Genomic DNA, 96,583 nt, shown 5'->3' on the forward strand with positions numbered 1-96,583 from the left:
TGATTCCGCTGATAGGCAAGGTCGCCGCGAGAGTCGCTGCAACCCGGCATCCAGCGTGGAGGGACGGCCCGGTCCGCTGGCGGCGGATAACTGCGGAGGCGTTTCAAACCAACGAGTTATAGTCAGCTTCTAAACCGATATAAAGATTAGCACGGACGCAGGGCGGGTCCGTCCGCCCTTGGTCGGATGCGCGCCGCCCGCGCCCAGGCGCAAGCGGCTGAGGGCGGGGCGCTAAACGGGAACGAGTTCCACCCGATCCCGCGGGATCACGAAAGTCCTCAGGGTACTCACGGTGGCCTGCGGCTCGCGGATGGTGCTGACGGCCTTCATGACGCAGGTGGCCGCTTCGGGACGCACTTCCATGAGGCAGTAGCCATGCGTGGAGGAGTTGAAGTAGCGCATGTGCGGATTGCTGGCCATGAGCACGCTCTCGACGCTCATGCCGGCGGGGGTGGGGATGGGCAGCGGCAGCGGTGCGCTGGGCAGCGGCACCTGGGAGGCGGCCAGCTCCAGCAGGTTGGCGGAGGTGACGGAGCCCACCACCAGCTCCACGCCGACCGGCGCGGACAGATCGTCGAAGTCGGTCTTGAGATAACCGGCGATGAAGCTGTGGATGTCGCCGGTGATGGCGACCAGGTTCTTCACCCCGCTCAGGGCCAGCGAGGAGAGCAGGTTGGCGCGCTCGGCCGGGTAGCCGTCCCACTGGTCCAGATTCACGAAGCCGGCCAGCACCCGCATCTGCATCAGGGTGACTTCGTTGGCCCACAGCTTCCAGGTGGCGGTGCTCTGGCGCATGGTGTCCAGGAACCAGTCGCGCTGGCTGGCGCCGAGCATGGTGCGGGCCGGGCTCTCGGCGGCGGCGCAGCGCAGGCTCAGGTAGCGTTGCAGGGTGTCGTTGCCGCACACCGGCCCATCCCGGTACAGGCGCTCGTCGGTGGCCACCAGTTCCATGAGCTGGCCGAAGCGGAAGCTGCGGTAGGTGCGAATGGACTCCAGCGGCGGGCGCTGGGGGTCGAAGGACACATCCGCCAGACCGTACTCGGACCAGGCCTGATTGGCTGCCTGGCGCAGCGCCGGCGTGGGCGTCTCGGGGCTCGGATTGTTGTCGGGATGGTAGTCCTGGTGGCAGTCGTTGGCGAACTCGTGGTCGTCCCAGAGCTGGATGAAGGTGAACTGCTCGTGCAGCGCCTGCGCGTTGGGGTCGGCCTTGTAGACCCGGTACAGATGCCGGTAATCCGCCAGGTCGGCCGCGGCGGTCTGGCCGCTGGGCAGCGGCGGGACCGGGCGCACCTGGGCGCCCTGGAAGCTCGGATCGCTCACCGTTTCGTAGATGTAGTCGCCCAGGAAGACGATGAAATCGACGGATTCCCGGGCCAGGTGCGCCAGAGCCGTGTAGTAGCCGTTGGAGTAGTCCTGGCAGGAGGCGAAGGCGAAGCTGACCCGCTCCACGGCGGCATCGGGCGCCGGCAGGGTCTTGAAGCGGCCGGTGCGGCTGGCGGCCTTTTGATAGATGAAGCGGTAGTAGTAATGCTGGAAGGGTGCCAGCGCGTCGTGCTCGATGGGCAGCTTGACCGTGTAGTCGCGGGCGGGGTCCAATTGCGCCAAGCCGCGCACGCGCACGCTGTTGCGCGCGAAACCCGGATCGGTGGCGATCTCGAAGGCCACCGTGCCGGGCTTCTGCGGATTGGCCATGGCCTGCGGGTCCACCCGCGTCCACAGCACGATGCCGTGGGGTCGCGGATCGCCGGAGGCGACACTGAGGCTGAAGATGGGATTCGGGTCGATGGCCGGGTCGATCTGGAAGTCCTCTGCCAGGAGATCCGCATTCAGCAGGCCGGCCGCCTGGCCCGTGCTCTGAAAGCTCACGGGGTTGCCGTAGCTGCTTTGCGTCACGCCATCGGAATAGCACCCCACCAGCCAGGCGGTGGAGCCGGTCGCCAGCATCGCCTTGAGGAATCTTCGCCTGTCCATCTCGCGCCCCCTGTCCTGAACGGTTGAAAGTGGAGCGCTTCTAGATAGCACAGGCATGTTGCACTTTGATGACAGCGGCGGGCGGGAAGCGGGGCTTACGCCTCGTCGCGCAGGGCGTGCAGATAGCGCTGCAGCCGCTGCAGGTCCGCCAGTTCCCCGGAGAGCAGCAAATCCAGCGCCTTGCGCCCGCCCAGCAGGGGATGGTCGGCGGGCTTCAGCACCCGTGGGTAGAAGGTGTCGCGATAGCGCCCATAGAGCACGCGCAGTGCTTCGTGGATGTCGGCGAGGATCTCCAGCCGTACCCGGGTCGCCTCGGGAATGTGGGTGACCCGGCCCTGCTTCCAGGCGTTGTAGGTGGCCTCCGCGTCCACGCCGAGCAGCCGCATGCCCTGGCTGCGGCTCAGATTCCAGCGTGCCGCCAGCTGGAAGAAGGTTCTCAGGGCGGCTTGGCTGCTGGCCTGCGCTTCGTCGTCCATGTTCCCTCGCGGCGGATCGAGCGGTTCCTGTGCTCTGGCGGCTGTCCTTCCGGATTGTCGCAGGTCCCGCCGCGTACCCCGTCCGACCAAGGTCTTAATCCGAATGTAACCCAGGCTTGCTAATATGAGCCGCAAACAGCGCGTGGCGACGAACACATGCGTGCCTGTTTTTGGAGTCCCCACCTCTCAAGTCAGGAGTTTTGTCATGGCCGAACCGAAGAGCACTCCGCCCGCCAAGGCGCCCAGATCCCGCAAGAAGACGGCGGCCTCCCCCGTGGAGCAGGCGGCTCCGCTGCCGAGCAATGCACCCAATGGCGAGGCGCAGCGGCCTGTCGTCGATCTGGATGCCGTGGTCTCCTCGGAGGAACGCGAGCGCATGATTGCCGAGGCGGCCTATTTCCGGGCCGAGCAGCGCGGCTTCGCGGGTGATCTGGCGGTGGAGGACTGGCTGGCGGCGGAGTCCCAGGTGGACGAGCTGTTGCGCAGCAGCGGCAAGTCGCCGCTGCACTGAGGCTTGTCAGGTAACGGCGGCTGCACATCGGGAGACCGAATCATGGCGAAAGAGGACAAGGAAAAGTCGCTGGCCAAGCGCGGTGCGATGCCGGCGATGATGGATGACATGGAACGGATGATGGAACAGATGTGGGAGCGCATGCCCTGGCGCGGCTGGATGCGCCCGTGGATGCCCGGCATGCGGGAAACGGCGTCCGGCGGCTTTCGCATGCCCAACGTCGATGTGCTCGACCGGGACAAGGAAATCGTGGTGCGTGCCGAAGTGCCGGGCGTGGAGAAGGATGACCTGGACGTTTCCATCCACGACAGCTCGCTGACCATCCGCGGCCACAGCCGGCGCGAGGACGAAGAGGAAAAAGGTACCTATTACCGCCACGAGGTGAGCTACGGCGAATTCCTGCGCACCGTGCAACTGCCCGCCGAGGTGGATGTCGAGCAGGTCAAGGCGAAGTTCAGGAACGGCATCCTTGAAGTGACCCTGCCCAAAGTGGAAGGGGCCAAGGGCCGTGCCATCGAAATCGAAGAATCATAGCGACGCCGGCTGCGGCCGGTTTTCCAGGCTCCTTGGGGGCGGGTGCGGATGATGCTTGATCCGTGCCCGTTTATTTTTTCGGCAGGGTAGCGCGTTCCGCTGGCTCCGCTTTTCCGCCACGGCGTCCCGCCCGCCGGCAACTTTGCCGTTTCTCCCCGCCGCAAGCGTTTTCTGCCGCCGTCCCGGCTGTCTACTCTGCCGAAAGTCGGGCTTTGGGTAACTAAATCCCGCCGTTCCAGTCAAAAAAGCAAAATGACGCAGCCCAGCCACGGACGGCCGTTTGCGGAGGCGGAGATGCAGCTTGAAGGCAAGGCAAAGCGAATCGGGATCGGCGTCGCCGTCCTGGCCGCGCTCATCGCGCTCGGGGTGGCGCTGTTCGACTGGAACATGCTGCGCGGCTTCGTGTCCCACCAGGTCAGCGAGCGCACCGGTCGGCCCTTTGCCATCCGTGGCGATCTGGACGTCAAGCTGTCCATGACGCCCACCATCCGCATGCACGACATCGTCATGGGCAATGCCTCCTGGGGCAGCCGGCCCGACATGGCGGACATCGATCTGCTGGAGTTCCGCATCGACCTTTGGCAATTGCTGAAGGGCCATGTGCTCATCCCGGAGCTGAGCCTGACCCGGCCGGACATCCTGCTGGAAAAAGGCCCCAGCGGCCAGCGCAACTGGGATCTCGGCAAGCCCGGCGCCAAGGGCGGCGAGCCGCCGCGCATCGGTCAGCTGAACATCCGCGACGGCGTGCTCGCCTATCGCGACCCTGCCCTCGACGCCAGCATCCGCCTGAACATCTCCACCGTGCCGCCGCCGGCGGCCGGCGGCGAGGCGGCCATCATCGTCAGCGGGGACGGGCGCTTCAAGGACGAGCCCTTTTCCCTGACCGGGCGGGGCGGCTCCCTGCTGTCCCTGCGCCGGCCCAACGATCCCTATCCGCTGGAGGTCAAGGCACGCATCGGCGGCAGCCGGGCGGAGGCGCGCGGCACCCTCACCGACCCCATCCGCTTGCGTGGCATCAACCTCAATCTGGCCCTGCGCGGCGAGGATCTGGCGAAGCTGTATCCGATCATCGGCACGCCCATCCCCAGCACGCCGCCGTATACCCTGGTGGGCCATCTGGACCGCCAGGGGCAGGTGTGGCGCTTCAATGATTTCCGCGGCACGGTGGGCGACAGCGACCTGTCCGGCGACTTCTCGGTGGACAATGGCGGCGACAAACCCTTCATGCGCGGCAATCTGGTATCCGAGAACCTGGATTACGACGATCTGGCCGGCTTCATCGGCGGCCATCCCAAGACCGGTCCGGGCGAAACGGCCTCGCCCGAGCAGAAGCAGGAGGCGGCCCGCGATGCGCGCCGCGGACGCATCTTTCCCGACAAGCCCTTCAATCTGACCCGGCTGCGCGCGGCGGACGCGGACGTGAAGTTCCGCGGCAAGCATATCAAGACCGCCAAGCTGCCCCTGGACGACATCAGTGCGAACCTGATCCTGAAAGACGGCAGGCTCACCCTCAAGCCGCTGAACTTCGGCGTGGCCGGCGGCAACGTGGTGTCCACCATTTCTCTCGACGCCCGCAAGCCGGTCATCGCCACCAATGTCGATGCGACCGTACGCGGCATCCACCTGCGTCGGCTCTTTCCCACGTTCAATCTCAGCAAGACCAGCGTGGGACAGTTCGGCGGACGGGCGAAATTCGTCACCACCGGCAACTCCTTCGCCGATATGGCGGCGGCGGCCGACGGCAACATCGGTCTGGCCATGAACGGGGGGGCGACCAGCGAGCTGTTGCTGGCTTTGGCCCAGATCCATGGCGACCAGGCCTTGATGTACCTGCTCGGGGGCGACGAGAAGGCGCGCATCCGCTGCGCGGTGGCGGATTTCAAGGTGAAAGACGGCGTCATGCGCACCGACACCTTCCTGATCGACACCACCGCCACCAACGTGGTCGGGCAGGGCACTGTGGATTTGCGCAGGGAGCACCTGAATCTGACGCTGCGCACCCAGCCGAAGCAGGTGAGCTTCGTCAGCGCCCGCGCGCCCCTATACATCAAGGGGCCTTTCCGCAAGCCGGATGTCGGCGTGGACAAGACCGCCATCGCCGCCCGCGGCGCGGCGGCCATCGCTCTCGGCGCGCTCTTGAGTCCCATCGCGGCGCTGGTGCCGCTGGTCGACACTCCCGAAGGCAAGAACCACGATTGCGCGGCGCTGCTCGACCACGTGCGGCAACCGGCCGGGAAAGAGTAGCGTAGCCTCGATCGCGGGCAAGCCCGTTCCCACAGGCCAGTGCAAAGGTGTAGGATGAACTGCCGGTATTGCAGCACCCACCCGATGCACCACAGGCCAGTGCAAAGGTCGGGCTCGGGTTGTAGGAGCGAGCTTGCTCGCGATCGATGCGGTCTTGCCGCGTTCTTCCCGCCCGCATACGAGCGTTCGCGGCTGGAGACGCGTCCTGGTCGCCGGGATGCGAACACCTTCGCTCTGGACCTGGACAATCCCGCTGCTTTAAACTAAATGAGAATACACTGATAAAGGCAAACCCATCGAAAGGTGGGGACGCAAAGCTTCCGGTCTACGGGACGCAGTCCTAGGATAGCGGGGTCGCCAGATGTCACGCTTGGTCTCATCTGTCCTCCCCGTCTTTCCTCCCGGCCCTTTGCGGCCACCCCCATGAGTTTTGCCCGGATCTTGCGCCGTCGGCGGCATATCGTGTCATTGCCGCGTGGCAGCGGACGGCCGGACGCCTGCGCGCCACGCTGTTCTCACGTCTTCGGCTGCGCATGGTTATCAGAATTTAAAAATATATTTAAAAGACGATGTTTGGAGGAAGCATGAACGAGCTGACACCGGGCTTGGCCAATTCGTCCGCCCTGTGGCTGGCCCCCCTGGCCGTTGCCGTGCCAGGCAGCGCGATGTTGCTGGCCGCCGCCGGCTTTGGGCTGCAGCAGCTGCTCATGGGCGCGGCCCTGCTGATCCTGGGCGTTGGCGCGGCCTGGTGGGCGCTGGCCCGGCATCGGGCCGCGTTGCGCACTGCCATGTCGCGGACGCGTGCCGCCCTGGAGCAAGCCCAGGCGACGACGGCTGTCGAGTGCCAAGTGGCGGGCCTGGAGGAGGGCTGCAATGCGGCTCTGCCCATCTGGTGCCGCCAGATCGACACCGCCCGGGTGCAGACGGAGGACGCCATCATGGCGCTGATGGGGCGCTTCGCCGGCATCATCGACAAGCTGGAGGCGTCGGTGGCGGCCTCGCAGCAGGCGGCGGGCGGCATCGGCGGACAGGGAGGCGCCAGCGCCGCCTTCAGCGAGAGCGAGATCGAGCTCGCCGCCATCGTCGATGCCCTGAAGCTGGCGGTGGAAGTGAAGAACAGCATGCTGGCCGAGACCCACAAGCTGGCCGGCCTGGTGGGCGAGCTCCAAGGCATGGCGGTGGAGGTGGGCGAGATCGCCGGGCAGACCAATCTCCTGGCGCTCAATGCCGCCATCGAGGCGGCGCGCGCCGGCGAGTACGGGCGCGGCTTCGCCGTGGTTTCGGACGAGGTGCGCAAGCTGTCCACCCTGTCCGCCGAAACCGGCAAGCGCATCAGCGAGAAGGTGGCGGTCATCGGCGCGGCCATGCATGCCGCCGTGCAGGCCGCCGACGATCATTCCGCCCGGCACGAGCAGGCGGTGCTGGACTCCGAGGCCGCCATTCAGCGCATCCTCGCCCGGTTCCAGGAAGTCACCGCCGGCCTGTCGGCGTCGGCCGACCTCATGCAGCGGGAGAGCGCGGGCATCCGCGACGAGATTTCCGACGTGCTGGTCTCGCTGCAGTTTCAGGATCGCATCAGCCAGATCCTGACCCACGTGCGCAACAGCATGGACGATTTGCACGAACGCCTGCAGGAAGCGGCCCGGGCGCGCGCCGGCGGCCGCGCCCCGGTGCCGATCGACGTGGGCGCCTGGCTGCGGGAGATGGAGGCGGGCTACGCCATGATCGAGCAGCGCATGAACCATCGCGGCCAGCAGGCCCAGGCCGCGTCCGACTCGGACATCACCTTTTTCTAGAACGACACAGGGAGGAATACATGGCCAAAACCGTCATGATCGTGGACGACTCCGCGTCCATTCGCCAAGTGGTCGGCATCGCCCTCAAGGGTGCCGGCTACGATGTGATCGAGGCCGCCGACGGCAAGGATGCGCTCGGCAAGCTCAACGGCCAGAAGGTGCATCTCATCATCAGCGACGTGAACATGCCCAACATGGACGGCATCAGCTTCGTCAAGGAAGTCAAGCAGTTGCCGAGCTACAAGTTCACGCCCGTGATCATGCTGACCACCGAGTCCCAGGAGAGCAAGAAGCAGGAGGGCCAGGCGGCCGGAGCCAAGGCCTGGGTGGTCAAGCCTTTCCAGCCTGCGCAGATGCTGGCCGCCGTCTCCAAGCTGATCATGCCCTGAATCGGGCCGGGGGTGTGCGGTGGCGGTGAGCATCGACAAGGAAAACGACATCTGCCGGCTGGGCATCGACGGCGAGATGAGCATCTACACGGCGGCGGCGCTGAAGGACGCGCTGCTGCAGCCGCTCGCGGACTGCGCCGAGTTGGAGGTCAGTCTGGCCGGGGTGAGCGAGCTGGACGGCGCTGGCCTGCAACTCTTGCTGCTGCTCAAGCGGGAGGCCGCCCGGCGGGACAAGGCCCTGCGGCTGGTGGCCCACAGTCCAGCCACCCTGGAGGTGCTGGAGCTCTGCAACCTGGCCGCCTATTTCGGCGATCCCCTCGTCATCCCGGCACAACAAGCATAAGACGGAAATCGCGCATTTCCGGGAGGAAGCAGCGTGGACCTGGCACAGGCCCAAGAAACCTTTATCGTCGAAAGCAGCGAACTGCTCCAGGAAATGGAGAATGCGCTGCTGCATCTGGAGACCCGGCCCGACGACCTGGAAGCCGTGCACGCCCTCTTTCGGGCGGCGCACACCATCAAGGGCTCGGCCGGGCTCTTCGGCTTTGACCAAGTGGTGGCCTTCACCCATGTGGTCGAGAGCGTGCTGGAGCAGCTGCGCGACGGCTTGATCACTTTGAACGCCGATTTGAGCGCCGTGCTGCTGGCCTGCCGCGACCATGCCGGCGCCCTGATCGATCAGGCCGTGGCCGGCAGCGGGCCGGATGACGACATGCACGCGCATGGAGAGGCCCTGCTCGCCCGGCTGCGGACCCACGCCCAAGGACCGGCGGCGGGCGCCGGCACGCCGCCGGCCCCGGTGACCCCTGCGCCGGTGGAAGTCGTCGGCCGGACCGTGGCGACGGACAACTGGCACATCTCCCTGCGTTTCGGCCGCGACGTGCTGCGCAACGGCATGGATCCGCTGTCCTTCATCCGCTATCTCGCCACCCTGGGCGAGATCGTCAACCTCACCACCTTGCCAGATGCCCTGCCGCCGGCCGCCGACATGGACCCGGAGTCCTGCTATCTCGGCTTCGAGATCGATTTCCACAGCGCTGCGGACAAGGACAGCATCGAGCGCGTCTTCGAGTTCGTGCAGGACGACTGCCAGATCCGCATCCTGCCGCCGCATAGCCGCATCGACGAGTATCTGGCCCTGATCGAGGAGTTGCCGGAGGACAAGCTGCTGCTCGGCGAGATCCTCATCCAGGGCGGCGCCCTGACCGCCCGCGAGCTGGAGGAGGCGCTGGCGGCGCAACGGGCGGGCGCCGGGGCTGCGACGGAAGCCGCGCCCCAGGCCCGGCTCGGCGAGATCCTGGTGGAAGAGGGGGTGGTGCATCCGCCGGTGGTCGAGGCGGCGCTGGAAAAGCAGAAGCAGACGCGCGAGCACAAGGCCCAGGAGAGCAAGTTCATCCGCGTGCAGGCCGACAAGCTGGATCAGCTCATCGACCTCATCGGAGAACTGGTCATCGCCGGCGCCGGCACCAGCCTCATCGCCAGCCGCGCCGGCCATGCGGAGATGCAGGAGGCGGCCTCGCTCATGGCGCGCCTGGTGGAGCACATCCGCGAGCACGCCCTGCGGCTGCGCATGGTGCAGATCGGCGAAACTTTCAACCGCTTCCAGCGCGTGGTGCGCGAGGTCAGCCGCGAGCTGGGCAAGGACATCGAGCTCGTCATCAGCGGCGGCGATACCGAGCTCGACAAGTCGGTGATCGAGAAGATCGGCGATCCGCTCATGCATCTGGTGCGCAACGCCATGGACCATGGCATCGAGCCGGCCGAGCTGCGCCTGGCGCGCGGCAAGCCGGCGCGTGGCCGGCTGCGGCTCAACGCCTACCATGAATCCAGCAGCATCGTCATCGAAGTGGCCGACGACGGCGGCGGGTTGAGCCGCGAGCGCATCCTGAAAAAAGCCCTGGACAAGGGGCTGATCGAGCCCGGCCAGACGCTCGCCGACGCCGAGGTGTACAAGCTCGTCTTCGAGCCCGGCTTTTCCACGGCGGAGCAGGTTACCAACCTGTCCGGCCGCGGCGTGGGCATGGACGTGGTCAAGCGCAACATCGAGGCGTTGCGCGGCAGCATCGAGGTGGACACCCGCGAAGGGGAGGGCACCACCTTCCGCATCCGCCTGCCGCTGACCCTGGCCATCATCGACGGCTTCCTGGTGGGCGTGGGTCGGGCGTCGTACGTGCTGCCCCTGGATGCCGTGGTGGAGTGCATCGAGCTGTCGGAAACGGAGCGTCAGGCCGCCCGGGGCCGCGACTACATCAGCCTGCGCGGCGAGGTGCTGCCTTTCCTGCGCCTGCGGGATCTCTTCGCTCTCGAAGCCGGCTCCACCCGCCGCGAGAGCATCGTCGTGGTCGAATACGCCGGCCGCAAGGCCGGGCTGGTGGTGGACGAGCTGCTGGGCGAGTTCCAGACCGTGATCAAGCCGCTGGGCAAGGTCTTCCAGCACCTGCGCGGCATCAGCGGTTCGACCATCCTCGGCAGCGGCGAGGTGGCGCTCATCCTTGACGTGCCCAACATCATCCAGCGCGCGGTGACGGCGCAGGCGCAGGCGCAGCGCAGCGCCGCCGGCCGCGGCCTGCTGCATTAACGAATACCAAATTGTGGGAGGAAAGCGAAATGTTCAAGAGCATGAAAATCGGCACGAGATTGGGGTTGGGCTTCGGACTGGTGATCCTGCTGATGCTCGCCATGGGCATCATGGCCATCCGCCAGTTGGCCACCCTGAATAGCATGCTGGATCAGGTGGTGACGGATCGTTATCCCAAAACCGCTATTGCCAACGACGTGGTCAAGCAGTTGGGCCTGATCGCGCGGGCACAACGCAACACGATGCTGGTGGCCAGCCCGGCCGAGGTTCAGAAGGAGCTTGGGCGAATTGACAAAGCAAGAAAGGAAATTGGCGAAAACTTGGACAAGCTCGAAAAGTCCGTTTCCAGTGGTGAGGCCAGGGCGCTGTTCGAGAAGGTCAAAGAAGCGCGTGGCAAGTATAAGGTGGCGCAGGACCGCTTCACCGAGATGGTAAGGGCAGGAAACATTGAGGAAGCGAAGCTCTACCTGCTGACCCAGGTGCGCCCGGTGCAGAATCCCTATTTCGAAGCACTGAACGCCTTCGTGGATTACCAGCAGTCGCTGATGGACAGCGCTTCCCAAGAGTCCACCGCGCTTTATGAGAACGCTCGCAACACCCTGGTTCTGCTCGGCGTCATCGCGCTGGCCCTGGCTGCCGGCCTGGGCTTCTGGGTCACCCGCTCCATCACCCGCCCCCTGAACGAGGCCGTGGGCGTGGCCAACCAGCTGGCGGACGGCAACATGGCGGTGCAGATCGCCGCCACGTCCAAGGACGAGACCGGACAGTTGCTGAGCGCCATGCAGAACATGGTGGCCAAGCTGTCGCAGATCATCACCGAGGTGCGCGGCTCGGCCGATGCCCTGTCCAGCGCCGCCGGCGAGGTGAGCGCCACCGCGCAGAGCCTGAGCCAAGCCGCCAGCGAGCAGGCCGCCGGCGTGGAGGAGACCAGCGCCGCCCTGGAGCAGATGACCGCCAGCATCAACCAGAACACCGACAACGCCAAGGTGACCGACGGCATGGCCGCCAAGGCGGCGCAGGAGGCGGCCGAGGGCGGCACGGCGGTGCAGCAGACCGTCGCGGCCATGCAGCAGATCGCCGAGCGCATCAGCATCATCGACGACATCGCCTACCAGACCAACCTCCTGGCCCTGAACGCCGCCATCGAGGCGGCGCGCGCCGGCGAGCAGGGCCGCGGCTTCGCCGTGGTGGCAGCGGAGGTGCGCAAGCTGGCCGAGCGCAGCCAAGTGGCGGCCCAGGAGATCGGCGAGCTGGCCGGCAACAGCGTGGCCCTGGCGGAACGGGCCGGCAAGCTGCTGGACGCCATCGTGCCGAGCATCCAGAAGACCTCGGACCTGGTGCAGGAGATCGCTGCGGCCAGCAGCGAGCAGTCGGCCGGCGTCGGCCAGATCAACACCGCCATGGCCCAGCAGAGCCAGATCACCCAGCAGAACGCCTCGGCCAGCGAGGAGCTGGCCGCCACCGCCGAGGAGATGAGCGGGCAGGCCGAGCAGCTGCAGCAGGTCATGAGTTTCTTCCGCATGGCTGATGCTGGCCGCGGCGGCCGGGTGTCGCCGGTCAAGCCGGTCGCGGCGCCGCGCGTCGCCCGGGCGGCCGCGCCGCTCCCGGCCGCGGCCGACGAGCGCGATTTCGAGCGCTTCTGAGGAGGGCGGCATGGGCGAACTCGTGGCAGCAGCACAGCCGGGCGCCGGATCGGCGCAGGAGCAGCAGTACCTCACCTTTCAGCTGGCGGGTGAGACCTATGCCCTGGCCATCCTGGGCATCAAGGAGATCATCGAGTACGGCCAGCTCACCGCCGTGCCGATGATGCCGGCCTGGATCCGCGGCGTGATCAACCTGCGCGGCAGCGTGGTGCCGGTGGTGGATCTCGGCGTGCGCTTCGGCGGCGCGCCCACCGCCGTGCACAAGCGCAGCTGCATCGTCATCCTGGAAGTGGCGGCCGGCGAAGAGCGGCAGGATCTCGGCGTCATCGTCGACGCGGTCAACGAAGTGCTGGAAATCGCGCCGGCGGAGATCGAGCCGGCTCCCGCCTTCGGCGCGCGGCTGCGCACCGACTTCATCCGCGGCATGGGCAAGGTGGACGGACGCTTCGTGATCATCCTCGATGCCGGCCAGGTATTGTCGGTCGAGGAGTTGGCCCTGCTGGAGCAGAGCGTGGACAGCGTCGGCGCGGAGGCGTGAGCGAGCGGCTTGGCCCATGACCGGGAGGAGACGGCAGTGGTGATGGACGAGCAGGGGACGGGCGCGCAAGGCATGCTGCCGCGCTTCGTCGCGATCAACGAGGAAATCAAGCGCGTGGTGCAGGGCGCCCGCCAGGTGAACCACGCCGCCCTCAACGCCATGCTGCTGGCCAAGAAGTCCGGCAGCCGGGCGGCCGGCTTCGGCGTGGTGGCGGCGGAGCTCAGGCGCTTCAGCACGATGCTGGAAAGCCACATGCAGGTGCTCAGCAGCCGCATCTTCGGCGTCATCGAGCGCTTTGCCGTGCTGCAAAAGCGCTCGCGCCTGCACGCTCTGCTGCGCCGCGCCGGCGAGTCGAGCGCCGAGGCGGGCGCCCGTGCGCTGGATGCCCGCCTGGCATGTGGCCGGGCGGCGCTGGCACGGGCCCGGACCGAGTTGCGGCAGGGCCTGGTCCGCTTCGGCCGGGAGCTGGATCGCTCCCGGGTCTTGTGCGAGCACGGCGCCCGGCTGGTCACCCTGGCCAAGGTCGAGTCGGCCTACGGCGGCGACTTCGCCGCCCGGCTGCGGCAGGTATCCCGGCACTTCGAAGCGGCCATCGAGCGCATCGTCGCATTGCTGGACGCCGTGAGACCGCGGCTGGCGGGGTGCGCATGAAAAAGCTGACCTTCATCTACGAGGACGGGGAGCACCGCTGGGCCGCCATTGCCCGCGATCCCGACAGGCCCGGCTACGTGATCGACACCAACGAGTACCTGGTGATCGACGGCGACGAGGCGCTGCTGACCGATCCGGGCGGCATGGAGATCTTCCCCGCGGTCTTTTCCGCCATCAGCGGCGGCTTCGATCCGGAGCGGATCCGCTTTCTCTTCGCCTCCCACCAGGACCCGGACATCATCTCCTCTCTGGCCCTGTGGCTCGAGTTCAATCCGCGGATCAAGTGCTACCTGAGCTGGCTGTGGGGCTCCTTCGTGCCCCACTTCGGCGGCGACGCCGAGACCTTCATCAGCCTGCCCGACGAGGGCATGCCCTTCACCCTGGGCAAGACCACCCTGCAGGCGGTGCCGGCCCATTATCTGCACTCTTCCGGCAATCTCCACCTCTATGATCCGCGGGCGAAGATCCTGTTCAGCGGCGACGTGGGCGCCGCTCTCCTGCCGTCGGCGGCCGATGGCCTCTTCGTCACGGACTTCGATCGCCACATCCGCCATGCGGAGGGTTTCCACCGGCGCTGGATGGGGTCCAACGACGCCAAGCGGCGCTGGTGCGAGCGCGTCAGCCGCCTGGATATCGACCTGCTCTGCCCGCAGCACGGCGCCATCTACCAGGGCGCCGACGTTGGCCGCTTCATCGAATGGTTCGCGGAGCTGGAGGTCGGCCTCGCCTAGGCCGTCGAACGGAAGCTCGCCATGCAGACGCCCCAGCTCTCGGTCCAGGAGTTCGCCCAATTCCAGCGCCTGATCCATCAGGTGGCCGGCATCAGCCTGTCGTCCGCCAAGATGGCGCTGGTGACCGGCCGGTTGGCCAAGCGCCTCAAGCACCACGGACTGAGCAGCTTCGGCGAGTACTACCGGTTGGTGAGCGGGGCAGGGCAGGCCGGCGAGCTGCAGATCATGGTGGACCTGCTGACCACCAACGAGACCTACTTCTTCCGCGAGCCGAAACACTTCGATTTCCTGAAGCAGCACGCCGCGGCGCATGCGGGCGGCGGCCGGCCGTTCCGCGTCTGGAGCGCGGCCAGTTCCTCGGGCGAGGAGGCCTACAGCATCGCCATGACCCTGGCCGAGTGCCTGGGCGACGCGCCCTGGGAGGTGCTCGGTTCCGACATCAGCACGCGGGTGCTGGAGCGGGCGCGCGCCGGCCAGTACCCGCTGGAGCGCGCCCGCCACATCCCCGAGGCTTGGCTTCGGAAATATTGCCTGAAGGGGGTGCGCTCCCAAGCCGGCACCTTCCTGATCGACCAGCGCCTGCGCAGTCGGGTGCGCTTCGTCCAGGTCAACCTGACCGCGCCGCTGCCCAACCTGGGCGAGTTCGACGTGATTTTCCTGCGCAATGTCATGATCTACTTCGATACCGAAACCAAGCGCCAAGTGGTGCAGCGCATGCTGCCCCTGCTGCGCCCCGGCGGCTGCTTCCTGGTCGGACACTCGGAGAGCCTGCACGGCATCAGCGACGGCCTGCAGAGCGTGCGGGCCGCCATCTACCGGAAGCCGCGATGAACGCGCAACCAGCGCAGTACCTGGAGATCTTCCTGCAGCCCGGCGACTTCTACTTCGGCGACGCCGACACGCGCATCCGCACCATCCTGGGGTCCTGCGTATCCATCACGCTCTGGCACCCGGGCCTGCGCGTGGGCGGCATGTGCCATTACATGCTGCCCAGCCGCGGCGGCCGGCTGGGCGATGCCCTGGATGGCCGCTACGCCGAGGAGGCCATGCAGCTCTTCCTGCGCGAGCTGCGTCCGTTCAAGGCCCCGCCGCAGGCATGGGAAGCCAAGCTCTTCGGCGGCGCCGACATGTTCCCGCACATCGAAAAGCGCGAGGCGAGCCTGGTCGGCCAGCGCAACGTCGCCATGGGCCGGGCGCTGCTCAACGGCTACGGCTTTCGCGTCGTGGCCGAGCACGTGGGCGGCGTCGGCCATCGGCGGCTCATCTTCGACCTGTGGAGCGGCGCGGTGTGGCTGAAGCAGGAAACGGATGCCCTGCGGGCGCGAGCCTCGTAGCATGGACAAGATCCGGGTCTTCATCATCGACGATTCCGCCGTGGTGCGCCAAGTGCTGAGTGGCATCCTGGCCGCCGATCCGGCAGTGGAGGTCATCGGCGCGGCGCCGGACCCGCTTTTCGCCCTGGAGCGCATGCAGCGCCAGTGGCCGGACGTGATCGTGCTGGACGTGGAGATGCCGCGCATGGACGGCATCACCTTCCTGCGCAAGATCATGGCCGAGCGCCCCACCCCGGTGCTGATCTGCTCCACGCTGACGGAAAAAGGCGCGCAGACCACCATGGAGGCCCTGGCAGCCGGTGCGGTCGGCATCATCACCAAGCCCAAGCTCGGCCTCAAGGGCTTCCTGAGCGAGTCGAGCGCCGAATTTCTCAGCGCGGTGAAGGCAGCGGCCCAGGCCCGGGCCGGCCGCCTCAGGCTCCCGGTGCCGCCGCCCGCGCCCCGGCTGAGCGCCGACGCCATCCTGCCGGCCACCGGGCCGGCCCTGGCGCAGACCACCGAGCGGCTGGTGGCCATCGGCACCTCCACCGGCGGCACCCAGGCCCTGGAGTTCGTGCTGCGGGCGCTGCCGCGCGTGGTGCCGGGCATGGTCATCGTGCAGCACATGCCGGAGAAGTTCACCGGCGCCTTCGCCGCCCGCCTGAACGATCTGTGCGAGATCGAGGTCAAGGAGGCGGAGCACCACGACCGCGTGCTGCCGGGCCGCGCCCTCATCGCGCCGGGCGGGCGGCACATGCTGCTCAGGCGCAGCGGCGCCCAGTACCACGTGGAAGTGCTCGACGGCCCGCCCGTCAACCGGCACCGGCCCTCGGTGGACGTGCTGTTCCGCTCCGTGGCCAAGGCCGCCGGACGCAACGCCGTGGGCATCATCATGACCGGCATGGGCGACGACGGCGCACGCGGCCTCAAGGAAATGCACGAGGCGGGCGCCCGCACCATCGCCCAGGACGAGGCGAGCTGCGTGGTCTACGGCATGCCGAAGGAGGCGGTCAAGCTCGGCGCCGTGGATCAGGTGCTGTCCCTGCAGGCCATGCCCGGACTGCTGATGCAGTTGGCGCGCGACTGAGGGCCGGCCCTGCGCCGGACGATGGGCCAATCATCGCGAGCAAGCTCGCTTCCAGGATTCGTGCCGGTCGTTGCAGGAGCGGGCTTGGCGGCGATCCGCCGCATGGCCAGTCGCAAGCGCCGCCGTTCAAGGTATAATCCGGCATCCGGGTGCAGGCGCGGGCTGGCCCGCGAGCAACCCAACGAAGGACACGGATCATGCCCCAGCCGCCCCGACAACGACCCACCCCGGCCGACGACGCCCGCTACGGCCCGGTCGCGCTCGCGCTTTTCATCGTCTACGTGGTCTGGGGTTCCACCTACCTGGCCATGCGCTTCGCCGTCCAGGGCCTGCCGCCCCTTCTGATGGCGGGCAGCCGCTTCCTGGCGGCCGGCGCGATACTCTATCTGATCCTGCGCCTGCGCGGCGCGCCGCCGCCCGATCGCTTCCAGTGGCTGGGCGCGGCGCTGGTCGGCGTGCTGCTGCTGGTCATCGGCAACGGCGTGGTGGCCTATGCCATCCAGTGGGTGCCCTCCGGCCTGGCCGCCATCGAGCTGGCTACCGTGCCGCTCTGGGCGGCGCTCTTCGCCGGCCTGTGGGGCACCTGGCCCGCGCGGCTGGAGTGGCTGGGCATCGGCCTGGGTCTCATCGGCATGGTGCTGCTGAACTGGGAAGGCGACCTGCGCGCCTATCCGGCCGGCGCCCTGGCCCTGCTGCTGGCGGCGGTGAGTTGGGCGCTGGGCTCCATCTGGAGCCGTTATCTCACCCTGCCCGCGGGCCTCATGGCCGCCGCCGCGGAAATGCTGGCGGGCGGCGCCTTGCTGATCGGTCTGAGCGCCGTTTTCGGCGAGCGGCTGCCGGCGTCGCTGGCGCCCTCCGCCCTGGGCGCCTTGCTCTATCTCGTCGTCTTCGGTTCGCTGGTGGGCTTCAGCGCCTATAATTACTTGCTGCGCCAGGTGCGTCCGGCGCTCGCCACCAGCAACGCCTATGTCAATCCGGTGGTGGCGGTGGGGCTGGGGGCTGGGCTGGGCGGCGAGCAGGTGACCGGGACGGCGATGCTGGCGCTGCTCGTCATCCTGGCCGGCGTGGGCCTGATCGCGCTGGGGCGCCAGCGGAGCTTTTAGGCGTGCAGGCGCCTGCCTGTGGCAAGCGCCTGGCTTGTCATCTATAATCAAGTGCATTCCAGTGCTCGCATGCGAGGTCGCCAGGCCCATCGTTCAGCCGCTGCAAGCAGTTGAGCGGACCGTGGGTGAAAACCAGCCCAAGATGCCAGGTCGAACCTCCACGATTACGCCCGCCATAACAAATAAAACCCCTCACTTCCTGCCGCGCGAGTTCAACGTGCGCTTCAGCTTGTCAGCCTGCCCACCCCACTGGCGGTGCGCTCGGCATGCCCTGGTCAATACAGTCTCGTGCAGGAACAGTCTCTGAGATGACAACTTCGATGCAAAGCGGTTCTCAAACGCTGGAAACCCATCCGGGCAGCGAGGCAGCCTTCCGGCTGCTGTTCATGGATCATCCGCTGCCCATGTGGATGGTCGACCTGGACAGCCTCGCCTTTCTGGAAGTGAACGCGGCGGCGGTGCAGCTCTACGGCTACTCGCGCGACGAGTTCCTGGGCATGACCATCGTCGACATCCGGCCGGCCGAGGACGTGCCCCGGCTACTGGCGCATCTGGTCGATAGCGAAACCGGCCTGTACCGTGCCGGCGAGTGGCGCCACCGCTGCCGGGATGGCCGCCTCATCGACGTGGAAATCACCTCGCATATCCTGGATTTCCAGGGTCACCGGGCGGCTTTGGTGACCATCGAGGACGTCACGGCGCGCAAGCAGGCGGAGCGCGAGCTGGTCCGCCACGGCGAGCGGATGGAAAACGCATTCATCAACGCCGATGTGCTCATGGCCTACCTGGACCGCGATTTCCACTTCATCCGCGTCAACCGCGCCTATGCGGCCGCAGGTGGGCTGGCGGCGGTGGATTTCGTGGGCAGACGGCACTTCGAGCTTTACCCCAACGCCGAGAACGAGGCCCTGTTCCGGCAGGTGCTGGCGACCGGCGAAGCGCTCTTCGTACGTGAAAAGCCCTTCGCTTATCCGGACCAGCCCGAGCGCGGCGTGACCTACTGGGATTGGCATCTGCAGCCCGTCAAGACGGCGGATGGCCGGGTGGAAGAGCTGATTCTCAGCTTGGTGGATGTCACCGAGCGGGTACGGCGCCGACACACGGAAATGGAGCTGCGCGAGAGCGAGGAACGCTTCCGCCTCTTGGTGGACACCATCCAGGACTACGCCATCGTCATGCTCGACCCGCAGGGCCGGGTCAACAGTTGGAACGCCGGCGCCGAGCGCATCTACGGCTACCAGGAAGCAGAGATCCTTGGCCAATCCTGCGATCGCTTCCATTCGGTCGAGGAGATTCAGCATGGCAAGCCGGACGAGCTGCTGGCCCGCGCCGCCCGCGAGAGTCGCGCCGAGGACGAGGGCTGGCGGGTGCGCCGGGACGGCGGCCGCTTCTGGGCCCACGTGGTGATCACCGCCGTGCGCCATCCCGACGGCAGCCTGTGCGGTTTTTCCAAGGTGACGCGCGACGTCACCGAGCGCCGCCTGGCCGACGCCCTGCTGCAGCAGACCCTGAAGGAACTGTCCGATTTCAAGTTCGCCCTGGACAGTTCGGCCATCGTGGCGATCACCGACAGCGCCGGGGTGATCACCTACGTGAACGACAAGTTCTGCGAGATCTCCCAATACACCCGCCAGGAACTGCTCGGCCAGACCCACCGGCTGCTCAATTCCGGCCACCACCCCAAAGCCTTCTTCAAGCAGCTCTGGAAGACCATCGGCGCCGGCAAGGTGTGGAAGGGCGAGATCCGCAATCGCGCCAAGGACGGCTCCTATTATTGGGTATTCACCACCATCGTGCCGCTGCTGGATGCCGTCGGCCGGCCGGTCCAGTACGTGGCCATCCGCTACGACATCACCGAGCAGAAGCGGGCGCGCGAGATCGAGCTCATGAACGTGGAGCTGGAGCGGCGGGTGGCGGAGCGCACGGCGGAACTGACGGCGGTGAACCGGGAGCTGGAGGCGTTCTGCTATTCCGTGTCTCACGACCTGCGCGGTCCGCTGCGCGCCATCAACGGCTTCAGCCATGCCCTGCTGGACGAATACGAGGGCAAGCTCGACCAGGGCGGGCAGGAGTATCTGGAACGGGTGCGCAACGCCAGCCAGCGCATGGCGCAGCTCATCGACGATCTGCTCGACCTGTCGCGTATCACCCACAGCGAAATGCGCCGCGAAGAAACCGACCTGAGCGGCATCGCCTGGCAAGTGGCCGAAGCTCTGTATGCCTCCGCGCCGGCGCGCGAGGTGGAGTTCGCCATCGCGCCGCAGGTCGTCGCCCAGGTGGATCCGAAGCTGCTGAAAATCGTGCTGGACAATCTGCTCGGCAACGCCTGGAAGTTCACCCGCGAACAGGCCGATGCCCGCATCGAGTTCGGTGTGCGGGAGGAGGACGGGCAGACCGTCTATTTCGTGCGCGACAACGGCGTCGGTTTCGACATGGCCTATGTCGACAAGCTCTTCAAGCCCTTCCACCGCCTGCACGGTGCCCTGGAGTTCGATGGCACCGGCATCGGCCTGGCCACGGTGCAGCGCATCGTGGAACGCCATGGCGGCCGCATCTGGGCCGAGGGGATGGTGGGGCAGGGGGCGGCTTTTTACTTCACCTTGCCGTTCACCGGGGCCGGCCAAGCCCGTCCCGAGGCGGCCTGCCGGCGTCGGCGCGGCTCAGTGGCTTAGCGGCTCGACATCGTAGAAGTGTTGGCGGTACAGCGAATATAGGCTTTCCCGCAGGTCCGGCGGGGCGTTTTCGATGCAGTATTCCAGCGCTTCCTCATAGACCGGGCTGTCTTCCTTGCTGTTGACCAAGACCTCAATGGCTTGCTCGACGGATTGAAAGTCCATGGGCAACTCCAGGTGGGCTGTGCGGACGGGGGCGGTGTCGATGCGGGTGTCAATGCAGCGTGGGCTCGGCTTCGTAAAAGCGATCGCGATACAGGAAGTACAGACGCTCCACCACTTCGGGCGGCAGGCTTTCGACGCAGAAGGCGAGGGCCTCCTCGTAGAGCTGGCTGTCCTCGTCGCTGCTGACCAATACCTCCACGGCTTGCTGAAAGGATCGGAACCGCATCGCGTCACTCCTGGTAATCGGCGGAAATGTAGTCTTAGACTGCATGCGGCGGGGCAAGTTTGGCATCATGGGCGGAATTCGCCGTTGCCTCCGGCTTAGGTCGGATCGAAGCGCCTTGCCGACTTTGGCTATAACAAAGCCTGACTGCCATTCAGGAGGCGCCGGTGCTCAAGCCCTTTGCGTTCATCAACCATTTCGCCCATCCCCTGTCCACCTTTTCCTGGGCTGAAAAAAGCGAGCTGGACGGCTGCGGCAAGCCTCTGCCGACCGCATCCGAAGACACCGCGCACTTCCATGACGGCCACGCGGACGATCCCAAGTACCGGGATGCCGGCGAGCACGGTGCCTGACCACCCTTGCGCCGGATCGAGCGGCCCTGGCAGGGCTTGGCCGCCCCGGTCCGTCGGCTGACGCCATCCGGCAGCAATCCCGCGCACTCGGTCCTCGCCGGGCCCCTGCGCTTGTCGCTCCGTTCCTCCGGCTGTGCTATATCCTGCAGAGATCCCTTGCGACAGGGTGCGCCACATGGATAAGCGCGTAAAGCCGGAGGCAGACTGGGACGAGCGCCTGTTCCGGGTGCTAGTCCGGATCATCCTGCTCGCCGCCGCCGTCTATGTGCTGCTGCAGTTTCTGGCGGCCATCACCTACGTGCTGCTGTTCTTCGCCTTCGTGCTGGTGTTCAGCGTGGCCCTGAACCCGCCGGTGGTCTGGCTCGAGCGCCGGGGCGTTCCCCGGGTGGCGGGGGCCCTGCTGGTGGCCCTGGCGGGACTGCTGCTGGCCGCGCTGCTCGGCTGGCTGGTCGTGCCCGATCTGATCACCCAGGTCACCGGCCTGGTGGAAAACCTGCCCCAGTACGCCGCCGCCCTGGCGCAGCGGCTGTCCCGCCTGATGGCGGACTACCCGGACGTGCAGCAGCGCCTGCAGGCCCAATTCGATGCCTACGCCGCCGAGCGCCTGATTCCTTCCGTGCAGACCCTGCTGATCAAGGTCGGCCAGTATTCCCTGTCCTTCTTCAACGCGCTGGTCTTCGGCATCCTGCTCTTCAGCACCGTCGTCTACGCCCTGATCAATCCCCGGCCGCTGTTGCAGGGTTACCTGCTCATGATGCCGGACCGCTGGCGCGACGCGGCCGCCCGCGCCTTCAGCCGCGGCGCCAAGATCGTCAACGGCTGGATCTGGTCGAACATCATCGTGGGCGGCATCGAGGGCGTGGCCGCGGCCATCTTCCTGGCGATCATGGAGGTGCCGGGCGCGGTCCTGTGGGGCGTGCTGGCCTTCTTCGCCGAGATGGTGCCGCGCCTGGGTCCCTACCTGGCTGCCCTCCCGCCGATCCTGGTGGCGCTGGCGGTCGATCCCATGACCGCCCTGTGGGTGGCCATCTTCTACGTGGTGCTGCAGGAGATCAGCGGCGACTTCATCGCGCCGCAGATCCGCTCGTCGCAGATGAACATCCACCCGGTGACCCAGCTCTTCGTGCTGCTCGCCATGACCGCGGTCTTCGGCTTGGTCGGCGCCCTCATCGCCCTGCCCATCACCGGCTTCCTCACCGCCTACTACGAGGAGTTCTATGTCTACCGCCAATCCGCGGACGCCCGCCTGCAGGCGCGCATCGACGCCATGCTGAGCGGACGCATCGAGGACGACGCGCAGGCGCGGGAGCAGCCGCCGGATCGCGGGTGATGCGCTTGCATGGCCGCGGGCTTGCTTGCGCGCAACGGCTCCGTTCGCCCCGGGAAGGCCGGGATGAATAAATCCTCCGATAGTGCTAATGTGAAAGCGGTGCGGGGCGCCGCCCCGCGTGAGCGGATACGGACTCAACAGCCATGATTCGAGTGAAATGCTTTGCCAGCGTGCGCGAGGAACTGGGCGTGGACGAACTGGCCCTGCCCCTGCCCCGGGCGGACGCCACGGTGGCCGACGTGCTCCAGGCCCTGCAGGCGCAGGCGGGCAAATCCCTGGCCCAGGCGCATCTCCTGGCCGCCGTGAACATGACCCATGTCGCCATGGACGCGCCGGTCCAGGACGGCGACGAAGTGGCCTTCTTCCCGCCGGTGACCGGAGGTGGCGCATGATCGTCAAGGTGCAGGCCGCAGATTTCGATCCTCAGGCGGAAATGGACGCCTTCCCGCCGGCCGCCATCCAGGGTGCCGGCGGCCAAGTGACCTTCGTCGGCCTGGTGCGCGATTACAGCGAGGCGAGCGATATCCTCGCCATGGAGATCGAGCATTATCCCGGCATGACCGAGCGGGAACTGCAGCGCGTCTGCACCGAGGCGCAGCAGCGCTACGACATCCTGGACAGCCTGGTGATCCACCGCCACGGTCGCCTGCTGCCCACCGACCGCATCGTTCAGGTGACCGTCTGGGCCCGGCACCGGGCGGCGGCCTTCGACGCCTGCCGCTACATCATCGACGAACTCAAGACCCGCGCGCCGTTCTGGAAGAAGGAAGTCACCCCCGCCGGCCAGCGCTGGGTCACTGACTGCCCCGGCTGCCGCGCCGGCAGCCACGGCCATGGCCACACCCACCTCGGCCCCGCCCACCGCCACCGCGCCGGCGGGGAGGGCTGAGGCCGGGCGCGGCCTCGACGACAGTTTTCAGGCAATGCGAAGGGAGTGAATCATGCCGTCCTTTGACGTGGTTTCCAAGGTCGATCTGCAGGAAGTGGACAACGCCGTGAACCAGACCATGAAGGAGATCGGCACCCGCTACGACTTCAAGGGCTCCAAGGCCAAGGTGGAGCGCAACGAGGAGGAACTGCTGCTGAGCGCCGAGGACGACTACAAGCTCGGCCAGCTCCTGGACCTGCTCAGCACCCGCCTGGTCAAGCGCGGCATCGACCTCAAGGCCCTCGATCTCGGCAAGGTGGAGAATGCCGCCGGCAACACCGTGCGCCAGAAGATCAAGGTCAAGGTCGGCGTGGAGACCGAAACCGGCAAGAAGATCATCAAGCACCTCAAGGATACCAAGCTCAAGGTCCAGGCCTCGATCCAGGGCGACCAGGTGCGGGTGACCGGCAAGAGCCGGGACGACCTGCAGGCGGCCATTGCGGAACTGCGGGGGCAGGACTTCAATCTGCCGCTGCAGTTCGTGAATTTCCGGGATTGAGGGGAAAGCGTTCCCCACTTTGGGGCACTTGCCCCCCGTTTCAATCTGGATAATCGGGAAGGACAGGCCAAGGGCGCCAATGGCCTGAACGCACGTCCGCCACAGGCCTGTGTGCCTGTGTTCGACCCCGTGCAAGGCGCTGACCGGGTGAGGGGAATATGGCCGGCGCCCGGCCATTGCCCCTGGGCCGCGCTGCCGCCTCCAGCCGTGGGAGCGGGCTTGCCCGCGATCCGGTGACGACTGATGCATCCGATCATGGGCTTGCCCGTTCCTGCAAGCCAGGATGCCAGCCCGGCAGCGTTTGGCACGGTACCAAGTTGGCGTGCCCCGGACACCCGCCTCCCTCGGGGAAAGGGCAGGGGAGGGCCTGTCGCTGGAGTGTGAGCTGCTCTCCAGCCGATTTCCAGATCCATTGCCCGCGCACGATCACTTGCACACTGCCAAAGCCTTGCGCTAAGATTTTTTCATGAATCCGCAGATTATCCAGGCCCATTCCGTCACCTGCCATCCCCAGCGCTGGCGGCCGGCCTGCGCCTCGGCCTTGCACCTCAGCCTGCCCCTCGTGTTCGCCGGTCTGCTGCTACCCTACGGGTAGAGCGACTGCATCCACACTTCCCCTCGGGGATCCAAGCACAACAATTCATGGCGCCGTGAGGCGTACTTCGTCATGGAGCATGACATGAGCGAACACTTGATTATTTTCGACACCACCCTGCGCGACGGCGAGCAGTCGCCGGGCGCGGCGATGACCCGGGACGACAAGATCCGCATCGCCAAGGCCCTGGAGCGCCTGCGGGTGGACGTGATCGAGGCGGGCTTTCCGGCGGCCAGCAACGGCGACTTCGAGGCGGTGCGGGCGGTGGCGGAGGCGGTGAAGGACAGCCGCATCTGCGGCCTGGCCCGGGCGCGGGAGCAGGACATCACCCGGGCCGGCGAGGCCCTGAAGCCGGCCGCCGCCAACCGCATCCATACTTTCATCGCCACCAGCCCGATCCACATGCAGGCCAAGCTGCGCATGAGCCCGGAGCAGGTGCTGGAGGCGGCGGTGGCGGCGGTGAAGCTGGCGCGCCGCTTCGTGGAGGACGTGGAGTTCTCCCCGGAGGACGCGGGCCGCTCGGATGAGGATTTCCTGTGCCGGGTGATCGAGGCGGTCATCGAGGCCGGCGCCCGCACCATCAACATTCCCGACACGGTGGGCTACAACCTGCCGGACCGCTTTGGGCGCCTGATCCGCAATTTGCGCGAGCGCATCCCCAACGCCGACAAGGCGGTGTTCTCGGTGCACTGCCACAATGACCTGGGCCTGGCGGTGGCCAACTCGCTGGCGGCGGTGCAGAACGGCGCGCGCCAGGTGGAGTGCACCATCAACGGCCTGGGCGAGCGCGCCGGCAACGCGGCCCTCGAGGAGATCGTGATGGCGGTGCGCACGCGCCGGGATCTCTTCACCTGTGACACGCGCATCGACACCACCCAGATCGTGCCGGCCAGCAAGCTGGTGTCCAGCATCACCGGCTTTCCGGTGCAGCCCAACAAGGCCATTGTCGGCGCCAACGCCTTCGCCCACGAGTCGGGCATCCACCAGGACGGCGTGCTCAAGCACCGCGAGACCTATGAGATCATGCGCGCCGAGGACGTGGGCTGGAGCACCAACCGCATCTCGCTGGGCAAGCTCTCGGGCCGTGCCGCCTTCCGCTCGCGCCTGCAGGAGCTGGGCATCGCCCTGGGCGAGGAGGAGTTGAACCTGGCCTTCGCCCGCTTCAAGGATCTGGCCGACCGCAAGGCCGAAATTTTCGATGAGGATCTGCAGGCGCTGATCAGCACCGAGGTGCACGCCGGCCTGACCGAGCATTACCGCCTGGGCTATCTGCGCGTCTGCTCGGAGATGGGCACGCGCCCGGAAGCCACCGTGGAGCTCCTGGTCGACGGCGTGGAGAAGACCGCGCGTGCCCACGGCGGCGGACCGGTGGACGCGGCCTTCAAGGCCATCGAGTCCATCGCCCAGTCCGGCGCCACGTTGCTGCTTTATTCGGTCAATGCCATCACCACCGGCACCGACGCCCAGGGCGAGGTGACGGTGCGCCTGGAGAAGGACGGCCGCGCCGTGAACGGACAGGGGGCGGACACGGACATCGTGATCGCCAGCGCCAAGGCCTATCTCAATGCCTTGAACCGCCTGGCCCAGCCGATCGCCCGCCAGCATCCGCAGTTGTAGCGGGCGAGCTGGCCGCAAATCGGGGAATGGTCCGCGGACCATTCCTTTTTTGCGTCCTGTCGCCCGTCCAGGAGTCCGGTCCTTGCCGGAACGGCGGACTTCTCCTATCTACTAGGGTGATCTCTGCTCTGCAAAGCTCGTCAAGGACAGCAACAACCAAAAAACAACCGGGCGGCCTGGCACATGGATTCCTCCTTCGATCTCTCCGGCACTTTGCTGGACATCGTCAACTACGCCCTCAGTCTGGATCTGAGCGGGCGCCTGCCCATTGCCGATGCCCACGGCAACGCGGGCTGGCTGCTCTTTGCCGGGCGCCGGCTGCGCAACGTCATCCTGGGGGAGACGGAGGGGCAGGAGGCGCTGCGCGCGCTGGCCGGCGGCGCCCAGGTCAATTGCAGCTTCGACGAGGCGCTGGCGGGCGAGGAGGGCGGGCCGCTGAGTCTGGATTACGCGGCGCTGCGCGAGGTGCTGGAGCGCCTGCAGCAGGAAACCGCTCCCCGGCGCCGCAAAATCCTGCCCAAGGAGAAGCTCGAACCGCGCCGGGTCAGCCCGGCGGCCGGGCGGCTGCCGGCGGGCCCCGCCTTTCCGGCTCTGCCCAAGGACGTGTTTCCCAACGATCGGGACGTGCGCGTCTTCGGCACCATCATCGGCGACCGGGTGCAGTGCTATGCGGTCAACATGGCCAGTTTGCCGGCCCAAAAACTGCGCCTGCTGATCCGACAGATCCGCAATCATGCCGAGAGCGCCCGGGAGCTGGCCGCCTATCTGCCCGACCGGGAAACGGCGGACCGGCGCTACACCCAGATCGTGGAAGTGCCCGGCAATCTGCTGGGCGTGCTGCAAGAGGACGGCATCCCCTGGACCCTCTTCGTCGTCTGCCGCAAGCCGGACGTGCTCGGCCATACCCTGCTGCTGGGCCGCCTGGAAATGTTGATTCACCGCCTGAACAATTCTGCAAGCGAGAACGAGGCATGAGCATCACCGCTGAAAACAGTGCGTCGGCCGCCCGGCGGCAGCGCCCGAAGATCGTCTTCACCGGCAGCGTGGGTGCCGGCAAGACCACCGCCCTGAAGACCATCAGCAGCATCCCGCCGGTGACCACCGACGTGCGGGCCTCCGAAGCGGAGGTGCTGGCCGTCAAGGACGAGACCACGGTGGCCATGGACTACGGCCACCTGATGCTGGCCAGCGGCGTGAAGGTGGACCTCTATGCGACGCCCGGACAGGAACGCTTCTCGTTCATGTGGGACATCCTCGGCAAGGGCAGCACCGGACTGATCCTGCTGGCGGACGCCAGCCGCCCCGACCCGCTGGCCGATCTGGCTTTCTTCCTGGAGCGTTTCCGTCCCATCGTCCGGGACGCACCGATGGCGGTGGGCATCACCAAGGCGGATGAGGGCGCGGGCGCGGTGGAGCCGCTGCAGCAATACCTGAAGCAGCTCGACCCGCCCGTGCCGGCTGTTGCCGTGGACGCCCGCGAGGCCGTGCAGGTCAAGCGCTTGGTCTTTTCCCTCCTGCTGCGCATCGATCCCGGGCTGCTGCGCTAGCACGGCCCAGTCCAGCCGTCCTTATCCCCGTCGCGCCTGCCGCTCCGCCTTCAGCAGCGGCTGCAGGCTGCGCCACACCGTGTCGCTCAGGATGCGCTGACCCCTGGCGTTGGGGTGGATGCCGTCATCCAGGTTCAGGCTTGCCTGGCCCGCCACCCCTTCGAGCAGGAAGGGCAGGAGGGGCACCTGATATTGGCGCGCCAGCTCGGGATAGATCTGCTGGAACTTATTGGCGTAGACCGAGCCATAATTGGGGGGAATCCGCAGTCCCACCAGGAGCACCCGGGCGCCCGCCGCCTGGGACAGCTCGATCATGCGCGCGAGGTTGGCCCGGGTCTGGGACAGGGACAGCCCGCGCAACGCATCGTTGGCGCCCAATTCGAGAATGACGATCTGCGGGCGCTCCCGCGCCAGGGTGCGGGGCAGCCGCGCCAGTCCGCCCGCCGTGGTATCGCCGCTGATGCCCGCGTTCACCACGCGGTGGGGCAGGCGCGCGGCCTGCAGCCGCTGCTGCAGCAGGGCCGGCCAGGCCTGTTCCCGGGGCAGGCCGTAGCCGGCGGTGAGGCTGTCGCCGAAGGCCAGCACGAGCGGGGCTTCCCGCGCCGTGGCGGGGGCTGCGGACAGGAACATCAGGAGCAGCATCAGGATCAGATGCCGGCGGGCGAGCAGAGACGGTAAATTCACGGTCATGGAGGTACCTGTTGTCCAGCATCCTGGAAGTGAGACACCTGGCGAAGGAGGTGGCCGACAGCGCCGGTGTCCTGGTGCTGTTGGAGAATATCAGCTTTTCCCTGCAGGCGGGCGAGAGCGTCGCTATCCAGGGGCCGTCGGGGGCCGGCAAGTCGACCTTGCTGGGCCTGCTGGCTGGCTTGGACCTGCCCACCCGCGGCCAAGTTCTGCTGAACGGGATCGATCTCTTCAAGCTGGACGAAAACGCGCGGGCGCGGCTGCGCGGCCAGTCCATCGGCTTCGTCTTCCAGTCTTTTCAGTTGCTGCCGTCCCTGACCGCCCTGGAGAACGTCATGCTGCCCCTGGAGCTGGCCGGGCGGCGCGACGCGCGGGCGCGGGCGCAGGAGATCCTGGAGCGGGTAGGCTTGGCGCAGCGGCTGTCGCATTATCCGGCCCAGCTTTCCGGGGGCGAGCAGCAGCGCGTCGCCGTGGCCCGCGCCTTCGCCCCCGAACCGCCTTTGCTCTTGGCCGATGAGCCGACCGGCAACCTGGACCAGGCCACCGGCGCCCGCATCGTGGACCTGCTCTTTTCCCTGAACCGGGAAAGGGCCGCCACCCTGGTGCTGGTCACCCACGACCCGGCGCTGGCCGGCCGCTGCGAACGGCAACTGCATTTGCAGGCCGGCCGCCTGCTGGAGGAGCGGTGACGCGGCCCGCCGCGCAGCTGGCTCTGGCCCTGCGGCTGGCGTTGCGCCAAAGCCGGGTGAGCTGGCGCGAGCTGGCCGGACTGGTGCTGGCGCTCGTGGTCGGCATCAGCGCGCTGGTCGCCGTCAGCGCCTTCACCGATCGCGTCGGGCGCGGCCTGCAGCTCAATGCCGCCGCCCTCTTGGGCGGCGATCTGGCCGTCATTGCCGATCGGCCCATTCCGCTTGCCTTCGCGCAGGAGGCGCAGCGGCGCGGCCTGCGCTCGGCGCAGACGGCCGGTTTTCCCAGCATGGTGCTGGCGGGCGAGCGCGACAAGCTGGTGGAGCTCAAGGCGGTCGGCGCCGGCTTTCCGCTGCGGGGCGAGCTGCGGGTGGAGGACGGGCGCGGCCGCAGCCTCGCCGGCATACCCGCGCCGGGCACCGTGTGGGTGCAGCCGGACCTCCTGGCGCAGCTCGGCGTGCGGATCGGCGATGCCTTGCAGGTGGGCGAGCGCAGCTTGCGCATCGCCGGCGTGATCCTGGAGGAGCCGTCCAGCGGCGGCGGGCTTTTCAGCATCGGCCCCCGGGTCATGTTGAACTGGGCGGATCTGGCCGGCACCGGGCTGATCCAGTACGGCAGCCGCGTCGGCTACCGTCTGCTGCTGGCCGGCGGGGAGGCCGAGGTCAAGGCCTACCGCCAATGGGCCAAGTCTCGCCTGCAGCGCGGCATGCGCCTGGAGGGCGTGACCGACGCGCGTCCGGAACTGCGCATGACCCTGGAGCGGGCCGAACGTTTCCTCGGCCTGGCGGCCCTGAGCGCGTTGCTGCTGGCGGGCATCGCCGTGGCCACCAGCGTGCGCAGCTTCGTCGCCCGGCGGCTGGATGCGGTGGCGGTGCTGCGCTGCCTGGGAGCGGGCAGCGGACTGATCCTGGCCATTTATTTGAGCCAGGTGGTGCTGCTCGGCGTGCTCGGCACGGGACTCGGCGTGCTGCTGGGCTACCTCTTGCAGGGCGCCCTGCCGGCGTTGCTGGGCGGCGTGCTGCCCGGCCCGCTGCCGCCGCCGTCCTGGCTGCCCGCCGGCGTCGGGCTGGCCATGGGGCTGTCCAGCGTCATCATCTTCGCCTTGCCGCCGCTGCTGCGCCTGCGCCGGGTGCCGGCCCTGCGGGTGCTGCGCCGGGATCTGGAGAGCACGGGCCGGCTGGATGCGGCGACGGCACTGGTTTATCTGCTGTCCGCGGCGCTCTTGGTGGGCTTGGTGCTGTGGCAGGCTGGCGATCTGCGCTTGGGGCTCTACACCCTGGCGGCGGTGCTCGGTACCGTGGTGGTCCTGGCCGGCCTGGGCTATGGCTTGATCGTGCTGATCAGCCGCCTGCGCATCTGGGGCGGGGTGAGCTGGCGCTTCGGCTTGGCCAACCTGGCGCGGCCGGGCAACCGCAGCATCGGCCAGATCCTTGCCTTCGGCATCGGCCTCCTGGCGCTGCTCAGCATCACCGTGGTGCAGGGCGATCTCTTCAAGGCTTGGCAGCACCAGGTGCCGCCCGACGCGCCCAATCACTTCGTCATCAACATTCTGCCCGATCAGCAGGCAGAGATCGCCGCGTTTTTCCGCGGCCAGGGCCTGCCGCCGCCCGCGCTCTATCCCATGGTGCGGGCGCGGCTGGTCGCCATCGACGGCAAGCCCCTGCGCAGCATCCGCTTCAAGGACCGCCGCTCCCAGGCGCTGGCCACGCGCGAGTTCAACCTGTCCTGGGCGGCACGGCCGCAGGCGGACAACGTCGTCACCGCCGGCCGCTGGTGGGCCCCGGCGCAGCGGGGGCAGGCGATCCTGTCGGTGGAGGAGGGCATCGCCGAAGCGCTTGGCGTGCGGGTGGGCAGCACCCTGCGCTACGACATCGCCGGGCAGCCCTTCGAGGCGCGCATCGTCAACCTGCGGCGGGTGAACTGGGACAGCTTCAACGTCAACTTCTTCGTGGTCGCCCCGCCGGGCGTGCTGGATTCCTTTCCCGCCACTTACGTCACCAGCTTCCATCTGCCGCCCGGCCGGGCGCGTTTTTCCTCCGAGCTGGTGGCGCGCCTGCCCAATCTGACCGTCATCGACGTGGGCGCGGTGCTGGCTCAGGTGCAGCAGGTGCTGGCCCAGATCCGCGAGGTGGTGGGCTTCGTCTTCCTGTTCACCCTCCTGGCCGGCTTCGTGGTGCTCCTTGCGGCGATCCAGGCCACCCAGGGCCAGCGCAGCCGCGACGCGGCCCTGCTGCGCACCCTGGGCGCGCGCGCCGGTCAGCTGCGCGCCGCTGCCTTCGCGGAGTTCGCCGCGATCGGCCTGGCCGCCGGCCTCATTGCCGCCCTGGGTGCCACCGTGCTGACCGGTGTGCTCAGCGCCCGCATCTTCGAGCTGCCGTTCCGGCCGAATCCCTGGCTGTGGCTGTGGGGGCCGGGACTGGGCAGCCTCGGCATCGGGCTGGCGGGAATGCTGGGCCTGCGCCGCGTGCTGGCGACGCCGCCCCTGCAGGTGCTGCGCTGAGACGGGCTCAGGCGCCGGGCGGCGGGCTGGCGTGCTGCAGCAGTTGACGGGCCGTCCGGGCTTTGCGCTCGTCATCGTGGGTGAAGAAGAACTCCACCCGCGGCGGCGTGGTCGCCGGTGCGTCGTCCAGGATCGGCAGGCGGTTGCGCAGATGGCGGGCCAGGCCGGCGTTGCCGTCGAAGATGCGCGCCTCCGCGCCGAAGACTTGGCGGATCTGGGGCTGGATCAGGGAGTAATGGGTGCAGCCCAGCACGAAGAGGGGCGTGCCTTCGGCGGGCAGCCGGGGTTTTACCGTGTCGGCCAGATAGGCTTGGGCGCCGGCATAGTCCGCCGCTTCGATCAGATCGGCCAGCCCCGGGCAGGCGATGGGATGGATATGCGCCGCCCGTTCCGGAAAGCGGCGGATGAGCTGCCGCAGCTTCTCGCCGCGGATGGTCATGGCCGTGGCCAGCACGGCGATGGGCTCGTCCCGGCTCTGCTCGACCGCGGTCTTCAGGGCGGGCTCGATGCCGAGCACCGGGATGTGGGCAACTGCCCGTACCGCTTCCACGGCGGCGCTGGTGGCGGAGTTGCAGGCAATCACCATGGCCGCCGCGCCCCGGTCGAGGAAATGATGGTAGGCCGCCAGGCTCCAGGCCTGCACCCGTTCCGGCGCCTTGTCGCCGTAGGGGGCATTGGCGGTGTCGCCGTAATAGAGGAAGTGGGCTTGCGGAAAACGCTGGAGCAGGCTGGCCAGCACGCTGACGCCGCCGAGGCCGGAGTCGAATACGCCAATCTTCACAGGGGACATGCAGCGGCTGACTTAAGTCGGATTTCCGGAATGACGCCGCTATTTTTGCAGTTCTCCGGGGGAAAAACCAGTCTAAGCATTTACCCCCGGCCGGCAAACCCCTACAATTTCGGGCAATCACAGTGTAACGACCACGTCTGTTACGGCAGGCCGGTCCGATTCCAATTACCGTAACGGGCCAACAGCGAGAGGAGCCAAGATGATCAAGAACAACGACGTGGTTTACATCCAATACACGTTGAGCGACCAGGCGGGCGAGGTGCTGGAAAAGACCTCCAGCCCGATCCCTTACCTGCATGGCCATCACAACATTTTTCCCAAGCTGGAGAGCATGTTGGAGGGCAAGTCGGAGGGCGACAAGATCTCCGTCGACCTGAGCGCGGACGAGGCCTTCGGCGAGAAGCGCGACGACCTGCGCCGCGTGGAATCGCGCGACAGCTTCCCCGATGACGCGCAACTGGTGGTCGGCAGCCAGTTCGAGGGTGAGCTGCCCACCGGCGAGGTCGCCATCTTCACGGTGGTCGGCATGGACGGCGACAAGGTCTACCTGGACGGCAATCACCCCCTGGCCGGCCAGCCCCTGCACTTCGATGTGGAGGTGACCTCCGTCCGCGCCGCCAGCCCCGAAGAGATCGCCCACGGTCACGTGCACGGCGAGGGCGGGCACCACCACTAGGCCGTCCTGGCGGACGCGAGCTGAAAAGGCCCCGTTCGGGGCCTTTTTCATGGGCACTTCAGCGGCGCAGGTGGCGGCGCACGTACCAGACCAGGCCCAGGAGCAGCGCCGCGCCGATGAGGAAGTCGAAGCGGTGGAAGTAGACCTTCAGGCCGGTCCAGTTCTCGCCCAGGGTGTAGCCGAGCCAGGCGAGCCCGTAGCACCAGAGAAAGGAGCCGACGAAGGTGTAGATGACGAAACGGCCCAGGTGCATGCGGCTGATGCCGGCGGGAAAGGCGATGAAGGTGCGGATGATGGGCAGCAGGCGCCCCACGAAGATGGTGATGTCGCCGTGGCGGCTGAACCAGCGGTCGGCGAGGTCGAGGTCGTGGTGGGAGATGAGCACGTAGCGGCCGTACTTCTCCACCAGCGGGCGGCCGCCCCAGGCGCCGGCGTAGTAGGCGACCAGTGAACCCAGCACGCAGCCGACCGCCCCCGCCAGGGCCACTCCCCACAGGGTCATGTCGCCGCGCCAGGCCAGATAGCCGGAGAAGGGCATGATGACTTCCGAAGGCAGGGGAATGCAGGCGCTCTCGATGGCCATGAGCAGCGCGACGCCACCATAGCCCAGGTTGCTGATGACGCCGATGACGAAGCCGCTCAGGACGGCCAGGAGCTTTTCAATCATGGCTCAGGGCCAGAAATACCAGAGGACGACGAGCCCGAAGACGATGCGGTAGTAGGCGAAGATCTTGAAGTCGTGGCGCCCGACGTAGGCCAGCAGGGAGCGCACTACGATGAGGGCGGAGACGAAGGCGGCCGCGAAGCCGATGGCGAATAGCACGAAGTCCTCGGCATGGAGGATGTCGAGGTTTTTGTAAAGGTCGTAGGCGGTGGCGGCGAACATGGTTGGAATGGCCAGGAAAAAGGAAAACTCCGTCGCCGCCGGCCGCGAAAGGCCCACCACCAGGCCGCCCATGATGGTGGAACCCGCCCGGGACACGCCGGGAAAAAGGGCGAAGCTCTGCGCCAGCCCTACCTTGAGGGCATCCGGCCAGCGCATCTCGTCCACGCTGTGAATGCGCGGCGCCGGCTTGAAGTGCTCGATGGCGAGGATGACGAAGCCGCCCGCCACCAGGGCGGCCGCCACCGTGAAGGGATTGAAGAGGTGCGACTTGATGAAGCCGTGCAGGGCGACGCCCAGCAGGGCGGCCGGCAGGAAGGCGATAAGCAGGTTGACGGCGAAGCGCTGGGCGGCGGGGTCGCTGCCCAGGCCGCCGACCACCTTGCCCACCTTGGCCCGGTAATTGTACACCACGGCGACGATGGCGCCGAGCTGGATTACGATTTCGAAGACCTTGGCCTGTTCGCCGGTGTAGTGGAGCAGATCGGCAGCAATGATGAGGTGCCCGGTGCTGGAGATGGGAAGAAACTCCGTGGCGCCCTCCAGGATGCCGAGAATGAGGGCTTTGAGCCAAAGCAGGGTATCCACGTGGACTGCTCCTCCGTGTTTTTTGTGTTTTGAAACGGAAAAATCAGCTTTTGGCTTGCTTCGGGAATTGCAGGGCCGCGCCGTGCACGCCCGGGCGGATCTCACCCCGGGCGAACACCACTTGGCCGCCGACTACGGTGTAGAGCGGCCAGCCGCTCAGCTCCCAGCCGTCAAAGGGGCTCCAGCGGACCTTGGTGAACATCTCGTCATTCTTCACCGGGCGCACCTGCAGCATGTCCACCAGCACGAGATCGGCGTCCCAGCCGATCTCGATGCGGCCCTTGTTGGGCACGCCGTAGAGGCGCGCCGGGTTGAAGCACATCCAGCGCTGCAGTTCGGCCAGGGTGCAGTGGCCGTCGCGCATGGCGGTCAGCATCAGCGGCAGGCTGGTTTCCACGCCGGGCATGCCGGACGGCGCCTTGGGAAAGCCGAGGGCCTTCTCTTCCAGGGTATGGGGCGCGTGGTCGGTGGCGATGCAGTCGATGGTGCCGTTGCGCAGTCCCTGCCACAGGGCCAGGCGATCCGTTTCCGAGCGGATCGGCGGGTTCATTTGCACCAGGGTGCCCTTTTTGGCGTAGGCGTCCGTGTTCAGGAAGAGGTGGTTGGGAATAGCCTCGGCGGATACGTAGGACGGCTTGTCCGCGGCCAGCAGAGCCACTTCCTCCTTGGTGGACAGGTGCAGGACGTGCAGGCGCCGCCGGTAGCGCTTGGCCAGGCCGAGTGCAAGCCTGGTGGCGAGCAGGGCGGCCTCGTTGTCGCGGATCTGCGAGTGGGTGGCCGGATCGCAGAGATGGGCCAGCTCCGCCTTGCGCGCCTGGATGCGGGCCTCGTCCTCGGCGTGCACGGCGATCAGCTTGGGCACGTTGGCAAAGATGCGGTCCAGGTCCTCCTCGCGGTTGACCAGCAGGCTGCCCGTAGAGGCGCCCATGAAGATCTTCACCCCGCACGCACCCTGAACGCTTTGCAGCGCTTCGAGGTTGTCGGGGGTGGCGCCGATGAAGAAGCCGTAGTTCACCACCGACTTTTCGGCGGCGCGGGCCAGCTTGTCGTCCAGGGCCGCCTGGTTGGTGGTGCTGGGATCGGTGTTGGGCATCTCCAGGAAGCTGGTGACGCCGCCCTTGGCCGCGGCCCGCGAGCCGCTGCCGAGGTCTTCCTTGTACTCCTTGCCCGGCTCGCGGAAGTGCACCTGGGGGTCCATGACCCCCGGCAGCAGGAGGTGGCCGTCGGCCTCCACCACCTCGTCGGCGGGCACCTGCAGGCTGCGGTCGATGGCCGCGATGCGGCCGTTTTCGCAGAGCAGATCGCCTCGGTACAGCTCGCCGCTGGGGCGGGCGATGCGGGCGTCCCGGATCAGCAGGCGGGACAAGGGTTATTCCCCGGCCATCTGTTTTTCGCGTTTCTCCTGCAACGTCTTGCAGTCGATGCACAGGGTGGCGGTGGGACGCGCCTCGAGGCGGCGCAGGCCGATCTCCACGCCGCACATCTCGCAATAGCCGTAGTCGCCCTTGGCGATCAGGTCCAGGGTCTCGTTGATCTTGCGGATCAGCTTGCGCTCGCGGTCGCGGGTGCGCAGCTCCAGGGTCATGTCCGTTTCCAGGCTGGCCCGGTCATTGGGATCGGAGTAGACCACGTTCTCGTCCTGCATGTGCTGCACGGTGCGGTCCACTTCCTCCATGAGCTCCTGCTTCCAATCCTCCAAGATCTTCTTGAAGTGAGCGAGCTGGGCCGGGCTCATATATTCTTCCGACGGCGCGGGTTCGTAGGGGGTGAAGGTTGCGCCGGTAGATTTGGATTGGGCTTGGGCCATGTCGTGCTCCTGATAGTCATGCAGCCGCTGGGCTGCAACAGCGAATTATCGTTCGGCGGGAAGCTATATCAGATTGGGGCGGGTTTGGCAAATGCCCATCAGACCTTGGTAGCAAGTGCGCCGCGCGCCCGGTGAACCTGACTATTTCCCTCAGATAGTTCATAATGCCGGCAAGTAAACCATGACCTTTGGGCAGGAGAAATCATGCCGAGCACTGCTAATCTGGAAGCACTGATCTTCGATGTGGATGGCACCCTGGCGGACACGGAGCGGGACGGCCACCGGGTGGCCTTCAACCGGGCTTTTCGCGCGGCCGGTCTGCCTTTCGACTGGGACGTGGCGCTGTACGGACGCCTGCTGGAGATCACCGGCGGCAAGGAGCGCATCCGCCATTACCTGAACCTCTTTCCCGAGCAGCCCCGTCTGAGCGATGCCGAGATCGCTGCGCTGCACAAGGCCAAAACCGCCCACTACGTCGACATCATGGCCGCCGGCGGCGTGCCCCTGCGCCCCGGCGTGCTGCGCCTGTTGCAGGAAGCCCGCGCCGCTGGCCTGCGCCTGGCCATTGCCACGACCACCACGCCGGAAAACGTGGAAGCGCTGCTGGTCAATGCCGTTGGTCCCGAGGCCATGAGCTGGTTCGAGGTGATCGCCGCCGGCGATGTGGTGCCCGCCAAGAAACCGGCACCGGACATCTATCTGCTGGCCATGGAGCAAATGGGCCTGCGTCCGGAGCAGTGCCTGGCCTTCGAGGATTCGGAAAACGGCGTGCGCGCGGCGCTGGGAGCGGGTCTGCGGGTGCTGGCGACGGTCAACGACTATACCCTGGACCACGACCTGAGCGGCGCCCTGGCGGTGCTGGAGCACCTGGGCGAGCCGGAGCAGCCCGCCCGCGTCCTGGCCGGGCCGGCGGCCGGCCAATCCCTGACCGTGGATGTGGCGCTGCTGCAGCAATGGTGCACCAGCGCGGTGCCGGCACGCCAGGCTGTCCAGGGGAGCTGAGCCTGCCCCGCCTTCCAGTCCGTTTGCCTTGGCGGGCCGCGCAGCAGGCGCGGGCCCGCCGCGGCTGGATCTCTCCAGCCGCAACTCCCCGGCTGCCCGAATGCCGTGCTTTTCCCAAAAACGCTTTATGCCACATAAAAAATACTGCCCGTTTTTGCTCGCCTCGGGCAATTATTCTCGAAAAATATAGTGAATTTCTAATGAACGGTGCGCGGGCCAAGAGTTGACTTGCCCGGCCCTGAAGCTATTTCATAGATAAAGAGCCCGGCAGGGATGGGTCGCTGGGAAAAGCGTCGCGCGGGTGCCCGCCGATGCTTCCGGTCGCGGAAGCTTGGCGGTTCCGGGCTTTCGGAGCCGTTGCCGCCATGCCGGCCGTGCGGCGTGCCATTGCGGCGTCCCCCGGCCCGCACCAGCCAACAAAAATGGAACAACAAGTGAATACCACCACGTACCTCGGGCGTCAGCCCATTTTGGACAACAGCCAGCAAATCGTCGCCTACGAACTGCTGTACCGGCGTGGCAGCCAGGGGGGCGCCGCGGTTCAGGATGCCTCGCAAGCCACCGCCCAGGTGTTGCTGAACACCTTTTCGACCATGGGCGCCCAGCAGGTGCTGGGCAGCAAGCTGGGTTTCATCAACTTCGGACGTGAGCTGCTGGAAAGCGATCTCGTGTATCTCCTGCCCAAGGAACGCGTGGTTCTGGAGATCCTGGAGGATGTGGAGCCGGATACGGAGCTGATCCGGCGCTGCAGGCAGCTGCGGGAGGAGGGATACCGGTTCGCCCTGGATGATTTCATCCATCGCGATGATTTGATGCCCTTGGTGGAGATCGCCGAAGTCCTCAAGCTGGACATCACTCAGCACGATGCCCTGAGCTTGCGCGAGCACGTGCGTCTGGCTCGCAGCCGCGGTCTGCGGACACTGGCGGAGAAGGTAGAAGACAAGGACCAAGTCGAGCAGTGTCGGGCGCTGGGCATGGATTATTACCAGGGCTATTACTTCGCCCGCCCGGTCACGCTGGAGCAGAGCGACATTCCGAGCTTGCGCCTGAGCGTGATCCGCGGCCTGAACCTGATCATGGCCGACGCGGAACTCGGCGAGTTGGAGGCCCTCATCAGCCGTGATGCCGGCTTGAGCTATAAGCTCCTGCGCTACATCAACTGTGCCGGGATGGCCGGCCTGAGCAAGATCGACAGCATCCGCCAAGCCATGGTGCGCATGGGCCGGCAACAGCTCTATCGCCTGCTGACGCTGCTGCTCTTCGCCAACGAGGGGGAGGGGCCGTCCTCGCCCCTGCTCCTGACTGCCCTGCAGCGCGGCCGGCTCCTGGAGCAGCTGGGGCAGGGAAGCGAGCGAGGCAACGAAAACGAGCTCTTCGTGGTGGGCATGTTCTCCATGCTGGAGGCCCTGCTGCACATGCCGATGACGCGCATTGCGGAAGAAATGGTGCTGCCGGACAGCATCCGCACCGCGCTGCTGGAGCGGCGCGGGCCCTATGCGCCCTACCTGGCCTTGGTGGAGGCGCTGGAGCGCTGCGACTGGGCGCAGATGCAACGGCTGGCCGGCGAGCTGGGGATGGCGGAGGAGGCCATCAATGCGGCGGCGCTGGAGGCGCTTGCCTACAGCGAAAAGCTGGCCTGAGCCGGCCGATCGGCCATTCCCGAATAGTTCCCGCGGGTCCGTCGGACTTAAGTAGCTTGAGGGCCGCTCTGGCGGGGCATAAGGTGCTTGCTCAGCAGCCGGATTCCCGCCTGGGGCGGGCAGTCCGGCATCTCCCACTTTCAAGCAGGAGTACCGCCATGAGCGAACGCACCGAAACCCTGACCCAATACGTGGGCGACATGCACGCCCTGGAAAAGCACATGCTCGAGGCCTTCGAGAGCCAGCAGGACCACAGCAAGGACGTGCCCGAAGCCCATCGCGTCGTCCAGCACCTGGTGGAGATGTCGCGCCGGCACATTGCCGACCTGGAGCGCCGGGTCGACACTCTGGGCCACTCGGGCAAGAGCATGACCGATGCCATCAAGTCCGCCGTGTCCGGCATCTTCGGCGCGACCTCCGGGTTGATCGGCAACCTGCGCACCCTGAGCCTGTCGAAGGACATGCGCGACAACTACACCGTCCTGAGCCTGGCCAACATCTCCTACGAGATGCTGTCGACCACTGCGCTGGCGCTGAACGACACCGAAACCGCCGAACTGGCCGAGCGGCATCTGCGGGAATGCATCGCCGCCGCGCAGATGGTGGCCAACCTGATTCCCGCGCTGGTGATCCGCGATCTGCGCGAGGAGGACGTGGCGGTGAACGCGGATGCAGAGGCGCGCGTGCCGCACATTGCCATCCAATTGGGCGCCCCTGGGCAGGCCGGCCTGCCGCACTAGGACGGCGGGCATTCCGGCGCGTGCCGGGATGCGGAGCATCGCCGCTTATGCCCGCATCTTGCGGGCATAAGCGTTTGGAGAGGATGGCTTATGCCACTCGATTGCCTCGTGGTCGGCGCCGGGCCCGGCGGCCTGACGGCGGCCACTTATCTCGCGCGCTTCCGGCGCCGCTTCCAGGTCGTCGACAGCGGCGCCAGCCGCGCGCGGCTCATCCCCGTATCGCACAACTGTCCGGGTTTTCCCGACGGCATTCCCGGCCCGGTGCTGCTGGAGCGCTTGCGCGCCCAGGCGGAGCGCTACGGCGCGTCCATCGGCAGCGGAGTGGTGGAGCGCCTCCGGAAAGTGCCCGACGGCTTCGTGGCCTACACCACCTTGGGCGAGATCCACGCCAGGACAGTGCTGCTGGCCACCGGCACGGTGGACATCGAGCCGGCGCTGCCCGACCTGAATGATGCGGTCAGCCGCGGCCTCATCCGCCACTGCCCCATTTGCGACGCCTACGAGGTAATCGACCACCACGTGGCGGTCATCGGCTATGGCAGCGGCGGGCTGCGGGAGGCGCTGTTCCTGCGCACCTATACGCCTCACCTGATGCTCCTGACCCTGGGCCAGGAGATGCGGCTGAGCGACGAGGAGTGGCAGGCGGCGCGCGAAGCCGGCATTCGCGTCGTCGAGGAGCCGGTGGCCACGGTGCACCTGGAGGGCGACAAGATCGCAGCGCTGCGCATGCACAGCGGGGTGGAGCAACGCTTCGATACCCTGTATTCCGCCCTGGGTGCCCGGGAACGCTCGGGCTTGGCGCGGGACCTGGGGGCGCGGCTGGACGAGCAGGGCTCTTTGCTGGTGGACGCCCATCAGCGCACTTCGGTGCCGGGCCTCTACGCCGCCGGCGACGTGGTGCATAGCCTCAATCAGATCAGCGTGGCCTACGGCCAGGCGGCGATCGCCGCCACGCATATCCACAATACCCTGCGGCATCTCGACTCGGCATAGGGGGACGCGGATGGAAGGCCAGGAGCGGGCAGGTTTCGGCAAGCGGACGCGCCCGGCGCCGCTCGGTGGGCAGCCAGGCCCGCAGGAGGCGGCGCGCGCGCCGGACGATAATCGCATTCGCACCTATCTGGCCAACGAGCGCACCTTCGCCGCCTGGGTACGCACCGGCATCGCCATTGCCACGGTGGGCTTCGCCATCGCGCGCTTCCTGGCGCTCGAGCACAGCGCCTTCAAATCCCTCTTCGTATTCCTGGGCGACGCCTACGTGCTGATCGGCGTCGCGCTCTTCGGCTTCGCGGCCTTCGACTACTTCCGCACGCACCGGGAAATCGAAGCCGGGCATTACCGCACGCCGCGGCCTTTCTTGATCGGCATGGTGCTGGCCATCTCGGCGCTGACTCTGCTCCTGATGGTGGTGCTGACCATCGACATGCGGTCGCGCTAGACGGGCAAAGATGGCCGAGGCGACGGGGGTGGAGCAGGTGCATGCCGGCGCGCGGTTGCCGTTGCGCCGCCCGTTTCAGCGGTGGGCCGGCGCGAAGCGGTCGATGAAAGCCTGCAGCCGCTCCTGGAACGGCGGCACCACCCAGGGCTCGGGCTCGAAACGGCGGCACGGCTGCGCCAGCGCGCCTTGCGCCGCGGCCAGCGTGCCGAATTGCGGCACGGCGGCGAGCATGGCCGCGCCCAGGGCCGCCTCCGGGCAATCGGGGACCAGCACGGGCCGCCCCAGCACGTTGGCGCGGAGCTGCATCCAGGCTGCGTTGCGGGTGCCGCCGCCGAGGGTCAGCACGGCCTGCGGCGGGGCATCCACGGCCAGGCGCCGGTAGCCCCAGGCCTCGATGTAGCTGAGCCCCTCCAGCAGGGCCTGGAAGCGCGTCAGCGGGCCGGCCGCGGGCGGGGGAGTGCCGGCGAAGGCCGGGTCGTTCAGGGGAAAGCGCTCTCCGGCGGCGGGCAGGGGATAGCAGAGCCGCCCGGTCGGCCGTTCCGGCCGCAGTTGCAGGGTGAGCGCCTCCATCTCGGCCGGGCTGAAGTGGCGCAGGAGGGCGGCGCCGCCGGCGTTGGAGGCGCCGCCCGGCAGCCAGAGGGTGCCGAGGCGGTGGCTGTAGATGCCCGCCGCCAAATCATCGAGGGGGCGGGCGGCGGCCAGCTTGAGCACCAGGGTGGAGCCCAGGGAGCTGGCCGCCTGGCCGGGCGTGCGCACGCCGGCGGCAATGAGGGCGGCCAGGCTGTCGGTGGTGCCGCCGAGCACGGGCAGGCCGGCAGGCAGATCCAGGTGCTCCGCCCAGGCCGGCTGCAGCGCGCCGAACACCTCGCCGCTCGGCACGATGCGCGGCAGGCAGGCGGGATCGATGCCGGCCGCCTCCAGCAGATTCGTGACGGCGCCCGGCCAGCGCAGACTGGCCGCATCCAGGCCAAGCTTCAGGGCATTGCCGGGATCGCTCCGGCCCCAGCAGCCGGTCAATTGGGCGGCGATCCAGTCGGCCTGATGATGGAGGTGACGCAAGCCGGCCAGCATCGCGGGCTCGTGGCGCGCCAGCCACAGCAGCTTGGCCAGGGAGGCGCTGGCGCCGGCCAACGCGCCGTTGCCCGGGAAGCGGCCGGCCAGCATCTGCGCCTCGGCGCGGGCGCGCTGGTCGTGGTACATGAGCGCCGGGCGCAGGGGACGGCCCCGGGCATCGGCCGGCACCAGGGTCGCCGAGGTGCCGTCGATCGCCAGCGCGGTTGCCTGGCGCCAGGCAGCGCCTACTTGGGCGGCCAGCTGGGCCAGGGCCTGGGTCAGGGCCTCCAGCCAAAGGGCGGGATCCTGCTCGCGCCACCCGTCTTCGCCCACGGCTTCGGGCAGGGCGGCGCGGCCCTGGCCGCGGATTCGCCCATCGCCGTCCACCGCCAGGGCGCGGACGCCGGAGGTGCCGAAATCGATGCCGAGGAAGAGCACGGGACTTAAGGCAGCTCCACCTTCAGCGGCGGCTGCCAGCCGGGCTTGCGGTGCTCGGCGACCACGGTGGTGTAGATGCCGCCGCGTACGTTGAATTTGCCGGTCAGGCGCATGAAGCGCGGCTGGGTGGCGGCCACCAGGTCGCCCAGGATGCGGTTGGTCACCGCCTCGTGGAAGGCGCCCTCCTCGCGGAAGCTCCACATGTAGAGCTTGAGGGCCTTGAGCTCGACGCACAGCTCGTCGGGCACGTATTCGATGAGGAAAGTGGCGAAGTCCGGCTGGCCGGTCTTGGGGCACAGGCAGGTGAACTCCGGGATTTCCATGTGGATGGTGTAGTCCCGCTCCGGGTTGGGATTGGGGAAGGTTTCGAGGGTTTTGCTGGGTTTGGTCGACACGCTGGGGGTCCTGTGTTAGAAACTGGTTGAAATTCGGCTATTTTATCCGGCTTCAGGCACAAACCCAAACTTGCACCCTGCATGAAACTGCGCCGCATCAAACTGTCCGGCTTCAAATCCTTCGTGGACGCGACCACCGTCGAGCTGCCCAGCCAACTGGTCGGCATCGTCGGCCCCAACGGCTGCGGCAAGTCCAACGTGGTGGATGCGCTGCGCTGGGTGCTGGGCGAATCCTCGGCGCGCCAATTGCGCGGCGACAGCATGCTGGACGTGATCTTCAACGGCTCCCAGGCGCGCGCGCCCGTCAGCCGCGCCCAGGTGGAGCTGCGCTTCGACAACAGCGCCGGCCGGGCGCTGGGCCCCTTCGCCGGCTATGCCGAAATCGCCGTCAAGCGCGAGCTGGGGCGCGACGGCACCTCCCAGTACAGCATCAACCAGACCCGCTGCCGCCGCCGCGACGTGGCGGACCTCTTCCTCGGCACCGGCCTCGGGCCGCGCGCCTACGCCATCATCGAGCAGGGCATGATCTCGCGCATCATCGAGGCGCGGCCCGAAGACATGCGCGCCTTCCTGGAGGAAGCCAGCGGCGTGAGCCGCTACAAGGAGCGCCGCCGGGAGACGGAGCTGCGCATCGAGCACACCCGCGAGAATCTGGCGCGCGTCACCGACCTGTGCCAGGAGCTGGAGAGCCAGTTGAAGCGCCTGGAGCGGCAGGCGGAGGCGGCCCGGCGCTACCGCGCCTTCAAGGCCGAGGAGCGGCAGCTGCAGGCGGCCCGCCTGCGCCGCCGGCTGACGGACCTGGAAGCGGAGATGGATGGCCGCCGGACCGACATGGCCGCCCTACGCATCCAACTGGAGGAAGCGACCGCCCGCCTGCGCAGCCTGGAGGCGCAGGGCCTGCGTGAGCGCGAGGCCTTTCAGCAGGCGCAGGCACAGGCCAACGACGCCCAGGGCCGCTACTACGCCAGCGCCGCCGAGCTGGCGCGCCTGGAGCAGCAGTTGGCGCACCTGGCCCAGGAGGAGCAGCGACTGCAGTCCGAGCGGGACAAGCTGCTGCGCGAGGAGGCCGAGATGCGCCGGCAAGCGGCGGATCTGGACCAGTACCTGACCGAAGCGGACAAGCGCCTGCGCGACCTGGAGGCGAAACGGGCCGCCGCGCGGAGCGAGGAAAGCACCGCACGCGACGCGCTGCATCAGGCCGAGAGCGAGCTGACGGCGGCGGAGCGGGACATCAATGCCCTGGAACAGGAGGCCAACGGCTTCCGGCGCGAGGTGCAGGTGCAGGGCGCGCGCCTGGAGCAGTTGCGCGCGCGCCTGCAGGACCTGCACCAACGTCGGCAGCGCCTGCAGGCCGAGGCCGCCGCGCCGGCCGCAGTACCCGCCGACGGCTTGCGCGGCGAGTGCGCTGCCCTCGAGGCCGCCGTGGCCGCTGCCCGTGATCAGGAACAGGCGCTGCTGGCCCGCCTGGGCGAGCTGCGCCGCAACGTGGAGCAAGCGGACAAGGCGTTCGACGACAGCCGCGAGCGCTACCAGACCCGACGCGCCCAATGGCAGGCGTTGGAGCAAAGCGTTGCTGCCATGAGCCGCCCCGGCGAGGGCCTGAAGCGTTTGGCGGAGCAGTTGGGCGACCAGGCGCGCATGCTGCTGGAACAGCTCCAGGTGGAGCCCGGCTGGGAGCAGGCGGTGGAAACGGTGCTGGGCTGGCGCCTGAAGGCGCTGCAAGTGGATGATCTCGAGACCGCGCTGCCGCGCGACTGGTTGGGGCGGCAGAAGAACGGTCAGTTCGCCCTGCTCGAAGCCGGCGCCGGCGCAGTGTCGATGCCCACGCCGGACGCCCTGCTGCACAAGCTGCACTGGCAGGGGAGCGGCGCCAATCCCCTGGCCGGCTGGCTGGCCGGCATCCGCTGCGCGCCGGACCTGGACGGTGCCCTGCGCGCACGCGGCACGCTGCAGGTCGGCGAGTTTTGGATCACGCCGGATGGCGTTCTGCTGGGCCGGCATTCCTTCGAATGGGACCGCGGCCAAGCCCAGGACAGCCTGTTGCGCAAGCGCGAGGAGGTGATGCACCTGGCCGGCGAAGTCGCCGCGCTGGAGTCCGTGCATGAAGCGGCGCGCGGCGCGCGCGAGGGCCTGCGCCAGGAGTTGACGCAGTTGGAGCAGGCCCTGAACCTGGCCCGGCGGGAGCTGCAGGAACGGCAGCAGCAGCTCGGGCGCCTGCAGGCGGATCTGGCGCGTCGGGAGGCGGAGCAGGCCGCCCACGCCCGGCGCATGCAGCAGGTTGCCGAGGAACTACAGGCTTTGGATGAGCAGGCGGCCACCGTGGAGGAAAGCCTGCGCGCGGCCGAGCAGGCGCGTGCGGTGGCGGACAGCCGCCTGCGCAATCTCGACAGCCAGCTCGAGCCGGCGCAGGAGGCGAGGAGCCGCGCCCGCGAGCACCTGCAGATCCAGCGCAGCCAGTTTTCGCGCCTGCGCGAAAGCCTGCACCAGCTCGAATTGCAAATGCAGGGCCTGCAGGTGGAGTCCAAGGCCAAGCAGGCCGCCAAAACCGAAGCCGAGCAGCGCCTGGGCCAGTGCCTGGCGCGCCTGCAGCAGACCGAAGCCGCGCAGGCGGCCGGCAGTGCGGCAAGGCCGGCGCTCGAGGAGAGCTTGCAGGCCTGTCTGCGGCAGCGCGATGAGTTGGAGGCGCAGCTGCGCGAGGCCCGCAATCATCAGGAAAGCATCGAGGCGCAGCTGCGCCAGGTGGAGGAGATGCGCCTACAGGTGACGCACGAAGGCGAGCGGCTGCGCCAGCAGGTACAGGCGGCCGAGCTGCACCTGAGCGCCGGCATGGCCAAGGCCGAGGAGCTGGGCCAGCAGTTGGCGGCACTGCTGCCCTACGTGGGTCCCGAGGAAGGCGAGCAGGTCGACGTCGAACGCATGCTGGAAGCCCTGACCGCCTTGTCACTGGATGAGATCGATGCGCGGCTGGAGCAGCTCGGGCGGCGCATCGGGGCATTGGGCAACGTCAACCTGGCCGCCATCGAGGAGCAGCAGCAGGTGGCCGAACGCAAGGGTTATCTGGATGCCCAATACGCCGATCTAAACGATGCCCTGGAAACGCTGGAGGCGGCCATCCGGCGCATGGACAAGGAGACCCGCGAGCGCTTCCAGCAAACCTTCGAGGCGGTCAACCGGAATTTCCAGGCGCTCTTTCCGCGCCTCTTCGGCGGCGGCGAAGCCCGGCTCGCCCTGACCGAGGACAATCTGCTGGAGGCGGGCGTCAGCGTGACCGCGCGTCCGCCCGGCAAGCGCAACAGCAGCATTCACCTCTTGTCCGGCGGCGAGAAGTCACTGACGGCGGTGGCGCTCGTGTTTGCCCTGTTTCAGCTCAATCCGGCGCCCTTCTGCGTGCTGGACGAGGTGGACGCGCCCCTGGACGAGGCCAACGTCGGACGCTTTTGCGACATGGTGCGGGAGATGTCCGGCGAGACCCAATTCCTCTTCATCACCCACAACAAGGTAACCATGCAACTGGCCGATCACCTGATCGGCGTCACCATGGCCGAGCCCGGGGTGTCGCGCATCGTCAGCGTGGACGTTGAAGAGGCGGCCCGCATGGCGGGCGTGGCCTGAGGCGACGCTTCAGTTTCCGGTTCTAAGTGACGGATTTTCTTGTTGAATGCGCTCGCCGCTCAGGTCCAGGATCGGCCAGCCGGCCCGTTCAGCGTGCTCGCGCAGTTGCGGGTCGGGATTGACGGCCACTGGATGCTCGACTTCGCGGAGCAGGGGCAAGTCGTTGTGGGAATCGCTGTAGAAGTGGCTGCCCGCCAGGCTGTGGTGGGTGTTTTCCAGCCATTGGCGCAGGCGCGTCACCTTGCCCTCGCGAAAGCAGGGCGTGCCGAAGACGCGCCCGGTGTAGCGCTCGCCGATGGCTTCGGGCTCGGTGGCGATGAGGTGGGGGATGCCGAAGACTTCGGCGATGGGCCGGGTCACGAAGCTGTTGGTGGCGGTGATGATGACCAGTTCGTCGCCCCGGCTGCGGTGCCGCTCCACCAGGGCGCGCGCCGCCGGCGTGATCATGGCCTGGATGCGGCTTTCCAGGAACTGCGCATGCCAGCGGCGCAGATCCGCCAGGGAGTGGCTGGCCAGGGGCTTCAGCTGAAAGTCCAGGAACTCGTGGATATCCAGGGTGCCGGCGACGTATTCGGCGTAAAAGCGCTCGTTCTGCGCGCGGAAGCGCTCGCCGTCCAGCACGCCCAAATCGATGAGAAACTCGCACCAGGCGTGATCGCTGTCGCCGCGCAGGAGGGTGTTGTCCAGGTCGAACAGGGCCAGAGGCATGCGGGGTCTCCACCGGAAAAAGGCAGAGGATACGCACAAGGCCCTGCCAGCGCAATTTCCCGGTTCAGGAGCCGCCGCCCGCGCCGGCGGGCGCCAGTCCGGCCAGCTTCTTCTGCACGCTGTCCTGCGCGTAGGTGACGACCAGCAGTCCCAGCTTTTCGTTGAGCCCCATGATGGGCACCGCCACTCGGATGTCGCCGCGCTCGTCGCGGTCGACCACGACCCGATCCTGCTGCATCAGCCCGGCCGGGAAGACGGCGGCCATCTCCTGGCCCTCCAGCTTCTTGTTGGTGGCCAGGACGATGGTGCCGTCGGGCCGCACCAAGGCCATCTGCCGGAGATAAGGCTCCTTGATGAACTCGTTGAAATAGCGGTTGATCTGGTCGTAGTTGGCGTTGATGAGTTCGCTGCGGATGGCCCAGGCCAGTGGAATGGAGGAAAAGCGCAGCAGCTCGACAGTCTGCTCGTTGAGTGCCTGTGCGGCTTGCCTGGCGAGTTCCGTCCGTTGCGCCTCGAGCTGCTTCCCGGCGCTGCGCTCGGTCCACAGCTTCCAGAGATACAAGGCGCCCGCCAGCAGCAGCAGAACGCCGATGGCGGCCAGGCAGAAGGTGCGGGCGGGAGACCGCCTGGAGGCGGTTGTGGTATTGTTCATGTGGCGACTCCGTGGCGGCAGTGATGGTCTCGAAAAAGTATAGCTGAGCACGACCGCCCTCGAAGGAAAATCGCCGATAAGTCCGATAATTGAACGGCAAAGTGCATGTTTCGCGTCCGGTGCGGCCAGCCGGCAGCTGACAGAATCCTTCAAATCCCGCAGGAAAGTCCATGAGCCAGGCATCCCTCGACGACGTGCGCACCCGCCTCCGGGCGCTGCGCAGTGAAATCAACGAGCACAACTACCGCTACTACGTGCTGGACCAGCCGGTCATCTCCGACGCCGAGTACGATCGCCTGCTGCGCGAGCTGGAGCGTCTGGAAGCCGCGCATCCCGAACTCGTCACCCCCGATTCCCCCACCCAGCGGGTCGGCGCCCAGCCGCTGAGCGCCTTCGTCACCATCCGCCACGAGATACCCATGATCTCCCTGGCCAATGCCTTCAGCGAGGAAGAGGTGCTGGACTGGGACCGGCGCGTGCGCGAAGCGCTGGGGGTGGAGGGGCCGGTGGATTACACGGCCGAGCCCAAGTTCGATGGCTTGTCGGTGACCATCTGCTACGCGCATGGCGCGCTGCTGCGCGCCGGCACGCGCGGCAACGGCGTGGAGGGCGAGGACGTCACCGCCAATGTGCGCACCATTCGCAACGTACCCCTGCAGCTGCATGGCGCCGGCTGGCCCGATTTCCTGGAGGTGCGCGGCGAGGTGGTCATCCCCAAGTCGGCCTTCGCGCGGCTCAATCGCGAGCGCGAGGAGCAGGGGGAGAATGTTTTCGCCAATCCGCGCAACGCCGCCGCCGGCAGCCTGCGCCAGTTGGACCCGCGCGTCAGCGCGCGCCGGCCGCTGCGCTTCTTCGCCTGGGGAATCGGCGCCGTGTCCGCATCCATCGCGCCCAAGCACTCGCAGGTGCTGGCGCGGCTGGGCGACTGGGGGTTTCAGGTCAGCGAGTATCTGCACAGCGTGCGCGGCGCGGCGGGTTGTCTGGACTACTACCGGGACATGGCCGCCCGGCGCAACGATCTGCCTTTCGAGGTGGACGGCGTGGTGTACAAGGTGGACGATCTCGCCGCCCGCGAGCGCCTGGGCTTTACCGCGCGCGCGCCGCGCTGGGCCATCGCCCACAAGTTTCCGGCCCAGGAGGAGACCACGGTGGTGGAGGACATCTTCCCGTCGGTGGGCCGCACCGGCGTGGTGACGCCGGTGGCCATCCTGCGCCCGGTGCCGGTGGGCGGGGTCATGGTCAGTCGGGCCACCCTGCACAACCAGGACGAGGTGGAACGCAAGGACGTGCGCATCGGCGACACGGTGATCATCCGCCGGGCCGGCGACGTGATCCCCGAAGTGGTCGGCGTCATTGCGGAAAAGCGGCCCGCCCACGCGCAGCCATGGCACATGCCGGCCCAGTGTCCGGTCTGCGGTTCGGAGGTGCTGCGTCTGCCCGATGAGGCCGCGCACCGCTGCATGGGCGGGCTCTACTGCCCGGCCCAGCGCGTCGGCGCGGTGCTGCACTTCGCCTCCCGCCGGGCCATGGACATCGAGGGCCTGGGCGACAAGCTGGTGGAACAGTTGGTCGCCAAGGACCTGCTGCGCACCGTGGCGGATCTGTACGCCTTGCGCCAAGCCGATCTGGCCGGCTTGGAGCGCATGGGCGAGAAGTCCGCGAGCAAGCTGCTGGCCCATATCGAGGCCAGCAAGTCGACCACCCTGCCGCGCTTTCTCTACGCCCTTGGCATCCGCCAAGTGGGCGAGGCCACCGCCAAGGACCTGGCCCGCTACTTCGGCGATCTCGATCCCCTGATGCAGGCCGACGAGGAGGCCCTGCAGCGGGTGCCCCAGGTGGGGCCGGTGGTCGCGCAGAGCATTCGCCACTTCTTCCTGCAGCCCCACAACCAGGAAGTCATCGCGGCGCTGCGTCAGGCGGGCGTGCACTGGCCGCCGGAGCTGCGGCCGATGGCCGAGTCGCCGTTGGCCGGCAAGATCTTCGTGCTGACAGGGACCCTCGATACCCTGACCCGCGACGAGGCTCGCGAGCGGATCGAATCCTTGGGCGGCAAGGTCAGCGGCAGCGTGTCCAAGAAGACGGATTACGTGGTGGTGGGCGCGGAACCGGGCAGCAAGGCGGACAAGGCGCGGGAGCTTGACGTACGCGTGCTGGACGAGAGGGCGTTCCTGGAGATGCTGCAGCAGGACTGAAAGGCGGGACGCTCAATGCTCAAAGGCCCCGCCATGCGACGGGGCCTTTGAGCCAGGTTGAGACGGATCTTAACCCACTTGCGACAAGCAGCTGCTTAGGGTGCGGTGCCCGACGGGCTCATCGGCCCCATGGGGCTCGTGCTGCCGGACGAAGTGCCGGTACCAGTGGTGGTGCCGGTGCCCACGCTGGAGCCGGTGACTGCACCCGTGCTGGTGTCAGTGCCCGTGCTGGATCCGACCCCGGCGCCGGTGCTGGAGCCGGCACCCATGCCGGTGCCGTCCATGGATCCCGCGCCGGTTGCCCCCGGCGTGCCGCTGGCGCTGCCCGGGCCAGCCTGATCGGCCTCGCCGGCGCCGGTGCCGGAGCCCATGCTGGAACCGGTGCCGCTGCTCATGCCGTTGCCGGTGCTGGAGCCGGTGCCCATGCTGCTGCCGGATTCCACCGAGCTCGTGCCGCTGCTGGAGGGCGTGCCGCCGCCGGCGGCACCGCCTGTGCTGCCGGTGCCCATGCTGGAGCGGTAGCCCGCACCATCGGAGCTCTTGCTGGAGCTGCCGCCGGCCAGTTGCAGGGCAGCCATTTGGTAGCCTTTGCCGGGCGTGAAGTTCATGCTGGAGCCGCCGCTCACGCCGGCGCCGCTCTTGCCGCCCGTGCCCAAGCCATCGGTCTCAACGTTGCTGCTGCCGCCCGTCGAGCTGCCGGTACCGGAATCCATGCCGCTGCCGGTGCTGGAGCCGGTGCTCCCGCCCGCGGCACCGCCCTCGCTGCCGGAGCCCATGCTGGAGCGGCTGCCGGCACCGGTGGAGGTACTGGATTCCTCGCTGGACTTCTTGCTGGATTTCTTGGTGCTGGAACTGGAGCCGGTAGTGCTGTCCGCTGCGGCCAGATGCATGTTCAGGCCGGCGGAAGCGCGCTGGTCCTTGGCAGGCACGGTGTTCATGCTGGAGCCGCCGCTCACCCCGGCGCCGCTGCCGCTACCCGAAGTGCCGCTTTTGCCCGGGCTATCGGAGCTGGTGCCGCTCCCGCTGCCCATGCTGGAACCCGTCCCGCTGGCGCCGGTGCCGGCATCGGTGGAGCTGTCGCTGTTGCCGGAAGTGCTCATGCCGGTGTCGGCGCTGGAACCGGAGCCTGAGCCGGCGGTGTTGGCCGACCCTGTGCTCGATCCGGTCGCTCCCTTGTCCTTCTCCTTGGAGCCCATGCTCAACACAATGGCTGCAGGGGCGTTTGCCTGAGCCTGTTTCGAAACGGCGTCATGGTCACCGTGCCGATCGAGGGCGGAGGCCATCGACGCGGTGCCCAGAGAAATCGAACCAGCCAGAGCGGCCAATATGAGATTGCGGTTTATCATCATGCGTCTCCTTAGCTTCAGTCCATTTCACCGGTTTCGGTGAATGGGCAGCTTGGTGCGTCAAAGATCAGATCAACTCGCAAGTCAATCCGCTATGCAGTTAACAAGTCATCGGGCCCTGGCTGACGCCTGCAACCCGACTCGGTCTCAGACTCGCCGACGGCATTAGAGTTGCAGAAGATAGGTATTTTGTCGGATATTTTAAGATAAAGATCTGGACCGATTAAAAAACCAAATTTGTCCTATAAAGCATGGTTTGTAGATATTTCTTGGATAACATCTGATTAAAGTTAGCAAGCTATGATTTTCTTGGCCGGCGATTTCGACGTTTGTCAAAGATAAGATGTCTTCACTGAAACTTGATTGAAGCTGTTGCCAATGTCAACCCAAGATATCCTGCGCGTAAAGCCGTTTGGGAGTGTTGGCCGGGCTTTATCGGCAACACCCAAATTATCCCGCCCGAGGACGGCGGGTTCCGGGCTGCCTGGAACGCGGTATTTTCGCAGGGTCGTCTGCAAGCGGGGCCGAATCGAAGCCGCTTTATGGGGATGATGTGGCGGAATGAAGCTGCCGGAAGCAGGGCAAGCATTCTGCGTGCGGCAAAGCAGAAGGACTTTTATTCGTGGTCACGGGCACGGCGCCCGACCGGGCGCCGTCGAGTCAGGCCCGTCCTAGCCGGAGCCCGGGAACGGGTTCGGGGTGGGGTTGGGACCGGGTACGGCGCTGCCGGGCTGCTGAGCACCGGTTTGCCCCGTGCTGCTGCCAGTGCCCGACGCGGCAGGAGTTGTGGCGCAGGCGGCCGTGCCCAAAGCGAGCAGTCCAAGCAGCATGAAATGTTTGAAGTGAAGGCGATGCATCGCTGTTCTCCTCTCGTCGAGCCTGGCAACCCCTGCGGTCGCCATGCCGCTCGGCCCCCATTGTAAGGCTTGACCATCGGGTGGACAGGGGAATAGGTCGGATGAATGCCGGCTGGGCGTCCTGGTAGAGGCGCGCGCTTGGGGAAAGGCGGCTTTCCGGGTTAGGATGTGCGCACGTATCCTGTGGAAGCTATCGCATGTCCATCGAAGCCCTGATTGCCGCGCTCGTGCTCCTGCCCGTACTGATATTGTTGTGGCAGGTGATGCAGCTGACTCGCCAGCAGGCGCAGATCCGCGATGCCCTGCTGCGCCAGGAAACGCGCATGGACGAACAGGGCCGTCGCGCCGAAGCTTTGGGACAGCAGTCGGAAAGCCGGGCGCGCAATGTGGAAGAGGTGGTGCGCCAACTGGATCAACACCTGCGCGACGGCCATGCCGCCGCGCAGCAGCAGCAATTGGCGGCCATGCACCAGTTGCAGGAAACCCTGCTGGAGCGCTTCGCCAGCTTGCAGCAGGGGCTGGAGCGCCGCCTCGGCGAGGCGCTGGGCGCGCAGGCGGACATGGCGGGGCAGCTGCGCGAGATCCTGCTGGAACGCTTCGAGGCGCTGCAAAAGGCGGTGGCATCCAGCCTCAACGACGGCCATGACGGCCAGCAGCAGGCCCTGGCCGCCTTGCGCGAGCAACTGCAGGCGGCCTTGGCCGCCAACCAGAACCACTTCGAGATCCGCCAAGGCGAAGCCCTCAAGATCCTGCAGGACAGCCTGCGCGCCGGCATGGAGCTGGTGCAGCGGCAAGTGGCGGAGGCGCTGGCGCGCAACGCCGAGGAACTGGGCAAGCGCGTGGAGGGCCTGACGCAGACCACCGACAGTCGCCTGCAGGAAATCAGCGGCCAGGTGGAGCGGCGCCTGTCCGAGGGCTTCGAGAAGACAACCGCCACCTTTGCCGACGTGGTCAAGCGGCTGGCCCTCATTGACGAGGCGCAGAAAAAGATCACCGAGCTGTCCGGCAACGTCATCAGCCTGCAGGAGGTGCTCACCGACAAGCGCTCGCGCGGCGCCTTCGGCGAGGTGCAGCTCTATGGCCTCATCCGCAACGTGTTGCCCGAGTCCAGCTTCGCCGTCCAGCACACGCTGAAGAACGGCACGCGGGTGGACTGCATTCTCTTCCTGCCCGAGCCCACCGGCCACGTCGCCATCGATGCCAAATTTCCCCTGGAAAGCTACCGGCGCATGACCGACATCCACCTGCCGGAGAGCGAGCGCAAGCAGGCCGAGCGCCAGTTCAAGGTGGACATCCGCAAGCACATCCAGGACATCGCCGGCAAGTACATCATCCCTGGCCATACGGCCGACGGCGCGGTGATGTTCATCCCGGCCGAAGCCATCTTCGCCGAGATCCACGCCCACCATCCCGATCTCGTGGAGGAGGCCCACCGCACCCGGGTGTGGCTGTGCTCGCCCACCACCCTCATGGCCATCCTCAGCACCGCCCGCGCCGTCCTCAAGGACGCCGCCACCCGCCAGCAGGTGCACATCATCCAGGAACACCTGGCCGGCCTATCCAAGGATTTCAAGCTCTTCCAGCAGCGCATGGACGCGCTGGCCAACCACATCCGCCAAGCCAATCAGGACATCGACCAGGTCGGCATCTCCGCCAAGAAGATCAGCAAACGCTTCCAGAAGATCGAGCAGGTGGAACTGGAGGATCTGGCGCGGGCGCATTTGACGGTGGTGCACGACGGGACGGGAGAGGATTGATTCTGAGGGGTGGCGGGTTGGGCTGGGCTCGATTCAGCGCGTGACCCGGCGGGACGAAGGAAGGGCACGGCACCACCCCAGCCCCCGTTGGGCTTCGCTGCACCCAGCCCAGGCTACGTAAGTTGCCGCTTCCGGCCGTGGGGGCGAGCTGGCTCGCGATCAGGCCTGCCGGCCGCCCGTGCATCGCGGGCCAGCACGCTCCAATTCTGAATTCGGCCAATCCGGCGACGAGGAAAGTCCAAGCTCAGCCCTGCTTCGCCTGCTCCCGTAGCCGGTACAGCCAGTCCAGCGCCTCGCGCGGGCTCAGGCTGTCCGGGTCCAGCTCCGCCAGGGCCGCGACCACCGGATGCTGGGCAGGGGAGAAGAGGTCCAGTTGATTTTGCGGGCCAGGCTCGGCCCGGTGAGCGCCCTGTTCCAGCTCCATCAGCTTGCGGCGGGCGCGCTCCAGCACGGCGGCGGGCACGCCGGCCAGGCGCGCCACGGCGAGGCCGTAACTCTGGCTGGCCGGGCCCTCGCGCACGCTGTGCAGGAAGACCACGTCATGCCCGTGCTCCACGGCGCTCAGGTGCACGTTGGCCACGCCCGGCAGTTGCTCGGCCAGCTCGGTCATCTCGAAGTAATGGGTGGCGAAGAGGGTGAAGGCGCGGGTCTGGCGCGCCAGGTGCTCGGCGGCGGCCCAGGCGATGGACAGGCCGTCGAAGGTACTGGTGCCGCGCCCCACCTCGTCCATGATCACCAGACTCTGGGCGGTGGCGTTGTTGAGGATGTTGGCGGTTTCCGTCATTTCCACCATGAAGGTGGAGCGGCCGGCGGCGAGGTCGTCGCTGGAGCCCACCCGGGTGAAGATCTGGTCGATGGCGCCGATGCGCGCCCGGCTGGCGGGCACGAAGCTGCCCGTATGCGCCAGCAGCACGATCAGCGCGGTCTGGCGCATGTAGGTGGACTTGCCGCCCATGTTCGGGCCGGTGATCACCAGCATGCGGCGCTGCTCGTGCAGGTCCAGGTCGTTGCCGATGAAGGGCGCGTCGATGCTGGTTTCCACCACCGGATGGCGGCCGCTCTCGATGCGAAGCACGGGTTCGTCAACCATCTCGGGGCGGCAGTAGTTGAGGGCATCGGCCCGCTCGGCGAAATCGGCGAGCACGTCGGCCTGGGCCAGCGCCCGGGCGCTGGCCTGCAGGGCCGGGACCAGAGGGCCCAGTTGCTCCAGGATGCCGTCCAACAAGGCTTTTTCCCGGGCCAGCGCCTTGCTTTGGGCGGACAGGGCCTTGTCCTCGAATGCCTTCAGCTCCGGCGTCAGATAGCGTTCGGCGCCCTTGAGGGTCTGGCGGCGGACGTAGTCGGCGGGCGCGTGGGCGCTGGCGGCCCGGCTGATCTCGATGTAAAAGCCGTGCACCTTGTTGTACTGCACCTTCAGCGTGCTGATGCCCGTGCGGGCGCGCTCGCGGGCTTCCAGATCCAGCAGGAAGCTGCCCACGTCATCGGTCAGCCGGCGCAGCTCGTCCAGCTCGGCATCGAAGCCCGGGCGGATGAAGCCGCCGTCGCGGGCGGTCACCGGCGGATTGTCCACGATGGCGCGGGCCAGCCAGTCCGCCGTCTCGCCGAAATCGCCGATGGCCGTGGCCAGCTCCTGCCAGCGGGCGGCCTGCAACTGCCGAAGCTGCGCCTTGAGCCCGGGCAGGGCGTGCAGGGCGTCGCGCAGTTGCGCCAGCTCGCGCGGGCCGGCGCTCTTCAGGGCGACGCGGGTCAGCAGGCGCTCCAGATCCGGCAGCGGCGCCAAATGCGCCCGCAGCTCGCCGTGGCGGCTGGCCTCCATGAGCTCCGCCACCGCGTCCTGGCGCAGGGCGATCTCGGCGCGGCCGCGCACCGGCTGTTCCAGCCAGCGCCGCAGCAGGCGCGCGCCCATGGGCGTGCGGGTGCGGTCCATGACCGCCAGCAGCGTATGCTTTTCCTCGCCCTGCAGGTTGCGGGTGATTTCCAGATTGCGGCGGCTGGCGCCGTCCAGAAAGAGGTGGTCCCGGGTGTGCTCCGGCAGCAGGCTCTGCACGTGGGGCAGGGGACCGCGCAGGTGCTCCTGGGCGTGGGCGAGCAGGGCGCCGGCGGCGCAGAGGGCCAGGCGCAGGTGGGCGCAGCCGAAGCCCTGCAGCGCATTGGCGCCGAACTGAGCGGCGAGATAGCGCTGGCTGCTCACCTCGTCGAAGCGCCACGGCTCCAGATGACGGACCCGCGCTGCCCATGGGACGGGGCAGATGCCGCCTTCGGGCAGAATGATTTCGGCGGGCTGCAGCCGTTCCAGCTCCGCGCCGAGCTGGCTCGTCGGCACCTCCAGCACCTGAAAGCGCCCGCTGGAGAGCTCCAGGTAGGCCAAGCCCGCCGTGTCGGCCCGCGTCACCCAGGCAAGCAGCAGGTTTTCCTTGCGGGCATCCAACAGGTGCCCATCGGTGATGGTGCCGCTGCTGATCACCCGCACTACCGCGCGCTCCACCGGCCCCTTGCTGGCGGCTGGGTCGCCCAATTGCTCGCAGATGGCCACGGTCTCGCCGGCCTTGACCAGACGCGCCAGGTAGCCGTCCACGCTGGCCACCGGCACGCCGGCCATGGGGATGGGCTCGCCGGCGCTGGCGCCTCGGCTGGTGAGGGTGATGTCGAGGATCTGCGCCGCGCGCCGGGCGTCGTCGTAGAAGAGTTCGTAGAAATCGCCCATGCGATAGAGCAGCAACGCCTGCGGATGCTCGGCCTTGATCCGCAGGTACTGCTGCATCATCGGGGTATGCTTGGGGGTGGTCACGGCCGCTCTCGACAGGCGGGTATTACTTGCGCAGCTCCGCAGGCACCGTGTCCTTGAGCGTTTTGAGCATGGCGCTGTGAATGCGGCCGTTGCTGGCCAGGATGTTGCCGCTTTGCAGGTAGTGGTCGCCGCCGCCGAAGTCGCTGACCATGCCCCCGGCTTCCTGCACCAGCAGGGCGCCCGCGGCCATGTCCCAGGCGTTCAGGCGGAACTCCCAGAAGCCATCGAAGCGCCCGGCGGCCACGTAGGCCAGGTCCAGCGCCGCCGAGCCGGGCCGGCGAATGCCGGCGGTGGGGCCGATGAACGCCTTCAGCGTGGCCAGGTAGACGTCCAGGTAGGAGGTGTCCCGGTAGGGGAAGCCCGTACCGAGCAGAGCGCCCTCCAGACTGCGCGCGTTGCTGACGCGCAGGCGCCGTTCGTTGAGCTGGGCGCCGCCGCCGCGGCTGGCGGTGAAAAGTTCATTGCGCACCGGATCATAGATCACCGCCTGTTCCAGCCGGTCGCGGTGCTTCAGGGCGATGGAGACGGCGAACTGGGGCATGCCGTGGATGAAATTGGTGGTGCCGTCCAGCGGGTCGACGATCCACTGGTATTCGTCCCCTTCCGTATAGCCTCCCTCTTCGCCCAGGATGCCGTGGTTCGGATAGGCCTTGCGGATGATCTCGACGATCTCCCGCTCGGCGGCGCGATCCACCTCGGTCACGTAGTCGTGGCGGGTCTTGGCGGTGACGCTGAGATCGGCGACCCGATACAGGGCACGGTTGATCAGGTCGCCGGCCCGGCGGGCGGCGCGGACGGCAGTGGTAAGCATCGGATGCATGACGGATGGTTCTCTTCGTGAAAGATCAAGACGGTGCTCGGGAATTCAGGGGCCCAGTATAGCCCAGAGTGGGGGCCGGGGTCATGTCCGCAGCGCGCGTTGCCGGATGCCTGCGTGGGCTGCCCGCAGCACGGAGAAATCGTGTAGCATACCCGGCGACCCCGGATTTTCGCTTTCGGAGCTCATCCAATGATCATGCCGCCCAAGCTTGCCCTATGACCGAAGATCGTGTTTCCGCCGCACTCTCCCCGGAGGCCGTTTTGCAGCAGGTGCGCGTCGTCTTGGTTGAAACCAGCCATCCGGGCAATATCGGCGCCACCGCGCGCGCCATGAAGAACATGGGGCTGCGCCAGCTGGTGCTGGTGCGCCCCAAGTACTTTCCCCATCCGGACGCCACCGCCCTGGCCTCGGGCGCCGACGACATCCTGGAGCAGGCCCGCCTGGCGGATTCGCTGACGGACGCGGTGGCCGACTGTCATTTCGTCATCGGCACCAGCGCCCGCCCCCGGCGCGGCGAGTGGCCGTGCTTCGACGCCCGCGCGGCGGCCCTCAGGGTGGCCGGCGCCGTGGCCCTCGGGCCCTGCGCGGTGATCTTCGGGCGCGAGCGCACCGGCCTGACCAACGCCGAACTCGATCACTGCCATGCCCTCATGCAGATTCCCAGCAATCCCGACTACAGTTCCCTCAATCTGGCGCAGGCGGTGCAGGTGGTGGCCTACGAGCTGCGCATGGCCGCCTGCGGCGCGCCCGAGCCGCAGCAGCGCCAGCATCCGCCGGCGGCGGCCGCGGACATGGAGCGGTTCTACGAGCATCTGGAACGGGTCATGCTGCGGAGCGGCTTCCTGGACCCCGCCAATCCCCGCCACCTGCTGAGCCGCCTGCGCCGCCTCTTCGACCGCGCCGCCGTGGACCGCAACGAAGTCAACATCCTGCGCGGCATCCTGGCGGCCGTGGAGCAGTGGGCCGTCCGCGCAAAGTCCAATGGCGGCGGCGATGGCCAAGCATAAATACTTGACGGAATTTCTCGGGTAACGGTGTAATACGCCATTACTTTCACATCTTCTTTTGGCTGCCAGGCGCGCAGAACGGAGATTGGATGCGATTCATCAAACAGTTGCAGGAGGATGTCAACGTCGTCTTTGAGCGCGACCCCGCCGCCCGCAACGTCCTGGAAGTCATCCTCACCTATCCCGGCGTGCACGCGATCGTGTTCCACCGCCTGGCGCACGCGCTCTGGCTGCGCCGCTTCCACGGCTTGGCCCGCTTCATCGCGGCGCTGTCCCGCTTCCTGACCGGCATCGAGATCCACCCGGGCGCCTACATCGGCCGGCGCTTTTTCATCGACCACGGCATGGGCGTGGTGATCGGCGAAACCGCGCAGATCGGCAACGACTGCACCCTCTATCACGGTGTCACCCTGGGCGGCACCACCTGGCAGAAAGGCAAGCGCCACCCCACGCTGGGCAACAACGTGATCGTCGGCGCCGGCGCCAAGATCCTCGGGCCGATCACCGTCGGCGACAACAGCCGCATCGGCTCCAACGCAGTGGTGGTGAAGGAGGTGCCGGCCGATGCCACCGTCATCGGCATTCCGGGGCGGGTGGTGCGGCGCGAGGGGCGGGTCAACCGCCTCGGCTTCGATGCCTACGCCGCCACCGAACAGATGCCCGACCCGGTCGCCCGTGCCATCGAATGCATGCTCGACCACATGCACAAGCAGGACGAGCAGATCGAGGCTCTGCAGAATGCCTTGACCAGCGTGGCCCAGGTCGGCGCCCCGGCGCCGGCCGCGCCGGAACCCTTTGCCTGCCCGCTGGAGGACGAGCCAACCGAGACGGTGCGCGGGGAAAAGATGGGAACTAATACTTGACTAAAATAGTCGGATAAGTTAGTTTCCGAGGGGCGTAGCGTAAAGGTGCATTGATTTGAAGCTGACAACCAAAGGCAGGTATGCGGTTACGGCCATGCTGGACCTGGCATTGTACCAGGAACAGGGGACGGTGACGCTGGCGGACATCGCCCGGCGGCAGATGATCTCGCTGGCTTATCTGGAGCAGTTGTTCGGCCGCCTGCGGCGCATGGGATTGGTCGAGAGCGTGCGCGGGCCGGGCGGGGGCTATCACCTGGCCAGGCCGGCGTCGGAGATCCGGGTGGCCGAGATCATCGCCGCTGTGAACGAACCGATCACCACCACCCTGTGCGGCGGCGACGCCGCCCACCGCTGCAAGGGCAACAACGTGGCCTGCCTGACCCACGACCTGTGGGAGGAGTTGGGGTCGGAGATCTACCGCTTCCTCAACGGCGTGACCCTGGGCAAGCTGGTGGCCGGCCACAAGTCAAAAGGCGGAGAGCGGCCGCTGCAGGATTTGCGGCATGCCGACGAGGGCGCCGAAGGCCCGGCGCAGGGGCAGTATGTATCTTGATCACAACGCCACCACGCCGCTCGACCCGGCGGTGCTGGAAGCCATGCTGCCTTACCTGCAGGGTCGCTGCGGCAATCCGTCCAGCGTGCATCAGGCCGGGCGGGCGGCGCGGGCGGCAGTGGACGAGGCCCGCGAACAGGTCGCCGCGCTGGTGGGCGTGCAGCCCAGCCAGGTGATTTTCACCGCCGGCGGCACCGAGGCCAACAATCTGGCCCTCAAGGGCATCGCCCTGCAAGGCGGGCGGGAAGCGGCGCTGGTGGTCAGCGCCATCGAACATCCTTCCGTGCTGCAGGCGGCAGCGCATCTGCAGCGCCAGGGCTGGCCGCTGGTGCAGGTGGCGCCCGACAGGGACGGGGTGGTGCAGCCGGAGACGGTGGCCGCGGCCATGCCGGCGAAAACGGCGCTGGTTTCGGTGATGCTGGCCAACAACGAAACGGGCGCCATCCAGGACGTGGCGGCCATCGCCGCCCTGATCCGCGGGCGGGGTGCCCTGATGCATACGGACGCGGTGCAGGCCCTGGGCAAGATCCCGGTGCACTTTCCCAGCCTGGGCGCGCACCTGATGAGCCTGTCCGCGCACAAGATCCATGGCCCTCAGGGCGTGGGCGCCCTGATCCTGGACAAGCGCACCGGCATCGAGCCCCTGCTGCACGGCGGCGGCCATGAGCGCAAGCGCCGGGCCGGCACCGAGAACGTGGCGGGCATCGTCGGCTTCGGCCGGGCTGCCCAGCTGGCCCAGGAGCGGCTGGCGGCGGAGCAGGCGCGCTTGACGCAGTTGCGGGAGCGCCTGATCGCGCGGGTCAAGGCGGCGCTGCCGGATGCCGTGGTCTTTGCCGAGCGGGCCCCGCGTCTGCCCAATACCGTCGCCCTGGGCGTCCCCGGCGTGGACGGCGAGACGCTCCTGATGAGCCTGGATCTCATGGGCATCATGGTATCGAGCGGCTCCGCCTGTGCCAGCGGCAGCTTGGAGCCGAGCCCGGTGCTGCTGGCCATGGGCGTGACGCGGGAGCTGGCGCGCAGCGCCATCCGCGTCAGCCTCGGGCGCGAGAACACGGCAGCGGAAGTGGATCTTTTTGCGGACGTGCTGCGGGCACAGGCGGAGCGCCTGCGCGGGCTGGCGCGGGCCGCGGGTTGAGGCGGTTTCATCCGGACGCCGCAGGCGTCCGGCAGTTTTGAGCACGATGGAGGGCAGGATGAGCACGAGTGAAGCGAAGGTGAGTCAACTGGCGCGGGATGCGACCGCCGCCCAGCAGGGCGACAGGGCGGCGCAGCGGCCGATCTATCTGGACTATCAGTCCACGACGCCAGTGGATCCGCGGGTCGTGGACAAGATGCTCCCCTGGCTGACCGAACACTTCGGCAATCCCGCCAGCCGTTCCCATGCGCTCGGCTGGGAGGCGGAGGAGGCGGTCGAGCACGCCCGTCAGCAGGTGGCCAGCGCGATCGGCGCCGATCCCAAGGAGATCGTCTGGACCTCCGGCGCGACCGAGGCCAGCAATCTGGCCATCAAGGGGGCGGCGCACTTCTACCAGGGCAAGGGCAAGCACCTCGTCACCGTCAAGACCGAGCACAAGGCCACCCTGGATACCTGTCGCCAACTGGAGCGCGAGGGCTTCGAGGTCACCTATCTGCCGGTGCAGGAAAACGGCCTGCTGGACCTGGAGGTGTTCGAGGCGGCCCTGCGCCCGGACACCATTCTCGCCTCCGTCATGTTCGTCAACAACGAGATCGGCGTGATCCAGCCCATGACCGAGATCGGCAAGATGTTGCGCAGCCGCGGCATCCTCTTCCACGTGGACGCCGCCCAGGCCATCGGCAAGGTGCCGGTGGACGTCAACGCCATCAACGCCGACCTCATGTCCCTGTCCGGGCACAAGGCCTACGGACCCAAGGGCATCGGCGCCCTCTACGTGCGCCGCAAGCCGCGCGTGCGCATCGAGGCGCAGATGCACGGCGGTGGGCATGAGCGCGGCATGCGTTCCGGCACCCTGCCCACCCACCAGATCGTCGGCATGGGCGAGGCTTTCGAGATCGCCGTGCGTGAGATGGACAGCGACAATGCCCGCATCCTGCATCTGCGCGAGAAGCTGCGCAAGGGCCTGCAGGACCGGCTCGAAGAGATCTACATCAACGGCGACCTGGAGCACCGGGTGGCCGGCAACCTGAACGTGAGCTTCAATTTCGTCGAGGGCGAGTCCATGATCATGGCGCTCAAGGGCATCGCGGTGTCCAGCGGCTCCGCCTGTACCTCGGCCAGCCTGGAGCCCTCCTACGTGTTGCGGGCGCTGGGCAAGAGCGACGAACTGGCGCACAGCTCCATCCGCTTCGGCATCGGGCGCTTCACCACCGAAGAGGAAATCGACCGCACCATCGAGCTGGTGGTGGACAAGGTCAACAAGCTGCGCGAGCTCTCGCCCCTGTGGGAGATGCACCAGGAAGGCATCGATCTGGACAGCGTGCAGTGGGCGGCGCATTGAAGCGACGAGGGTGAATGGCGGACCGGGAGCGCCTTTGCGCTGCTCCCGCTTCACCGCAAACGATGAAATTTCAGCGCGGCCTTGCCAAGGCCGCGGTTTCGGACGAGGAGACTGACCATGGCTTACAGCGACAAAGTGATCGACCACTACGAGAATCCCCGCAACGTGGGCAGCTTCGACAAGAGCGACCCCAGCGTGGGCACCGGCATGGTAGGCGCGCCGGCCTGCGGCGACGTGATGAAGCTGCAGCTCAAGATCAACGAGCAGGGCGTGATCGAGGACGCGCGCTTCAAGACCTACGGCTGCGGTTCCGCCATCGCCTCCAGCTCGCTGGTGACCGAGTGGGTGAAGGGCAAGACCCTGGAAGAGGCGGCCCAGATCAAGAATACCCAGATTGCCGAGGAGCTGGCCCTGCCGCCGGTGAAGATCCACTGTTCGGTGCTGGCCGAGGACGCCATCAAGGCGGCCATTGAGGACTACAAGGCCAAGCACGGCCAGAGCGAAGCTGCCGCCCAGGCGTCCTGAGGCGGCTCCGGCCCGTCCGCTAAGCGGCCGGTCCGGCAAATGAACATGACAAGCGGCCTTCGGGGCCGCTCTTTTCAGGAGGGATATGGCATGAGGGGCGTGAGTTTGACGGAACGGGCCGCCCAGCACGTACAGAAGTCGCTGGCCAGGCGCGGCAAGGGCGAAGGCCTGCGCCTGGGCGTGCGGACCAGCGGCTGTTCGGGCATGGCCTACGTCCTCGAATTCGTGGACGAGGTGCGGCCCGAGGACCAGATCTTCGAGCACAACGGCGTCAAGGTCTTCGTGGACCCGAAGAGCCTGATCTATCTCGATGGCACCGAGCTGGATTTCGTCCGCGAGGGACTCAACGAAGGGTTCAAGTTCAACAACCCCAACGTCAAGGACGAATGCGGCTGCGGCGAAAGCTTCAATGTCTGACGGCGCGGCGGTGATGTGCTGGCGCTGCGGGACGCCCCTGCTGCCGGCGGCGGGCGTGCCCTTCGTGCTGGATTGCCATGCGTGCGGTGCCCTGCAGCCGCCGGCGCCGGTGACCGCCTTCCAGCTGCTGGGCCTGCCCGTCGGCTATGAGATCAATCTGGACGATCTCGACCGCCGCTACCACGAGCTGAGCCGGCGGGTGCACCCGGACCGCTTCGCCGCCGCGGACAGCCGGGAAAAGCGCTTTTCCCTGGAGTGGAGCACGCGGCTGAACGACGCCTACGCCACCCTGCGCGATCCCCTGCGGCGCGCCGAGTATTTGCTGGCCATGCACGGCGTGGAGAGCCAGGACGAGTCGCGCACGATCATGAATCCCGCCTTTCTCGACGAGCAGATGGACTTCCGCGAGCGGTTGGCGGAGCTGCGCCACGAGCCGGACCCCTTGCCCGGCTTGGCACGCCTGCGCCGGGATCTCAAAAGCGCGGTGGAAGAGCGCAACGAAGGCTTGCGGGTGGCCCTGCACGGCCCGGGCCTGGCCAACCCCGCCAGCGCGGCCATCCTGGTGCAGGAACTGAAGTTCTTCAACAAGCTGCTGCAGGAGGCGGACCGCCTCGAGGAGCAGTTCGACTAGCGCGCTGCCGCTGGCGGGCGTGCCCGCTTTTGTCCCCGAACAACCATACCCGAGTACGCTTATGGCCCTTTTACAGATCAGCGAACCTGGCTTGAGCACCGCCCCGCACCAGCATCGCCTGGCCGTCGGCATCGACCTGGGCACCACCAACTCCCTGGTCGCCACGGTGCGCTCCGGCATTCCGGACACGCTGCCCGACGCCCAGGGACGTCACTTGCTGCCCTCGGTGGTGCGCTATCTGGCCGATGGCGAGGTGGCGGTCGGCCAGGAAGCGCTGGCGGCGGCCGCCGCCGACCCCTTCAATACCATCGCCTCGGTCAAGCGCCTCATGGGCCGCGGCATCGAGGACGTGAAAACCCTGGCCGACCGCCTGCCGTACCACCTGGTGGCGCCGGAGGGGCAGGGGGGCATGCCGCGCATCCGCACCATCGCCGGCATGAAGAGCCCGGTGGAGGTATCGGCGGAGATCCTCAAGGTGTTGCGCCAGCGCGCCGAGGCCGCGCTGGGCGGCGAAGTGGCCGGCGCGGTCATCACCGTGCCCGCCTACTTCGACGATGCCCAGCGGCAGGCCACCAAGGACGCCGGCACCCTGGCCGGCCTCCCGGTCCTGCGCCTGCTGAACGAGCCAACCGCGGCGGCGGTGGCCTACGGCCTGGACAAGGGGGCCGAGGGCGTCTATGCCGTCTACGATCTGGGCGGCGGCACCTTCGACATCTCCATCCTGCGCCTGCGCCAGGGCATCTTCGAGGTGCTGGCGACGGCGGGCGATTCGGCGCTGGGCGGCGACGACATGGACCACGCGGTCGCCGAATGGATTCTCGCCCAGGCGCAGGCGGACAATGCCGATCCCCAGTGGCTGCGCCGGGTGCTGGCGGCGGCGCGCCAGGCCAAGGAGGCCTTGACCGACGCCGAGAGCACGCCCATCGCCATCGAGATGACCGACGGCCGTGAATGGCGGGGCGAGCTGCGCCGTGACCAGTTCGAGCAACTGATCGAGCCGCTGATTCAGCGGACCCTGGCGCCGTGCCGCCGCGCCCTGCGCGACGCCAAGCTGAGCGCCGACGAGATCCGCGGGGTGGTGATGGTGGGCGGCAGCACGCGCGTGCCGCGGGTGCGCGCGGCGGCGCGCGAGTTCTTCCAGAGCGAGCCCCTGGTGGACATCGACCCCGACAAGGTGGTGGCCGTCGGCGCGGCCATCCAGGCCGACGTGCTGGTGGGCAATCGCCGCGACGAGGACCTGCTGCTCCTGGACGTCATTCCCCTGTCCTTGGGCATCGAAACCATGGGCGGCCTGGTCGAGAAGATCGTCCCGCGCAACACCCCCATTCCGGTGGCGCGCGCCCAGGAGTTCACCACCTTCAAGGACGGCCAGAGCGCCATGAGCATCCACGTGGTGCAGGGCGAGCGCGAGCTGGTGCAGGACTGCCGTTCCCTGGCCCGCTTCGAACTGCACGGCATTCCGCCCCTGGTGGCCGGCGCGGCGCGCATCCGCGTCACCTTCCAGGTGGATGCCGACGGCCTCCTGTCCGTCTCCGCTCGGGAGCAGAGCACCGGCGTGGAGAGCCGCGTGCAGGTCAAGCCCTCCTACGGCTTGAGCGAGGAGGAGATCGAGCGCATGCTGCGCGACTCCTTCGCCCATGGCCAGGAGGACGTGGCGGCGCGCGCCTTGCGCGAAGCGCAAGTGGAGGCCCAGCGTGCCCTGGAGGCCCTGACGGCGGCCCTGGCCCAGGACCGCCACCTGCTGGAGGAGGGGGAGCGCGTCGCCGTGGACCTGGCCATCGCCGAGCTGCAGCAGGCCAGCGCCGGCAACGACTTCGACCTGATCCGCGACAAGCTGCAGGCCCTTGAAGAGAGTACCCGGACCTTCGCCCAGCGTCGCATGGACGCCAGCGTCCGCGCGGCCATGGCCGGCAAGCACATTGAACAATTCGACTGACGGGAAAGAACATGCCGAAAATCAAATTCCTGCCGCATCACGAGATCTGCCCGGAGGGCGCGGAAATCGAGGCGGAACCGGGCGAGACCATCATCGAGGCGGCCCTGCGCAACGGCATCGAGATCGAGCATGCCTGCGAGATGAGCTGCGCCTGCACCACCTGCCACGTCATCCTGCGCCAGGGCTTCGAGTCCCTGGAGCCGGCCGAGGAAACCGAGGAGGATCTGCTGGACAAGGCCTGGGGCCTGGAGCCCACCTCGCGCCTGAGCTGCCAGGCGGTGGTGGAGGACCAGGATCTGGTGGTCGAGCTTCCCAAGTACACCATCAACCTGGAAAAGGAGCGGCACTGATCGCGGCGAGCCGCGCAGGCCGAGAGGAGGACAACGATGAAATGGACCGACACCCGCGAGATTGCCATTGCCCTGGACGAGGCGCACCCGGACGTGGATCCCCAGTACATCCGCTTCACCGACCTGCATGCCTGGGTGATGGCGCTGGACGGCTTCGATGACGCGCCCGAGCGTTCCAGCGAGAAGATCCTGGAGGCCATCCAGATGGCCTGGCTGGAGGAGCGGGAGTAAAACGGCCGCCCGGGGCGGCCCGCAGTTGAGGTGGATGGAATGGAGAAGGGCGAACGGGTTCTGGTGGCCATGTCGGGCGGGGTGGACTCCTCGGTGACGGCCGCCCTGCTGGTGCGGCAGGGCTTTGACGTGGTGGGCGCCACCATGCGCCTGTGGCGCGGCGATCATGGCGAGGAGAGCACCTGCTGCGGCCTCGACGACGTGGCCGATGCCCGGCGGGTGGCCGACCGCCTGGGCATTCCCTTCTATGCCCTGAACTACGAGGAAAGCTTCCGCCAGACGGTGATCCAGAACTTCCTGGACGATTACCGCGCCGGCCGCACGCCCAACCCGTGCGCGCGCTGCAACCAGTTCATGAAATTCGACCGCCTGATCCAGCAGGCCAGGGCGCTCGGCGCCCGCTACGTGGCGACCGGCCACTACGCCCGCCTGCTGCGCGAGCCCGGCGCGCGTCCGCGCCTCTTCCGCGGCGCCGATCCGGCCAAGGACCAGTCCTACTTTCTCTTTGCCACCCCGCCCGAGCAGCTCGACCGGCTGCTCTTCCCGGTCGGCGACCTGGACAAGGCGCAGGTGCGCGCCATGGCCCGCGAGCTCGGCCTGCGCGTGGCCGACAAGCCCGAGAGCCAGGACATCTGCTTCGTGCCCGGCGGCGATTACGGCGCCTTCCTCAAGCAGGAGCTGGGCGAGGACTTCGCGCGCCCGGGCGAGATCGTCGACGAGCAGGGCGCGGTGCTCGGTCGGCATCGGGGAGTGGCTTATTACACCATCGGCCAACGCAAGGGACTCGGCATCGCCGCCGCCCGCCCGCTCTACGTCAAGGCCATCCTGCCCGCGGAAAACCGCCTGGTGGTGGCCGAGGAGGGCGAGCTCTACCAGCACGAGGCGCAGCTCGATGCCGTGAACTGGTTGTCCGGCCAGGCGCCGGCCGCGCCGCAGGCGCTGTGGGTCAAGATCCGCTACCGCAGCGTGCCGGCCCGGGCGGTCTTCCATCCGCAGGCGGCCGGGCGCGGGCGCCTGGTTTTCGAAGCGCCGCAGCGGGCCGTCACGCCGGGGCAGGGCGCGGCCTTCTACCACGGCGAGGAGCTGCTCGGCGGCGGCTGGATCGCCTGAGCGGCTCGGGCCTCGAAGGCGCCGCCGGCGTCGTGCCGGCGTTTTGCGTTTGCCGGGCCGGCGCCCGCGCCCTCCCATTGCCCCGCGTGCCTGCTGATGGTAGCCTAGGCGCCAAATTTCAGGCATTTGGAATCTTTATCTCTTTTTTCGATCAAAAAAGGACAAACCATGGCAACTGAACGCACGCTGTCCATTATCAAACCCGATGCCGTCGCCAAGAACGCCGTCGGCGCCATTCTCAAGCGCTTCGAGGACGCCGGCCTGCGCGTCGTCGCCGCCAAGATGATGCACCTGAGTCCCGAGCAGGCGGGCGGCTTCTATGCCGTGCACAAGGAGCGGCCCTTCTACGGCGAGCTGTGCCAGTTCATGAGCAGCGGTCCGGTGCTGATCAGCGTGCTGGAAGGCGAAAACGCCATCAGCAAGAACCGCGAGCTGATGGGCGCCACCGACCCCAAGAAGGCCGCGCCGGGCACCATCCGCGCCGATTTCGCCGACAGCATCGATGCCAACGCGGTGCACGGCTCCGACGGCCCCGAAACCGCCGCCTGGGAGATTTCCTTCTTCTTCAGTCAGATGGAAATCGCCAGCCGCCCGGCCTGATGGGATTTTTGCAGTGAAAGACGAAAGATGAGCAACACCACGCGCGATGCCGCCCAAGCCCTCAACCTGCTCGATTACGATCGAGCGGGGCTGGAGGCACTGTTCGCCCAGTGGGGCGAGCCCCGCTTCCGCGCCGCCCAGCTCCTGCAATGGCTGCACCAGCGGGACGTGCGCGACTTCGGCCAGATGACCAATCTGGCCAAGTCCCTGCGCGCCCGCCTGCAGGCGGAGACCTGCGTGGACGAGCCGCGCGTGGTGCTGTGCCAGGATTCCCAGGACGGCACGCAGAAATGGCTGCTGCAGCTGGCCGACGGCAACTGCATCGAGACCGTCTACATCCCCGAGGCCGAGCGCGGCACCCTGTGCATCTCGTCCCAGGTGGGCTGTCCCATCGACTGCGATTTCTGCGCCACCGCCGAGCAGGGCTTCAACCGCAACCTGTCGGTGGGCGAAATCGTCAGCCAGCTGCGGGTGGCCCGGCGCGAGCTGGGCGCCGACGCCATCACCAACGTGGTGCTCATGGGCATGGGCGAGCCCCTGCTCAACTACCGCAACGTGGTGGCGGCCTGCAATCTCATGCTGGACGACCTGGCCTACGGCCTGTCGGCCAGGCGCGTGACCCTGAGCACCTCGGGCCTGGTGCCGGCCATGGACAAGCTCGGCCGCGACAGCAACGTCAGCCTGGCCATCAGCCTGCATGCCACCCGCGACGAGATCCGCGACAAGCTGGTGCCGCTCAACCGCAAGTATCCGCTGGCCGAGCTGCTGGACGCCTGCCGCCGCTATCCGGTCGGCACGCGCCGGCGCATCACCTTCGAATACGTGATGCTGGACGGAGTCAACGACGACCCCGCCTACGCGCGGGAGCTGGCCCGCCTGCTGCGCGACATCCCGAGCAAGGTCAACCTGATTCCCTTCAACCCCTATCCGGGCGCCCGCTATCAGCGCTCGCCCCAGGCCCGCATCGACGCTTTCCGCGACGAGCTGCTGGGCCGCGGCATCGTCACCGTCACCCGCCGTCCGCGCGGCGAGGACATCGCCGCCGCCTGCGGCCAGCTCGCCGGCCGCGTCCAGGATCGCACCCGCCGCAAAACCATTCCGCTTCAGGTTGCGCAATGAAGCAGGGCGTTTGGCTGCTATTTCTGCTTGCCACCCTGACCGGCTGTGCCACCTCCACTCCCAACCCACGCAGTTCCCCGGAGCACCGCGCGCAGATCTATACTTCGCTGGGCATCGCCTACCTGCAGGCGGGCGAGGTGCGGCCCGCCATCGTCGAGCTGGAAAAGGCCGTGGATCTCGACAGCCAGGCGGTCGGTGCCTACAGCGCATTGGGCTTGGCCTACCAGCAGCTGAATCAGCCGGAGCTGGCGGAACGCGCCTTCCGGCGCGCCCTGGACATCAACGGCAAGGCGTCGGACGTGCTGAACAACTACGGTGCCTTCCTCCTCGCCCAGGGCCGCCTGGACGAGGCGGAGCGTACCCTGCGCAAGGCCCTGGCCGATCCGCTCTATGCCACCCCCCATTTCGCCCATTTCAATCTTGCCAAGGTCGCCCTGGCGCGCGGCGACCGCGGCGCGGCCCGCCAGCAGCTTGCCCAAGCGCTGCGCCTGGCCCCCGACTACCCGCCCGCTTTGCTGCAAATGGCCTTGTTGGATTATGCTGAGGGACAGTTGAACGCGGCGGAGGTGGCGGTCGCGCGGGTGCTGGGGCAGACACCGGACAACATCGATGCCCAACTCCTGGCCGGGCAGATCGCCAAGGACCGCAACAACGTGGCCGAAGCACGGCGCTATCTGCAGCAAGTGGTGGACAAGGCGCCTTATTCTGCGCAGGGGCGCAGCGCCCAGGCCCTGCTCCTGCAGCTTCCTTGAGACGAGCTTGAGTCCGATCATGCCAGAAAACGAGATCAATACAGAAAGCGGCTTGCCGTCCACCCAGTCGGCGGGTGACTGCCTGCGCCGGGCGCGCCTGCAACGGGGCTTGAGCATCGAGCAGGTGGCCGCGCAGCTGAAGTTGACCTACGGGCAAGTGGAGGCCCTGGAGAGCGATCGCCACGACAAGTTGCCCGGCGCTGTCTTCGTGCGCGGCTTCCTGCGCAACTACGCACGCCTGCTGGGCTTGGACCCGGAAGAAGTGGTGCGGATCTATGCCTCCCAGAGCGGCGACGCGGGCACGCGCTCGGCCCAGCAGCTCGTGCCAAAGGCCGAGGGCCCGTTGATGGAGCACAGCTGGCGCACCGTGCTCTGGGCCCTGCTGGCCTTGGCCGTGATCGTCGGCATGGTGCTGTTCTTCTACGGCAACGGCGGCGAGCTGCCCGACGCCGATGATCTGGCCTTCAAGCAGTTGGACGGCCAGGCCGCGGGGCCGGCGGCCGCCAGTTCGCCCGCCGCGCCGGCCGCCAGCGCCGTCGCGCCGCAGGTCAGCGCAGCCGCTATCGAGCCGACCCCGGCCGCCGTGGCGCCCACCGCCTCCGCTTCGCCGCCGGCAGCCGCTGGGGGCAAGTTGAATCTGCAGTTCAGCGCCGAAGCGTGGGTCGAGGTGAGGGACGGTACCGGCAAGATTCTGCTGCGGCGCACCGTCCAGGCTGGCGAGCAGGCGGAGCTGCAAGGCGAAGCGCCCTATCGCATCGTGCTGGGCAACGCCGCGGCGGCGCAGATCCGGCTGGGCGACACACCGATCCCCGTGCCGGGCGGCAAGCCCGGCCAGGTGGTGCATTTCACGGTGGGTGATACGGCGGCGCCCCCGCCGGGCGGCACACCGGAGTAGTCGATCCAGGCGGCTGACCCGTTCGCCGCCTCCACCATTGACGGAAGAGAGCAAGGACATGCACAGCCCATCTCCCATTCAGCGACGCCGGACCCGGCAGATCCGCGTCGGCAAAGTGGCCATCGGCGGCGACGCGCCTATCAGCGTGCAGAGTATGACCAACACCGATACCCGCGACGTGGCGGCCACGGTGGCGCAGATCCGGCGCCTGGAGCAGGTCGGCGTGGACATCGTGCGCGTGTCCGTGCCCGGCATGGAGGCCGCCGACGCCTTCGCGGCCATCCGCCGGGAAGTGGTAACGCCGCTGGTGGCCGACATCCACTTCGATCACCGCATCGCCCTCAAGGTGCTGGCCGACGGCGTGGACGGGTTGCGCATCAACCCCGGCAACATCGGCAAGCGGGAGCACGTCAAGGCGGTCGTGTCCGCCGCCAAGGACCGCGGCGTGCCGATCCGCATCGGCGTGAACGCGGGCTCGCTGGAGAAGGACCTGCAGGCCAAGTACGGCGAGCCCACCCCCGAGGCCCTGGTGGAATCGGCCCTGCGCCACGTGGCTATCCTGGACGAGCTGGATTTCCACGACGTCAAGATCAGCGTCAAGGCCTCCGACGTCTTCCTCGCCGTCGGTGCCTACCGGCTGCTGGCCGAGCAGGTGGATTATCCGTTGCACCTGGGCATCACCGAGGCGGGCGGCCTGCGCTCCGGCACGGTGAAGTCGGCCATCGGCCTCGGCATGCTGCTGGCCGACGGCATCGGCGACACCATCCGCGTGTCCCTGGCCGCCGATCCGGTGGAGGAGGTGAAGGTGGGCTTCGACATCCTGAAAAGCCTGCACCTGCGCAAGAAGGGCATCAATCTCATCGCTTGTCCCTCCTGCTCGCGCCAGGAGTTCGACGTGATCAAGACCGTCAATGCCCTGGAGTCGCGCCTGGAGGACATCCTGGAGCCCATGGACGTGTCCGTGATCGGCTGCGTGGTCAATGGTCCCGGCGAGGCCCTGGCGTCCGACATCGGCCTGACCGGCGGCGACAAGCGCAGCATTCTCTATTTCCATGGCAAGCAGGTGGAGCGGGTGCCCAACGAAAGCATCGTGGACACCCTGGAACGGCACATCCGGGCCCAGCTCGCCGCGCGCAGATCGAGGAACGGGAAACGTGAAACGTGAAGCGGCTTGCGCGCCGGCGCGGGCCGCGCCACACTCGCGCACGAATCACGAATCACGAATCACGAATCACGAATCACGAATCACGAATCACGAATCACTTAAAACATGGCAAGCACCATCCAAGCCGTACGCGGCATGAACGACATCCTGCCGGCCGAGACCGGCGCCTGGCAGCGCCTGGAGGCGGCCTTGCGCGATCTCATGGCCCGCTACGGCTACAGCGAGATCCGCCTGCCCATCGTCGAGCGGACCGAGCTCTTCGCCCGCGCCATCGGTGAAGTCACCGACATCGTGGAGAAGGAGATGTACACCTTCGTCGACCGCAGCGGCGACAGCTTGACCCTGCGCCCCGAGGGCACCGCCGGCTGCGTGCGTGCCGCCATCGAACAGAACCTGCTGCGCGGCCAGACGCCCCGCTTGTACTACATGGGCCCCATGTTCCGCCATGAGCGGCCGCAGAAGGGCCGCTACCGCCAGTTCCATCAGCTCGGCGTGGAGGCTTTCGGCCTGGCCGGCCCGGACGTGGATGCCGAGCAGATCGCCCTGTCGGCGCGCCTGCTGCGCGAGTTGGGGCTGAACGGCGTGACCCTGGAGCTCAACTCCCTGGGCTCCCTGGAGGCCCGCCAGCGTTACCGCGAACTGCTGGTGCGCTACCTGGAGCCCAGGGCGGAGGCCTTGTGCCCCGATTGCCGCGCGCGCATCCACCGCAGCCCGCTGCGGGTGCTGGACTGCAAGGTGGAGAGTTGCCGCGAGGCGACCCGGGATGCGCCGCTCCTGGTGGATTTCCTGGACGAGGATTCCGCCCTCCACTTCGAGGGACTGCAGGCGCGGCTCCGGGCCCTGGAGATCCCCTTCGTGGTCAACCCGGTCCTGGTGCGGGGACTCGACTACTACAACCGCACGGTCTTCGAGTGGAAGACCGATCGCCTCGGCGCCCAGGGGACGGTGATCGCCGGCGGCCGCTACGATGGCCTGGTGCGGCAGATCGGCGGTCCCGATACCCCGGCCGTGGGCTTCGCCATGGGCCTGGAGCGCCTGCTCGCCCTGCTGGAGCTGGAGGTCGGCCAGGCGGCTCCCGAGCGCCCCGATCTCTTCATCGGCCCCTTCGGCGAGGCGGCGGCGCCCGCCGCCCTGTGCCTGGCCGAGCGGGCCCGCGACGCCGGCATCCGCGTGAGCACCGGCCCGGTGGGCGGGCTCAAGCAGCTTCTGAAGGCCGCGGAGCGCTCGCAGGCGCGCTTCATGCTCATTCTCGGCGAGCAGGAGCTGGCCGGCGGCGAGCTGCAGGTGAAGGAGCAGGAGACGGGCGAGTTCCTGCCCGCCAGCCTGGCCACCCTGCCGGAGCGGCTCAAAGCGAAGCTCGATGCCTGAACTGCTCGCCATCCGCGACCTGCGGGTCGCCCTCGCCAAGGACCCGGCGCTGCGGCCGGTGGACGGCGTGGATCTGCAGATCGGCGCCAGTGAGCTTGTATGCCTGGTCGGCGAGTCGGGTTCCGGCAAGAGCCTGACCGCGCTGAGCATCATGGGCCTGCTGGGGCCGGGACTGCGGACGCGCGGCGGCAGCATCGCCTTCCAGGGCGAAGACCTGCTGCGCCTGCCCCGGGAACGCCTGCGTCAGCTGCGCGGCAACCGCATCGCCATGGTCTTCCAGGAGCCGATGACCTCCCTCAACCCGGTCTTCGCCATCGGCCGCCAAGTGGCCGAGCCGCTCATGGTGCATCTGGGCCTGTCCCGGTCCGCGGCCCTGGCCAAGGCTGCGGAGCTGCTGGACCAGGTGGGCATCCGCGACGCCCGCGCGCGCCTGCGCGCCTATCCCGACGAGCTGTCCGGCGGCCAGCGCCAGCGCGTGATGATCGCCATGGCGCTGGCCTGTGCGCCTGACCTGCTCATCGCCGACGAGCCGACCACCGCCCTGGACGTCACCATCCAGGCGCAGATCCTGGACCTCATCAAGGAGCTGCAACGCCAGCGCGGCATGGCGGTGCTCTTCATCACCCACGACTTCGACGTGGTGGCGCGCATCGCCGACCGGGTGGCGGTCATGTACGCCGGCCAGGTGGTGGAGCAGGGGCCCGCCCGCGTCGTGCTGCAGTCTCCGCGCCATTCTTACACTGCCGGCCTGCTGGCCTGCCTGCCCGATCTGGCCGGCCGCCGCCATCTGCGTCCCATCGCCGGCCAGGTGCCGGCACTGGATGCCATTCCGCCGGGCTGCCGCTTTGCGCCGCGCTGCCCGCTGGCGCAGCCGGTCTGCCGCGAGGCGCCGGTGCCCCTGCTGGAGCTGGACGGCCGCCAGAGCCGCTGCCTGTTTCACGACCGTGTCGCGGAGGTGCAATGGTGAGCGATGCCTTCCTGAGCCTGCGCGGGCTGCGCAAGTGCTATCAGGTGCGCAGCGGCCGGTTGGGCCTGGAGAAGAAGACGCTGATGGCGCTGGACGGCGTGGATCTCAGCATCCCGCGCGGCGGCTCCTGCGGCCTGGTGGGGGAGTCGGGCTCCGGCAAGTCCACCCTGGCGCGGGCGGTCATGCGCCTGCTGTCCCTGGACGGCGGCGAGATCCGCTTCGACGGTGTGGATCTGCTGCAGCTGCGCGGCAGCGAGCTGCGGCGCATGCGTCGGCGGTTGCAGATGGTGTTCCAGGATCCCTTCGCCTCCCTAAATCCGCGCATGCGGGTGGGCGACATCGTCGAGGAGGGCCTGGTCATCCATCGGTTGGGCAACGCCAGCCAGCGGCGCGCCGCGGTGCGCGAGATGCTGGCGCGTGTGGGCCTGGGGGACGACGCCCTGGACCGCTACCCGCACCAATTCAGCGGCGGCCAGCGCCAGCGCATCGGCATTGCCCGCGCCCTGGTGCTCAAGCCGGACCTGCTGGTCTGCGACGAGCCGGTGTCCGCCCTGGATGTCTCCATCCAGGCCCAGATCCTGACCCTGCTGCAATCCCTGCGCGAGGAGCTGAACCTGACCCTGCTCTTCATCAGCCACGACCTGCGGGTCGTGCGCCACATGTGCGAGCAGGTGGCGGTCATGCGGAGCGGGCGCATCGTGGAGCAGGGACCGGTGGAGCAGGTGTACGCGCACCCGCAATCGGAATACACCCGCACGCTGCTGTCGGCCGTCGTGCCCCACGCCCGGCTGGCGCCCGAGTCCGGGCAGGGCGCCGGTCAGCCTGGTGCGCGCGGGATTTGACTAGCTTTTGCTTGCTATCCATACTTAGCCTGCATTTTTCGGAGCACCGCAAGGGAGCCAGGATCGGTGCGCGGCCGCAGGGGCCGGATTTCATAACGAGGAAAAAGTGGTGAACGCGAATTTGACTCACGGAGAACAGATGCAGCAGGCCAAGTCCTTCTTCAGCCGCTTCGGCAGGCCCATCCTGGCGGCCGTGCTGGTGGCGGCCCTCGCGGGCGCCGGCTATTGGGGCTACAAGAGCTACCGGACGCAGCAGAACGAGAAGGCCTCGACCCTCTTCAGCCAGATGACCCAGCAGTATGAGCAGAAGAATGCCAAGTCGGCCCGGGCCAACGCGGAAAAGCTGAGCAAGGACTATGATGGCACCACTTACGCCATGCTGGCGCAGCTGTATCTGGCGCGCATGGACGTGGACGCGGGCAACATCGCCCAGGCCGCCGCGCGGCTGGCCAAGCTCAAGCAGGCGGATCTGCCCACCGGCTTCGACCGCTTCGCCGCGCTGACCCTGGCCCGCATTCACCTCGGCCAGGGCAAGGCCGCCGACGCCCTGAAGGATCTGCAGAGCCTCAATCCCGGCGAATTCGCGGCCGAATACGAGGAGCTGCGCGGCGACGCGTACCTGGCCCTCAAGCGTCCGGCCGATGCGCGCAAGGCCTACCAGGCCGCGCTGGCGAAGCTGGATCAGAACGATCCCTACCGCGCCATCGTGCAGCTCAAGCTGGATGACCTCGGGGAGGCTGCCTGAGCCATGCCGAAGCGCTCCCGCGGTCTCGCCACTGCCGTCGCTGTCCTGGTCCTCGGCTCCGCCCTCAGCGGTTGCGGCATGTTTTCCGGCGGGCCGGCCAAGCTGGCCAAGCCCACTCCCGTGACGGCCGCGGACCAGCGCGTCAAGCTGAGCACGGCGTGGCAGGCGCGCTTGTACGGCGGCTGGCGGGTGGATCCGTACCAGGCGACCCAGGTCGCCGTCGCGGGCGACCGCATCGTCGTGGGCGACAGCCGCGGCAACGTGATCGCCCTCAACGGCGCGGGCCGGGAGCTGTGGCGCCGGCAGCTGGATGGGCGCATTTCCGCCGGCGGCACCATTGCCGGCGACCGAGTGTACGTGGGCAATGACGCCGGCTTCGTGACCGCCTTGTCCCTGAGCCAGGGGCAGGTGCTCTGGCGCAGCGCGCTGAGCTCCGAAGTGATCACGCGCGTGGTGCCGGCGGGAGATCGCCTGCTGGCGCAAACCAACGACGGCAAGCTCTGGTCCCTGAGCGCCAAGGACGGCGCTCAGCAGTGGTCCTACTCGGCCACCATTCCCTCCCTGAGCCTGCGCGGGGCGGCCACGCCGCTGGCAGACCAGGACACGGTCTATGCCGCATTTTCCAGCGGCGAGCTGGCGGCCCTCGACGCCCGCGACGGTCACCTGCTGTGGCAGGTACCCGTCGCCACGCCGCGCGGGCGCACGGAGCTGGAGCGCCTGGTGGATGCCGACGCCACGCCCGTGCTCATGGGCGACAGCATCATCGCAGGCACTTACCAGGGCAAGCTGGGCGCCTTCAACCGCAGCTCGGGCGCGGAAAGCTGGAGCCGGGACATGTCCGTCTTCAATCCGCTGCTGCTGGCCAACGACCGGCTTTACCTGACCGACGCGCAGGACGTCCTCTACGCCATCGATCCGCGCACCGGCGCCACTCTGTGGCGCAACGACCAGATCCAGGGACGCGGCGTGACCGGTCCGGCGCTGGTCCAGGGCACCTTGCTGGTGGGCGACCGCGCCGGCTATCTCTTTGCCTTCGACCCCGAGAGCGGACGCCGCATCGGCCAAGCGCGCATCGCCGCCACCGGCCTGCAGAGCGCCCCGGTGGCCTTCGGCGACGGTGCCCTGGCCCTGAGCCGGGAAGGCAGTCTGTACCGGCTGCGGGTTGCCAGGCGCTGAGCGGCAGCAGCCGGCACTTTCGAGTGTCTAATTAAGCATCTCCCATTCAACCTGCGGCATCCACCCACGGACGCCGCCAAGTGTCATTCATTATGCAACCGATCATCGCCCTGGTGGGCCGGCCCAACGTGGGCAAGTCCACGCTCTTCAACCGGCTGACCAAGAGCCGCGACGCCCTGGTGGCGGACCTGCCCGGCCTGACCCGCGACCGCCAGTACGGTACCGGCAAGATGGGCGAGCGCGCCTACCTGGTGGTGGATACGGGCGGCTTCGAGCCGGAGCAGAAGGAGGGCATCGTCGCCGAGATGGCCCGCCAGACCCGCGCTGCCATCGACGAGGCCGACGTGGTGATCTTCGTGGTGGACGCGCGCACCGGCCTGCACCCCGAGGACGAGGAGATCGCCGCCTATCTGCGCCGCAGCGGCCGGCCGGTCTTCCTGGCGGTCAACAAGGCCGAGGGGCTGGGCGATCAGTTTCCCGCTGCCGACTTCCATGCCCTGGGGCTGGGCGAGCCCGAGCCCATCTCCGCCGCCCACGGCAGCGGCGTGGCCGAGCTGATGGCCCGCGTGCTGCCGGCCCTGCCGCAGGAGGCCGAGGCGGCGCCCACGGCCCAGGGGCCGCGCATCGCCGTTCTGGGCCGCCCCAACGTGGGCAAATCCACCCTGGTCAACCGCATGCTGGGCGAGGAGCGCGTCATCGTCTACGACATGCCCGGCACCACCCGCGACAGCATCTACATCCCCTTCGAGCGCCATGGCAAGCAGTACGTCATGATCGACACCGCCGGCGTGCGCCGCCGGGCCCGGGTCCAGGGCGGCATCGAGAAGCTGAGCGTGATCAAGACGCTCAAGGCCCTGGAAGACGCCACGGTGGTCATCCTGGTGCTGGACGCCCGCAGCGAGATCAGCGAGCAGGACGCCCATCTGGCCGGCTTGGCGCTGGAGATGGGGCGGGCCATCATCGTGGCCGTGAACAAGTGGGACGGCCTGGAGCAGCATCAGCGCGAGTGGATCAAAGGGCAGTTGGAGCGGCGCCTGCCGTTCCTGACCTATGCGCCGGTGCACTTCATCAGCGCCCTGCACGGCACCGGCGTGGGCGATCTCTACAAGAGCATCGACAAGCTGGCCGCCGGTGCCGAGCGGCACTTCAGCACCGCCCAGCTCAACAAGATCCTGGCCGACGCCGTCGCCGCCCATCAGCCGCCCTTGGTGCGCGGTCACCGCATCAAGCTGCGCTACGTGCACCAGGGCGGCCATAACCCGGTGACCCTGGTGGTGCACGGCTCGCGGGTGGATGAGCTGCCCGATGCCTACCGGCGCTATCTGGAAGCCACCTATCGCAAGGTGCTCAAGCTGGAGGGCGTGCCCGTGCGCCTGGTCTTCAAGCAGGGCGAAAACCCCTTCGCGGCCCGTCCGGCGCCGCGCCCCGCCGCCCGACGCAAGCCGGCCAGGCGCTGAGCCCGCCTGCGCGGTCCGCGCCGCAGGCGTCGGCCCGCGGCTGGTGCTGGCATGGCCCGCCGCCAGCATAGAAAAAAGCTCGTCGGCCCATCCCGGAGCCTGCATGTTCTTCCTGAAAAAGCTCGTCGCGCCCTTGTTCTTTCCGGTGCCCCTGCTGCTGCTCGCGCTGCTGGCGGGCCTGGCGCTGCTGTGGTTCACGCGGCGCCGCCTGGGGTTGACCCTTGCTTCCCTGGCGGCGGCCGTGCTCGTCCTGCTCAGCTACGGCCCGGTCGCCAACGCCCTCCTGGCGCCGCTGGAACACCGCTACCCGCCCTTCGATCCCGCCGCGCTGCAAGATCCCGCCGCGCCGCCGATCCGCTGGGTGGTGGTGCTGGGCGGCGGGCAGGTGTCCGATCCGCGCGTGCCGGCCACCAGCCAGCTCACGGCTTCCTCTCTGGCCCGGCTGGTGGAGGGCATCCGCCTGCAGCGCCAGTTGCCTGGCACCCGGCTGCTGCTGTCCGGCGGACCGGTCTTCAATCCGGTGGCCGAGGCCGACGGCATGGCGCGGCTGGCGCTTGCCCTGGGCGTGCCGCAGGCGGATCTGGCGCTGGACCGGCTGTCCATGGACACGGAAGAGCAGGCGCGCCGGCTCCAGCCCATCCTCGGCCGCGACCGCTTCGTGCTGGTCACCTCCGCCGCCCACATGCCGCGCGCCGTGGCGCTGTTCCGAAAGCGGGGCCTGGCGCCGATCCCCGCGCCCACCGACTACCTGGCCAAGGAGCCGCAGGCCTTCAGTCCCGCCATGCTGTATCCCGGCGCCATGAGCCTGCGCAAGGCGGAGCGCGCGGCCTACGAATATCTGGGCCTGGCCTGGGCCGCGCTGCGCGGCGCCGTGTGAGCGGCTGCGGCCGCCGTTCAGCTCCGTTACACTGCTGAGGCCCAAGCTTGTGATGCGGTGATTGCTATGTCGCGATGGAAACCCAGCAAGGCGGAGCTCCTGGCCGCCGCCGGCAAGACCGTGCCCGACGTGATCGCGCCCGGCCTGCGGGTGCTGTTCTGCGGGATCAACCCAGGGCTCTACTCGGGCGCCACCGGCCATCACTTCGCGCGGCCCGGCAACCGCTTCTGGCCGGCCCTGCACGCCGCCGGCTTCACGTCCCGGCTGCTGGCGCCGCACGAGGAGCAGGAATTGTTGGACTGCGGTTGCGGCATCACCAACTTGGTGGAGCGGGCCACGGCGACGGCGGCCGACCTCGCGGCGGCGGAACTGGCCGCCGGCCGGCCGCGCCTGGAGGCCAAGGTGCGTCGCTATGCCCCGCGCTTCGTCGCCGTGCTGGGGGTCGGCGCCTACCGCAGCGCCTTCGGCCGCCGACAGGCCGGCCTGGGCCCGCAGGCGGAGCGGCTCGGGGAGGCGATGCTGTGGGTGCTGCCCAACCCCAGCGGCCTGAACGCCCACTATCAGCTCGACGAGCTCGCCGCCCTGTTCCGCGAACTGCGCCTTGCCGCCGAAGCCACGGGCTGAGCTGTTCCGGCAACGCCGCGCCGGTCCATGGGCAAAAGGTCCCTTGGCGCCGGATGCGCCCGCATCCATGCTGGCTCTTTGTGCGTTGATCTGCACCGTTCGCCCGATCCGCGCCTAGGAGGCAGCATGGCCCCGTCCCATACCCTCTCCCTGCCCGGCAGCGCCAATGCGGCGGAGCTGGCGCAGGGTTCCATCTTTTTCGTGGGCACCGCCACCACCGTGATCCGCTATGGCGGCCTTACGCTGCTCACCGATCCCAACTTCCTGCATGCCGGCGATCACGCCCATCTGGGCTACGGCATCACCACCGAGCGCCTGACCGATCCGGCCGTCGAGGTCGAAGCCCTGCCGCCCCTCGATCTGTGCGTGCTGTCCCACATGCACGGCGATCACTGGGATCACGTGGCGGAGGCGAAGCTGCCCAGGACGCTGCCCATCGTCACCACCCGCCATGCCGCCCGCGTCCTGGCGCACAAGGGCTTCGGCAAGGCACAGGGGCTCGCCACCTGGGACAGCCTCCTGCTGCGCAAGGGGGAAGTGTGGCTGCGTATCACCGCCATGCCCGGCCGCCACGCTCCCGGCGTGCTGAGCACGCTGCTGCCGCCGGTGATGGGCAGCCTGCTGGAGTGGGGCGCCGACGGGGAGGAGGCGCCGCGCCTGCGGCTCTACATCACCGGTGATACGCTGCTCTACGAAGCGATCGAGGAGATTCCCCGGCGCTATCCGCGCATCGACCTTGCCCTGCTGCACCTGGGCGGCACGCGCGTGCTCGGCCTGCTGGTCAGCATGGATGCCAGGCAGGGCGTGCAGATCCTGCGCCTCATCCGCCCGCGCACGGCCATCCCGATCCATTACAACGACTATACTGTATTCAAATCCCCGCTGGCGGACTTCATGAAGGCGGTGGCGGAGGCGGGGCTGGACACCGAAGTCCACTATCTGCACCACGGCGACACCTACCGCTTCGAGGTGCTGGCATCCGGCCGCTAGGCAGGCCAGGGCAAGGGGAGGGCACGAGCATGCTGGACCACATCGGCATTCGGGTGGCTGACTATCAGCGCAGCAAGTCCTTCTACGAGCAGGCCCTGCGCCCCCTGGGCTACGCGCTGCGGCTGGAATTCGACAGCGAGGCGGCCGGCTTCGGCGTGGATGGGCATCCGGATTTCTGGATCGGCCGGGACGGCTCGGGTCCGGGGATGGCTCACGTGGCCTTTGTCAGCCCCGACCGGGCCACGGTGACGGCCTTCTACCAGGCGGCCCTGGCGGCGGGCGGCACCGACAACGGCGGGCCGGGGCTGCGGCCCCAGTACCACCCCGATTATTACGCCGCCTTCGTGCTCGATCCCGACGGCAACAACATCGAAGCCGTCTGCCATCGGCCCGAGTAGGCGGATGGCACAGCGCGCCGCGCAGGCCGGGTGCCGGGCCTGCGCGGCGCGACCACGTTGCGGCACCGCCAGAACCATGCAAAGGAGCAGGCAGTACGATGAGAATGGCCAGACAAGCGGCATACTTCCTTTCCGTGATCCTGATGAGCCTGACCTTGGCGGCGACCGCCCGGGCCGCGGAAATCAATGACGCCGACGCCCTGCGCGGCATGAAGACCGGTAAGGGCGTGTTCCTGGTGGACATCGGCGATCCCAACAAGCTCGCCTTCTACCTGGAAGTCATCCAGGGCACCCACGCCGGCTTCGTGCGCCAGGGGGTGAAGCCCGATCTCATCCTGGTCTACATCGGCCCGAGCGTGCGCTATCTCACCACGGCGCCGGACGCCGATACCGCACTGGAGCACGAGGACGCCCTCAAGCGCATCGCCGCGTCCGTGCGGGCCCTTAAGGCCCTCGGCGTCAGGCAGGAGATCTGCGCCGTGGCCACCAAGGCCTTCAACATCGACAACGCCACCGTGCTGCCGGAGCTCAAGCTGGTGGGCGACGGCTTCATTTCCCTGATCGGCTACCAGAATCAGGGTTATCATCTGGTGCCGGTATTCTGAGAGGGGCAGATGGATAGTCAGCCGTTTTCCTTCTGGCTGCTGCCCGGCGACGCGGAAAGGACGCAACTGGCGCAGCTCATCCGCGACCTGGCCGCCCGCCACGGCAGCCGCCCCTTCGCGCCGCACGTCACCATCTACGGCGGGGTGCATACCCCACAGGATGACCTGCCGGAGATCCTGCGCCAGGCGGTCCGGGGCCTCGGACCCATGGCGCTCAGGGTTCGCGGCCTGGATTGCACCGACCAGTTCTTCAAGAGCCTCTTCATCGACCTGGCGGAGCATCCCGCCCTCACCCTGCTGTCCCAGCGGGTAAGGGCGGCGCTGGCCCGGCCGGTGGATTACCAATTGCAGCCGCACCTGAGCCTCATCTACGCGGACCTGCCCGCGGCCGACAAGCGCCGCATCATCGACAGCCTGTCTCTCGATCTGGAGGAGATCCGCTTCGACGAAGTGGCGCTGGTGACGCCGGCCGACCCCGCCCGGGGCTGGCATGACATCGAAGGATGGCAATTCCCCTGGCGCTGTCGGCTGGACGATGCCAGCGCCTAGCCTGCCCAGTGCGCGGGCGCATTTTGTAGGAGCGGGCAAGCCCGCTCCCACGTCTCTGCGCGTGCTCGTTGCCTGCCAGCTCGGTGCAATGCGATGGCACAAAGGGATGGCGCGTATTCTCCATCCCGCATGTGGCTTGGCACCACGCTCGCCCCGGATACCTCACCCGCCCGGGAGCGCGCAGGGCGAGGTCCCGCCGTGGCTGCTCCCCAATCCGGCTCGTGCCCATGATGCGTAGGAGCGGGCTTGCCCGCGATCGGCTGTCCTGCCTAAGACGAAATATCCATGTGCCTGCCAGGCGCGACAGCTATGCTCCCCGACTCGTGCGCCGCTGCCGCTTGCAGCGGCGGGGCAGAGGAGGGGCTGCATGGCGGAGCGTTTGCTTGGGGTGAGATGGACCATCGGCGATGTCAGCGAGCGCGGTTTCGAGGCGCTGCGCCTGTCCCTCTGGGGAGCTTGGCGCTTGTTCGGGCCGGAGGCCGAGTACGTGGTCTGCGTCAACTGCATCCCGCTGGCGGAAGCCCGCGCCCGGACGGGCGAGGTGCCCGGTGCGGTACGCTGGTACGACGCCAACGGCGACCTGCCGGCCTTTTTGGCGCCCCATTTCGACGGCGGCCTGGCGGAGGGAGTGGGCTGGAAGCTGGCACCGCTGCGCTGCTTTCCAGATCGCTGCGAGCTGGCCCTCGACAACGACTGCATCCTCTGGCAGATGCCTGGCGGCTTGGCCCAGTGGTTGGCCGCCGACGATCCGCAGGCCTGCCTTCTGGCCGAGGACGTACGCGCCTGCTTCGGCCAGTTCGCCGATTTGTGCGGCCCGGCGCCCCGCAACTCGGGCATCCGCGGCCTGCCGCCCGGCTTCGACCTGCAGGCCGCCCTGCAGCGGGTGCTGCAAGCGCAGCCCGTCACCCTTGCCTCGGAACTGGACGAGCAGGGACTGCAGGTGGCTGCGCTGTCGCGCGGGAGCGACCCGTTCCTGGTCACCGTCGATGAGGTCAGCATCTGCTCGCCTTTCCCGCCGCACCTGCCGGCCCTCGGCCGCTGTGGCGCCCACTTCGTCGGGCTCAACGTCAAGCAGGCGGACTGGCAGCTGGACGGCCGGCCTGCCGTGGAGCACATCCAAGAGCATTGGCAGAGGCATCGGGCGGCGCTCTACGAGTGGGTCGGCATTCCCATGCCGCCGCACGTCGGTTGAGCGGTGCTGATTCACCGGAGCTCCGTGGCGACTGCAAGGGGGGAGGGCTGATGGTCAGCGAAGTCTTTTTCAGCGGCTGGTCGGCCCTCGGGCGCGTGCTGGTGGTTGGCGTGTCGGCCTATGTCGCCCTGGTCGTCCTGTTGCGGTTGTCCGGCAAGCGCACCCTCTCCAAGATGAATGCCTTCGATCTCGTCGTCACGGTGGCGCTCGGCTCGACCCTGGCTACGGTCTTGCTGTCCAAGGACATCGCTTTGGCCGAAGGGGTGCTGGCCTTCGCCGTGCTCATCTTCCTGCAGCTTGCCGTGACTTGGCTGTCGGTCCGCTCATCGCACGTGCTGCACTTCGTCAAGGCGGAACCGGCCCTGCTGTTTCACCGCGGCCGTTTTCTGCGGCAGGCCATGCGGCGCGAGCGCGTGACCGAGCCGGAGATTCGCGCCGCCGTGCGCGCGCAGGGCATTGCCCGCTTGGAAATGGTGGAGGCGGTGGTGCTGGAAACGGACGGCAGCTTCACCGTGGTGCCGCGGCAGGAGCAGGCGGCCGACGCCTCCGCGCTGGCGAATGTGGCGCGGCCGGCGGCGAGTCCGGACTGAGGCGCAGCCTACTCGGCGCTTGAGCCGCACACTTTTGCGGTATTGGCCTGCCGCCCGTTCAGGGCTGCCACGGTCCGTTGATAGCGCGCCGCGACCACCTGCCGGTCCATCTCATTGGGCAGGCTTGCGCGCGCGTCGCCTTCGACCTGGGCTGCGTGCCGCAGCAACGCCTTGCGATCCTCTTCACGGCACAACCGAGGAGCGACGGCGGCGATGACATCCAGCATGTGGAGCACGACGCTGGCGCTGCCCCGCCCGTACTGCCGGATCTGATTGAAGGCGGCATTGGCGACGGCCGCAAAGGTGCCGTTTTCCGCGATGATGCGCAGCTGCCCGCGTGCATCGTGGCGCTGACGGCCCGGCATGTCTCTTTGCGCCAGTTGGGCAAGGGCGGCACCCAGCCAGTCCAGGCAGTTCATGGCCGTGAATGGATCATTGATGCCGGGCGAGAGCGCGCGCACCGCGATTTCCACCAGTTGATGCACGGCATACTCGACGTCCTGGGTCGGTGTGCGGTGCCGGCCGATGAGAAAGGCGCCGCAAATCCGGCGGGCCAGGCGCGCATCGCAGCGCCCGGCAGGCCAGGCGGCCGCCAGCGGGTCGTCGCGGGTGACGAAGTCGCCGGGGCGGCACAGCAGATGCAGGATCAGGTCGCGGTTGCTGGCGATGGCGAGCAGCGTTTCACTCTCCACGGCCTGCACGTAGCCGCTGTGCCGGCTCCGGATCATGCAACGGTCTGCGTCGTCCATGGTGGAATCTGCTGACGCGGGGGCGGGGGCCGCGGGCGTCTGCGGTGCCTGTCCCAGCTCGTCCGGGAAGAGCCGGTCGATGCCGGCCTGGAGTTCCGCCGCCACCACGGCAATCAGGTTTTCCGCCTGAATCGACTCGGAAACGTGGTGAATGAAGTAGATCAGCACGCCCAGGCTGATGGTGGCCAGCAGGACCCCCGCGGTGACGGAGAGATAGGGCACGAACTGCGTTGCTTCGACCGCGCGGACCGTACGCAGTACCAGCAGGCAGTAGATGAAAGTGGCGATGAAGGTGCCGAGCACGATCTGATTGCCCGTATCGCGCATGAAATTGCGCAGCAGGCGGGGACCGAACTGGTTGGAGGCCAGAGTGAGTGTCACGACGGTGATGGAAAAGGTCACGCCGGCGACGGTGATCATGGAGCCGGCGATGGTGGACAGCACCTCGCGGGCGCCCTCCGGACCGCCGGTCCACAGCCAGCCGACCGTCCGTATCCACTCGTATCCGATTCGCTCGTCCGCTTGGACCGTGGCAAAGGCCAGGGCCACCGCCGCCAGCGTCATGAGCATGGGAACGAACCACAGGCTGCTGCGTAGTGCGTCCCACCAGCGAGTCAGACGCGTTTTCATGGCTGCTCGTCCGCGTTGCGGCGCCTGTCCGGCTGGGCGCCGCCAGCATTGCTGCCGCTGCGAGCCACGGCCTGGGCCAGCTGCTGGATGGCTCCGGCGATGGTCCGCGCGTGCGGCGCCTCGCCCGGTCCCGCCGGCCAGCCCTCACGCTGGCGCCGCCGATCGCCGTCGCTGCTTTCGGTCTGATCGTGAAAGAGCAGCACCCGGGTTTCGAAGGGCAGATCGATGCCGTGCTCGCCCAAGGCCCGGCGGATAGCGGCCAGGACCTGGTCCTGGGCATCGAGGGCGTCGGCCTGGCGCGGCGGCTCGATCCACCAGCGCACGCGCAGCTTGATCGCACTGCCCGCCAGGCCGACCACGAGCACGTCCGGCGCCGGTTCGGCCAGCACCCCTGGCACCTCCTGCACTGCTTGCAGCATGAGTGCCTTGGCGTCCTCGATATCGTCGCCATAGCCGATGCCGAGCTCGTATTCCAGGCGCCGCTGGGCATAGGCGGTGTTCACGATGACCGCATCGGTGAAGAGCTTCGCGTTGGGAATGACGATGCGGCGCCCGTCATAGGTGCGGATCATGGTGGCGCGAGTCTGGATATCCTCGACCACGCCTTCGAAAGCGGCGACCCGGATCTGGTCGCCGATGCGGAAAGGCTCGTGCAGGAGCAGCAGGATGCCCGCCATGAAATTTTGCAGGATGTCGCGGAAGGCGAAACCAATGGCCACGCTGCCGATGCCGAGCAACTGCACCAGTTGGCCAGGTCGAAAAGAAGGGAGAACGATGACCAGCGCGACCAGGGTGCCGACGAAAATGATCAGCGCCTGCGCCAGCCGGCCCAACACCAGGCCGAGGTTGCGATGGCGATGACGGCGCGCGCTGAAGCGCCGGATGCCGTGGCGCACCGTTCTGCCCGCCAGGTAAAAGAGCGCGAACACCAGCAGGGCCACCACGATGTAGGGCAGCCGCTCGATGAAGCCGTTGAGCATGTCCTGCACGGCGATGAGCGCATCCGTCATATCCAGATTCATGATGCCACCTTGAGAAAAGTGCTCATTTCCCTGATTCACCATGAAACGCCCCCACGATCAATCGGACCGTCAGCGTATAAGCCTGCCGGCCCGCGCCGCTGCCCGGGTGCTTTGCGCACGCGCCGATCGCGCTTCTGTTTCCCGTGACCACAACAGGGAAGCTGCATCGCAAATGGCGACCGTTGCCGGTGAAAGCGGCACGCCGCAAATCTTTACAAAGCGCTGCAACTGTGAAAAAGTAGCGTATCCGCGAATGATTCTCACTTATGAGCAGCTGGCCATGGTTACTCACCCTCTGATGCGCACGCTTTTTTTGTTTCTTTTGCTGCTGAGCGGCGCCCAGGCGGCCCTCGCCGCACCCGCCACCCCGGCGGAGCAGGAGCGTGCTCAGCGCATCGTGCACATCCTGGCCTATGTCTCCGCCGACTACGAGGGCGCCGTGCAGCACGGGCGGGTGGCGAGCGAAGCGGAATACGCGGAGCAGCAGGAATTCGTGCAGCGTGCCCGGGAGCTCCTGGCGGAGTTGCCCTCGGTGGCGGACAACCGGGGCCTGCAGGAGGACATGGCGGCCCTGGTCCAGGCGGTGGAGTCCAAGGCGGACGCCGACGTGGTCAAGCAGCGGGCCGGCCAGGTGCGCGGGGCGCTGCTGAGCAGCCTGCAACTGCAGACGGCGCCCGCGCAGGCGCCTTCCCTGGAAAATGGCGCCCGCCTTTTCGCGCAGAATTGCGTCTCCTGCCACGGCGCCAAGGGCTTCGGCGACGGGCCGCAGGCCCGCGGCCTGGAGCCGGCGCCCACCAATTTCCACGACCGGGCGCGCCTGGACACCCTCAGCCCCTACGGCCTGCACAACACCATCCGCTTCGGCGTCAACGGCACGGCCATGGGCGCCTATCCGCAGTTCTCCGACCAGCAGGTCTGGGATTTGGCCTTCTATCTGTACAGCCTGCGCTACGACGAAGGCCAAGTGCATCGCGGCCAGGCGCTCTTCGCCGGCGAGCCCGCCGCCTGGCTGGACCGCTTCGGCGGGCTGCAGGGCCTGTCGGCAAAGTCCGACCACGAACTCCTTGGGGCGCAGGCCGATCCAGCCGCCCAGGCGGTGCTGGCCTACCTGCGCAGCCACCCGGAGGCGGTGCGCGGCAGCACCTCCGCCATCGCCCTGACCCGGGCGCGCCTGGAGGCTTCCTGGCAGGCCTATCAGGCCGGCCAGCAGGCTCAGGCCTACAGTCTGGCGGTATCCGCCTACTTGGACGGCTTCGAGGCCGTCGAGCCGGCCCTGAACGCCGTCGATCCCGCGCTGCGCACCCGCATCGAGCAGCAGATGGGCGCCTATCGCAATGCCATCCGCGCCCGCGAGTCCGTGGCCGAGGTCGGGACCCTGTACCGGGGCCTCCTGCCCGAGCTGGATGCCGTGGAAGCGGCCCTGTCCCAGCGCGGCCTGTCGCCCGCCGCGGGCTTCCTCAGCGCCTTCACCATCCTGCTGCGGGAGGGCTTGGAGGCGGTGCTGGTGGTCGCCGCCATCGTCACTCTGCTGGTGCGCGCCAACCGTCGCGACATCCTGCACTACGTGCACATCGGCTGGATCGGCGCCATCCTGCTGGGCTTCGGCACCTGGTGGGCGGCGGGCAAGCTGATCGCGATCACCGGGGCCAATCGCGAGGTGATCGAAGGGGTGAGCGCCATGGTGGCGGTGCTGATCCTCTTCTACGTGAGCTACTGGCTCATCGCCAACCTGGAAGTGCACAAGTGGAAGCAATTCCTGCACGAGAAGATCCAGCGTGCGACCGGCAAGGGCTCCATGTGGGCACTGGCGGGGGTGTCCTTCATCGCCGTTTACCGCGAGCTCTTCGAGACGGTGCTCTTTTATCAGGCGCTGTGGGTGCAGGCGGGGCCCCAAGGGCAGACATCGGTGATCGTCGGCACACTGAGCGCGGTGGCGGTGCTGCTCGTGCTGATCTGGGCGATCTTCCGCCTCGGCGTGCGCCTGCCGCTGCGGCCTTTCTTCGCCGCCAGCTCGGCGCTCCTCTATCTGCTCGCCTTCGTGTTCGCCGGCAAGGGCGTGCTGGCGCTGCAGGAGGCGGGCTGGCTGCCCACCACGCCGGTGGCCTTCGTCCGCATCGACTGGCTCGGCGTCTATCCCACCCTGGAGAGCCTGGCCCTGCAGGGATTGCTGCTGGCGGCCATGCTCTTCGCCGTCTTCTACACCTTCGTCTGGACGCCGCGCATGCGCCCGGCGCACTGAGCGGGCGGGCGCCTCAGTCGCAGATCTCCGGCGGCTGGGGCACGGCCTCGGCCGCGCTTTCTTCCACCCGGCAATGCAGATGGCCGCGCGCCAACCGCACGCCGATCCGCTCGCCGACGCTTACCTGACTGCTGTCCTGCACGATGCAGTTGCGCTCATCGCTGACGATGGCGTAGCCGCGGTCCAGCACCTTCAGCGGGCTGACCAGATCCAGTTGGCGGACCCAGTGATGGGCCCGTTCCCGATGCATGGCAATCGTCTGCCGGCCCAGGCGCGCCAGGCTGTGCTCGGCGCGCGCGAGCTGCTGGCGCAGCAGCGGCAACTGCCGCGCCGGGCCGCAGCGCAGCAGGTTGTCGCGGGCGCGCTGCAGGCGCAGCTTGTCGTGCTGGAGGCCGCGCTGCATCTGATAAGCGAGGCGCAGGTGCAGCTCCTCCACCCGCTGGCGCATCTGCCGGATGCGGCTGCCGGGGTGCTGCAGCCGCTGCTGCAGGCCGTCCAGCCGCTGGCTGCCGTCGTTCAGGCGCCGGCGCATGGCCAGCGCCAGGCGCGCCTCCAGCTCGCGGGTGCGCGGCAGCCACTCCGCCACGTCCTGGCTCACCAGCTCCGCCGCGGCGGTGGGCGTGGGGGCGCGCAGATCGGCCGCCAGATCGGCGATGGTGAAGTCGATTTCGTGGCCGACGCCGCTGACCACCGGGATGGCGCAGTCGCAGATGGCGCGGGCCACCGCCTCATCGTTGAAGGCCCACAGGTCCTCCAGGGAGCCGCCGCCGCGCGCCAGGATCAGCACGTCCTCCTGGCGGCGGGCGCTGGCCCGGGCCAGGGCGGCGACGATGGTCGGCACCGCCTCGGCGCCCTGCACGGCCACCGGATAGACGCACACCGCCAGGCGCGGCCAGCGCCGCTGGAGGGTGGACAGGATGTCGCGCACGGCCGCGCCCGTGGGCGAGGTGATGACGCCCACCCGGCGCGGCCAGCGGGGCAGGGGGCGCTTGCGCGCCGCGTCGAAGAGCCCCTCGGCCTGCAGCTTCAGCTTCAGCGCCTCGAAGGCGCGCTGCAGGGCGCCTTCGCCGGCTTCTTCCAGGTGCTCGACAATGAGCTGGAACTCGCCCCGGCCCTCGAAGAGGCTGATCTGCACCCGCGCCAGCACGTGCATGCCGTCCTTGGGGCGGAAGCGCAGCAGCTGGTTGCGGTTGCGGAACATGGCGCAGCGCACCTGCGCCTGGCTGTCCTTGAGGGTGAAGTACCAGTGGCCGGAGGCCGGGCAGGCCAGATTGGAGATCTCCCCCTCGATCCAGATGAGCGGAAAGGCCTTTTCCAGCAGCGTGCGCGCCTCGCGGTTGAGCTGGCTGACGCTGTAGACCGGGCGCCGGTCGGCGCCCGCGGACGGGGAGGGCGGAAAAAGATCCAGCATATTCGGCAACTTGGAACTCTGCTATAATTGAGGCACGGCATCTAAAGATACCGCTTGGCTCCTGAATTGCGCAAATTTCCTTGGAGGGCGTGTCATGAGAGCGAATGTCGGCAACATCGATCGGACCATCCGGATCATCCTCGGCCTCGTCCTGCTCAGTCTGCTCTTCCTGCTGGAGGGCCCGGCCCGCTGGTGGGGGTTGCTGGGCATCGTGGTGCTGGCCACCGCCTTTACCCGCTTCTGCCCGGCCTATGCCATTCTGGGCACCGATACCTGCCACAACAAGCCGCCGGTGCCCGGGCACAAGCACGAGGCGTAAATCGCGCCGATGAGTTTTCATCGCGCCCTCAACAGTATAAAATAGCCCGTTCAATCTGCTGAACGGCGCGCCGAGGCGTGCCACGCCCGCCTCGGCGGGACTGCTTTTTTCTCACGGGGCAAAGCCGGCAGGCCTTGGCCCCGTGCTCGTTTTATCACCTGCGTTATTCACAAAAGGCCCGTCATGCGAGTGATCCAAGAAGCGCTGACCTTTGACGATGTTCTGCTGGTCCCCGCCTACTCCAACGTGCTGCCCCGCGAAGTCAGCCTGCAGACCCGCCTGACCCGCGGCATCCAGCTCAACATCCCGCTGGTGTCGGCGGCCATGGACACGGTCACCGAGGCGGCTATGGCCATCGCCATGGCGCAGGAAGGCGGCATCGGCATCATCCACAAGAACATGGGCGTCGAGCAGCAGGCGGCCCAGGTGCGCCGGGTCAAGAAATTCGAGGCGGGCATCATCAAGGACCCCATCACCACGCGCCCCAACGCCACCATCCGCGACGTCATGGGCCTCATGGCCGAGCACGGCATCTCCGGCGTGCCGGTGATCGACGGCGAGGCGCTGGTGGGCCTGGTGACCAACCGCGACCTGCGCTTCGAGACGCGCCTGGAGGCCCCGGTCTCCACCGTGATGACGCCGAAGGAGCGCCTGGTCACCGTTGCCGAGGGCACGCCGCTGGAAGAGGTCAAGGCGCTGCTGCACAAGCACCGCATCGAAAAGATCCTGGTGGTCAACGACCACTTCGCCCTGCGCGGCCTCATTACGGTCAAGGACATCGAGAAGGCCACCGAGCACCCCCTGGCCTGCCGCGACAGCCACGGCAGCCTGCGCGTGGGCGCGGCGGTGGGCGTGGGCGAGGGCACCGATGCCCGGGTGGCGGCGCTGGTGGAGGCGGGGGTGGACGTCATCGTGGTGGACACCGCCCACGGCCATTCCCAGGGCGTGCTCGACCGCGTGCGCTGGATCAAGACCCACTTCCCCGAGGTGCAGGTCATCGGCGGCAACATCGCCACCGCCGAGGCGGCCCTGGCTCTGGTGGAGGCGGGCGCCGACGGCGTCAAGGTCGGCATCGGCCCCGGCTCCATCTGCACCACCCGCATCGTCGCCGGCGTCGGCGTGCCGCAGATCACCGCCATCGCCAACGTGGCCGAGGCCCTGAAGGATCATGGCATCCCGCTGATCGCCGACGGCGGCATCCGCTTCTCCGGCGACCTGGCCAAGGCGGTCGCCGCCGGCGCCTACAGCATCATGGTCGGCGGCCTGCTGGCCGGCACCGACGAGGCGCCCGGCGAGATCGAGCTGTTCCAGGGCCGTTCCTACAAGTCCTACCGCGGCATGGGCTCCCTGGGCGCCATGCAGCAGGGCTCCGCCGACCGCTACTTCCAGGAAGGCACCAAGGAGGCGCCCAAGCTGGTGCCCGAGGGCGTGGAAGGCCGCGTGCCCTACAAGGGCCCGGCGGGCAACGTGATCCACCAGCTCATGGGCGGCCTCAAGGCCAGCATGGGCTACACCGGCTGCGGCGACATCGAGAGCATGCGCAGCAAGCCGCAGTTTATCAAGATCACCCAGGCGGGCGTGCGCGAGAGCCATGTCCACGACGTGACCATCACCAAGGAATCCCCCAATTACCGGGTCGACTAAGCAATGAACGAACGCATTCTCATCCTGGACTTCGGCTCCCAGTACACCCAGCTCATCGCCCGCCGGGTGCGCGAGGCGCACGTTTATTGCGAGATCCACCCCTGCACGGTGGACCTGGACTTCGTCCGGGACTTCGATCCCAAGGGCATCATCCTCTCGGGCAGCCCCTTCTCCGTGCAGCAGGAGGGCGCGCCCATGGTGGACAAGGCGCTCTTCGAGCTCGGCGTGCCGGTGCTGGGCATCTGCTACGGCATGCAGCTCATGACCCACCTGTTGGGCGGCCAGGTGGCCAAGGCCACCCACCGCGAGTACGGCCGCGCCCACATCCGCATCGAGAAGGGGGAGGGCATCTTCGCCCCCTTCGGCGGCAGCGGCCAGCCCCAGGAAGTATGGATGAGCCACGGCGACCGCATCGAGGCCATGCCGCCCGGCTTCGAGCGCCTGGCCTATACCGACAACTCGCCCTACGCCGCCATCCATGATCCCCAGCGCCGGCTCTACGGCATCCAGTTCCACACGGAAGTGGTGCACACCCCGCGCGGCGCCGAGATCCTCACCGCCTTCGTGCGCGGCGTCTGCGGCTGCGAGGGCGATTGGACCATGAGCTCCTTCATCGAGACCAGCACCAACGCCATCCGCGCCCAGGTGGGCGACGGCCACGTCATCTCCGCCCTGTCCGGCGGCGTGGACTCCTCGGTGGTCTCCGTGCTCATCCACAAGGCCATCGGCGACCAGCTCACCTGCATCTTCGTGGACAACGGCCTGCTGCGCAGCGGCGAGGCCGAGCGCGTCGCCACCGTGTTCCGCGAGTACTTCCACATCCCCCTGCGCGTGATCGACGCCGCCGACCTCTTCCTGGACCGCCTCAAGGGCGTCACCGACCCCGAGGAGAAGCGCAAGATCATCGGCCGCACCTTCATCGAGGTCTTCGAGGCCGAGGCCAAGCAGATCGGCGACGTGCAGTTCCTGGCCCAGGGCACGCTCTACCCGGACGTGATCGAGTCCATCTCCTTCAAGGGCCCGAGCGCCACCATCAAGTCCCACCACAACGTCGGCGGCCTGCCCGAGCGCATGCAGCTCAAGCTCGTCGAGCCGGTGCGCGAGCTCTTCAAGGACGAGGTGCGCGAGCTGGGCCGCGAGCTCGGCATGCCCGAGGAAATGATCCGCCGCCAGCCCTTCCCGGGGCCGGGCCTGGCCATCCGCTGCCTGGGCGAAGTCACGGCCGAGAAGCTCGCCATCCTGCGCCAGGCCGACGCCATCGTCCTCGAAGAGATCAAGGAAGCCGGCCTCTACGACCGCGTCTGGCAGTCCTTCGCCGTGCTGCTGCCGGTGCAGAGCGTGGGCGTCATGGGCGACGAGCGCACCTACGAGCAGGCCATCTGCCTGCGCGCCGTGGAGTCCGTCGACGGCATGACCGCCGACTGGGCGCACCTGCCCTACGAGGTCCTGGCCCGCATCTCCAGCCGCGTCATCAACGAAGTCAAGGGCATCAACCGCATGGTCTACGACATCTCCTCCAAGCCGCCCGCCACCATCGAGTGGGAGTGAGCGGGGACGTGAGTCGCGTGACTGGTGAAATGTGATTCGTGATACCGGAGCCGCAACGGAGCATGCAGGAGCGGGCTTGCCCGCGATAAGGCAGTGGCTGACCCGTCCGGTGCTGGGGAGCGAATCTGTAGGAGCGATCTTGCCCGCGACCTGCTCTTCCGAACTCCCGGTCATGCGGATAAGCGAAAACGCCCCTGAAAACCCAACCTAACACCCACCCCCGCCATCGCCCCGCTCCCTCTCCCTCCGGGAGAGAGCCGGGGTGAGGGCAGGGGCCAACACCCCAACAAAATCAAAACCCAACCCCCGATGGCCACCCCCCCGACCCCCAACACCCCCGAAGCCGACCTCCACTGGATGCGCCGCGCCCTCGAACTCGCCCGCTACGCCGAATCCCAGGGCGAAGTCCCCATCGGCGCCGTCCTCGTCGGCCCCGACGGCAGCCTCCTCGGCGAGGGCTGGAACCAGCCCATCGCCACCCGCGACCCGACCGCCCACGCCGAAACCCTCGCTCTGCGCGCCGCCGCCCAACGTCTCGACAACTACCGCCTCGCCGGCACCACCCTCTACGTCACCCTCGAACCCTGCCTCATGTGCGCCGGCGCCATGATCCACGCCCGCATCCAGCGGCTGGTCTTCGGGGCGCCGGACCCCAAGACCGGGGCGGTGCAGAGTTTGTATCAGGTGCTGGCTGATGCTCGGCTGAACCATCAGGTCGCGGTGACCGGCGGCGTATTGGCGGAAGAGGCGGGGGCGATGCTGAGGGCGTTTTTCAGAAGCCGGCGCTGATCAGCGCGACAGCATGTCCAGCGGACTCTGCACGCCCCGGCCGCCCCGGTTCAGCACATGCGTATAGATCATGGTCGTGCTCACGTCCTTGTGTCCCAACAGTTCCTGCACCGTGCGGATGTCGTAGCCCGATTGCAGCAGATGCGTGGCAAAGGAATGTCGCAGGGTATGCGGAGAAGCCGGCTTGCTGATGCCCGTGTCATGCAGGGCCTGCTTCATCGCGCGCTGGATCGCCTTTTCATCCATGTGATGCCGGCGCGTCTTGCCGCTGCGCGGGTCAACCGACAAGCCGCGGGCCGGGAACACGTACTGCCAGGCCCAGGAGCGACCGGCATGGGGGTACTTGCGCTCCAGCGCAAAAGGCAAATAGACCTCGCCGAATCCCGCCCGCACATCCGCCTCATGCAACGCCTGCACCTGCATCAGATGCGCCTGCAAGGGCGCGATCAACGCATCCGGCAGCACCGTCACCCGGTCCTTGCCGCCCTTGCCGTCCCGCACCGTGATCTGGCGGGCGGCAAAATCCACGTCCTGCACCCGCAGCCGTACGCATTCCATCAAGCGCATCCCGGTGCCATAAAGCAGGCGCGCAGCCAACCCCACCGTACCCGCCATGCGCGCGAGCAGTAGCTATACCTCCGTCACCGTCAGCACCACCGGCAAGCGGGCCGGCCGCTTGGCACGGGTCAGATTGTCCAGCCAGGGCAGGGGCTGATTCAGCACCTCGGGAGCGCCCAGCTCCAGGGGATGGCGCTTGCGATGAAACAGGATGAATCGCCTGATCCAGCCCAAATAGGCCTGCTCCGTGCGCAGGCTATAATGCTTGGTGCGGATGAGGTCTCTTACCTGATCCAGCAGCTTTGGCTTGGCTAGGCTGGTGAGGATACCTGCTGTTTTCGATGGCGTAGTCATTTTTGTGGTTAGGGTGGGTAAAATCGTCAAAGATTTGGCACTTAGTCGCGTGCTTGACATGGGGAAATGTTGCACACCATACTGGCGTAAAACCTGCGCCAGTTAGGGTATGTAATACAAATTAGGCCTCTTCTCATGGAATACACACTAGACAGCGACTGCATGCGCGAAAAGCGCGCGGAGCTAATCCGGATAGCAGCAGCGTCACTCGATCCAAGAGACTCCAAATTGGCGGAGCGATTAGTGGATACTTTCTGCTCTCTAGCGCCACCGCTTGATCCACCAGTTGTGATGAAGTACGTCACAATTTACTCATGAGGTACAAGCGGCGGCATGTCCAGAAAGGCTGGTAATTTGTGGCTGAACTGGCGAAAGTTTGCGAGCGACTTCGGAGACCTAAGCTTAACTGTGGCAGGTGTAATTGCAGAACCCAAACTGGCCCCTTTGGCTGCCCTAGGGTCTGTTCTCAATCAAGCCAACCAGACGATGGAACAAGCCAGATGGACGAACGACAGGAAGGAGTGGGCGAGCTTGTCGTAACGCGTGGCGATGCGTCTGAATTGCTTGATGCGAGCGAAGAAACGCTCGATCAGATTGCGGCTCTTGTAGATATGCCGGTCGAACGAGCGGGGGTTGAGTCGGTTGGAACGCGGCGGGATTACCGCCTGACCGCCCTGCGTCGTAATTGTTTCGACGAAGGCATCCGAATCGTAGCCCTTGTCGGCCACGATGAATTCGGCCGGCTGATCCTGGATCAGT

At 67.7% G+C, this 96,583-nt stretch carries 96 protein-coding genes and 1 riboswitch; of the genes, 73 read left to right on the plus strand and 23 right to left on the minus strand.

Annotated elements, in window-relative coordinates:
• Nucleotides 1-231 precede the first annotated feature (231 nt).
• Both G579_RS15315 and G579_RS0102125 read right to left on the minus strand, forming a co-directional pair.
• Complete coding sequence (locus G579_RS15315) at nucleotides 232-1,971, minus strand: alkaline phosphatase D family protein (RefSeq protein ID WP_162142956.1); 1,740 nt, start codon at nucleotides 1,969-1,971, stop codon at nucleotides 232-234.
• Between the two features lie 95 nt (nucleotides 1,972-2,066).
• Nucleotides 2,067-2,447 carry a hypothetical protein gene (locus G579_RS0102125; protein WP_028988871.1) on the minus strand — a complete coding sequence of 127 codons (381 nt, stop codon included), beginning with the start codon at nucleotides 2,445-2,447 and terminating at the stop codon, nucleotides 2,067-2,069.
• A gap of 205 nt (nucleotides 2,448-2,652) precedes the next feature.
• On the opposite strand from G579_RS0102125, the gene G579_RS15320 reads away from it, so the two are divergent.
• From G579_RS15320 to G579_RS18040, 16 genes are all read left to right on the plus strand, one after another.
• On the plus strand, nucleotides 2,653-2,958 hold the full coding sequence (locus G579_RS15320; RefSeq protein ID WP_038017634.1) for a DUF2934 domain-containing protein: 306 nt from the start codon (nucleotides 2,653-2,655) through the stop codon (nucleotides 2,956-2,958).
• Between the two features lie 42 nt (nucleotides 2,959-3,000).
• Complete coding sequence (locus tag G579_RS0102135; RefSeq protein ID WP_028988872.1) at nucleotides 3,001-3,492, plus strand: Hsp20/alpha crystallin family protein; 492 nt, start codon at nucleotides 3,001-3,003, stop codon at nucleotides 3,490-3,492.
• Nucleotides 3,493-3,786: 294 nt separating this feature from the next.
• Nucleotides 3,787-5,736, plus strand: a complete 1,950-nt coding sequence (locus tag G579_RS15325; protein WP_051180725.1) for an AsmA family protein — start codon at nucleotides 3,787-3,789, stop codon at nucleotides 5,734-5,736.
• Between the two features lie 276 nt (nucleotides 5,737-6,012).
• A riboswitch (cyclic di-GMP riboswitch) is annotated at nucleotides 6,013-6,098 on the plus strand.
• Between the two features lie 759 nt (nucleotides 6,099-6,857).
• Entirely contained in the window at nucleotides 6,858-7,532 is a 675-nt protein-coding gene (locus G579_RS19680; protein WP_230973773.1) for a methyl-accepting chemotaxis protein, read from the plus strand.
• Nucleotides 7,533-7,552: 20 nt separating this feature from the next.
• The gene (locus tag G579_RS0102150; RefSeq protein WP_028988874.1) at nucleotides 7,553-7,921 is read left to right on the plus strand and encodes a response regulator; all 369 of its coding nucleotides are present in this window, start codon (nucleotides 7,553-7,555) and stop codon (nucleotides 7,919-7,921) included.
• Nucleotides 7,922-7,940: 19 nt separating this feature from the next.
• Nucleotides 7,941-8,264 carry an STAS domain-containing protein gene (locus tag G579_RS0102155; RefSeq protein ID WP_081662528.1) on the plus strand — a complete coding sequence of 108 codons (324 nt, stop codon included), beginning with the start codon at nucleotides 7,941-7,943 and terminating at the stop codon, nucleotides 8,262-8,264.
• Nucleotides 8,265-8,297: 33 nt separating this feature from the next.
• Nucleotides 8,298-10,499 carry a chemotaxis protein CheA gene (locus G579_RS15330; RefSeq protein ID WP_081662529.1) on the plus strand — a complete coding sequence of 734 codons (2,202 nt, stop codon included), beginning with the start codon at nucleotides 8,298-8,300 and terminating at the stop codon, nucleotides 10,497-10,499.
• A 29-nt stretch (nucleotides 10,500-10,528) separates the two neighbouring features.
• Nucleotides 10,529-12,142 (plus strand): methyl-accepting chemotaxis protein, encoded by a 1,614-nt coding sequence (locus G579_RS0102165; RefSeq protein WP_028988876.1) that lies wholly within the window; start codon nucleotides 10,529-10,531, stop codon nucleotides 12,140-12,142.
• 10 nt (nucleotides 12,143-12,152) lie between these two features.
• Nucleotides 12,153-12,680, plus strand: a complete 528-nt coding sequence (locus G579_RS0102170) for a chemotaxis protein CheW (RefSeq protein WP_028988877.1) — start codon at nucleotides 12,153-12,155, stop codon at nucleotides 12,678-12,680.
• 9 nt (nucleotides 12,681-12,689) lie between these two features.
• Nucleotides 12,690-13,331 (plus strand): hypothetical protein, encoded by a 642-nt coding sequence (locus G579_RS0102175; protein ID WP_155989709.1) that lies wholly within the window; start codon nucleotides 12,690-12,692, stop codon nucleotides 13,329-13,331.
• On the plus strand, nucleotides 13,328-14,062 hold the full coding sequence (locus G579_RS0102180) for an oxygen-binding di-iron domain-containing protein (RefSeq protein ID WP_028988879.1): 735 nt from the start codon (nucleotides 13,328-13,330) through the stop codon (nucleotides 14,060-14,062). Before G579_RS0102175 ends, G579_RS0102180 begins: the two co-directional genes overlap by 4 nt.
• Nucleotides 14,063-14,083: 21 nt before the next feature.
• Nucleotides 14,084-14,893: a CheR family methyltransferase gene (locus G579_RS0102185; protein WP_028988880.1), complete on the plus strand. Its 810-nt coding sequence runs from the start codon at nucleotides 14,084-14,086 to the stop codon at nucleotides 14,891-14,893.
• The gene (locus tag G579_RS15335; RefSeq protein WP_038017642.1) at nucleotides 14,890-15,396 is read left to right on the plus strand and encodes a chemotaxis protein CheD; all 507 of its coding nucleotides are present in this window, start codon (nucleotides 14,890-14,892) and stop codon (nucleotides 15,394-15,396) included. Before G579_RS0102185 ends, G579_RS15335 begins: the two co-directional genes overlap by 4 nt.
• 1 nt (nucleotide 15,397) lies before the next feature.
• On the plus strand, nucleotides 15,398-16,462 hold the full coding sequence (locus G579_RS0102195) for a protein-glutamate methylesterase/protein-glutamine glutaminase (protein WP_028988881.1): 1,065 nt from the start codon (nucleotides 15,398-15,400) through the stop codon (nucleotides 16,460-16,462).
• Nucleotides 16,463-16,659: 197 nt separating this feature from the next.
• Nucleotides 16,660-17,565, plus strand: a complete 906-nt coding sequence (gene yedA / locus G579_RS0102200; protein ID WP_028988882.1) for a drug/metabolite exporter YedA — start codon at nucleotides 16,660-16,662, stop codon at nucleotides 17,563-17,565.
• A 308-nt stretch (nucleotides 17,566-17,873) separates the two neighbouring features.
• Nucleotides 17,874-20,237, plus strand: a complete 2,364-nt coding sequence (locus G579_RS18040; protein WP_162142957.1) for a PAS domain-containing sensor histidine kinase — start codon at nucleotides 17,874-17,876, stop codon at nucleotides 20,235-20,237.
• Here the strand turns inward: G579_RS18040 and G579_RS18910 are convergent.
• Both G579_RS18910 and G579_RS18915 read right to left on the minus strand, forming a co-directional pair.
• Nucleotides 20,226-20,402 (minus strand): hypothetical protein, encoded by a 177-nt coding sequence (locus G579_RS18910; protein WP_155989710.1) that lies wholly within the window; start codon nucleotides 20,400-20,402, stop codon nucleotides 20,226-20,228. The two genes, G579_RS18040 and G579_RS18910, sit on opposite strands and share 12 nt — an antisense overlap.
• Nucleotides 20,403-20,451: 49 nt before the next feature.
• On the minus strand, nucleotides 20,452-20,628 hold the full coding sequence (locus tag G579_RS18915) for a hypothetical protein (RefSeq protein ID WP_155989711.1): 177 nt from the start codon (nucleotides 20,626-20,628) through the stop codon (nucleotides 20,452-20,454).
• Between the two features lie 164 nt (nucleotides 20,629-20,792).
• Here G579_RS18915 and G579_RS0102220 point away from each other — a divergent pair, with 164 nt between their 5' ends.
• The 9 genes from G579_RS0102220 (at nucleotide 20,793) to G579_RS0102260 (ending at nucleotide 27,494) form a co-directional block, all read left to right on the plus strand.
• Nucleotides 20,793-20,978, plus strand: a complete 186-nt coding sequence (locus tag G579_RS0102220) for a hypothetical protein (RefSeq protein ID WP_028988883.1) — start codon at nucleotides 20,793-20,795, stop codon at nucleotides 20,976-20,978.
• A 175-nt stretch (nucleotides 20,979-21,153) separates the two neighbouring features.
• Nucleotides 21,154-22,308 (plus strand): AI-2E family transporter, encoded by a 1,155-nt coding sequence (locus G579_RS0102225; RefSeq protein ID WP_028988884.1) that lies wholly within the window; start codon nucleotides 21,154-21,156, stop codon nucleotides 22,306-22,308.
• Between the two features lie 143 nt (nucleotides 22,309-22,451).
• Nucleotides 22,452-22,700 (plus strand): molybdopterin converting factor subunit 1, encoded by a 249-nt coding sequence (gene moaD, locus G579_RS0102230; RefSeq protein WP_028988885.1) that lies wholly within the window; start codon nucleotides 22,452-22,454, stop codon nucleotides 22,698-22,700.
• Nucleotides 22,697-23,197 (plus strand): molybdenum cofactor biosynthesis protein MoaE, encoded by a 501-nt coding sequence (locus G579_RS0102235; RefSeq protein WP_028988886.1) that lies wholly within the window; start codon nucleotides 22,697-22,699, stop codon nucleotides 23,195-23,197. The genes moaD and G579_RS0102235 overlap by 4 nt, the downstream gene beginning before the upstream one ends.
• Before the next feature lie 52 nt (nucleotides 23,198-23,249).
• The gene (locus G579_RS0102240; RefSeq protein ID WP_028988887.1) at nucleotides 23,250-23,735 is read left to right on the plus strand and encodes a YajQ family cyclic di-GMP-binding protein; all 486 of its coding nucleotides are present in this window, start codon (nucleotides 23,250-23,252) and stop codon (nucleotides 23,733-23,735) included.
• A 466-nt stretch (nucleotides 23,736-24,201) separates the two neighbouring features.
• A complete protein-coding gene (locus G579_RS19570) occupies nucleotides 24,202-24,330 on the plus strand; it encodes a hypothetical protein (RefSeq protein ID WP_269137041.1) in 129 nt (42 codons plus the stop codon).
• Between the two features lie 84 nt (nucleotides 24,331-24,414).
• Nucleotides 24,415-25,947 carry a 2-isopropylmalate synthase gene (locus G579_RS0102250; protein WP_028988888.1) on the plus strand — a complete coding sequence of 511 codons (1,533 nt, stop codon included), beginning with the start codon at nucleotides 24,415-24,417 and terminating at the stop codon, nucleotides 25,945-25,947.
• 183 nt (nucleotides 25,948-26,130) lie between these two features.
• Nucleotides 26,131-26,922 (plus strand): hypothetical protein, encoded by a 792-nt coding sequence (locus G579_RS0102255; RefSeq protein WP_028988889.1) that lies wholly within the window; start codon nucleotides 26,131-26,133, stop codon nucleotides 26,920-26,922.
• Nucleotides 26,919-27,494: a GTP-binding protein gene (locus G579_RS0102260; RefSeq protein ID WP_051180727.1), complete on the plus strand. Its 576-nt coding sequence runs from the start codon at nucleotides 26,919-26,921 to the stop codon at nucleotides 27,492-27,494. The genes G579_RS0102255 and G579_RS0102260 overlap by 4 nt, the downstream gene beginning before the upstream one ends.
• A gap of 21 nt (nucleotides 27,495-27,515) precedes the next feature.
• Here the strand turns inward: G579_RS0102260 and G579_RS0102265 are convergent, their stop codons facing one another.
• Nucleotides 27,516-28,184, minus strand: a complete 669-nt coding sequence (locus tag G579_RS0102265) for an arylesterase (RefSeq protein WP_211218633.1) — start codon at nucleotides 28,182-28,184, stop codon at nucleotides 27,516-27,518.
• Nucleotides 28,185-28,195: 11 nt separating this feature from the next.
• On the opposite strand from G579_RS0102265, the gene G579_RS0102270 reads away from it, so the two are divergent.
• Both G579_RS0102270 and G579_RS0102275 read left to right on the plus strand, forming a co-directional pair.
• Nucleotides 28,196-28,870 (plus strand): ABC transporter ATP-binding protein, encoded by a 675-nt coding sequence (locus G579_RS0102270; RefSeq protein ID WP_211218634.1) that lies wholly within the window; start codon nucleotides 28,196-28,198, stop codon nucleotides 28,868-28,870.
• Nucleotides 28,867-31,368, plus strand: a complete 2,502-nt coding sequence (locus G579_RS0102275; RefSeq protein ID WP_051180728.1) for an ABC transporter permease — start codon at nucleotides 28,867-28,869, stop codon at nucleotides 31,366-31,368. The genes G579_RS0102270 and G579_RS0102275 overlap by 4 nt, the downstream gene beginning before the upstream one ends.
• A 7-nt stretch (nucleotides 31,369-31,375) precedes the next feature.
• Here the strand turns inward: G579_RS0102275 and murI are convergent, their stop codons facing one another.
• The gene (gene murI, locus G579_RS0102280; RefSeq protein WP_028988894.1) at nucleotides 31,376-32,149 is read right to left on the minus strand and encodes a glutamate racemase; all 774 of its coding nucleotides are present in this window, start codon (nucleotides 32,147-32,149) and stop codon (nucleotides 31,376-31,378) included.
• A gap of 208 nt (nucleotides 32,150-32,357) precedes the next feature.
• On the opposite strand from murI, the gene G579_RS0102285 reads away from it, so the two are divergent.
• A complete protein-coding gene (locus G579_RS0102285; RefSeq protein ID WP_028988895.1) occupies nucleotides 32,358-32,834 on the plus strand; it encodes an FKBP-type peptidyl-prolyl cis-trans isomerase in 477 nt (158 codons plus the stop codon).
• A gap of 58 nt (nucleotides 32,835-32,892) precedes the next feature.
• Here the strand turns inward: G579_RS0102285 and G579_RS0102290 are convergent, their stop codons facing one another.
• The 4 genes from G579_RS0102290 to dksA are packed head-to-tail and all read right to left on the minus strand — an operon-like array spanning nucleotide 32,893 to nucleotide 36,112.
• Complete coding sequence (locus G579_RS0102290; RefSeq protein WP_028988896.1) at nucleotides 32,893-33,501, minus strand: DedA family protein; 609 nt, start codon at nucleotides 33,499-33,501, stop codon at nucleotides 32,893-32,895.
• A gap of 3 nt (nucleotides 33,502-33,504) precedes the next feature.
• Nucleotides 33,505-34,305: an undecaprenyl-diphosphate phosphatase gene (locus tag G579_RS0102295; RefSeq protein WP_028988897.1), complete on the minus strand. Its 801-nt coding sequence runs from the start codon at nucleotides 34,303-34,305 to the stop codon at nucleotides 33,505-33,507.
• Between the two features lie 43 nt (nucleotides 34,306-34,348).
• Nucleotides 34,349-35,671, minus strand: a complete 1,323-nt coding sequence (locus G579_RS0102300; protein WP_038017649.1) for a dihydroorotase — start codon at nucleotides 35,669-35,671, stop codon at nucleotides 34,349-34,351.
• Between the two features lie 3 nt (nucleotides 35,672-35,674).
• Complete coding sequence (gene dksA / locus G579_RS0102305; protein WP_028988899.1) at nucleotides 35,675-36,112, minus strand: RNA polymerase-binding protein DksA; 438 nt, start codon at nucleotides 36,110-36,112, stop codon at nucleotides 35,675-35,677.
• A gap of 204 nt (nucleotides 36,113-36,316) precedes the next feature.
• Here dksA and G579_RS15345 point away from each other — a divergent pair, with 204 nt between their 5' ends.
• The 5 genes from G579_RS15345 (at nucleotide 36,317) to G579_RS18045 (ending at nucleotide 40,932) form a co-directional block, all read left to right on the plus strand.
• Nucleotides 36,317-37,114, plus strand: a complete 798-nt coding sequence (locus G579_RS15345; RefSeq protein ID WP_038017651.1) for an HAD family hydrolase — start codon at nucleotides 36,317-36,319, stop codon at nucleotides 37,112-37,114.
• A 434-nt stretch (nucleotides 37,115-37,548) separates the two neighbouring features.
• Nucleotides 37,549-38,754, plus strand: coding sequence for an EAL and HDOD domain-containing protein (locus G579_RS0102315; protein WP_028988900.1), 1,206 nt, complete (start codon nucleotides 37,549-37,551; stop codon nucleotides 38,752-38,754).
• A 158-nt stretch (nucleotides 38,755-38,912) separates the two neighbouring features.
• A complete protein-coding gene (locus G579_RS0102320; RefSeq protein ID WP_028988901.1) occupies nucleotides 38,913-39,494 on the plus strand; it encodes a DUF892 family protein in 582 nt (193 codons plus the stop codon).
• A gap of 90 nt (nucleotides 39,495-39,584) precedes the next feature.
• Nucleotides 39,585-40,487: an NAD(P)/FAD-dependent oxidoreductase gene (locus G579_RS0102325; RefSeq protein WP_028988902.1), complete on the plus strand. Its 903-nt coding sequence runs from the start codon at nucleotides 39,585-39,587 to the stop codon at nucleotides 40,485-40,487.
• A 10-nt stretch (nucleotides 40,488-40,497) separates the two neighbouring features.
• Nucleotides 40,498-40,932, plus strand: coding sequence for a YidH family protein (locus G579_RS18045; protein WP_051180729.1), 435 nt, complete (start codon nucleotides 40,498-40,500; stop codon nucleotides 40,930-40,932).
• Between the two features lie 75 nt (nucleotides 40,933-41,007).
• Here G579_RS18045 and G579_RS15355 read toward each other — a convergent pair whose 3' ends face one another.
• Both G579_RS15355 and queF read right to left on the minus strand, forming a co-directional pair.
• Nucleotides 41,008-42,423: an FGGY-family carbohydrate kinase gene (locus G579_RS15355; RefSeq protein WP_051180730.1), complete on the minus strand. Its 1,416-nt coding sequence runs from the start codon at nucleotides 42,421-42,423 to the stop codon at nucleotides 41,008-41,010.
• 5 nt (nucleotides 42,424-42,428) lie between these two features.
• Nucleotides 42,429-42,818, minus strand: a complete 390-nt coding sequence (gene queF, locus G579_RS0102340) for a preQ(1) synthase (RefSeq protein WP_028988903.1) — start codon at nucleotides 42,816-42,818, stop codon at nucleotides 42,429-42,431.
• Between the two features lie 81 nt (nucleotides 42,819-42,899).
• Between queF and smc the strand changes: the two genes are divergently transcribed.
• Nucleotides 42,900-46,430, plus strand: coding sequence for a chromosome segregation protein SMC (gene smc, locus G579_RS0102345; protein ID WP_028988904.1), 3,531 nt, complete (start codon nucleotides 42,900-42,902; stop codon nucleotides 46,428-46,430).
• Between the two features lie 9 nt (nucleotides 46,431-46,439).
• Here the strand turns inward: smc and G579_RS15360 are convergent, their stop codons facing one another.
• Nucleotides 46,440-47,138: a histidinol-phosphatase gene (locus G579_RS15360; protein ID WP_051180731.1), complete on the minus strand. Its 699-nt coding sequence runs from the start codon at nucleotides 47,136-47,138 to the stop codon at nucleotides 46,440-46,442.
• A 64-nt stretch (nucleotides 47,139-47,202) separates the two neighbouring features.
• On the minus strand, nucleotides 47,203-47,790 hold the full coding sequence (locus tag G579_RS0102355; RefSeq protein WP_028988905.1) for a hypothetical protein: 588 nt from the start codon (nucleotides 47,788-47,790) through the stop codon (nucleotides 47,203-47,205).
• 170 nt (nucleotides 47,791-47,960) lie between these two features.
• On the opposite strand from G579_RS0102355, the gene ligA reads away from it, so the two are divergent.
• The gene (ligA, locus tag G579_RS0102360) at nucleotides 47,961-49,982 is read left to right on the plus strand and encodes an NAD-dependent DNA ligase LigA (protein ID WP_028988906.1); all 2,022 of its coding nucleotides are present in this window, start codon (nucleotides 47,961-47,963) and stop codon (nucleotides 49,980-49,982) included.
• 95 nt (nucleotides 49,983-50,077) lie between these two features.
• Here ligA and G579_RS18920 read toward each other — a convergent pair whose 3' ends face one another.
• Nucleotides 50,078-50,920: a hypothetical protein gene (locus tag G579_RS18920; protein WP_155989712.1), complete on the minus strand. Its 843-nt coding sequence runs from the start codon at nucleotides 50,918-50,920 to the stop codon at nucleotides 50,078-50,080.
• On the opposite strand from G579_RS18920, the gene G579_RS18925 reads away from it, so the two are divergent.
• On the plus strand, nucleotides 50,913-51,212 hold the full coding sequence (locus G579_RS18925) for a hypothetical protein (protein WP_155989713.1): 300 nt from the start codon (nucleotides 50,913-50,915) through the stop codon (nucleotides 51,210-51,212). The two genes, G579_RS18920 and G579_RS18925, sit on opposite strands and share 8 nt — an antisense overlap.
• Before the next feature lie 1,170 nt (nucleotides 51,213-52,382).
• Entirely contained in the window at nucleotides 52,383-53,942 is a 1,560-nt protein-coding gene (gene rmuC / locus G579_RS0102380; RefSeq protein WP_028988908.1) for a DNA recombination protein RmuC, read from the plus strand.
• 244 nt (nucleotides 53,943-54,186) lie between these two features.
• Here the strand turns inward: rmuC and mutS are convergent, their stop codons facing one another.
• Entirely contained in the window at nucleotides 54,187-56,730 is a 2,544-nt protein-coding gene (gene mutS / locus G579_RS0102385) for a DNA mismatch repair protein MutS (protein WP_230973770.1), read from the minus strand.
• Nucleotides 56,731-56,752: 22 nt separating this feature from the next.
• Nucleotides 56,753-57,550, minus strand: a complete 798-nt coding sequence (locus tag G579_RS0102390) for an inositol monophosphatase family protein (RefSeq protein WP_028988910.1) — start codon at nucleotides 57,548-57,550, stop codon at nucleotides 56,753-56,755.
• 215 nt (nucleotides 57,551-57,765) lie between these two features.
• Between G579_RS0102390 and G579_RS15375 the strand changes: the two genes are divergently transcribed.
• The 31 genes from G579_RS15375 to G579_RS0102545 all read left to right on the plus strand — a co-directional run bounded on the left by G579_RS15375 (nucleotide 57,766) and on the right by G579_RS0102545 (nucleotide 84,561).
• The gene (locus tag G579_RS15375; protein ID WP_051180732.1) at nucleotides 57,766-58,557 is read left to right on the plus strand and encodes an RNA methyltransferase; all 792 of its coding nucleotides are present in this window, start codon (nucleotides 57,766-57,768) and stop codon (nucleotides 58,555-58,557) included.
• Between the two features lie 89 nt (nucleotides 58,558-58,646).
• Nucleotides 58,647-59,420 (plus strand): serine O-acetyltransferase, encoded by a 774-nt coding sequence (gene cysE / locus G579_RS15380; protein WP_038017668.1) that lies wholly within the window; start codon nucleotides 58,647-58,649, stop codon nucleotides 59,418-59,420.
• A 55-nt stretch (nucleotides 59,421-59,475) separates the two neighbouring features.
• On the plus strand, nucleotides 59,476-59,973 hold the full coding sequence (locus G579_RS15385) for an Rrf2 family transcriptional regulator (RefSeq protein WP_038017671.1): 498 nt from the start codon (nucleotides 59,476-59,478) through the stop codon (nucleotides 59,971-59,973).
• Nucleotides 59,963-61,108 carry a cysteine desulfurase family protein gene (locus tag G579_RS0102410; protein ID WP_028988911.1) on the plus strand — a complete coding sequence of 382 codons (1,146 nt, stop codon included), beginning with the start codon at nucleotides 59,963-59,965 and terminating at the stop codon, nucleotides 61,106-61,108. Before G579_RS15385 ends, G579_RS0102410 begins: the two co-directional genes overlap by 11 nt.
• Nucleotides 61,109-61,166: 58 nt before the next feature.
• The gene (locus G579_RS0102415) at nucleotides 61,167-62,450 is read left to right on the plus strand and encodes an IscS subfamily cysteine desulfurase (RefSeq protein WP_081662533.1); all 1,284 of its coding nucleotides are present in this window, start codon (nucleotides 61,167-61,169) and stop codon (nucleotides 62,448-62,450) included.
• A gap of 117 nt (nucleotides 62,451-62,567) precedes the next feature.
• A complete protein-coding gene (gene iscU, locus G579_RS0102420; protein WP_028988913.1) occupies nucleotides 62,568-62,975 on the plus strand; it encodes a Fe-S cluster assembly scaffold IscU in 408 nt (135 codons plus the stop codon).
• Between the two features lie 90 nt (nucleotides 62,976-63,065).
• Nucleotides 63,066-63,392, plus strand: coding sequence for an iron-sulfur cluster assembly protein IscA (iscA, locus tag G579_RS0102425; RefSeq protein ID WP_028988914.1), 327 nt, complete (start codon nucleotides 63,066-63,068; stop codon nucleotides 63,390-63,392).
• The gene (gene hscB, locus G579_RS0102430; RefSeq protein WP_162142958.1) at nucleotides 63,385-64,023 is read left to right on the plus strand and encodes a Fe-S protein assembly co-chaperone HscB; all 639 of its coding nucleotides are present in this window, start codon (nucleotides 63,385-63,387) and stop codon (nucleotides 64,021-64,023) included. The genes iscA and hscB overlap by 8 nt, the downstream gene beginning before the upstream one ends.
• 61 nt (nucleotides 64,024-64,084) lie before the next feature.
• Nucleotides 64,085-65,959, plus strand: coding sequence for a Fe-S protein assembly chaperone HscA (gene hscA, locus G579_RS0102435; protein WP_028988916.1), 1,875 nt, complete (start codon nucleotides 64,085-64,087; stop codon nucleotides 65,957-65,959).
• Nucleotides 65,960-65,970: 11 nt separating this feature from the next.
• Nucleotides 65,971-66,309, plus strand: a complete 339-nt coding sequence (gene fdx / locus G579_RS0102440) for an ISC system 2Fe-2S type ferredoxin (protein ID WP_028988917.1) — start codon at nucleotides 65,971-65,973, stop codon at nucleotides 66,307-66,309.
• 36 nt (nucleotides 66,310-66,345) lie between these two features.
• Nucleotides 66,346-66,540, plus strand: a complete 195-nt coding sequence (iscX, locus tag G579_RS0102445) for a Fe-S cluster assembly protein IscX (RefSeq protein WP_028988918.1) — start codon at nucleotides 66,346-66,348, stop codon at nucleotides 66,538-66,540.
• 39 nt (nucleotides 66,541-66,579) lie between these two features.
• Nucleotides 66,580-67,650: a tRNA 2-thiouridine(34) synthase MnmA gene (gene mnmA, locus G579_RS0102450; protein WP_028988919.1), complete on the plus strand. Its 1,071-nt coding sequence runs from the start codon at nucleotides 66,580-66,582 to the stop codon at nucleotides 67,648-67,650.
• Nucleotides 67,651-67,818: 168 nt separating this feature from the next.
• The gene (gene ndk / locus G579_RS0102455) at nucleotides 67,819-68,250 is read left to right on the plus strand and encodes a nucleoside-diphosphate kinase (protein WP_028988920.1); all 432 of its coding nucleotides are present in this window, start codon (nucleotides 67,819-67,821) and stop codon (nucleotides 68,248-68,250) included.
• 27 nt (nucleotides 68,251-68,277) lie between these two features.
• The gene (gene rlmN / locus G579_RS0102460; RefSeq protein WP_028988921.1) at nucleotides 68,278-69,369 is read left to right on the plus strand and encodes a 23S rRNA (adenine(2503)-C(2))-methyltransferase RlmN; all 1,092 of its coding nucleotides are present in this window, start codon (nucleotides 68,278-68,280) and stop codon (nucleotides 69,367-69,369) included.
• Nucleotides 69,366-70,121, plus strand: a complete 756-nt coding sequence (pilW, locus tag G579_RS15390; protein ID WP_051180734.1) for a type IV pilus biogenesis/stability protein PilW — start codon at nucleotides 69,366-69,368, stop codon at nucleotides 70,119-70,121. The genes rlmN and pilW overlap by 4 nt, the downstream gene beginning before the upstream one ends.
• 19 nt (nucleotides 70,122-70,140) lie before the next feature.
• The gene (locus G579_RS0102470; protein ID WP_028988922.1) at nucleotides 70,141-71,016 is read left to right on the plus strand and encodes a helix-turn-helix domain-containing protein; all 876 of its coding nucleotides are present in this window, start codon (nucleotides 70,141-70,143) and stop codon (nucleotides 71,014-71,016) included.
• 58 nt (nucleotides 71,017-71,074) lie between these two features.
• Nucleotides 71,075-72,181: a flavodoxin-dependent (E)-4-hydroxy-3-methylbut-2-enyl-diphosphate synthase gene (ispG, locus tag G579_RS0102475; protein WP_028988923.1), complete on the plus strand. Its 1,107-nt coding sequence runs from the start codon at nucleotides 71,075-71,077 to the stop codon at nucleotides 72,179-72,181.
• Between the two features lie 105 nt (nucleotides 72,182-72,286).
• The gene (gene hisS / locus G579_RS0102480) at nucleotides 72,287-73,549 is read left to right on the plus strand and encodes a histidine--tRNA ligase (protein ID WP_028988924.1); all 1,263 of its coding nucleotides are present in this window, start codon (nucleotides 72,287-72,289) and stop codon (nucleotides 73,547-73,549) included.
• Nucleotides 73,542-74,516 (plus strand): ABC transporter ATP-binding protein, encoded by a 975-nt coding sequence (locus G579_RS0102485; protein ID WP_028988925.1) that lies wholly within the window; start codon nucleotides 73,542-73,544, stop codon nucleotides 74,514-74,516. The genes hisS and G579_RS0102485 overlap by 8 nt, the downstream gene beginning before the upstream one ends.
• Nucleotides 74,510-75,358 (plus strand): ATP-binding cassette domain-containing protein, encoded by an 849-nt coding sequence (locus G579_RS15395; RefSeq protein ID WP_051180735.1) that lies wholly within the window; start codon nucleotides 74,510-74,512, stop codon nucleotides 75,356-75,358. The genes G579_RS0102485 and G579_RS15395 overlap by 7 nt, the downstream gene beginning before the upstream one ends.
• Nucleotides 75,359-75,467: 109 nt before the next feature.
• Entirely contained in the window at nucleotides 75,468-76,103 is a 636-nt protein-coding gene (locus G579_RS18050; RefSeq protein WP_155989714.1) for a YfgM family protein, read from the plus strand.
• Between the two features lie 3 nt (nucleotides 76,104-76,106).
• Complete coding sequence (gene bamB / locus G579_RS0102500) at nucleotides 76,107-77,279, plus strand: outer membrane protein assembly factor BamB (protein ID WP_028988927.1); 1,173 nt, start codon at nucleotides 76,107-76,109, stop codon at nucleotides 77,277-77,279.
• Between the two features lie 92 nt (nucleotides 77,280-77,371).
• A complete protein-coding gene (gene der / locus G579_RS0102505; protein WP_028988928.1) occupies nucleotides 77,372-78,736 on the plus strand; it encodes a ribosome biogenesis GTPase Der in 1,365 nt (454 codons plus the stop codon).
• A gap of 103 nt (nucleotides 78,737-78,839) precedes the next feature.
• On the plus strand, nucleotides 78,840-79,613 hold the full coding sequence (elyC, locus tag G579_RS0102510) for an envelope biogenesis factor ElyC (RefSeq protein ID WP_028988929.1): 774 nt from the start codon (nucleotides 78,840-78,842) through the stop codon (nucleotides 79,611-79,613).
• A gap of 66 nt (nucleotides 79,614-79,679) precedes the next feature.
• Nucleotides 79,680-80,237: a G/U mismatch-specific DNA glycosylase gene (gene mug / locus G579_RS0102515; RefSeq protein WP_051180736.1), complete on the plus strand. Its 558-nt coding sequence runs from the start codon at nucleotides 79,680-79,682 to the stop codon at nucleotides 80,235-80,237.
• A 126-nt stretch (nucleotides 80,238-80,363) separates the two neighbouring features.
• Complete coding sequence (locus tag G579_RS0102520) at nucleotides 80,364-81,227, plus strand: MBL fold metallo-hydrolase (RefSeq protein WP_028988931.1); 864 nt, start codon at nucleotides 80,364-80,366, stop codon at nucleotides 81,225-81,227.
• 29 nt (nucleotides 81,228-81,256) lie between these two features.
• Complete coding sequence (locus tag G579_RS0102525; protein ID WP_028988932.1) at nucleotides 81,257-81,625, plus strand: VOC family protein; 369 nt, start codon at nucleotides 81,257-81,259, stop codon at nucleotides 81,623-81,625.
• Nucleotides 81,626-81,723: 98 nt separating this feature from the next.
• Nucleotides 81,724-82,230 (plus strand): DsrE family protein, encoded by a 507-nt coding sequence (locus G579_RS0102530; protein WP_155989715.1) that lies wholly within the window; start codon nucleotides 81,724-81,726, stop codon nucleotides 82,228-82,230.
• A gap of 9 nt (nucleotides 82,231-82,239) precedes the next feature.
• A complete protein-coding gene (locus G579_RS15405) occupies nucleotides 82,240-82,779 on the plus strand; it encodes a 2'-5' RNA ligase family protein (RefSeq protein WP_051180737.1) in 540 nt (179 codons plus the stop codon).
• Between the two features lie 367 nt (nucleotides 82,780-83,146).
• Nucleotides 83,147-83,971 (plus strand): hypothetical protein, encoded by an 825-nt coding sequence (locus G579_RS0102540; protein ID WP_028988934.1) that lies wholly within the window; start codon nucleotides 83,147-83,149, stop codon nucleotides 83,969-83,971.
• A gap of 50 nt (nucleotides 83,972-84,021) precedes the next feature.
• A complete protein-coding gene (locus tag G579_RS0102545; RefSeq protein WP_038017676.1) occupies nucleotides 84,022-84,561 on the plus strand; it encodes a DUF421 domain-containing protein in 540 nt (179 codons plus the stop codon).
• 8 nt (nucleotides 84,562-84,569) lie between these two features.
• Here the strand turns inward: G579_RS0102545 and G579_RS15410 are convergent, their stop codons facing one another.
• Nucleotides 84,570-85,940: a DUF2254 domain-containing protein gene (locus G579_RS15410; protein WP_051180738.1), complete on the minus strand. Its 1,371-nt coding sequence runs from the start codon at nucleotides 85,938-85,940 to the stop codon at nucleotides 84,570-84,572.
• Nucleotides 85,937-86,962: a mechanosensitive ion channel family protein gene (locus G579_RS0102555; protein WP_028988936.1), complete on the minus strand. Its 1,026-nt coding sequence runs from the start codon at nucleotides 86,960-86,962 to the stop codon at nucleotides 85,937-85,939. The genes G579_RS15410 and G579_RS0102555 overlap by 4 nt, the downstream gene beginning before the upstream one ends.
• Before the next feature lie 280 nt (nucleotides 86,963-87,242).
• On the opposite strand from G579_RS0102555, the gene G579_RS15415 reads away from it, so the two are divergent.
• On the plus strand, nucleotides 87,243-89,201 hold the full coding sequence (locus tag G579_RS15415; RefSeq protein ID WP_155989716.1) for a cytochrome c/FTR1 family iron permease: 1,959 nt from the start codon (nucleotides 87,243-87,245) through the stop codon (nucleotides 89,199-89,201).
• Between the two features lie 13 nt (nucleotides 89,202-89,214).
• On the opposite strand, the gene xseA is transcribed toward G579_RS15415, so the two are convergent.
• Nucleotides 89,215-90,612, minus strand: a complete 1,398-nt coding sequence (gene xseA / locus G579_RS15420) for an exodeoxyribonuclease VII large subunit (RefSeq protein ID WP_051180740.1) — start codon at nucleotides 90,610-90,612, stop codon at nucleotides 89,215-89,217.
• A gap of 94 nt (nucleotides 90,613-90,706) precedes the next feature.
• On the opposite strand from xseA, the gene G579_RS0102570 reads away from it, so the two are divergent.
• From G579_RS0102570 to tadA, 4 genes are all read left to right on the plus strand, one after another.
• Entirely contained in the window at nucleotides 90,707-90,931 is a 225-nt protein-coding gene (locus G579_RS0102570) for a YgaP family membrane protein (protein WP_028988937.1), read from the plus strand.
• Nucleotides 90,932-91,114: 183 nt separating this feature from the next.
• A complete protein-coding gene (guaB, locus tag G579_RS0102575; RefSeq protein ID WP_028988938.1) occupies nucleotides 91,115-92,575 on the plus strand; it encodes an IMP dehydrogenase in 1,461 nt (486 codons plus the stop codon).
• 3 nt (nucleotides 92,576-92,578) lie between these two features.
• Entirely contained in the window at nucleotides 92,579-94,123 is a 1,545-nt protein-coding gene (gene guaA, locus G579_RS0102580) for a glutamine-hydrolyzing GMP synthase (RefSeq protein WP_028988939.1), read from the plus strand.
• 309 nt (nucleotides 94,124-94,432) lie between these two features.
• Entirely contained in the window at nucleotides 94,433-94,912 is a 480-nt protein-coding gene (tadA, locus tag G579_RS0102585) for a tRNA adenosine(34) deaminase TadA (RefSeq protein WP_028988940.1), read from the plus strand.
• Here tadA and G579_RS19415 read toward each other — a convergent pair whose 3' ends face one another.
• From G579_RS19415 to G579_RS0102595, 3 genes are all read right to left on the minus strand, one after another.
• Nucleotides 94,913-95,527 carry an integron integrase gene (locus tag G579_RS19415; protein WP_269137042.1) on the minus strand — a complete coding sequence of 205 codons (615 nt, stop codon included), beginning with the start codon at nucleotides 95,525-95,527 and terminating at the stop codon, nucleotides 94,913-94,915. It lies immediately after the preceding gene.
• Nucleotides 95,528-95,542: 15 nt separating this feature from the next.
• Nucleotides 95,543-95,824: a phage integrase N-terminal SAM-like domain-containing protein gene (locus G579_RS19755; protein WP_230973772.1), complete on the minus strand. Its 282-nt coding sequence runs from the start codon at nucleotides 95,822-95,824 to the stop codon at nucleotides 95,543-95,545.
• 470 nt (nucleotides 95,825-96,294) lie between these two features.
• On the minus strand, nucleotides 96,295-96,583 hold a 289-nt coding region (locus G579_RS0102595; RefSeq protein WP_028988941.1), incomplete at its 5' end, for an IS5 family transposase.

This window comes from Thermithiobacillus tepidarius DSM 3134 (genome assembly GCF_000423825.1).
GTDB lineage: Bacteria > Pseudomonadota > Gammaproteobacteria > Acidithiobacillales > Thermithiobacillaceae > Thermithiobacillus > Thermithiobacillus tepidarius.

Bases quoted from the DNA above. Each gene is read 5' to 3' on its own strand.
- G579_RS15315 (WP_162142956.1), bottom strand. From the start codon at position 1,971: ATGGACAGGCGAAGATTCCTCAAGGCGATGCTGGCGACCGGCTCCACC.
- G579_RS0102125 (WP_028988871.1), bottom strand. From the start codon at position 2,447: ATGGACGACGAAGCGCAGGCCAGCAGCCAAGCCGCCCTGAGAACCTTC.
- G579_RS15320 (WP_038017634.1), top strand. From the start codon at position 2,653: ATGGCCGAACCGAAGAGCACTCCGCCCGCCAAGGCGCCCAGATCCCGC.
- G579_RS0102135 (WP_028988872.1), top strand. From the start codon at position 3,001: ATGGCGAAAGAGGACAAGGAAAAGTCGCTGGCCAAGCGCGGTGCGATG.
- G579_RS15325 (WP_051180725.1), top strand. From the start codon at position 3,787: ATGCAGCTTGAAGGCAAGGCAAAGCGAATCGGGATCGGCGTCGCCGTC.
- G579_RS19680 (WP_230973773.1), top strand. From the start codon at position 6,858: ATGCTGGCCGAGACCCACAAGCTGGCCGGCCTGGTGGGCGAGCTCCAA.
- G579_RS0102150 (WP_028988874.1), top strand. From the start codon at position 7,553: ATGGCCAAAACCGTCATGATCGTGGACGACTCCGCGTCCATTCGCCAA.
- G579_RS0102165 (WP_028988876.1), top strand. From the start codon at position 10,529: ATGTTCAAGAGCATGAAAATCGGCACGAGATTGGGGTTGGGCTTCGGA.
- G579_RS0102170 (WP_028988877.1), top strand. From the start codon at position 12,153: ATGGGCGAACTCGTGGCAGCAGCACAGCCGGGCGCCGGATCGGCGCAG.
- G579_RS0102180 (WP_028988879.1), top strand. From the start codon at position 13,328: ATGAAAAAGCTGACCTTCATCTACGAGGACGGGGAGCACCGCTGGGCC.
- G579_RS0102185 (WP_028988880.1), top strand. From the start codon at position 14,084: ATGCAGACGCCCCAGCTCTCGGTCCAGGAGTTCGCCCAATTCCAGCGC.
- G579_RS15335 (WP_038017642.1), top strand. From the start codon at position 14,890: ATGAACGCGCAACCAGCGCAGTACCTGGAGATCTTCCTGCAGCCCGGC.
- G579_RS0102195 (WP_028988881.1), top strand. From the start codon at position 15,398: ATGGACAAGATCCGGGTCTTCATCATCGACGATTCCGCCGTGGTGCGC.
- yedA (WP_028988882.1), top strand. From the start codon at position 16,660: ATGCCCCAGCCGCCCCGACAACGACCCACCCCGGCCGACGACGCCCGC.
- G579_RS18040 (WP_162142957.1), top strand. From the start codon at position 17,874: ATGACAACTTCGATGCAAAGCGGTTCTCAAACGCTGGAAACCCATCCG.
- G579_RS18910 (WP_155989710.1), bottom strand. From the start codon at position 20,402: ATGGACTTTCAATCCGTCGAGCAAGCCATTGAGGTCTTGGTCAACAGC.
- G579_RS18915 (WP_155989711.1), bottom strand. From the start codon at position 20,628: ATGCGGTTCCGATCCTTTCAGCAAGCCGTGGAGGTATTGGTCAGCAGC.
- G579_RS0102225 (WP_028988884.1), top strand. From the start codon at position 21,154: ATGGATAAGCGCGTAAAGCCGGAGGCAGACTGGGACGAGCGCCTGTTC.
- moaD (WP_028988885.1), top strand. From the start codon at position 22,452: ATGATTCGAGTGAAATGCTTTGCCAGCGTGCGCGAGGAACTGGGCGTG.
- G579_RS0102235 (WP_028988886.1), top strand. From the start codon at position 22,697: ATGATCGTCAAGGTGCAGGCCGCAGATTTCGATCCTCAGGCGGAAATG.
- G579_RS0102240 (WP_028988887.1), top strand. From the start codon at position 23,250: ATGCCGTCCTTTGACGTGGTTTCCAAGGTCGATCTGCAGGAAGTGGAC.
- G579_RS19570 (WP_269137041.1), top strand. From the start codon at position 24,202: ATGAATCCGCAGATTATCCAGGCCCATTCCGTCACCTGCCATCCCCAG.
- G579_RS0102250 (WP_028988888.1), top strand. From the start codon at position 24,415: ATGAGCGAACACTTGATTATTTTCGACACCACCCTGCGCGACGGCGAG.
- G579_RS0102255 (WP_028988889.1), top strand. From the start codon at position 26,131: ATGGATTCCTCCTTCGATCTCTCCGGCACTTTGCTGGACATCGTCAAC.
- G579_RS0102260 (WP_051180727.1), top strand. From the start codon at position 26,919: ATGAGCATCACCGCTGAAAACAGTGCGTCGGCCGCCCGGCGGCAGCGC.
- G579_RS0102265 (WP_211218633.1), bottom strand. From the start codon at position 28,184: ATGACCGTGAATTTACCGTCTCTGCTCGCCCGCCGGCATCTGATCCTG.
- G579_RS0102285 (WP_028988895.1), top strand. From the start codon at position 32,358: ATGATCAAGAACAACGACGTGGTTTACATCCAATACACGTTGAGCGAC.
- G579_RS0102290 (WP_028988896.1), bottom strand. From the start codon at position 33,501: ATGATTGAAAAGCTCCTGGCCGTCCTGAGCGGCTTCGTCATCGGCGTC.
- dksA (WP_028988899.1), bottom strand. From the start codon at position 36,112: ATGGCCCAAGCCCAATCCAAATCTACCGGCGCAACCTTCACCCCCTAC.
- G579_RS15345 (WP_038017651.1), top strand. From the start codon at position 36,317: ATGCCGAGCACTGCTAATCTGGAAGCACTGATCTTCGATGTGGATGGC.
- G579_RS0102320 (WP_028988901.1), top strand. From the start codon at position 38,913: ATGAGCGAACGCACCGAAACCCTGACCCAATACGTGGGCGACATGCAC.
- G579_RS0102325 (WP_028988902.1), top strand. From the start codon at position 39,585: ATGCCACTCGATTGCCTCGTGGTCGGCGCCGGGCCCGGCGGCCTGACG.
- G579_RS18045 (WP_051180729.1), top strand. From the start codon at position 40,498: ATGGAAGGCCAGGAGCGGGCAGGTTTCGGCAAGCGGACGCGCCCGGCG.
- smc (WP_028988904.1), top strand. From the start codon at position 42,900: ATGAAACTGCGCCGCATCAAACTGTCCGGCTTCAAATCCTTCGTGGAC.
- G579_RS15360 (WP_051180731.1), bottom strand. From the start codon at position 47,138: ATGCCTCTGGCCCTGTTCGACCTGGACAACACCCTCCTGCGCGGCGAC.
- G579_RS0102355 (WP_028988905.1), bottom strand. From the start codon at position 47,790: ATGAACAATACCACAACCGCCTCCAGGCGGTCTCCCGCCCGCACCTTC.
- ligA (WP_028988906.1), top strand. From the start codon at position 47,961: ATGAGCCAGGCATCCCTCGACGACGTGCGCACCCGCCTCCGGGCGCTG.
- G579_RS18920 (WP_155989712.1), bottom strand. From the start codon at position 50,920: ATGAACACCGTGCCTGCCAAGGACCAGCGCGCTTCCGCCGGCCTGAAC.
- rmuC (WP_028988908.1), top strand. From the start codon at position 52,383: ATGTCCATCGAAGCCCTGATTGCCGCGCTCGTGCTCCTGCCCGTACTG.
- G579_RS0102390 (WP_028988910.1), bottom strand. From the start codon at position 57,550: ATGCATCCGATGCTTACCACTGCCGTCCGCGCCGCCCGCCGGGCCGGC.
- G579_RS15375 (WP_051180732.1), top strand. From the start codon at position 57,766: ATGACCGAAGATCGTGTTTCCGCCGCACTCTCCCCGGAGGCCGTTTTG.
- cysE (WP_038017668.1), top strand. From the start codon at position 58,647: ATGCGATTCATCAAACAGTTGCAGGAGGATGTCAACGTCGTCTTTGAG.
- G579_RS0102410 (WP_028988911.1), top strand. From the start codon at position 59,963: ATGTATCTTGATCACAACGCCACCACGCCGCTCGACCCGGCGGTGCTG.
- G579_RS0102415 (WP_081662533.1), top strand. From the start codon at position 61,167: ATGAGCACGAGTGAAGCGAAGGTGAGTCAACTGGCGCGGGATGCGACC.
- iscU (WP_028988913.1), top strand. From the start codon at position 62,568: ATGGCTTACAGCGACAAAGTGATCGACCACTACGAGAATCCCCGCAAC.
- iscA (WP_028988914.1), top strand. From the start codon at position 63,066: ATGAGGGGCGTGAGTTTGACGGAACGGGCCGCCCAGCACGTACAGAAG.
- hscB (WP_162142958.1), top strand. From the start codon at position 63,385: ATGTCTGACGGCGCGGCGGTGATGTGCTGGCGCTGCGGGACGCCCCTG.
- hscA (WP_028988916.1), top strand. From the start codon at position 64,085: ATGGCCCTTTTACAGATCAGCGAACCTGGCTTGAGCACCGCCCCGCAC.
- fdx (WP_028988917.1), top strand. From the start codon at position 65,971: ATGCCGAAAATCAAATTCCTGCCGCATCACGAGATCTGCCCGGAGGGC.
- iscX (WP_028988918.1), top strand. From the start codon at position 66,346: ATGAAATGGACCGACACCCGCGAGATTGCCATTGCCCTGGACGAGGCG.
- mnmA (WP_028988919.1), top strand. From the start codon at position 66,580: ATGGAGAAGGGCGAACGGGTTCTGGTGGCCATGTCGGGCGGGGTGGAC.
- ndk (WP_028988920.1), top strand. From the start codon at position 67,819: ATGGCAACTGAACGCACGCTGTCCATTATCAAACCCGATGCCGTCGCC.
- rlmN (WP_028988921.1), top strand. From the start codon at position 68,278: ATGAGCAACACCACGCGCGATGCCGCCCAAGCCCTCAACCTGCTCGAT.
- pilW (WP_051180734.1), top strand. From the start codon at position 69,366: ATGAAGCAGGGCGTTTGGCTGCTATTTCTGCTTGCCACCCTGACCGGC.
- G579_RS0102470 (WP_028988922.1), top strand. From the start codon at position 70,141: ATGCCAGAAAACGAGATCAATACAGAAAGCGGCTTGCCGTCCACCCAG.
- ispG (WP_028988923.1), top strand. From the start codon at position 71,075: ATGCACAGCCCATCTCCCATTCAGCGACGCCGGACCCGGCAGATCCGC.
- hisS (WP_028988924.1), top strand. From the start codon at position 72,287: ATGGCAAGCACCATCCAAGCCGTACGCGGCATGAACGACATCCTGCCG.
- G579_RS0102485 (WP_028988925.1), top strand. From the start codon at position 73,542: ATGCCTGAACTGCTCGCCATCCGCGACCTGCGGGTCGCCCTCGCCAAG.
- G579_RS15395 (WP_051180735.1), top strand. From the start codon at position 74,510: ATGGTGAGCGATGCCTTCCTGAGCCTGCGCGGGCTGCGCAAGTGCTAT.
- bamB (WP_028988927.1), top strand. From the start codon at position 76,107: ATGCCGAAGCGCTCCCGCGGTCTCGCCACTGCCGTCGCTGTCCTGGTC.
- der (WP_028988928.1), top strand. From the start codon at position 77,372: ATGCAACCGATCATCGCCCTGGTGGGCCGGCCCAACGTGGGCAAGTCC.
- elyC (WP_028988929.1), top strand. From the start codon at position 78,840: ATGTTCTTCCTGAAAAAGCTCGTCGCGCCCTTGTTCTTTCCGGTGCCC.
- mug (WP_051180736.1), top strand. From the start codon at position 79,680: ATGTCGCGATGGAAACCCAGCAAGGCGGAGCTCCTGGCCGCCGCCGGC.
- G579_RS0102520 (WP_028988931.1), top strand. From the start codon at position 80,364: ATGGCCCCGTCCCATACCCTCTCCCTGCCCGGCAGCGCCAATGCGGCG.
- G579_RS0102525 (WP_028988932.1), top strand. From the start codon at position 81,257: ATGCTGGACCACATCGGCATTCGGGTGGCTGACTATCAGCGCAGCAAG.
- G579_RS0102530 (WP_155989715.1), top strand. From the start codon at position 81,724: ATGAGAATGGCCAGACAAGCGGCATACTTCCTTTCCGTGATCCTGATG.
- G579_RS15405 (WP_051180737.1), top strand. From the start codon at position 82,240: ATGGATAGTCAGCCGTTTTCCTTCTGGCTGCTGCCCGGCGACGCGGAA.
- G579_RS0102540 (WP_028988934.1), top strand. From the start codon at position 83,147: ATGGCGGAGCGTTTGCTTGGGGTGAGATGGACCATCGGCGATGTCAGC.
- G579_RS0102545 (WP_038017676.1), top strand. From the start codon at position 84,022: ATGGTCAGCGAAGTCTTTTTCAGCGGCTGGTCGGCCCTCGGGCGCGTG.
- G579_RS15410 (WP_051180738.1), bottom strand. From the start codon at position 85,940: ATGAAAACGCGTCTGACTCGCTGGTGGGACGCACTACGCAGCAGCCTG.
- G579_RS0102555 (WP_028988936.1), bottom strand. From the start codon at position 86,962: ATGAATCTGGATATGACGGATGCGCTCATCGCCGTGCAGGACATGCTC.
- G579_RS15415 (WP_155989716.1), top strand. From the start codon at position 87,243: ATGGTTACTCACCCTCTGATGCGCACGCTTTTTTTGTTTCTTTTGCTG.
- xseA (WP_051180740.1), bottom strand. From the start codon at position 90,612: ATGCTGGATCTTTTTCCGCCCTCCCCGTCCGCGGGCGCCGACCGGCGC.
- G579_RS0102570 (WP_028988937.1), top strand. From the start codon at position 90,707: ATGAGAGCGAATGTCGGCAACATCGATCGGACCATCCGGATCATCCTC.
- guaB (WP_028988938.1), top strand. From the start codon at position 91,115: ATGCGAGTGATCCAAGAAGCGCTGACCTTTGACGATGTTCTGCTGGTC.
- guaA (WP_028988939.1), top strand. From the start codon at position 92,579: ATGAACGAACGCATTCTCATCCTGGACTTCGGCTCCCAGTACACCCAG.
- tadA (WP_028988940.1), top strand. From the start codon at position 94,433: ATGGCCACCCCCCCGACCCCCAACACCCCCGAAGCCGACCTCCACTGG.
- G579_RS19415 (WP_269137042.1), bottom strand. From the start codon at position 95,527: ATGGCGGGTACGGTGGGGTTGGCTGCGCGCCTGCTTTATGGCACCGGG.
- G579_RS19755 (WP_230973772.1), bottom strand. From the start codon at position 95,824: ATGACTACGCCATCGAAAACAGCAGGTATCCTCACCAGCCTAGCCAAG.